Origin of the sequence: Mycobacterium sp. pUA109 (genome assembly GCF_041287095.1) — a bacterium.
Taxonomy (GTDB): Bacteria; Actinomycetota; Actinomycetes; order Mycobacteriales; family Mycobacteriaceae; genus Mycobacterium.
Genome location: NZ_JBGGKS010000024.1, coordinates 1 through 89,604 on the forward strand (window position 1 = coordinate 1; position 89,604 = coordinate 89,604).

Below are 89,604 nucleotides of genomic sequence, written 5' to 3' on the forward strand. Positions count from 1 at the left end.
CGAATTCGCCCTACAGTGGACCACGACCCACCAACCCCAAGCCGCATAACGACTGGACCACCAAACGGGTCCCCCTCAGTGAAACCACTGCCGGGCTCATAGTGGCGCGGACGATACCGGCAACGGGTGAAAAGTGTAGGCATTGGCGCCGGAACGCAGCTCACCGATTCCCCGACACCTTCGATCGCTGAGTTGATGCCGACCTCGCCGCCCTGGGCGACCGGCACCTGGCTGGATCGTCGGCGATGGGGTGGGAATACCTGCTGGTCACCGCGCGTAAACGCTGACCGTCACCGGCCGGGCTTGCCAGACTATACCCCCAGGGGTATGGTCTGGGTATGACGCATCACGACGTACTGACCGACCTGAACCCGCAACACCGCGCGCTGCGCACGATGATCCCCGACGTCTACCGCGGCTTCGGCGAGATGACCAAAGCCGCCATGGCGCCCGGCGCCCTGGACACCAACATCAAAGAACTCGTCGCCTTGGCCATCGGCGTCGTGCACGGCTGCGACGGCTGCATCGCCTCACACGCCAAAGCCGCCGCGCGCGCCGGCGCCACCAAAGAGCAGGCCGCCGAAGCGGTCGGGGTCGCCATCATGATGATGGGCGGGCCGGCCACCATCTACGGTGCCCGCGCCTACGACGCGTTCTGCGAATTCGCCGACGCCAGCGCGGCGGTCTAGCCGTGGTCGGGGATCAGGACAGCATCGCTGCCGTCCTCAACCGGCTGCGGCGCGCGCAGGGGCAGCTGGCCGGGGTCATCGCCATGATCGAACAAGGCCGGGACTGCAAGGATGTCGTCACGCAGCTGGCGGCGGTGTCGCGGGCGCTGGACCGTGCCGGGTTCAAGATCGTCGCGACCGGGCTGCGGGAATGCCTCAGCGGCGTCGCCGCCGACGGCAGCGCCCCGATGACCGAGGCCGAGCTGGAAAAGCTGTTCCTCGCCCTGGCCTAAGAACACGAGAGATAAGGAGTCGCTCATGGGTGTGGCGTTGTCGACCACCGTGCAGACCTCATTCGACGAGGCGGTGTCGCGAACCCGGGAAGCGCTGGCCCGACAGGGATTCGGCGTGCTGACCGAAATCGACCTGAAGGCAACCCTGAAAGCCAAACTGGGTGAGCAGATCGAGGATTATCTGATCTTGGGGGCGTGCAATCCCGGTCTCGCGCATCGGGCGGTCACCAGTTACCGTCCGATCGGGGTCCTGCTGCCGTGCAATGTGGTGGTGCGCGCCGACCCGGAGGCGCCGGACACCGTCATCGTCGACGCGATGGACCCGCGGCTGATGGCGCAGGTGACCGACGAGCCGGCGTTGACCGAGATCGCCGACCAGGTGGGTGCACTGCTGCACAACGCCCTGCGCGAGATCGCCGGCACCTAATCGGGTTGCGCGGACTCCGAGTCGGCCGCTAGGGTCGGCGATCGTGCGTCATCTTCTCGTAGTAGCCAGCACCCGCAGCGGGGTCTGATCCAGACCGACCCCCCGCTGTGGGTCGGACGCTACTACCCGTCGGTCACTTCACCCGAGCAGAGAAGACCGGCACATGAGCACCTCCACCGCTACCGTTATCGCCGACCGGTTCGGCGCCCCGCTGCCGCGTGGCCTCCGTGAACAGGTCGGCACACTGACCTGGGAGCGGTTCATCGTGACCTACGGACCGACCTCGGGTCCGGTGCGGCTAGGGCGGTGGGCCCACACCGGGCCGGGCAGCTATCAGGCTACCCTCGCCGTCGGTGACCACATCGACACCGCGACGGTCACCGCATGCGGCCCGCTGGCCGCGCTGACCGCGATGCTGCACGGGCGCGGCATCGCACTGGAGATGCTGCGCTTTCACCAGCTGACATCCGGCGACCACACCGCCACGTTCATCGAAGGCACCGACGGTCGCCGGGCGCGTTGGGCGATGGGCTGGTCGACCGATGCCACCGAATCGGCGTTGTCGGCGGTGATCGCCTGCGCCAACCGGCTGCAAGCGGGCTGATCCGACCCTGCGAGCGTGCGCAAAAACGGTGCGCGCCTCGGCGTGTCGGCCGGGGACACACACACTCGCGGGGGAAAGGGCTCGCGGGGGAAAGGGCTCGCGGGGGAAAGGGGGTGTGCGCGGGGAAGGGGGGTTACAGGGGGCGCAGCACCAAGGGCATGCCGTCCATCGGGATCGGCATGCCGCCGTAATCCCAGTGCGGCTGATAGCCCGGGTGGGCCAGCTCCAGCCGGTAGGAGCGCAGCATCCGGTGGATGACGGTTTTGACCTCCAGGCGGCCGAACACCATCCCGATGCACTTGTGCGCCCCGCCGCCGAACGGCGCCCAGGCGTAGCGGTGCTTCTTGTGCTCGGCGCGCGGCTCCAAGAACCGCTCCGGATCGAACTGGCGCGGGTTGGTGTACAGCTCGGGCAGCCAGTGGTTCATCCCCGGCCAGGTCACCACGTTGGTGCCGGCCGGCAGGTAGTGGCCCAGCAGGTCGGTGTCACGCACCGTCTGACGCATGTTGAACGGCAGCGGGGTCACCAGCCGCAGCGACTCGTCCATCACCAGATCCAGCGTCTCGAGCTTCTCCAGCGCCTCGATGTCCAGCGGGCCGTCACCCAGGCGCGCCGACTCGTCGCGGGCCCGCTCCTGCCACTCCGGGTGGGCGGCCAGGTGGTAGGCCATCGTGGTCACCGTCGAGGTGGTGGTGTCGTGTGCGGCCATCATCAAAAAGATCATGTGGTTGACGATGTCGGCGTCGGAGAAGCTGTTGCCGTCCTCATCTTCGGTGTGGCACAGCACGGTCAGCATGTCGGTGCCCTCGGCGCGGCGGCGCTCCTTGACCCGCTCGGCGAAGTAGTCCTCGAGTACCTTGCGGCCCTGCAGGCCCTGCCACCACTTGAACGGCGGCACCGAGGTCCGGATGATCGCGCCGCCGGCCCGGGTGGTCTGGCAGAACGCCTTATTCACCTTGGTCACCAGCGCGTGGTCGCTGCCCGGTTCGTGGCCCATGAACACCACCGAGGCGACGTCGAGGGTGAGCTCCTTCATCGCCGGGTACACCAGGAAGCGCGCGTCGTTGGTGGGCCAATCGGACACGATCGAGCTGGCGACCCGGTCGATGTGCTCGACGTAGCTGGCCAGCCGGGGCCGGGTGAACGCCTCCTGCATGATCCGCCGGTGCCCCATGTGCTCGTCGAAGTCGAGCATCATCAGGCCCCGGTTGAAGAACGGGCCGATGACCGGTTCCCAGCCCTTCTGCGAGTAGTCCTTCTTGCGGTTGGAAAAGATCGTCTGGGTGGCGTCGGGTCCCAGCGCCACGATCGACGGCAGGATCGGCGAATCAGCGAAGGTGACCGGGCCGCGGGTGTTGTACAGGAACAACGGGAAATCCGGACCCTGCCGGAACATCTCGACGATGTGCCCCAGAATCGGCAGGCCCGAATCGCCGACGATGGGCTTGAGGTCACTGCCCGGCGGCGGGTCGGCCAGCTTCTTTTGCGGCCAGTCCACTGCCAGCAGCCGCTTCTCCAGCAAACCCATGCCGGGGATGGTGTTCACCGTGGGAGTGAACCGGCGTTTGGCCTGATCGAGCAGGTATCGAGGGGTGCTGATCGTCGCCATCGAGGCTCCTTACCGGTTCTGGCAGCCGTCACTGGATCCCATCCTGACGGCGAGACTTGACGGCTGTCAAGTTTGCTTTTGGCGCCGGCGTGGCGCCGTCGGGTGGCCGGGGGTTGACCACGGATCAGGCGGTGCGGAGACCTACAGCGGACGCAGCACGATCGGCATGCCATCCACCGGAACGGGCATGCCCGCGTAGTCCCACTTCCCCCGGTATCCCGGATGCGGCAGCTCGATCCGGTACCGGCGCAACAACCGGTGCAGGATGGTCTTGACCTCCAGCCGGCCGAACGCCTGCCCGATGCACTTGTGCGCCCCGCCGCCGAACGGCGTATACGCGTAGCGGTGCTTCTTGTGTTCGTTGCGCGGCTCGGTGAACCGGTCGGGGTCGAACTTCAGCGGGTCCGTCCAGATCTCGGGTAGCCGATGGTTCATCCCGGGATAGGCGACGACGTTGGTGCCCGCGGGCAGGTAATAGCCCAGTAGGTCGGTGTCGCGCACGGTCTGACGCATTGCCCACTGCACCGGTGTCACGATCCGGATGGATTCGTCCATCACCAGATCCAGCGATTCCAGCTTCTCCAGCGATTCGATGTCCAGCGGGGCGTCGCCGAGCCGATCCGACTCGTCGCGGCAGCGGTCCTGCCACTCGGGGTCGGCGGCCAGGTGGTAGGCCATCGTCGTCGCCGTGGAGGTCGACGTGTCGTGGGCGGCCATCATCAAAAAGATCATGTGGTTGACGATGTCCTCGTCGCAGAAGCCGTTGCCGTCCTCGTCCTCGGCCTGACATAGCACCGTCAGCAGGTCGCTGCCGTCCTGGCCGCGACGCTCCTTGACGCGCTCACGGAAGTAGTTCTCCAGCAGTTCACGCGCCTTGAGCCCGCGCCACCAGGTGAACGGCGGCACCCTGGTGCGGATGATGGCATTGCCCGCGCGGGTGGTCACGGTGAACGCCTTGTTGACCTTGGTGACCAACTCGTGGTCGGTGCCCGGCTCGTGGCCCATGAACACCATGGAGGCGATGTCGAGCGTGAGTTCCTTCATTGCTGGATACAGCAGGAAACGCGCGTCGTTGACCACCCAGTCGTTCGCGACCACCTGCGAAACGACCCTGTCCATCTGTTCGACGTAGCCGACCAGCCGGGGGCGTACGAACGCCTCCTGCATGATCCGGCGGTGAAACAGGTGTTCGTCGAAATCCAGCAACATCAGGCCACGGTGAAAGAACGGCCCGATCACCGGGACCCAGCCCTGCTGCGAGAAGTCCTTGTTGCGGTTGGAGTAGATGATCTGTGCGGCATCGGGGCCCAGCGCTGCCACCGCCGGTAGCACCGGCGAGTCGCCGAAGATCACCGGACCCTTGGTTTGGTACAGCAACAGCAGGTAGTCCGGGCCGCCCCGCAGCATCTCGATGATGTGGCCGAGGATCGGCAGGCCCGCATCGCCGAGGACCGGCTTGAGGCCACTACCCGGCGGCGGATCGGCGAGCTTGCGCGGCGGGAACTCGGTGTTCAGCAGCCTACGTTCGACGGCAGCCATGCCGGGAAAATTGTTGAATGACGGAGTCAGTCGGCGCTTGGCCTGGTCGAGCAGGTAGTGCGGGGTGCTGATGGTCGCCATCGCTGCTCCTCACCGAATGTGGCAGCCGTCACTGAAACCCATCCTCGGGACACGCTTGACGGCTGTCAAGTTTCGTTTTCTGCTGGTGTGGTGCAAGGTCGAGGGGTGAACATCCAGCAGGCCGCCCGGCGGACCGGCGATCAGGCATCGGCTGCAGCGGCCCCGACCCGGCGCGGCGACCGGCAGCGGCAGGCGATCCTGCAGGCGGTCCGTGAACTGCTGCAGGAACAGCCGTTCGCCGAGCTGTCGGTGAGCACCATTAGCGACCGGGCCGGGGTGGCCCGGTCCGGGTTCTACTTCTACTTCGACTCCAAGTACGCGGTGCTAGCTCAGATCCTCGGCGAGGCTACCCACGAGCTCGAAGAGCTCACCCACTACTTCGCGCCGCGGGGCGAAGACGAGTCGCCGGCGGCGTTCGCCAAGCGGATGGTGGGCAGCGCGGCCGCTGTCTACGCCCATAACGACCCGGTGATGTCGGCGTGCAATGTCGCCCGCAATACCGACGCCGAGATCCGCAAGATCCTCGATGCCCAGATCGACACCGTGATCGACCAGATCGTCGCCATCGTGCAAGAGGAGATCAAGTCCGGCACCGCCCACCCGATCAGCGACGACATCCCGGCCCTGGTACGCACCCTGGGGGTGACCACCGCGCTGATGCTCTCCGGCGATAGCACCTTCTTGGGACCCGACGGCGACGTGGAGCGCGGCGTGCGGGTGCTCGAGGCGCTGTGGCTGCACGGGTTGTGGGGCGGCGCCGGCGCCGACACACTTGACGGTTAGCCGCCCCGCTTTCCGGTACCGCCGGTATCGTCTCCCTCCGTGGCTGCACCGGCGACGATGCAGAGCGGAGCGATGAGGAGGAGCGGTGCCGATGACTCGGCTTGCGCAGCACTACTCGGGTAAGCGGTGTTTTATCACCGGAGCGGCCAGCGGCATCGGGCGCGCCACCGCGTTGCGGCTGGCTGCGTTGGGCGCCGAGCTGTACCTGACCGACCGCAACGCCGAGGGGTTGGCCGACACCGTCGCCGACGCCCAGGCGCTGGGCGCGCAGGTGCCCGAGCACCGGGTGCTCAACATCGCCGACTACGACGAGGTCGCCGCGTTCGCCGCCGATATCCACGGCCGGCACCCGGCCATGGACATCGTGATGAACATCGCCGGCGTGTCGGCGTGGGGCACCGTCGACCGGCTGTCCCACGAACAGTGGAGCAAGATGGTCGCGATCAACCTGATGGGCCCAATCCACGTCATCGAGGAGTTCCTGCCCCCGATGGTGGCCGCCGGGCGGGGCGGGCAGCTGGTCAACGTGTCCTCGGCCGCCGGCCTGGTCGCGCTGCCCTGGCACGCCGCCTACAGCGCCAGCAAATACGGGCTGCGCGGGGTGTCGGAGGTGCTGCGCTTCGATTTGGCCCGGCACCGCATCGGGGTATCGGTGGTGGTGCCCGGCGCGGTGAAGACCCCGCTGGTCAACACCGTCGAAATCGCCGGCGTGGATCGCGAGGATCCCAACGTGGACCGCTGGGTGGCCCGGTTCGCCGGTCACGCGGTGTCCCCGGAGAAGGCGGCCGACAAGATCCTGGCCGGGGTGGCCAAAAACCGCTACCTGATCTACACCTCGGCCGACATCCGGGCGCTGTACGCGTTCAAGCGGCTGGCCTGGTGGCCCTACAGCGTCGCGATGCGGCAAGTCAACGTGGTGTTTAGCCGGGCGCTGCGCCCCGGTGCACCCACCCGTTAGCGCGTGCCCCAGTCCCACGCCGGGGTGTTAAGCAGGCCCAGCCCGGCGACCCGGGTCTCGCCGAAATCCTTGTAGAGCTCAACTTCCGCCGCGTCGGCGTCGAGGAACTCCAGCAACGATCGGGCGTGGGTGACCACCACCACCTGGGTCTGGGTGGCGGCGGCGCGGATCAGCCCGGCCAGCGGCGCGACCAGATCCGGGTGCAGCGAGGTCTCTGGCTCGTTGAGCACCATCAGCGACGGCGGCTGCGGGCTGAGGAGCGCGGCCGCCCACAGCAGGAATCGCAGGGTGCCGTCGGAGAGTTCGGCCGCCCGCAACGCCCGCAGCATGCCGCGCTGGTGCAGCTGCAGGTCGAACAGCCCGTCGGTGACCGCGACCGACACCGTGGCGCCGTCGAACGCGGCGGCGACCGCGCGCGCCAGCTCGTCGCCGCCGGATTCGATGATGGTTTGCACCGCGGCGGCCAGATCGGCGCCGTCGTCGCAGAGCACCGGCGTGCGGGTGCCGACCTGCGGGCGCCGTGCCGGGGCGCCGCCGTCGACCCGGAAACCGTCGTAGAACCGCCAGCCGCGCAACCGGTCCCGCACCGCCGACAGTTCCGGATGCGCGGCGGGGTGGGCGAATTCGGCCAGCACGCTGCGGTAGGTCGGCAACGCGCGGGACAGCTGCTCGAAACCGGGGTCGCCGCTGGCTTCGGCGACCCCGCGGGTGCGGCGCACCAGCGTGGCGCCGCGGCGCAGCACCGGGCCGGCGAACACCGCCTCCCGTTTGATCTCCGGATCGTGTACGAACGCCGACTCGGCGCCGGGATTCTGCGGCAGGCCCAGGTCCACCAGATAGCCGAAATCGTCGGCGGCGAACCCCAATTCCAGCGACACCGGCCGGGTGCGGCGGGTGCCCTGGCTGGTTCCGGTGCGCCGGGCGCCGCCGAGTTGCTCGGGCCCGGCCCACAACACCGACTCGAGTCCGCCCTCCCGGGCCAGCGAGCCGATCACCTGGCCGGCGCCGCAGTCGGCCAGCAGCCGCAACGCCCGGTACAGCGAGGATTTGCCGGTGCCGTTGGCGCCGGTGACGACGGTGAGCCGCCCCAGCGGCAGCACCACCTCCCGCAGCGAGCGGTAGCCGCGCACCGCCACCGTCGACAACATGCCCGCAGGCTATCGGGCCTTGGTGACAGCCGCAGTAGCGGATCCGGTTTAGGTGCGCCGCCAGTCGCGACAGCGGCGCAGGGAGAGGGGAAAGGCCGCTCAGCGTAGCTCGTAGCGAATCGGCAGGTGCTTGAGCCCACCGACGAATGTGGTTGCGATGAGTTCCGGTTCTCCGTTCAGCTCAACGGATTTCAGCCTCGGTAGCAGTTCGGCAAAGAAGCTGCCCACCTCCAAGCGGGCCAGCGCGGCGCCCAGACAGAAATGTACGCCGTAGCCGAATGCCAGGTGCTTATTGGGATCCCGTCCGATGTCGAAGCGGAATGGGTCAGCAAACACCTCCTCGTCGCGGTTGGCCGAGGCGTAGGACAAATACACCGCTTCGCCTTTGGCAATGGGCACACCGCGGACGGCGGTGTCCGCGGTGGCGGTGCGCATGAATTCTTTGACCGGGGTAACCCAGCGGATCATCTCCTCCACAGCGGTGGGCATCAGGCCGGGGTTATCGGCCAGCCGCTGCGGCTGGTCGGGGTTGTCGATCAGCGCCCACAGTCCACCGGAAATGGTGGCGCTGGTGGTGTCGTGACCGGCGGTGGCGATGAGCACGTAATAGGAGGCGGTGTCGATATCCGACAGCGGTTCCCCGTCGACGCGGGCATTGGCGATCGCCGACGCCAGGTCCTCGCCGGGCTGTGCACGCCGGGACGCGGTCAGGGTGTTGAAGTAGCCGAAGAAGTCAAGCAATACCTGCAGCAGCTCTTCGGGGGTGGTGCCGCGCCGAAACTCACCGTCGTCGCCGCCGAACAACCCTTGCGGCACCGTCGATGATCGGTGTGCTCATTTCTCTCCTCTGCTGACGGGCTGGGTTGTTGACGCGGCGACCGCGTCGGTAAGCAGTCGGGCGTGAAGGTTGATGTAGTCGGCGCGAGAGAGGGTGACATCACCGCCCGCCAGCGCGGCGGCGGCGTCGGCTTGCCCGCCGACCAGCACGAGGATGGCCATCGTCAGCCGAGACCGGGTGCGGTTATTCATCTTGCCGACGACGGCGCTGACTTGTGCGGCGACGAAGTCGGCGTAACGGCGCACGGCGGCACGTTTGCGCTCGGCGACGGCAAGGTTTCCCACCGATTCGGCATAGAGCCGGGCTTTGCGCGGGTCGCTGATGATGGCGTCGTAGAAGATTGCCAAGGCGGCGCTCGCGCGGTCGAAGAGGTCCGGAGTGCAGGCCTCCACGGTGGCGATGGTGTCGCTGATGACCTCATCGATGACGCTGTCGAAGACCGCGGTGAGCAGTTCGTCGCGGTTGCCGAAGTGCTCGTAAAAATAGCGCTGGGTCAACCCGGCACGTTTGCATACGGTGTTCATCCGCAGCTGCGCGACGCCGACCTCGCCGATCTCCTCCAGGGCTGCCTCGACCAGCGTCGCTCGACGCTCCGCGAGACGTTCGTCGGCGCTGATGCCGCGGAAGGGTCGGGACACGGTGGCCATACCGGCAATGTTGACACAACACTGTTCCTGACACAATACTGTGTCAATTCTTGTCGGACCGTGGCGTGCTCGGCCAGAGCGCAGGAGCCCAGCGAAAGGCTGAAGGATATGGATGTCGCACAACGCTTCCAGGCGCTGGTCGACCGGGATGAGTCGCCGACGCTCGATGAGCTCGACGAGGTGTACGACGCAGCCGAAGCGATCGGGGTTGAGGGTGTTCTCGGCGAGTGGGCGGGCGGGATATTTGGTCTGGGCCATCCCGTCGAGGCGCAACTCGAGGCGATCAGGTGGGCCGGAAAGTCGTTCGCCGGCCCCGACGACGTGGCGCCGATCGTCTGCTTCGACGAATCGGGGCAACGGTTCGCCAACCCCAGTTTCGGTGGCGCGCGCTTGACGATGCGCGACTACCGCGGGAGCGCAACCGCGACCATGGTCTACCAAGACCTACCGATGGCCGATCACTTCCGGCGGATCTCCGACACCATCTTGATCGGCGCGATGGAAACTCCTGGCCAGAAGCGTCCGGGCTACTTCTATCTGACCAAACTCACGGCCCCGCAACGGCCACGCGACCTTGCGTTCGTCGCGAGCACACCGCCGCGCGCCGCGACCGCCGCCGTTCTGCATGAGGCGGGCGCGCCGTTCGCCCTCGCCGCCGTTGAGATCGAAGCGCCGCGGCCCGACGAGGTGCTGGTGCGGATCGAAGCGTCCGGCATCTGCCACACCGACCTCGTCGTGGCCGGGATGGCAACGCCGCAGCAGCTGCCCCTGGTGCTCGGCCATGAGGGCGCCGGAATCATCGAATCGGTCGGCTCGGAGGTCACCGACCTGCACCCCGGTGACCGAGTCGTCCTCAGCTACGCCTGGTGCGGGAACTGTCGAAACTGCCGCCGCGACCGGATGGCGTATTGCGCACGATCCAACCTGCTGAACCTCAGTGGGGTTCGCCTGGACGGCAGCGGGGGCGCCCGGCTCGGCGAGACACCGGTGCGCGCGCGGTTCTGCGGCCAGTCTTCCTTTGCCACCTACGCGCTGGCCGCCGCGCACACCGTCGTGCCGGTGCCCGACGACGTCCCGTTCGAAGTACTGGCTCCACTGGGCTGCGGTGTGCAAACGGGCGCCGGAACCGTCCTCAACACATTGCAGCCCGAACCGGGCTCCTCGATCGCGGTCTTCGCCGCCGGATCGGTCGGGCTGTCGGCGGTCATGGCCGCCAAAGTGGCCGGTTGTGACCAGATCATCGCCGTCGACCCCAATGCGCAGCGCCGGGAACTCGCTGTCGCGCTCGGGGCGACGACCGCGGTCGATCCCGCCGACGCCAAACGGGTAACTCGCCACGGCGTGGACTACGCAATCGACTGCATCGGCAAACCCGGGGTGATCCGGGCGGCGCTCGCCGGCTTGGCATCTTCCGGTGTGTGCGCCACCGTCGGCCTGCAGGGAACGTGCACGCCCATTGAGGTGGATCAAGCCAAGCTTGTCGGCACGGGGCAGACCCTGCGCGGCGTCGTCGAAGGTGAGGCAGTGCCGCGAACCTTCATCCCGCGCCTGATCCAGCTGTACAAAAACGGCCAACTACCGGTCGAGCGGATCGTCACGACGTTTCCTCTCGAGCGCATCAATGACGCGATTGCGGCTACCCGGCACGGCACGGTAGTCAAAGCCGTTTTGATCCCCTAGCCGGGGACCCCGACCGGTTCAGCCGTTTGATGCGAGCCCACAGGACCGCCTTGGGAGTGTCGTACATCTGCAACTCGCGCATGCAGTCATCAAGGCGATGCGGGTTGTCCCGCAGGTAGTCGATGGCCTTGCTTAGATCGTCAACGATGGCCGACCGGTAAGCGGACTCGGCCTTGGCGATGGCCCGGTTCAGCAGGTCTGGGCCGGGCTCCATCATGGCCAGGTCGATGACATCGCGGCTGAACACCGCACGTTCGGACCATCGGTCGGAGTTGGCCAGCAGCTTGCTGGCAGCCATATCCAGGTCGGTCAGCGTCGTAACCCCGCAGATGCTGTCGCCCGCACGCGGTGTCTCCAATCCGATCCGGCCCTCGAAAACAATCTCGAACTTGATCGTTTCGCCGTCAGCGTCGAGCAAAGTTCTGATGCCGTACTGATCCGTCACGACGGGCCGCAGCGTGGTTACCGGTCGGCAGGTCAGCGCGTTGAATCCTTCTGGCCTGCGGACCTGCTCGCGCAGGTCGCTGTACCCGGATTTATCGGAGACGAGGAAGTCGATATCCACGGATTCGCGGTACTCGCGGTGCCGCAGTGCGATCGCAGTGCCGCCGCCGAAGTAGCAACTCGACGCCGCCAGGAGTTCGGCGTCGAGTGCGTCGAGGATGCTGGCAATCCGAACATGATGCGTTCGCTCAAACAAGGAGGACCCCTGCACTGTGCGCGTCGGCCAGTTGCTGAACGAAGGCGCGTTCCTCGTCGCTCATTGCGGCTTGGTCCACGTGGCGCCAGTTGCGTTCGTACAGTTGTAGTGCCTCGACGCCGGTAAGTTCGGTCTCGGCGCGCAGCTGCCACGCGATCGCGTGCAGTTGCGGGAAGTCCCCCACGCGAACCGTCGTCTCCGGTGCATCTTGCCCAGGTGCTGCTTCATGCGCCGGTCGGCGGCGATGCTGCGGCTCATCGAGCGTCAGCCGCAGCCCCAGGGCCGCGGCCGCGTTCAGGTAGGCGCCGATCGTCACCGCAGGTGACCCGGCCTCGATGCGGTGCAAGGTAACCCGTGACATTCCTGCTGCTTCGGCGGTGGTCACGGCGCTGACACCGAGGGCCAGCCGCCGGTTGCGAAGCTCGCCACCGAGCTCGGTCAGCACACCCTTGGTGTGTTCCGCCACGGCAGGGTTCCGTGAAGGCATGTATCTCATTGTATACACGCCGCAGCCGCCAAGTGGCGCTATCCGGGCAGGCTGACCGGGCTCACCGTCGGCTTTACTCCGGCGGCATGGCCAGCTCCAGGCGCACCCCGAGCAGCCGGACCGGGCGGTCCACGTCGAACAACTCGAGCACCTGCACGGCGGTGGCGGTGATCAGGTCGGCATCGGTGCCGGGCGCCGGCAGTTTGCGGATCTTGGTGCGGGTGTAGAAGGTGGCGGTGCGCACGGTGACCGCGACCCGGGTGACGACCCGCTGCTGCTCGATCACCTCGGCCAGCGTGCGGTGCGCCAATTCGGTGACGGCCGCACGCATTTCGGCCGGATCGGTCAGGTCGCGGGGGAACGTCACGACGTGGCTGCGCGAGCGCGGCACCCACGGGTCGGTGCGCACCTCGCTGTCGCCGCCGCCCTTGGCGAGCAGCAGCAGCCACAGCCCGGTGCGCGGCCCGAACGTCGCGGTGAGCAGCTCGGCGTCGGTGTGCGCCAGCTGCCGCACGGTGCTGATCTCCAGGGCGGCAAGGCGTTTCGCGGTCTGGGCACCCACGCCCCACAGCGCGTCGACGCCGCGTTCACCCATCACGTCCATCCAGTTGGCGTCGGTGAGCTGGTAGATCCCGGCCGGTTTGGCGAACCCGGTGGCGACCTTGGCGCGCTGCTTGTTGTCGCTGATGCCCACCGAGCAGTCCAGGCCGGTCTCGGCGGCGATCACGGCGCGGATTTGCTCGGCCAGCGCCAGCGGGTCGGCCACCTCGGCGCCGACGAACGCCTCATCCCAACCCCACACCTCCACCGGGTGCCCCAGGTCGCGCAGCAGGCCCATCACCTGCTGTGAGGCCTCGTCGTAGGCGGCCGGATCCGAGGGCAGGAAGGTTGCCTCGGGGCAGCGGCGGACGGCGGTGCGCAGCGGCATCCCGGCGTGCACCCCGTACTCGCGGGCCGGATACGACGCGCAGGTGACCACCTTGCGCGCCTCGGTGGGATCGCCGTTGCCGCCGACGATCACCGGCCGCCCGGCCAGTTCGGGATGGCGGCGCAGCTCCACCGACGCCAGGAACTGGTCCAAGTCGACGTGCAGGATCCAGCTCATCGCCCGCAGAGCTTGCGCGCCAAGCTCTCCCACGCGTCGCCCAGCGCTTCCAGGGTCTGGTCGGGCTCGGTCAGCCGATGCTCGACGTAGTCGACATCCAGCAGCGCCAGCAGCGCGTCGGTCTGGGCGTCCAGGTCGCCGCCGGTGCCCGCGGCGGCCAGCAACATCCGCACGTGGGTGCGGTGCACCGCGGCCGGGGCGCTGCTGCGGGTCTGCGGATCGCGGTTGGCCTCCGACAGCAGGGTGTGATGGGCGTGCACGAAACACAGCCGCGCCCGACCGAACGCCAGCAGCCGATCCAGGGGTGGCGCGTCCGGGCCCAGCGGTGGCGGGCCGAACAGGAACGCCCGCTGGTTGGCCCGCTCGTCGTCGTCGAGCAGCACCAGCATCAGCCCGGCGCGGCTGCCGAACCGGCGGAACACCGTGCCCTTGCCGACGCCGGCGGCCGCGGCGATGTCGTCCATGCTGACCGCGTCCGCGCCGCGCTCGGCGACCAGCCGCCGCGCCGCATCCAGGATCAGGGCCCGGTTGCGGGCGGCGTCGCCGCGCTCCGGCGGCCCGGCGTCGGAGACCGGCAACGTCGGCAATCCGTCCACCCTCACAACGTGTACTCTAGCCTGGCCGGAATAAACCGGACTGCGGTCCGGTTCGATCGTGCGAAGATGTACACCAACAACCGAAGGGAACTGTTTCATGTCGGACATCAAGGTCTTGGCGTTGGTGGGCAGCCTGCGCGCCGAGTCGGTCAACCGCCAGATCGCCGAGTTGGCGGCCGACATCGCCCCGGACGGGGTGACCGTCACCGTCTTCGACGGCCTCGGTGAGCTGCCGTTCTACAACGAGGACATCGACACACCGGCGGACACCCCGGCGGCGGTCACCGTGCTGCGCGAGGCGGCCGCGGCGGCCGACGCCGCCCTGGTGGTCACCCCGGAATACAACGGCAGCATTCCCGCGGTGCTCAAGAACGCGATCGACTGGCTGTCCCGACCGTTTGGCAACAGCGCGCTCAAGGACAAGCCGCTGGCGGTGATCGGCGCGGCGCTGGGCCAATACGGCGGGGTGTGGGCGCACGACGAGACCCGCAAATCGTTCGGCATCGCCGGACCGCGGGTGGTGGACGCGATCAAGTTGTCGGTGCCGCTGAAGTCGCTGGACGGCGCACATCCGGCCGAACACGCCCAACTGGTCGCCGACGTGCGCGACGTTCTCGGCAAGCTGGTCGCCGAGGTGGACTGACCGCGGTAATGCCCGCGAGATCGACGTGAGCGCGGAAATGTCCGAGTACGACCCGCGCTCACGTCAATCTCGGCGTGTGGCGTGTGATGCCGACCGCGGCGTTCAGCGTTCCCACAGCGGCGCCGGGGCATGCTGTGACCGACAGCGACGAACCGGGAGGTGGCCGTGGCAGGGCGGGTAGCCCGGGCGCTGACGCTCCTCGGGCGGTTCAACCCCCTGCACGCCAGCGTGCGCACCCGCTCGGCGCTGGCGGCCGCGGTGGTGATGACGATCTGTTTGGCCCTGGCCTGCGGGGTGCTGCTGTTGGTGCTGTACCTGTCGCTGGCCTACACCGGCCACACCGCGGCCGCGGCCCGCGCCGAGCGCATCGGCACCCAGTTGCGCACCGATGCGCCGCGGGACCTGGACCCCTCCCTGTTGGTGACCGACGGCCAGATCGCGGCGGTCCAGGTCGTCGACGCCGACGGGAAGGTGGTGGCCGCCTCCACCGGTGCGCTCGGTAGGCCGCTGACGTCGCTGTCGCTGAGCGACGGGCAGGTGCGCCGGCTGCGGGTCAAGAGCCAGCACATCGAGTACTGGGTGGCGGCCCGCGGCGTTGCGACCGCCGGCGGGACCGCCACCATCCTGGTCGGCGTGGAGCGCGAGCCGGTGGAAACCATCGTCGATATCGTGGGCATCCTGCTGGCCATCGGGGCGCCGTTCATCGTCGCGTTGGTGGCGGTGGCCACCTACCGGCTGGTGGGGGCGGCGCTGCGGCCGGTGGAGGCGATCCGCGCCCAGGTGGCGTCGATGTCGAGCACCGATCTGCGACAGCGGGTCCCGGTACCGCACACCCGGGACGAGATCGCCCAGCTGGCCCGGACCATGAACGCGATGCTCTACCGGTTGGAACGCGGCCGGGACACCCAACTGCGGCTGGTCAGCGACGCCTCCCACGAACTGCGCAGCCCGCTGGCCACCATCACCACCGCCCTCGAGCTGGCCGCCGGGCGGCCCGACCTGATCGACGCCGACCTGATCGACGAATCCCTGCTGCCCGAAGCCCGCCGGATGAACCAGCTGATCGACGACCTGCTGCTGCTGGCCCGCTCGGATGAGGGTGCGATGGGCCTGCGCCACGACGACGTCGACGTCGACGATCTGCTGCTGGCCGAGGCGAGCCGGCTGGCCGGCCTGGGCGCGGTGGACACCGTGACCGACATCCAGCCGTGCCGCACGGTGGGCGACCGGGCGGCGCTGGCCCGGGTGGTGCGCAACCTGGTCGACAATGCGGCGCGCCACACCGGCGGCACGGTCACGCTGGGCTGCCGGCCGGAATCGGGTCAGGTCGTCATCCGCGTCGGCGACGACGGTCCCGGCATTCCGCTGCCGGACCGGGCCCGGGTCTTCGAGCGGTTCGTGCGGCTGGATGCCGCGCGCGCCCGCGCGTCGGGGGGAACCGGGCTGGGCCTGGCCATCGTCGCGCAGGTGGTGCGCTCCCACCACGGCACCGTCACGGTGGGCGACGCGGACGGGGGCGGCGCGGTGTTCACCGTCACGCTGCCGCTGCAAACCGAGGCCGGTCAGGTATCCGAGAGCAGCCGGTAGCCGACGCCGCGCACCGTTTCGATGGTGGCCACCTGAAACGGTGCGTCGATCTTGCGCCGCAGGTAGCCGATGTAGACCTCGACGACGTTGTCGTCGCCCTCGTAGTTGGAATCCCAGACCGAGCGCAGGATCTGGGTTTTGGTGACCACCTCGTCGCGGTGGCGCAGCAAGAACTCCAGCACCCCGTACTCGCGCGGGGTCAAGTTGATGACCGTCTCGCCGCGGGTCACCCGGCGGCGGGCCGGATCCAGCGCCAGCGTGCCCGCGGTCAGCACGGTCGGGCGGGCCGGGGCGCCGCGGCGCAGCAGCGCGCGCAGCCGCGCCACCAGCACGACGAAGGAGAACGGCTTGGTCAGGTAGTCGTCGGCGCCGATATCGAACGCGTCGGCCAGGTCGTATTCGCCGTCCTTGGCTGAGAGCATCAGCACCGGCGTCCACACCTGCCGGGCCCGCAGCTCGCGCAGCACCTGGTAGCCGCTGAGCCCGGGCAGCATGATGTCGAGCACCACCACGTCGAAGTCGCCGGTGGTGGCCGCCGCCAGCCCGTCCAGGCCGTCGTGTTCGACGTCGACGACGAATCCCTCGGCGACCAGGCCGCGACGCACCGTCTCGGCCAGCCGGGTTTCGTCCTCGACCAGCAGGACCCGCACCCCGCCCCCTTTCGCTCTGTCGCCCCAGTAGAGCAGATGGTCGACGGCTTCTCAGCGTCCCCACAGCGCCCACCCGCCAGTCTGGCCGCAGAGCCAAGGATTTGGAGGTCGGCAATGATTGACGCACTCAACCCCGGCACGCTGATCGCGACGTTTGGGCTGGTCGGCCTGCTGGCCGTGGTGTTCATCGAAACCGGCCTGCTGCTGGGGTTCTTTCTGCCGGGGGACTCGTTGCTGTTCACCGCCGGCATCTTGGCCGCCCAACAGCATCCCGCGATGCCGTTGTGGCTGCTGCTGCTCACCGTTCCGGTCGCGGCCGGCGCCGGTGACCAGTGCGGCTTCCTGATCGGGGCCAAGGCGGGGCCGGCGGTGTTCGAGCGACCTAGCGCCAAACGGATGGGGCCGCAGCACCTGGCCCGCGCCCAGGAATTCTTCGACCGGTACGGTCCGGTGGCCGTGTTGTTGGCCCGCTTCATCCCGGTGGCGCGCACCGTGGTCCCGGTGCTGGCCGGCGCCTCCCGGATGCCGCACCGCACCTTTTTGGGCTACAACGTGGTCGGCGCGCTGGCCTGGGGCGCTGGCGTCCCGCTGTTGGGCTACCTGCTCGGCGGGATCGCGTTCGTCGGCGACCACCTGGAAATGATCTTCACCGCGGTCGTGGTGGTCTCGGTGCTGCCGCTGGTGGCCGGCTACGCCCGCGACCGGATCCGCCGTGCGCTGGCCGCGCCCGCGGCGCTGCCCCGGCCGCTGCGCGAACCGGCGCTGGCCCACCAGCGGTAAGCCGTCCCCGCTGACTTTGCTGGCCCGCGGCGGGCTCGGCGGCGTCAGCGAGGTTGTCGGTGGCCGGTGATAGACCTGGTGTCATGACGAGCGGCAGCAATAAATGTGATCTGCGACACGCCGTGCGGCACGCCGCCGCGAGGCTTACGACCTGGGAATTTCACGAATGTTGTTCAGAACATCTTGTATTACTTCTCAACGTGACCCACTAGGTGTAGTGTTTTGAGCACCGCCAGACCACAAGATCCACCCGGACGGCGGGCCGGCAAGTCGGTCACGAGATGACAATCGACACGGTCCTCCGAACGGGGAATTTCGCGGCCCGACGGTCCGCTGAATACCAGTGCGTAGGCAGTGCCCGACCCGTTACCCGTCCGTTGTCAAATTTCGCTGAGGAGCTGTGACGTCGATGACCATCACCGTGTACACCAAGCCCGCATGCGTGCAGTGCAACGCCACCTACAAGGCGTTGGACAAACAGGGCATTGCCTACCAGAAAGTCGACATCAGCGTGGACTCGGAGGCCCGGGACTACGTGATGGCGCTGGGGTATCTGCAGGCACCGGTGGTGGTGGCCGGCGACGAGCACTGGTCGGGGTTCCGGCCCGACCGGATCAAGGCGCTCGCGGAGACCGCGCTCAGCGCCTAATCGGTGGTGTGTGCGCGGGGCAACCACCCCCGCGTGCGGGGGAACACTAAGGAGGTCGTGATGCAGTCTGGCGGTTTGGTGTACTTCTCCTCGGTCTCGGAGAACACCCACCGCTTCGTGCAGAAGCTGGGTCTTCCCGCGACCCGGATCCCGCTGCACGGCTGCATCGAGGTGCACCAGCCCTATGTGCTGGTGCTGCCCACCTACGGCGGCGGGCACAAGACCCCGAACATCAACGACGGGGCCTACGTCCCCAAGCAGGTCATCAAGTTTTTGAACAACGAACACAACCGGGCGTTGCTGCGCGGCGTCATCGCCGCCGGCAACAACAACTTCGGTGCGGAGTTCTGTTACGCCGGCGAGGTGATCTCGCGCAAGTGCGGGGTGCCGTACCTGTACCGCTTCGAATTGATGGGGACCGCCGAGGACGTGGAGACCGTCCGCGCGGGTTTGGCTGACTTCTGGAAGGACGACACGTGTCACCAACGGCCGCAACTGCAGAGCCTGTAACGACGTCCGCGCACGCCGCGGAGCAGGGCGAGACGGATTACCACGCTCTCAACGCGATGCTGAATCTGTACGACGCGGACGGCAAGATCCAGTTCGATAAGGACCGCGAGGCCGCCCACCAGTACTTCCGCGAGCACGTCAACCAGAACACGGTGTTCTTCCACGACCTCGACGAGAAGCTGGACTACCTGATCCAGAAGAACTACTACGAGCGTGAGGTGCTCGACCAGTATTCGCGCAACTTCGTCAAGGAGCTGCTAGGACGCGCCTACGCCAAGAAGTTCCGGTTCCCGACGTTTCTGGGTGCGTTCAAGTACTACACCTCCTACACGCTGAAAACCTTTGACGGCAAACGCTATCTGGAGCGGTTCGAGGACCGGGTGGTGATGGTCGCGCTGACCCTGGCCTCCGGGGACACCGTGCTGGCCGAAAAGCTGGTCGAGGAGATCATCGACGGCCGGTTCCAGCCGGCCACCCCGACATTCTTGAACTCCGGGAAAAAGCAACGCGGCGAGCCGGTTTCGTGTTTTTTGTTGAGAATTGAAGATAATATGGAGTCGATCGGCCGGTCGATCAACTCCGCGCTGCAGCTGTCCAAGCGCGGCGGGGGAGTGGCGTTGCTGCTCAGCAACATTCGCGAACACGGCGCGCCGATCAAGAACATCGAGAACCAGTCCTCGGGCGTCATCCCGATCATGAAGCTGCTGGAGGACTCGTTCTCCTACGCCAACCAGCTGGGCGCGCGTCAGGGCGCCGGCGCGGTGTACCTGCACGCCCACCACCCCGACATCTACCGGTTCTTGGACACCAAACGGGAAAACGCCGACGAGAAGATCCGGATCAAGACACTCTCGCTGGGCGTGGTGATCCCCGACATCACCTTCGAGCTGGCCAAGAAGAACGAGGACATGTATTTGTTCTCGCCCTATGACGTCGAACGGGTCTATGGGCTGCCGTTCGCCGACATCTCGGTCACCGAGAAGTACTACGAGATGGTCGATGACTCGCGCATCCGCAAGTCGAAGATCAAGGCGCGGGAGTTCTTCCAGACACTGGCCGAGCTGCAGTTCGAGTCGGGCTACCCGTACATCATGTACGAGGACACCGTCAACCGGGCCAACCCGATCGACGGCAAGATCACCCACTCCAACCTGTGCTCGGAGATCCTGCAGGTGTCCACCCCGTCGGAGTTCAACGACGACCTGTCGTATGCCAAGGTGGGCAAGGACATTTCCTGCAACCTGGGGTCGCTGAACATCGCCAAGACGATGGACTCGCCGGACTTCGCGCAAACCATCGAGGTGGCGATCCGGGCGCTGACCGCGGTCAGCGACCAGACCCACATCACCTCGGTGCCGTCGATCGAGCAGGGCAACAACGATTCCCACGCCATCGGGCTGGGGCAGATGAACCTGCACGGCTACCTGGCGCGCGAAGGCATCTTCTACGGATCCGACGAGGGTGTGGACTTCACCAACATCTACTTCTACACCGTGTGCTACCACGCACTGCGGGCGTCGAACCGCATTGCGATCGAACGGGGCACCCACTTCAAGGGTTTCGAGAAATCCAAGTACGCCACCGGGGAGTTCTTCGACAAGTACACCGAGCAGGTGTGGGAACCGAAAACGGAAGCTGTTCGGCAGTTGTTTTCCAAAGCCGGCATCCGCATCCCCAACCAGGACGACTGGCGTCGGCTCAAGGCCTCGGTGGCCGAGCACGGCATCTACAACCAGAACCTGCAGGCGGTGCCGCCGACCGGGTCGATTTCCTACATCAACCACTCGACGTCCTCGATCCACCCGATCGTGTCCAAGGTGGAGATCCGCAAGGAAGGCAAGATCGGCCGCGTCTATTACCCGGCGCCGTATATGACCAACGACAACCTGGAGTACTACCAGGACGCCTACGAGATCGGCTACGAGAAGATCATCGACACCTACGCCGCGGCCACCCAGCACGTGGACCAGGGGTTGAGTCTGACGCTGTTCTTCAAGGACACCGCCACCACCCGCGATGTGAACAAGGCGCAGATCTACGCCTGGCGCAAGGGGATTAAGACGCTGTACTACATCCGGCTGCGGCAAATGGCGCTGGAAGGCACTGAGGTGGAGGGTTGCGTCAGCTGCATGCTATGACTCCGGCGTCCCCGTCGCGACCGTGAAAGTCCCGACGTACGGTCGGCGTGTCGCGTCGCCGATTTCACTGTCGGCGGGGCTGGGCGAGGGGCAGGATCAGCTCTCGCGAGCCCGTTCCGCGTGCAGCGCCTTCACGCGTCGCTGCTCGCGCAGCACGTCTTGGTAGCTTTCGCGTTCGGTGATCAGCCAATCCGGTTTCTCTTCGAGCAGCTGGTTGATCTGCTCGGTGGTCAGCGCATTGCCGACGCCGCCCCGCGTGAGACCGGCGATCGAGACGCCCAGCTTGGCGGCCACCAGGTTCTTGGGGTGCGGCCCGTTCTTGCGGAGGTCCTTGAGCCACTGCGGCGGGTCGGCCTGCAGGGCGGCGAGTTCGGCACGGGTGATCGGGTTCTCCTGGAACTCCGCAGGCGTCGCCGGCAGGTACACGTCCAGCTTCTTCGCCGCCGTGGCGGGTTTCATGGACTGCGCGTTCGGCCTGCTCATGCGACCAGCGTATCGGTAGCCTGAGGCGGTGACCCCGCTGTCCCTGACCCTCGGGTACGTTCCCGGCGGGACACCCGCGAAGTGGGCTCGGATCTGGGCGGAGCGCCACCCCGGGGTCCCGCTGCAGCTGTGCGGTGTCGCCGCGGCGGACGCGGCCGCCGCGGTGCGGGCCGGCGCCGTCGACGTGGCGTTGCTGCGGCTGCCCGCCGACACGGCTGGGCTGGCCGTCATTCCCCTCTACGAGGAGACAACCGTGGCCGTCGTGCCGACCGACCACATTCTCAGTGCCGTCGACGAGATCACCGCCGCGGACCTCGACGGCGAGCCGATGCTGCTGCCACTCGACAACGTCGTCGCCTGGGCTTGCACCGTCGGTATCCCGGTCGACCACCGACCCGAAACCACCAAGGAAGCAATAGAACTCGTGGCCGCCGGGGTCGGCGCGCTGGTGGTGCCACAGTCGTTGGCGCGGCTGTATCACCGCAGGGATCTCACCTATCGCCCGATCACCGACGCGCCCAGCTGCCCCGTCGCGCTCGCGTTCCCGGACGGGCCGCAGCCGGCATTGGTCGAGGAGTTCATCGGCATTGTGCGGGGCCGCAAACCCGGTTCGTCGCGGGGGCAGACCCAGCCGGCACCGAAACGCACCGCGCGGGAGAAGACCCTCGCCAAACAGGCCGCACGGGCCGCGGCGGGCAAGGTCGCCCGCAAGCCGGGCCGGGCCGGACGCGGTCGACGCTGACCCACCACGGCGAGCGTCGACTGTGCGGGTTGATACGCCGGCACCGGCGTGTCGCGTATGAAATCGCACAGTCGGCGGCCGAAAGGCGATCAGTAGAGGTGGTCGGGGCGGCCTTCGGAATGCGCGTACATGCGGCGCAGCATGAAATCGCGGATCCGGCCGTTGTCGATCACCTTGATGCCGGCGTTGGCGATCGCCGGGATACCGGCCAGCTTGTGAAACACCCGGCCGCGCTTGTACTCCCGGCCCCAGGCGTCTTCCATCCGCTGCGCGTAGTTGGTGAAGTCGTCGGGCCCGCCGTTGGTCAGCGCGGCCACCGCGCACTCCCCGGCGGCCAGCCCGGACTCCAGCGCCTTCGAGATGCCGGCCCCGGACGCCGGTTTGCCCGCGCCCAGCGAGTCACCGGTGAACAGCACCCCGGGGCGCCACGGCGGCCAGGCGGTAAAGCCCATCGGCAGCCGCCAGGCCCGCACGGTTTTGGACTTCTTGAGCTCGTCGATCGACGGCAGCTCCCAGTCGCGCGGCAGCGTCGCCAAGAACTCGCCCAGGAACTGGGTGGCGTTGATGGCCTGCCAGTTCTTGTAGCTGTTGACGTAGCCGAGCCCGATGTTGACCCGCCCGCCGCCGAGCGGGAACACCCAGCCGTAGCCGGGCAGCTGATCGCCCTGGAACGCCAGCTTGAGGTAGATGTCGAGGGAGTCGGTGTCCGGCCGGTTGGCCGGCATCTCGGCGCGGATCGCGATCGCCGAGTAGCCGTTGTAGGCCGAATCCAGTTTGAGTGCCCGCTTGATCGGGGAGTAGGCGCCGTCGGCGGCGATCACCGCGTCGGCCAGCACCTGCTCACCGCTTTTCAGCGTCACCCCGGTGACCCGCCCGGCGTCGTCGAGGACTGGGCCGACCACCTCGGCGGACTGGCGAACCTCGGCGCCGGCCGATTCGGCGTGCTTGAGCAGCAGCGTGTCCAGTTCGGGGCGGCGGGCGACGTGGCCGTGGTCGGGCATGCCGGGTCGGCGCGGAAACGACAGCTCCCAGGTGCTGGGGCTGAACACCTTCACCCGGTTGACCCGGTGGAACTTGGCGACCTCGTCGGCCAAGCCCATCTTCTGCAGGTAACTGACCGCCCGCGCGGTCAGGCCGTCGCCGCACGGTTTGTCGCGCGGAAACTCCGCCTTATCCAGCACGACGACGCGGGCGCCGGCCTGTCTGGCCTGCCAGGCGGCCGCCGACCCCGCCGGACCTCCGCCGACAACCACCAGATCGAATCGCTGCGTCACAACATCCCGTTTCGACATTTTCTACAACCGCTCCGATGCTATCGGACCGCCGGGTGTCGGCGGTCTGGCCTGGTCAGCAACCCGCAGGCGGTAAGGTGCTTGACGTGCGGAGAGGGACGAAGCCGAGGCCCAGCGGAAACGCCGGGGCCAAGGTCGACGCGCGCAGCGAACGCTGGCGCGAACACCGCAAGAAGGTGCGCGGCGAGATCGTCGAGGCCGCGTTCCGGGCCATCGACCGGCTGGGCCCCGATCTGAGTGTGCGGGAGATCGCCGAGGAGGCCGGCACCGCCAAGCCGAAGATCTACCGCCACTTCACCGACAAATCTGACCTGTTCCAGGCGATCGGGGCCCGGCTGCGCGACAAGTTGTGGGCTGCGATCTTCCCGTCCATCGACTTCGCCACCAACTCGCTGCGCGACATCATCCGGCGCAGCGTCGAGGAATACGTGACCCTGGTCGACGAGCACCCCAACGTGTTGCGGTTCTTCATCCAGGGCCGCTTCCCGGAACAGTCCGAGTCGACGATGCGGACGCTCAACGAAGGCCGCGAGATCACCCTGGCGATGGCCGAGATGTTCAGCAACGAGCTGCGCGAGATGGAACTCAACCGGGAAGCGATCGAGCTGGCCGCGTTCGCCGCGTTCGGCTCGGCGGCCTCGGCCACCGACTGGTGGCTGGGTCCGGCGCTGGACAGTCCGCGGCGGATGCCGCACGACGCCTTTGTCGCGCACTTGACGACGATCATGATGGGCGTCATCAACGGCACCGCCGAGAACCTCGGCATCAAGATGGACCCGGACCGGCCGATCCACGAGGTTGTCCCCAATCAGCAACCCGCCTGACCGTTTTAGGCCGGGCCGGCTCGGCCGAATCTGCGTGTGGGGCACCGAAACTGTCTATGGGGCATCGAGTCTGCGGCTGGGGAATCGAAACTGCGGCCAGGGCGTCGAGTCTGCGCCCACGGCTACCTTCATTGCCCATTCGACGCCGTCAGCGCAGGCTGGGCGCCGTGGGCGCAGGCTCGACGCTGCTAGCGCAGTGTCGACGCCGCCAGGGCAGCCTCGGCCTCCCGACCCCGCCGCACGAACAGTGCCAGCACCGCCCCTACGGCCGACGCCGCCGCGGCGACCACCATCGAGGTCTGCAACCCGAGCATGAACGCCTGGTGGCTGCCGTCGGCGACGGCGGCGGCCAACGGGGCGGGCATCCCCGGCGGCACCGGCGCCACGCCCTGGGCCACCAGCTCCTTGGCGGGGGTCAGCTTCGCGGCCACCGGCGCGGGCGTCCCGGCGCCGGTGAGCTGGTCGACCAGCACCGAGCCGACCCGGCTGGACATCACCGACCCCAGGATCGTGGTGCCTAGCACGCCGCCCAGCTGCACCGCGGTACTTTGCAGGCCGCCGGCCACCCCGGCGTCGTCGACGTCGGCGTTACCGATGATGGCGTCCGAGCTGGCCGTGAGCACCAGCCCGATGCCCGCCCCCAGCAGCACGAACGCCGGCCACAGCGCCGCGTAGCCGGAGTCGGCGTGCAGGAACGCCAGCGAGAACAACCCGACCGCGACGGCGGCCAGCCCGATCGCCATGGCCGGGCGCGGCCCGAACTTCTCGGTGATCACCCCGGACAGCGGCGCCGTCACCATCAGCGCCACGCTCAGCGGCAGCGTGCGCACCCCGGTTTCCACCGGGGAGAAACCCTGCACGTTCTGCAGGTACAGCGACAGGAAGAACACCGCCCCGAACAGCGCGAAGAAGTCGATGACCACCACCGCGGTGCCGATCGACAGCGACCGGTTGGCGAACAGCCGCATCGGCAGCAGCGGCTCTGCGGTGCGCAACTCGATCACCACGAACACCGCCACCGCGGCCAGCCCGGCGGCGATCACCGCCAGCGTGCCGGGCGCCAGCCATCCCCAGCTTTGCCCCTTGATCAACCCGAACACGATCAAAAACAGCCCACCGGACAGGGTGGCGATACCGGGAACGTCGAGCCGGTGCTCGCCGTCGCTGCGGCTCTCGACGACCGCCAGCACACCCAGCAGCAGCGCCGCCGCCCCAATCGGCGCGTTGATGTAGAACACCGACTCCCAGCTGACGTGTTCGACCAGCAGCCCGCCGACGATCGGTCCGGCCGCGATCGACACCCCCGACGCCGCACCCCAGATCCCGACCGCGGTGTTCAGCTTCTCCGGCGGAAAGGTGGCCCGGATGATGGCCAGGGTGGCCGGCATCAGCAGCGCCCCGAACACGCCCTGCAGGGTGCGCAGCGCGATGACACCGCCGACGGTGCCGACCACGCCGATGCCCACCGAGGTCACCGCGAAGCCCACCACGCCGATGAAGAACATCGCCCGGCGGCCGAACCGGTCACCGAGCTTGCCGCCGAAGATCAGCAGCGACGCCAACGCCAGCATGTAGGCGTCGGTGATCCACTGCAGATCGCTCAGCGAGGCATGCAGATCGGCGGCGATCCGCGGGTTGGCGATGGCCACCACGGACGCGTCGAGCCCGACCATGATGACGCCCAGCGACACCGCGAGCAGCGTCCACCACGGGTGGCCGTGCATCCCGGTCCGGGCGTCGGACCGGTGCCGGCCCGGGTGCAGTTCGGGAGTGGAGATGGCGATCGCCATAAGGTTTGCTCCGTTTCTCTATGTGGAGGGTAACCACCACTTACTCCCAGCGAAGGTACACATAACCGAAGGCTTCTCTCCACTTACTCGGCTATGCTGGTCCTGTGATTTCCGGCGCAGCGCCGCGCGCAAAGAGGTCCGGGCCACCCAAACCCCTGCGGGCCGACGCGAAACTCAATCGGGACCGCATCCTGGCCGCGGCCGCCGAATTGTTCGCCGAGCGCGGGCTTTCGGTGCCGCTGGAGGAGATCGCGGCCCGCGCCGGGGTGGGGGTGGCCACCCTGTACCGGCGGTTCCCGACCCGCGCCGACCTAGCGGCCGCGGCCTTCGAACGCAACATCTCCGGCTACACCCGCGCCGTCGACACGGCGTTGGCCAACCCGAGCGCCTGGGACGGGTTCTGCACGCTGATCGTCGAGCTGTGCGGGTTGCAGGCCGGCGACGCCGGCCTGCGCGACCTGTTGACCACCGAGTTCCCCGCCAGCAGCGTCGTCGAACAGCGCACCGGCGAGGCCCTGCAGAAGGTGCGGACCCTGATCGCACGCGCCCAGGAGCAGGGCAGCCTGCGTCCGGATGTGACGGCCGGTGACCTGGTGGTGCTGTTGTTGGCCAACGCCGGCGTGCTCAAGGCCACCGGCGACACCGCACCCGGCGCGTGGCGCCGGTTCGCCGCACTGATGATCGACGGGTTCCGCGCCGGCCCGGCCACGCCGCTGCCGCCGGCGCCGCCCGAACAGCAGTTGCGCCGCTCCATCGCCATGCTGACCTGACCGCGGTTTCCGGGTATCGGTCCAGAGTAGGATCGGCTATCCGGTACCGGCGTTCCCAGGAAGGACGCATCATGACGCTCACCGAGCAGGCCGCCGAGGACGCGGTGCGGCAGGCCCCCGTGCACACCCGGGCGGTCATCATCGGGACCGGGTTCTCCGGTCTGGGGATGGCGATCGCGTTGCAGAAGCAGGGCGTGGATTTCGTCATCCTGGAGAAGGCCGACGAGGTCGGCGGCACCTGGCGCGACAACAGCTATCCCGGCTGTGCCTGCGATGTGCCGTCCCACCTGTACTCGTTTTCGTTCGAACCCAAGGCCACCTGGAGCAAGCTGTTCTCGCCGCAGCCGGAGATCCTGGACTACCTCAAAGGGGTCACCGACAAGTACGGTCTGCGCCGCTACATCCGGTTCGGGGCGCTGGTCGACCGCGCGCACTGGGACGACACCGAATACCGCTGGCACGTGTTCACCAAGTCCGGGCAGGAGTATGTGGCCCAATTCCTGATCTCCGGCGCCGGAGCGCTGCACATCCCGCGGCTGCCGAATGTCGACGGCATCGACGAATTCGGCGGTGTCTCTTTCCATTCCGCCGAGTGGGACCACAACGTCGACCTAGCCGGGAAGCGGGTCGCGGTGATCGGCACCGGGGCCAGCGCGATTCAGATCGTGCCGGAACTGGTGCGCGACGACGCCGGCGTGGCCCAGGTGCAGCTCTATCAGCGCACTCCACCGTGGGTGGTGCCGCGGCCCAACGGCCTGTTCCCGGCGCTGCTGCGTGGCGCGTTCGCCACGGTGCCCGGGCTGCGGCTGGCGGTGCGCTCGGCGATCTACTGGTGGCTGGAGGGCCTGGGCTACGCGATGACCAAACGGCCCAGCCTGCTGCGCGCGGTCGAACTGGTCGGCCGGTGGAACATCCGACGCAGTGTGCCCGACAAGGAGCTGCGCCGCCGGCTGACCCCGCGCTACCGCGCCGGCTGTAAGCGAATCCTGTACGCGCCCAACTACTACCAGGCGGTTGCCCACCCGAAGACGGAGCTGATCACCGAGCGCATCACCCGGGTGACCCGGGACGGCATCGTCACCGCCGACGGCGTCGAGCACCCGGTCGACGTCATCGTGTACGCCACCGGGTTCCACGTCACCGACTCCTACACCTACGTCGACGTCAAAGGTCCGCGCGGCGAGGACCTGGTGGACCGGTGGAACCGGGAGGGCGTGGCGGCCCACCGCGGCGTCGCGGTCGCCGATATGCCCAATTTGTTCTTCTTGCTGGGCCCCAACACCGGGCTGGGCCACACCTCGGTGGTGTTCATGATCGAATCGCAGATCCACTACGTCGCCGAGGCGATCGCGGCGGCCGACAAGGCCGGCGCCCAAGCGCTGGCGCCCACCCGCGCCGCCCAGGACCGGTTCAACGCCGAGCTGCAGGACAAGCTGGCCGGCTCGGTGTGGAACACCGGCGGCTGCGCCAGCTGGTATCTCGACGAACACGGGGTCAACCGGACCCTGTGGAGCGGGATGACCTGGCAGTACTGGCGGACCACCCGCAAGCTGCACACCAGCGAATACCGGTTCTCCGGAGTGGCTTCCGGGGCCGCCGCGCGCTGATCCCCGGCGACACGCCTAACACAAGACCTTGTGTTCCGACTCGATGTCAGACCCCAGGGGTAGTGTCGGAGGCCTAGGTACCGGCGGGTGAAATGGGGTTCTGGTGAGCGAAAAAATGAAGCTGATCGACCGGGTCTCGGCGATCAACTGGAACCGGGTCCAAGACGATAAGGACGCCGAGGTCTGGGACCGGTTGACCGGAAACTTTTGGCTGCCGGAGAAGGTGCCGGTGTCCAATGACCTGCCGTCCTGGGGCACGCTGACCGCCGGCGAAAAGCAGTTGACCATGCGGGTGTTCACCGGGCTGACGCTGCTGGACACCATCCAGGGCACCGTCGGCGCGGTCAGCCTGATTCCCGACGCGCTGACCCCGCACGAGGAAGCCGTCTACACCAACATCGCGTTCATGGAGTCGGTGCACGCCAAGAGCTACAGCCAGATCTTCTCCACGCTGTGTTCGACCGCCGAGATCGACGACGCGTTCCGCTGGTCGGAGGAGAACCCCAACCTGCAGCGCAAGGCCGAGATCGTGATGCAGTACTACCGCGGCGATGAGCCGCTCAAGCGCAAGGTGGCCTCCACGCTGCTGGAGAGCTTCCTGTTCTACTCCGGGTTCTACCTGCCGATGTACTGGTCCAGTCGGGCCAAGCTGACCAACACCGCCGACATGATCCGACTGATCATCCGCGACGAGGCCGTGCACGGCTACTACATCGGCTACAAATTCCAGCGGGGCCTGGCCATGGAGGACCCCGCCAAACAGCAAGAGCTCAAGGACTACACCTACGAGCTGCTGTTTGAGCTCTACGACAACGAGGTCGAATACACCCAGGACCTCTACGACGAGGTGGGGCTCACCGAGGACGTCAAGAAGTTCCTGCGCTACAACGCCAACAAGGCGCTGATGAACCTGGGCTATGAGGCGTTGTTCCCGCGCGACGAGACCAACGTGAACCCGGCGATCCTGTCGGCGCTAAGCCCCAACGCCGACGAGAACCACGACTTCTTCTCCGGGTCGGGATCGTCGTATGTGATCGGCAAGGCCGTCGTCACCGAGGACGAGGACTGGGACTTCTAGGCCACCGGTGCATCCAGCGATCTCACAGGAGTAATTCCGCGCCGGGTTCCGTCGCGCGGTGGTTGCATGGGCCGGTGAACATCGGGACTCGGCCAGGCATCCGGGAGCGGCGGGGTGTGCAGCTCGGCTTCGCCACCTGGGTGTCGGTGATCAACTTCTGGGCGTGGAACTTGATCGGCCCGGTGGCGATGACCGATGCCGCGGAGATGTCGCTGACCAGCACCCAGGAATCGCTGCTGGTCGCCACCCCGATCCTGGCCGGGTCGCTGGGCCGCGTCGTCGCCGGGTCACTGACCGACCGGATCGGTGGACGCGCTGTGTTCGTGGCGATCTCGCTGCTGACGATCGGCCCGGTGCTGGGGGTTGGCGCTGCCGAGGCGGCCGGCAACTATCCGCTGCTGATGGTGTTGGCGGGTTTGCTCGGGGTGCCCGGCACGGTGTTCGCCGTCGGTATCCCGTTCGCCAACAACTGGTATGAGCCCGCCCGCCGCGGCTTTGCGAGCGGCGTGTTCGGAATGGGGATGGTCGGCACCGCGCTCTCGGCGTTCTTCACTCCGCGGTTCATGCGGTGGTTCGGTGTGTTCGAGACCCACCTCATCGTCGCGGCGGCGCTGACGGTCACGGCGCTGCTGGGTATCGCGCTGCTGCGCAACGGACCGTATTTCGTTCCCAACACCGCCCCGGTGCTGCCGAAGTTCATGGCGGCGGTGCGCTTGCGGGTCACGTGGGAGATGTCGTTGCTGTATGCGGTGGTGTTCGGCGGGTTCGTCGCCTTCAGTAACTTCCTGCCCACCTATATCGAGAACATCTACGGGTTCGCGCCCGTCCAGTCGGGTAGCCGCACGGCGGCGTTCGCGCTGGCCGCGGTGCTGGCCCGGCCCGTCGGTGGTGCGCTGGCCGACCGCATCCCAGCCAAGTATGTGGTGTTGGTTTCGCTGATCGGTGTGGCGGCGCTGGCATCCGTCGCGGTCTTCCAGCCGCCGCCGGATGTGTGGTCGGCCACGACGTTCATCACCCTGGCCGCTGCGCTAGGCGTCGGCACCGGTGGGGTGTTCGGCTGGGTGACGCAGCGCACCCCGGCCGGGTCGGTGGGCGCCGTCGCCGGAATCGTCTCGGCCGCCGGCGGTTTAGGAGGTTACTTCCCGCCGATCGTGATGGGTGCCACCTACGACCCGGTGCACAAGAACTACACCGTCGGGCTGCTGCTGCTGGTGGCGACGGCACTGATCACCATCGCGTACACCGCGGTGCGACTGCGCACCGAGAAACCGGGCCCCGCGGGCATTGCCTAGCCGCGGCGGTGAACGACGCGTGAATAGTGGGCGCCGCGGTGGCGCCGGCGGCCATGATGCCGCGACACTGGCCGGGTGACTACCACCGCGTCGCTGCTCAGCTCCATCCTGCGCTGGCTGCAGGTCGGCTACCCCGACGGCGTACCCGGCCCGGACCGGGTGCCGCTGCTGGCGCTGCTGCGCAGCACCCCGCTGACCGAGGATCAGGTGCGCCAGGTGGTGCACAACATCACCGCCGACGGCTCACCGGCGCTGGACGACGGGGAGATCAGCCACGACGAGATCGCCGAATTCATCTCCGACGTCACCCAGTACGACGCCGGCCCGGAGAACGTGCACCGGGTGGCGGCCAAACTCGCCGCGGCCGGCTGGCCGTTGGCCGGCGTCGACTTCGCCGAAGCCTAGACGGCCGGGCTCACGCCGAACGTGCACTCACGGCGATGATTTCGCGATTTTTCCGCCGTGGACGCACGCTCGGCGAGTGGGCTCGACGGTCACCTGGGTTTGCCCGCCAAGCTCATCGAACCGCGCGGGGCGCACAGGTTCTCGGTCGCGAGGCCGACCACATCGAGGATCGCGGCCGGCGAATCCGGAACCTCGACCAGCTCGGGGATGGCGTCCGGCTTCTCCAGCGTCGGCGCCGGATCGTCGTGCCGTGTCGATTCCTTTGACCCCGGCTCCGGTTCGTGCGGGCGCGCGCGGCCCCACAGGATCGGCCACCAGTTCACCCGACCGACCAGCACCGCCAGGGCGGGCACGGTGATGGTGCGCACCAGGAAGGTGTCCAGCAGCAACCCGGCGCCAATGATGCAGCCCACCTGCACCATTCCGTCGACGCTGCCGAACAGCAGGCCGAACATCGAGGCGGCGAAGATGACCCCGGCCGAGGTGATCACCCCGCCGGTGGAGCCCACGGTGCGGATGACGCCGGAGCGCAGGCCACGCTGGGCGGATTCGTCGCGGATCTCGGAGATCAACAGCATGTTGTAATCCGCGCCGACCGCGACCAACACGATGAAGGCGATGCCGGGAACGCTCCAAGACAACTGCTGGTGCAGGATGAATTGGAACACGATGACGCCGATGCCCAGCGCCGCCATGTAGGACACCACCACCGAAGAGATCAGGTAGATCGGGGCGATCAGGGCCCGCAGCAACAGCACCAAGATCAAGAACACGATGATGACGGTCGCGATGATGATGAACCGCAAGTCGATGCTGTAGCAGTCGCGCAGATCCCGGTTCGCGGCGGGGAATCCCGTCATCGCGATCGACGCGTCGGCCAGCGCCGTGTTGGGTTGGGCCGACCGCGCGGCGGCGGTGATCGCATTGACCTGATCCATGGCCGCGGTGCTAAACGGGTTGAGGTCGGTCTGGATCAGATACCGCACCGCGTGCCCGTCGGGGGAGACGAACGCCGTGGCGGCCTTCTTGAAATCGTCGCCGGTCAACACCTGCGGGGGAATGTAGAAGCCCGCCATCGCCGGATCCGAGGCGCCGCGCCTGAGGGTGAGCAGATACTCCGATGCCTCGTGCAGCCCGGCACCGACCTGTTTGGCCTGATCGACCAGCTGCTGCACCCCGTCGGCCAACCGCTGGCTGGCCTCGGCCAGGGCGGCGGCGCCCTGCTGCATGGCGGCCAGCTGGGCGCGGGCGGCACCGGGATTGGGCATCGACGGCACGCTGGCGCTGGCACTGGTCAACGTGCCCCGCAGGTTTTTGGCCTGCGCCTGGATGCTCTGCTTTTCCGGCGAGTCCGGCAGCTGGCTGGCGAGCTGCGCGATCCGGTCGGGTGTCCCGTCGTTGGATAGCCGTTGCACCGTGGCGCGCGCGTTCTGGATGCGGGGATCGCTGAGCGCGTTGATCACCCCGTTGGCCTGGGCGGCGGCCTGATTGACCTGGCCGCGCGCCTCGGCGAGGTTGCGGGCGAGTTCCTTAGCGCCCTTGGCCAATTCGTCGAGGTCGTTGTTGTGGTCGTTGATCAGGCGTGACGCATTTTGCAGCTTGTCGCCGGCCTGCCCCGCCTGATACGCCACGCTGGCCTGTTCCGGTCGTTGCCCGTTGGGCCGGGTGATGCCCCGAATGGCGGTGATATCGGGCAGCTGGCTCACCCGGGCGGCCATCTGCTCCAGGTCGGCCAGCGCCTTGGGGCTGCGCAGATCGTGGGGTGACTGGATCACCAGATACTGCGGAATGGTGGCGTTGAGCGGGAAATGGCGGCTCACCGCGGCGTATCCGCGGTTGCTTTCGACGTTGTCGGGCAAGGTGGTGCGCTGGTCCCAGTTGTAGTGCACCATGCTGCCCAGGCCGGCCAACGCCGTCAAAATCACCAGGCTGGCGACCAGATAACCGGTGGGCCGGCGCACAATCCGTTTGCCCAAGCGGTGCCAGAACCGGGTGGTGAGGTCGCGGCGCGGCGCGATCCACCCCCACCGGCCGGTCACCGCCATCAGCGCCGGCAGCAGCGTCACCGCCGCCAAAAACACCACCGCGATCGAGATGGCCAACGCCGGACCGATCGTCGACAACATGCCCAAGCGGGCGAACACAATGCAGGCGAAGGTCACCGCCACGGTGGCCGCGGACGCCGCGATCACCTTGCCGACCGAGGTCAACGCGCCCACCACGGCCCGGTTGCTGTGAGCGCCCTGCCGCAGGTGATCGTGATAGCGGCTGATCAAGAAGACGGCGTAATCCGTTCCGGCGCCGGTCATCATCGCCGTCATGAACACGACGCTCTGATCGGACACGGCCATGCCGTGCAGCGCGAGTCCGGCCACGATGCCGCGCGCCGTCACCATGGACACGCCGATCATCACCAGCGGCAGCAACATGGTGATCGGGTTGCGGTAGATGATCAGCAGAACGACCAACACCATGATCGCGGTGGCGATCTCGATGATGTGCATGTCGCGGTCACTGGCGTCGGCGAGGTCGTTGATGGTGGCCGCGGGTCCGGCCAGGTCGGCGGTCAGGCCGGTTCCGGCGGTGGTCTGTTTGATGATGTCAGTGACCCGGTCGTAGGCGTCATACCCCTCCGGGGTGGCCAGCTCGCCGGCCAGCCCGATCGGCAGCAGCCAGGCCTGGTGATCCTTGCTGGTCATGGCTTCGCGTAGGGCGGGGGTGGCGACGAAGTCCTGCAGCATCACGACGTCGTGCTTGTCTTGGCGCAGCTTGCCGACGAGGTCGTGGTAGACCTTCTCGTCGGCGGGGCCCAGCCCCTTGTCGTCGGCGAGGACCGCGATCAGCAGGTTGTTCGACCCGGATTCGTCAAACGCCTTGGCCATCTGCTGGGCGGTCACCATCGCCGGCGTGTCCGCCGGCATCAATCCGACCGGGTGTTCGCGGACCATCTGGCCCAGCGGCGGCAAGTTCAGGAACAACGCCGCGGCCAGCGCAATCCAGGCCGCGATGACAAACACCGGCCAACGCACTACAAATCTGCCCACCCGCTGCAAAACGTGCCTCCAACCAGCCGAAACGCCTCTATGTTTACTTCGCAGACGCGTCCCGACCCACAAACGCCCGCACTACGGGGATGCTCGATATCACGAAAACATCACGGACGACGCTACACACGCCACACCGGTAACAGCTGGAACTTAGATCACTCGCGTGTCGGATTGGCGGCGCTTTTCGTTGCCCTAACGCGCTCGTCGCGGCTGGCGGCTGGCGGCTGACGGCTGGCGGCTGGCGGCTGGCGGCGGCGGCGCTAAGGCGCCGAACGTGCGCTGATGGCGGGCCGGTGCGCCGAACGTGCGCTGGTGGCGGCATTTTCGCGATTTTTCCGCCATGGATGCACGTTCGGCGAGTCGCGGTCACCCCGCGCGGCGGGTTTCCCGCCGACCAGGGGTTGACGCGTCACGTCCTACACGAACGAGCCCGACGCCGAAGATGCGGCGTCGGGCTCGTTGCGGGCACTCAGTTGGTGCGGGAGCCTTTACGCGGCCCGCAGCGCTGCCGTGTCGATGACGAAGCGGTAGCGCACGTCGCTGGCCAGCACCCGCTCGTAGGCGGTGTTGACGTAATCGGGTTCGATGACCTCGATCTCGGGCCGCACATTGTGTTCGGCGCAGAAGTCGAGCATCTCCTGGGTTTCGGGGATGCCGCCGATCATCGAGCCGGACAGGCTGCGGCGCATCCCGGCCAGCGGGAACGGCGGCACCGTCATGTCGTGCTCGGGCATGCCGAGCTCCACCAGGGTGCCGTCGACGGTGAGCAGGTTCAGGTAGGCGCCCAGATCCAGGTTCGCCGAGACGGTGTTGAGGATGACGTCAAAGCTGCCGCGCAGCTTCTTGAAGGTGTCCGGGTCGGCGGTGGCGTAGTACTCGCTGGCGCCCAGCCGCAGGCCGTCTTCCATCTTCTTCAGCGACTGGGACAGCACGGTGATCTCGGCGCCCATCGCCTTGCCCAGCTTGACGCCCATGTGGCCGAGCCCGCCCAGGCCGATCACCGCGATCCGCTTGCCCGGCCCGGCGTTCCAGTGCCGCAGCGGCGAGTACAGGGTGATGCCGGCGCACAGCAGCGGCGCGGCCGCATCCAGCGGGATTTCGTCGGGGATGCGCAGCACGTAGTTCTCGTCGACGACGATCGCGCCGCTGTAGCCGCCCTGGGTGGCTTGTCCGTCGCGGCCGACCGAGTTGTAGGTGGCGATCATGCCGCCGCCGGTGCAGTACTGCTCCAGGCCGGCCAGGCAGCTGGGGCACTCGCGGCAGGAGTCGACGAAGCAGCCCACGCCGACCCGGTCGCCGACCTTGTACTTGGTGACCTCCGAGCCGACGGCGGTCACCACGCCGGCGATCTCGTGGCCGGGAACCACCGGGTAGTTGGGCTGGCCCCATTCGGCTTTGACGGTGTGGATGTCGGAATGACAGATCCCGGCGAAGTGGATGTCGAACGCCACGTCGTGCGGGCCGGGGTCACGACGGGTGATGGTGGTCTTGGTCAGCGGTCCGGTCGCCGAGGTCGCGGCATAAGCGGAAACGGTGCTCATTTGGTGATATCCCTCGAATATAGATCTGTGCACATCTTTGCATAGCTTAGCGAAGTAATTTGGTTCGTGTTCCCCGGTCGCCCGCGTCAGGGGGCTTAGGCTGCCGTTATCGCAGCGTGTAGGCAGTCTAGGGCCGTCGAGTAATCTCTGACACACCACCGGTAACCGAGGTTGGCAACCCTCCGCCCCCCGCGCGTGGTCGTGGGTGGGCAAACCAAGCCTGAAGTCGGGAGCACTGTCGCGGCCGCCCGTTATCGTCCACCCATGAGCACACGCCCCAAGGTGGATCGACTCGTCATGTACAAGCACGGTGTGGCCTTCGTGGGGCGCCGCGGGCCGGTCGACGGCGATTTCGACCTGACGTTTCGCCGTGACGACATGAAGGATGTGCTCAAGTCGCTGACGGTCACCGTCGCCGACGGGCAGGCGTCGGTCGGCGCTGTCGCGTTCGAGACCCCGTCGGATCCCAGCACCGAACTGGCCAACCGCAACCTGCTGCTCAACCCCGGCCAAGCGCTGCTCGGCTTGATCGAGGGGCTGCGCGGCCGCGCCGTGGAGGTGCACTGCGGCGATCAGCGGCATCGCGGCGCGGTGATCGGCGTCGACGAGTCCGGGGAGAACCGTCGGCTGCTGGTGCTGCGGGCGGAATCCGGCGCGGTCAGCCTGGTCGACCTCGCCGACGCCCAGCGTCTCGACCCGCTGGAGGACCCGTCCCGCGACGACCTGGCGTACCTGATCGACCGGTCCCGCGCCGCCACCGCCGGCCAAAACTGCGACGTCACCGTGCAGATCCGCGGCCGCGCCGAGGACGCCCGGGTGTCCTACATCGTCCCGGCGCCGCTGTGGCGGGTGTCGTATCGGCTGCTCCGCGACGGCGACACGCTGGTGCTGGCGGCGATGGGCATCGTGCACAACCCGGTCGACGAGGACCTCACCGACGTCGAACTGACCCTGACCACCGGCCAGCCGGTGTCCTTCGACATCGACCTGTATCACGGCAAGCAGGTGCAGCGGGCGGTTGTCGAGGAGCGCGAGCGAGTCGCCGCACCGCTGACCCGCTCCCGCAAGGCCGCCCAGGTGTTGGCCGCCGCACCGGCCGGGCTGCCCGAACCCGCGGGCGTGCCCGCCGGCTACGGGGCCTACGCCGACGCCGCCGCCGACGTGGAAACCGTGGACCGCGGCGAGTACTTCGAATACCGGCTGACCACACCGGTATCGCTGAAGCGCGGCGGCGCGGCCATGGTCCCGCTGGCGGTGGCACCCGTGGCCGCGGTGCGCCGAGAGCTGGTGTGGCGCAACGGCCCCCAGCCCGCACCCGACATCATGCTGGCGTTCACCAACAGCACCGGCGTCGTCCTCGAAGAGGGCCCGGCGGTGATCTACGAGCAGGGCAACTACGCCGGGGAGGCCATGCTGGATTTCACCGCCCGCGGCGCGAAGGTGCGGCTGAGCTTCGCCAAGGACCTAGCGGTGCGCTGCCGGCGCCACTTCAGTGTCGACACCATCACCGCCCGGGTGCGGTTGGCCGCCGACGCGGTGATCGAGGAGCGGCGCCAAGAGCAGCGGCACACCCTGCGGGCCGACAACGACCACGACGAACCCGTCGTCGTCATCTTCGAGCTGCCCCAGACACCCGGACACAGTGTCACCGCCCTGCACGGTGTCGCCGAAGCCGAGGCCAGCGACGACGGATCCTGGCACCGGTTCGCCGTGCAGGTGCCCGGCCACCAGGCGGTCGAGGCGACGGTGCTGGAGACCTGGCTGACCTACTCCAAAGTCGAGTACCACCAGCTGTCGCCGGGCCAGCTGGAGCAGTGGCTGGCGGGCCGGTCGCTGGATGCGGCGACGGTCGATGCGTTATCCGGCGTGCTCGGCCACTGGGAGCGCGCCAACCGGATGGACGCCCAGCGCGAGCAGCTCGAGGCCGAACGCGCCGACGTGTTTGCGGCGCAGAGCCGCACCGCCGAACAGCTGCAGGTGCTCGGTACCGACGGCACCGAAGGCGAGCTGCGCCGGCGGCAGGTCGGGGAGTTGGAAGCGCTGCAGAACCGGGTCGCCGACCTCGACGGGCAAATCCGCCGGCTCCGCGACGACGCCGACACCGCCCGTCGGGCCGCCTCGGACGAACTGCGTCGGCTGATCGGCCAGGAGAGCTGACGACCGCCTAGTTGATCGGGGCGTTGATGAAGCGCAGGTCGTCGAGGATGCCGCGGGCGGCGACCACCCCCTGCCCGGTCTGCCACACCTCGTTGTTGACCACAAACACCCGGTTGTCCTGACCGGCGGACAGCCGCCGCCACGCCTTGCTGTCCAGCACCGCCTCGGCGCGCTTCTTGGCGGCCGGCGAGGCGAACGACATGTAAACGATGTCGGCGTCGGCGGCGGAGAAGTTGGCGTGGTCCAAGTCGCCGGTGCCGATCTCGACGTAGGCCTTATCGGTGAACCGCTGCGAGGCGGGGCGGTCCAGACCCACGGTGGCCAGCACGCTGGCCGGGAAGTTGTCGGCGCCGTAGATCCGCATGGTGTTCTCGGTGAGCTGCACGATCGACGCCTGGAAGTGGGCGGCGTCATGGTCGGCGCCGGTCTTTTCGGCCTTGGTGGTGAAGCCGTCCACCAGCGCGTCGGCGGCCCCGGTTCGCCCGGTGGCCGCACCGACACCGTGCAGGTTCTCCTCCCAGCCCGCGCCGGGCGCGCCGGTGAACACCGTCGGCGCGATCTTGGCCAGGTCCGGGTACAGCGTCGGGGTCAGCGTCGCCGAACCCAGGATCAAATCCGGGTGGGCGGCGGCGATGCCGGCCAGGTCGGGGGAGGTGCGGCTGCCCACCGGCGGCAGATCGTGCACCACGGTGCCCAGGTAGGACGGCTGGGCATCGCTGCCGTCGGGCAGCGCGGCGGCCACGATGGCCGACTGCAGCCCCAGCGCGCACAACGTGTCGAGCTGGTCGCCGGAGAGCACCACGATGCGTTGCGGGTCGGCGGGCACCTCGGCGGTGTCCGGTTCCACCCCGGCCGCGTTGTGGGCCTGCCGGGTGCCGCCTCCGGGATCGGCCTTGGCCGGGTCGGGCGCGCAGGACTCGTCGGGCCGGCGCTCATTGCCCAGCACCCCGGCGTCGACGATCTTGGTGGTGCTGGTGATCACCGACGACGCGGGGGACCCGCCGTCGCGCCCGGACTGGGTGCACCCGGCGCACACCGCCAACACCGCGATCGCGGCCACCAGAACCCCAGGTCGCACACCGTCGAGCCGCACGAGTGTGACGTTAACACCCGGCGCCGTCGCGACCGGTAGCCAGCCAATTACGACGGTTTGTAGGACCCATGCCGACGCGAGGGGGTTCACGGGCTAGGATTCTCAAAGAAGTTTCCCGGGAAGCCCATGTTTGGAGGAGCCTTGACCGCCGAAGCGCCCCCACGCGGAGAACTAGAGGCTAGTCGCCCGTTCCCAGCCCGGCTCGGCCCCAAAGGCAGCCTGATCTACAAGCTGGTGACGACCACCGATCACAAGCTGATCGGCATCATGTACGTCGTCGCCTGCATGGTGTTCTTCTTCATCGGTGGCCTGCTGGCCCTGTTCATGCGCACCGAGCTGGCCGCGCCGGGCCTGCAGTTCCTGTCCAACGAGCAGTTCAACCAGCTGTTCACCATGCACGGCACGATCATGCTGCTGTTTTATGCCACCCCGATCGTGTTCGGCTTCTCCAACCTGGTGCTGCCGCTGCAGATCGGCGCCCCGGATGTGGCCTTCCCGCGGCTCAACGCGTTCTCGTTCTGGCTGTTCGTGTTCGGCGCGACGATCGCGATCGCCGGGTTCATCACCCCCGGCGGCGCGGCGGACTTCGGCTGGACCGCCTACACGCCGCTGACCGACGCCATCCACGCGCCCGGCGCCGGACCGGACCTGTGGATCATGGGGCTGGCCGTCGGTGGTCTGGGCACCATCCTGGGCGGGGTGAACATGGTCACCACCGTGGTGTGCATGCGCTGCCCCGGTATGACGATGTTCCGGATGCCGATCTTCACCTGGAACATCCTGATCACGTCGATCCTGGTGCTGATGGTCTTCCCGCTGCTGACCGCGGCGCTGTTCGGTCTGTTCGCCGACCGGCACCTGGGCGCCCACATCTACGACCCGGCCAACGGCGGCGTGCTGTTGTGGCAGCACCTGTTCTGGTTCTTCGGGCACCCCGAGGTGTACATCATTGCGTTGCCGTTCTTCGGGATCGTCACCGAAGTGTTCCCGGTGTTTTCCCGCAAGCCGGTGTTCGGCTACACCACGCTGGTGTACGCGACCATGTCGATCGCGGCGCTGTCGGTGGCGGTGTGGGCGCACCACATGTTCGCCACCGGTGCGGTGCTGCTGCCGTTCTTCTCGTTCATGACGTTCCTGATCGCCATCCCGACCGGCATCAAGTTCTTCAACTGGGTCGGCACCATGTGGAAGGGCCAGTTGACCTTCGAGACCCCGATGCTGTTCTCGGTGGGCTTCGCGGTCACCTTCTTGGCCGGTGGCCTGACCGGGGTGCTGCTGGCCAGCCCGCCGCTGGACTTCCACGTCACCGACACCTACTTCGTGGTGGCGCATTTCCACTACGTGCTGTTTGGCACCATCGTGTTCGCCACCTTCGCCGGGATCTACTTCTGGTTCCCGAAGATGACCGGCCGGCTGCTCGACGAGCGGCTGGGCAAACTGCACTTCTGGTTGACGTTCATCGGGTTCCACACCACCTTCTTGGTGCAGCACTGGCTCGGTGATGAGGGCATGCCGCGCCGCTACGCCGACTACCTGCCCACCGACGGCTTCCAGACCCTGAACATCGTGTCCACCGTCGGGGCGTTCATCCTGGGTACGTCGATGATCGTGTTCTCCTGGAACGTGTTCCGCAGCTGGCGCTACGGCGAGGTAGTGACCGTCGACGACCCGTGGGGTCACGGCAACTCGCTGGAGTGGGCCACCAGCTGCCCGCCGCCGCGGCACAACTTCACCGAGCTGCCCCGGATCCGTTCGGAGCGCCCGGCCTTCGAGCTGCACTACCCGCACATGGTGGAGCGGCTACGCGCCGAGGCGCACGTGGGACGCAGTCACCACACCCCGGAGCCCGAACTCGCTGAGGCGCAGTCCAGCTGATGCGGCGACACCCTGTGCGGCCGGGTCGTTTGGGCGGCAACCGCGGGTGAGTACGCCCAAGGTGTCGGTGTTGATCACCGTCACCGGTGTCGACCAGCCAGGTGTGACGTCGGCCCTGTTCGAGGTGCTGTCCCGGCACAACGTTGAGCTGCTCAACGTCGAACAGGTGGTGATCCGCGGCCGGTTGACGCTGGGAGTGCTGGTATCGGCCACCTCGGAGGTGTTGGACGACACCGCATTTCACGACGAGGTGCAGGCGGCCATCCACCGCGTCGGGTTGGACGTCAGCATTGAACCCAGCGACGACTCACCGATCATCCGGGAGCCGTCGACGCACACCATCGTGGTGCTGGGTCGGCCGATCACCGCCGAGGCGTTCGCCGGGCTGTCTCGTGAGGTGGCCGCGCTGGGCGTGAACATCGACCTGATCCGCGGCGTGTCGGACTACCCGGTCACCGGCCTGGAGCTGCGGGTGTCGGTGCCACCGGGGGCCGGCAGGGAGTTGCAGACCGCCCTGACCCGGGTGGCCGCCGACCAGCGCGTCGACGTCGCGGTCGAGGACACCAGCCTGGCCCGCCGCGCCAAACGGCTCATCGTGTTCGACGTCGACTCGACGCTGATCCAGGGCGAGGTGATCGAGATGCTGGCCGCCCGGGTGGGCAAGGAGGCCGAGGTCGCCGCGATCACCGAGGCCGCGATGCGCGGCGAACTGGATTTCACCGCCTCGCTGCAACAGCGGGTGGCCACCCTGGCGGGGTTGCCCGCCGCGGTGCTCGACGAGGTCGCCGACGAATTGGAGCTCACCCCCGGCGCCCGCACCACGCTGCGCACGCTGCGCCGGCTGGGCTACCAATGCGGTGTGGTGTCCGGCGGCTTCCGCCAGGTCATCGAACCGCTGGCGGAGGAGTTGATGCTGGACTTCGTCGCGGCCAACCGGTTGGAGATCGTCGACGGCAAGCTCACCGGCCGGGTGGTCGGGGAGATCATCGACCGGGCCGGAAAGGCCAAGGCGCTGCGGGATTTCGCCGCGCAGGCCGGCGTACCGATGCAGCAGACCGTCGCGGTCGGCGACGGCGCCAACGACATCGACATGCTCTCGGCGGCCGGGCTGGGGGTGGCGTTCAACGCCAAACCGGCGCTGCGTGAGGTCGCCGACGCGTCACTGACCTACCCGTATCTGGACACCGTGCTGTTCATCCTCGGCGTGACCCGCGGCGAGATCGAGGCCGCCGACGCCGTCGACGGCGTCGGGCGGCGCGTCGATATCCCGCCCGAGTAGGGCAGGAGCAGACGCAAAAGACCCGGTTTCCTGCCGAAATTGGGGGCCTTTGCGTCTGCTCGCGGGAGGTACGGCACGATGGTCGGGTGCCCGAAACAGGAAGCGACGCCGCCGCGGCCGACCTGCTGATCGACTTCCGAAATGTTTCGTTGCGCCGCGACGCGCAGGTGCTGGTGGGCCCGGTGGACTGGGCCGTCGAACTCGACGAACGCTGGGTGATCATCGGGCCCAACGGCGCCGGCAAGACCTCGCTGCTGCGCATCGCCGCCGCCGCCGAACACCCCTCGTCGGGCACCGCCCACGTGCTCGGGGAGCAACTCGGCCGGGTGGACGCCACCGAGCTGCGGGCCCGGGTCGGCCTGAGCTCCTCGGCGCTGGCCGAGCGGGTGCCCGGCGACGAGCTGGTGCGCGACCTGGTCATCTCGGCCGGTTACGCGGTGTTGGGCCGCTGGCGGGAACGCTACGAGGACGTCGACTACCACCAGGCCATCGACATGCTGGAAAGCCTGGGCGCCGAACACCTGGCCGACCGCAGCTACGGCACCCTGTCGGAGGGGGAGCGCAAGCGGGTGCTGATCGCCCGCGCGTTGATGACCGACCCGGAGCTGCTGCTGCTCGACGAGCCGGCCGCAGGGCTGGACCTGGGTGGGCGTGAGGAGCTGGTGGCGCGGCTGGCCGATCTGGCCGCCGACCCCGACGCACCGGCGCTGGTGCTGGTCACCCACCATGTCGAGGAGATCCCGCCCGGCTTTTCGCACTGCATGCTGCTGTCGGAGGGCGAAGTTGTCGCGGCCGGGCTGCTGTCCGACGTGCTGACCGCCGACAACCTGTCCGCGGCGTTCGGCCAATCGATCGCGCTGGACGTCGTCGACGGGCGCTACTTCGCGCGCCGCACCCGCGCCCGCGCAGCCCACCGGAGGCGTGCATGACCGAACCGTTGACACCCCGACCGGCCGCCACCGTGATGCTGGTCCGCGACGCCGCCGCCGGCCTCGACGTGTTCTTGATGCGGCGGCACTCCCGCATGCATTTCGCCCCGCGGGTGATGGTGTTTCCCGGCGGCGGGGTCGACGATCGCGACCGCCACGCCGAAATCGCCTGGGCGGGACCGTCGCCGGACTGGTGGGCGCAGCGGTTCGGCATCGAAGCCGAGCTGGCCGAGGCGCTGGTGTGCGCGGCCGCCCGGGAGACGTTCGAGGAATCCGGGGTGCTGTTCGCCGGGCCGGCCGACGACCCGCACAGCATCGTCGGCGACGTGTCGGTGTACCGGGATGCCCGCCTGGCGCTGGCCGACAACACGCTGTCGTTCGCGGAGTTCATGCGCGCCGAGAACCTGGTGCTGCGGGCGGATCTGTTGCGGCCGTGGGCGAACTGGGTGACCCCCGAGGCCGAACGCACCCGCCGCTACGACACCTACTTCTTCGTCGGCGCGCTGCCCGACGGCCAACGCGCCGACGGGGACAACACCGAATCCGATCGCGCCGACTGGACCACCCCCGATGCCGCCATCGAGGACTTCGCCGCGGGCCGCAACCTGCTGTTGCCGCCGACCTGGACCCAACTCGATTCGCTGGCCGGGCACACCGTCGCCGAAGTCCTCGCGGTGGAACGCCAAATCGTGGCCGTACAACCCGATTTAACGATCGACGGCGACAACTGGGTGTTCGAGTTCTTCGACTCCGAACGGTACAACGCGGCGCTGCAGCGGCGGCCGGATTCGCTGCCCCCGGGGTGGGGGCAGTGACCGAATTCGCCCAGGTGCACCTGAGCACCGACCACCCCGGGGTCGCCACCCTGGTGCTGTCCCGGCCGCCCACCAACGCGCTGACCCGGCAGGCCTGCCGAGAGCTCGCGGCCGCGGCCGCCGAGCTGGGCCGCCGCGACGACGTCGCCGCGGTGATCCTGTTCGGCGGGCACGAAATCTTCTGCGCCGGAGACGATGTGCCCGAACTGCGCACGCTGACCACGGCCGAGGCCGAGTCCGCCGCCCGGGTCCGGCACGAGGCCGTCGAGGCCGTCGCGGCGATCCCGAAACCCACCGTGGCCGCGGTCACCGGGTACGCGCTGGGCAGCGGACTGGCGCTGGCGCTGGCCGCCGACTGGCGGGTCAGCGGCGACAACGTCAAGTTCGGGGCGACCGAGATCCTGGCCGGCCTGGTTCCCGACGGCGCCGGCATGGCCGGGCTGGCCCGCACCGTGGGCGCCAGCCGCGCCAAGGAATTGGTGTACAGCGGACGGTTTTTCGACGCGGAAGAGGCGCTGGCACTGGGCCTCATCGACGACATGGTGGCCCCCGACGGGGTGTACGACGCCGCAGTGGCGTGGGCGGGCCGGTTCGTCGACAGCCCGCGCGCCGCGCTGGCCGCGGCCAAGGCCGGCATCGACGACGTCTTCAACCTGTCCGCGGCGGATCGGCTAGCCGCCGGCCGCCGCCGCTATGCCGAGGTGTTCGCCGCCAGCCTCGGCGCGGCCTCCGATCGCTGAGACAGCCCCAAAGCCGACTCATCCAATTCTTGGGAAACTTCTTTTTCCCACGTTGCTATCGGTTAACGTACGCGTCAAAAGTGATGTCGGTCACCGTGAGAAAGAGCCGCTCTATGCAGCAACTCGCTACCCGTCCCTGGATCACCGCCGGTATCGCCCTCGCCGGCGCCAGCCTCATCGCCGCCACCCCGGTGACCGCACCGCCGCCCGACGTCCAGGTGTCCCGCCTGATCCAGCTGATCGCCGACGAAGCCGATATCACGCTGGACCTGATCCGGCACGGGCAATCGTTCGACAACGTGAACGGCATTATCGGGACGGTGGCGCCCGGTGCGGGCCTGACCCCCACCGGTGCGGAGCAGGCCGCCTACCTGGCCGACCCCAGCAATCCGCTGCATCTAGCGGACCCCAGCAGCTACGGCGGGATCTTCGCCTCGGGCCTGATCCGCACCCAGGAGACCGCCGCGGATTGGCTCACCGCGGCGGGTGCGCCAGACACGAGTGTGGTGGACCTGTCCGGGCTTAACGAGATCAACGCCGGCATTTTCGAGGGCGCACCGCAGAACCTCCTGACCGGCCTGGGGTATCTGGCCGCCCCGTTGGCGTGGACGCTGGGGCTGTACTTCGTGCCGGAGCTGGGCTCGTCGGACTACAACGGGATGGCGTTCGAGGACCGCTACGGTGACGCCATTCAGACGATGTACGACGCGACGAGCCCCAACGGGGAGAGCGTGGGGTTTTCGCACGCGGCGGCGATCATGATCTGGACGATGATGAACGTCAACAACCCCAACCCGCTGCTCATGCTTGAGGATCCGCTGTCCAACACCGGCCAGATCGTGATCGATGGCAATCCCGAGGACGGTTGGACGCTGGTCAGCTGGGACGGGCACGCCGTCGCGCCGGCGAACCTGCTGCAGGACCTGTTCGTCGCCACCCGGGATCTGATCACCACGCCGCAGATGGCGGCCTTCAACGTGTGGCAGGCGCTGCTGACCCTGGATCCGTCGACGATCCTGAACTCGCTCAAGGACGGCGTTGTCGACGTCGCCCGGACGACGCTGAACTACCCGGTCGTCCTGATTCAGGACATCATCGGCGCGCTCACCGGCAACATCTCACTCGGCCTGGACTTCGGCGACCTGCCCAGCGAGCTGGCCGCGGCGTTGCCCGCGGCGGCCACCGACTTCAGCGCCCTAGTGCCCGGCGAGCTGAGCGCGCTGATCGGCGACCTGTTCACCGCATTGTGAGGTGGGCGACCGGCGGTTACCTCGTCGGGCCGGCGTCCCATTAGGCTGGGCCATCATGACGAGTACCGATCCGGCACCGCAGCCGCATGCCACCGCCGAGCAGGTGGAGGCCGCGCGACACGACAGCAAGCTCGCCCAGGTGCTGTACCACGACTGGGAAGCCGAAAGCTACGACGAGAAGTGGTCGATCTCCTACGACCAGCGCTGCGTGGACTACGCCCGCGGCCGCTTCGACGCGATCGTCCCGGCTGAGGAGCAGCGCGCCCTGCCCTATGACCGCGCCCTGGAACTGGGCTGCGGCACCGGCTTCTTTTTGCTCAACCTGATCCAGTCCGGGGTGGCGCGCCGCGGCTCGGTCACCGACCTCTCGCCGGGCATGGTCAAGGTCGCCACCCGCAACGGGCAGTCGCTGGGCCTGGACATCGACGGCCGCGTCGCCGACGCCGAGGGCATCCCGTACGACGACAACACCTTCGATCTGGTGGTCGGGCACGCGGTGCTGCACCACATCCCAGACGTGGAACTGTCGCTGCGCGAGGTGATCCGGGTCCTCAAGCCGGGCGGGCGGTTCGTGTTCGCCGGCGAACCCACCACCGTCGGCAACGTGTACGCCCGCACCCTGTCCACCCTGACCTGGCGGGCCACCACCAACCTCACCCGGCTGCCCGGCCTGACCGGCTGGCGCCGCCCCCAGACCGAACTCGACGAATCCTCCCGCGCGGCCGCGCTGGAGGCCGTCGTCGACCTGCACACCTTCGAGCCCGCCGACCTGGAGCGGATGGCCAGCAGCGCCGGCGCGGTGCAGGTCGCCACCGCCAGCGAAGAGTTCACCGCCGCGATGCTGGGCTGGCCGGTGCGCACCTTCGAGGCCGCCGTGCCTGCCGGCCGATTAGGTTGGGGCTGGGCGAAATTCGCGTTCAACAGCTGGACCACGCTGAGCTGGGTGGACGCCAACATCTGGCGCCGGGTGGTGCCCAAGGGCTGGTTCTACAACGTGATGGTCACCGGGGTTAAGCCGTCCTGACCTTCAGCCGGGCCGACGTCGGCTACCTGCGCTCGGACACCGGCGCCGCGGCCCTGCGCGAGGTCGCCGACCTGGCGCTGACCGACGCCACCCGGGTCGCCGACATCGCCGCGGCCCGGACGCGGTTCGGGGATCGGGCCCCCGCGCTGGTGGAGACCACGCTGCTGCGGCGCCGGGCCGGCGACAAGCTGCCCGGCACCGCGGATTGGCTGTTCACCGATGAGGCGCTGCAGCAGGCCAGCGCGGCGCCGGTGGCGCGACACCGCGCGGTGCGGCTGTCCGGGGCCGTGGTGCACGACGTCACCTGCTCCATCGGGACCGAGCTGGCGGCGCTGCGGGACACGGCGACCCAGGTGATCGGCAGCGATATCGATCCGGTGCGCCTGGCGATGGCCCGGCACAATCTGGGCGGCACCGTCGGCCTGTGCCGCGCCGACGCGCTGACCCCGATCAGCCGCGCTGCGGTGGTGGTCGCCGACCCGGGTCGGCGCCGCGGTCGGCAACGCCGCTTCAACCCGCGTGATTACCAGCCCGCGTTGGATGCGCTACTGGACACCTACCGGGGTCGGGATCTCGTCGTAAAGTGCGCACCCGGAATCGATTTCGCATCCGTGCGACGACTGGGCTTCGACGGCGAGATCGAGGTCACCTCGGTGGCCGGCACGGTGCGCGAAGCGTGCCTGTGGTCGGCGGGGCTGGCGGCGTCGGGGGTGCGGCGCCGGGCCACCCTCCTGGACCGCGGCGAACAGCTCACCGACGCCGAACCCGATGACTGTGCGGTGCGACCGGCCGGGCGCTGGATCGTCGACCCCGACGGTGCGGTGGTGCGCGCCGGGCTGGTCCGCCACTACGGCGCCCGGCACGGGCTCTGGCAGCTCGACCCCGACATCGCCTACCTGTCCGGTGACCGGCTGCCGGCCGGCGTCCGCGGCTTCGAGGTGCTCGAGCGGCTGCCCTATAGCGAGAAGGGGCTGCGGGGTGCCCTGGCGGCGGCCGACTGCGGCGCCCTGGAGATCCTGGTCCGCGGGGTGGACGTCGACCCCGATGCGCTGCGGCGTCGGCTCCGGCTGCGCGGCAGCCGGCCGCTGTCGGCGATCATCACCCGACTAGGGTCCGGGGCGGCCGGGCGAGCAACGGTGTTCGTTTGCCGTTCCTCCCGCTGAGCGTCCCGGTAGGCTATCGGCAGTTACATTCAGGCCCCGGCGGGAGGTCCCTGCCCGCTCCAACAAGGCGAGACACGACGAGGCAAGCGAGACATTCGACGATGCGCATTCTGGTGGTGGCCGCCCTGTTGGCGGGTGGGCTCCTGGCGAGCTGGCCCGGCACACCGTCGGCGGTGGCGCAGACATCCTGTGCGGACCTGGGCGGCACCGTTGAGGCCGAGCAGATCTGCCATGTGCACGCGTCGAACCCGACCTACACACTGGATCTGAAGTACCCGGTCGACTACCCGGACCAGCCGACGCTCACCGATTACGTGACGCAAAACCGGGACGGGTTCATCACCGTCGCGCAGACGCAGGGGTCGCGTGATCTGCCGTACGAGATGGAGGCCACCGCCGAGCAGCACCGCTCCGGGCAGGCCCCGAAGGGCACCCGCAGCGTGGTCCTCAAAATCTTCCAGGATGTCGGGGGCCCGCACCCGTCGACCTGGTACAAGTCGTTCAACTACGACCTGGCCACCAACCAATCGGTCACCTACGACACGCTGTTCGCGCCGGGCAGCAAGCCGCTGGACACCATCTTTCCGATCGTTCAGCGGGAGTTGGTCCGTCAGGCCGGGGCGTCCGGCGCGCTGATCCCGCCCGGCAACGGCCACGACCCGTCGCACTACCAGAACTTCGCCATCACCGACGACGAGCTGATCTTCTACTTCGCGCCGGGGGAGTTGCTGCCGTTGAACGCCGGCGCCAGCACGGTGCGGGTGCCGCGCAACGCCATCCCCCCGCTGACGGTGTAGTTCCCGGCGCGCGCGTCGGCGCCGACTGTGCGGCCTTATACGCAAAAGCCGCTCGAAGCGTATGAAACCACACAGTCACAGACGCTGTGGCTCCGCCTAGGCCGGGGTGAAGCTGTACACCTGACCGTCGCTGGTGGCCGTCACCACCCGGCGGTCGTGCGCGATCGACACCCCGAGCGGGAAACCGGTGGCCTCCGGCAGGGGATAGCTGTTGATGGTGTGGCCGTCATCGGGATCGAACACCAGCAATGACATGCCGGCTGGGCCCACCGTGGTCCCGCCCCTCACGGTGTAGCCGACGCCGCCGGCCAGGCTCGACGACGACAGCGGGGTGATGTCGTCGCGACGCCACGCGCGCTCGCCGTGGTCGCCGGCGTCGCGCACCGCGACCAGCCGGGTGTCGGGGCCGCCGCCGGACACGATCAGTCCGCCCGGGGTGACCGCCGGCGGGGTCTGCGCCAAAAAGTCCAGCGGCGCAGACCATTTCGGTTTACCGTCGGCGGCGTGCAGCGCCCACAGGTGCTGGTCGCGGCCGTTGACGTAGATCGTCTCGCCGTCGGCGGACAGCACCGGGCTGGCCAGCACCCCGGCGGACACCGCGTCGCTGGTCCACTCCCGGGTGAGCAGCGGGGTGTGTCCGGGGTGGTATTTCAGTCCAACCAGCACCGCCGCCTTCGCGTCCGGTTCCCACAGGCTGACCACCACCGTGCCGGTGGCTGCGGCGAACGCCGGCGCGGCGGCCACCGGGCAGCCCGATTTGGCCGGGGCGCAGTCGGATAGCCCGCGGGTGAAATCCTTGGGGTCCACGCCGTCGACCAGGTCCAGGGGATTGCCCACCACCGTGCCGCGGTGGGCGTCGAACACCAACACCTGACCCAGGTGGGTGACCACCAGCAGCTGCCCGCCGCCGAGAAACCGTGGCGTGGCGGGCATCCCGATCACGGGTTGGCGCCACCGAATCCACTGGGTGGGCGGAAAGGACAGGATCGCCCCAGGCTGGCCGACATAGACGTTGTCGAATCCGTCGAACAGCGGGCCGAAGAATCCGCCGCCCTGGTACAGCCGGGTACACCAGCGTTGCCTGCCGTTGTTGTTGTTCTCCCACTCCATCAGCGAGCAGCCATCCCGGGTTTGGCCGTTGAGCGCCATCCAGCCCCGTCCGCTCAACGCCGGCCCGGCCCCCAGCGCTCCCTTGACCGACCGGGTCCAGCCCAGCGTCAGGTTCTCCGCGCCGGCCGCGCCGGTGTAGCTGCTGTTGGACGCGTCGCCGTATTGGGCGGACCAACCCGGGGCCGCCGCGGCGTCGACCCACGAGTCGGTATTGCCGCAGCCGCCGAGCAGGACGGCGAGAGCGGCCGCCGACACCGTCGAGACCAGACGCTTCAGGCCGCCGCGGGGATGACGCCAGGACACGGTGGTGATTCCCCAATCCTTCTGCGAAAGCGAGTCCAGGTGAGGGTAACCTGTGGCACCCAAATGGCTCGCGTAGGCTTTCCGGCCATGACGACCATGTGGGGCGCTCCGATCCACAAACGCTGGCGGGGCTCACGGCTGCGCGACCCCCGCCAGGCCAGGTTCCTGACCCTGGCGTCGCTGCGGTGGGTGTTGGCCAACCGGGCCTACACCCCGTGGTATCTGGTGCGGTACTGGCGGCTGCTGAAGTTCAAGCTGGCCAACCCGCACATCATCACCCGTGGCATGGTGTTCCTGGGCAAGGGTGTGGAGATTCAGGCCACGCCGGAGCTGTCCCAGCTGGAGATCGGCCGCTGGGTGCACATCGGCGACAAGAACACCATCCGGGCGCACGAGGGCTCGCTGCGGATCGGCGACAAGGTGGTGTTGGGTCGTGACAACGTCATCAACACCTATCTGGACATCGAACTCGGCGATTCGGTGCTGATGGCCGACTGGTGCTATGTGTGCGACTTCGACCACAAGATGGACGACATCAACCTGCCGATCAAGGATCAGGGCATCATCAAGAGCCCGGTGCGGATCGGGCCGGACACCTGGGTGGCGGCCAAGGTGACGGTGCTGCGCGGCACCAGCGTCGGCCGCGGCTGCGTGCTGGGGTCCCACGCCGTGGTCAAGGGCAACATCCCGGATTACTCGATCGCCGTCGGCGCACCGGCCAAGGTGGTCAAGAATCGCAAGCTGTCGTGGGAGTCCTCGGCGGCCGAGCGCGCCGAACTGGCCGCCGCGCTGGCCGACATCGAACGCAAGAAGGCGGCCCGCTAAGTCCGGCGCGTTAACCCGGGCGGATATGCTGCACACCGTCATGGACCCTGAGCAGCATGCCGACGACCGGGCCGCGCTGGAGTCGGTGCTATCGGCCGATTTGCGGGAGCTGACCGCCGAATCCGATGAGATCGGCCGGTTGTTCGCCGGCGCGCACGACGTGCGACCCACCGATTTTCGCGCGCTGCTGCACATCATGGTGGCCGAGACCGCCGGGCAGCCCATCAGTTCCGGCGAACTCGGTCAACGGATGGGGCTGTCGGGCGCGGGCATCACCTACCTGGTGGACCGGCTGATCGACTCCGGTCACGTCCGGCGCGACGCGCACCCCGGCGACCGACGCAAGGTCATCCTGCGGTACGCCGACCGCGGGCTGGCCACCGCCCGTGCGTTTTTCACCCCGCTGCAGCGGCACACCCAGGCCACGCTGGCCGACCTGCCCGACACCGACCTGGCGGCCGCGCACCGGGTGTTTGGCGCCCTCACGACGGCGATGCGCCGCTTCCAGGACGATCTGTCCAAGCCCTGAGCGCCGGGTGGTCAGCGCCGATGACGCCCGCCGGCGGTGTCGGGCGGCGGTGGGCGCACGGCGGGCCACCAGATCCGGTCGCCAATCAGCGCGAAAAGCGCCGGAATGACCACGGTGCGAACGACGAAGGTGTCCAGCAGAATGCCGAGGCCGACGATGATGCCCAGCTGGGTCAACACGATCAACGGCAGCACCCCAAGCACGCCGAACACCGCGGCCAACACCACCCCGGCGCTGGTGATGACGCCGCCGGTGGCCGCCACCGCCCGGACCATGCCGTCGCGGGTGCCGTGTTCGGGGGTCTCCTCGCGCGCCCGGGTCACCAAGAAGATCGTGTAGTCGACGCCGAGCGCCACCAGAAACAAGAAGGCGAACAACGGTGTGCTGTTGTCCAGCGCGGGAAAGCCGAACACGTGGATGCTGGCCCAGCCGCCCAGGCCGAGCGCGGCCACCGCGCTGAGCACGGTGGCGGCGACCAGCAGCGGCGGCGACAGCACCGCCCGCAGCAGCGCGTACAGCACCACCAGCACCACCAGCAGAATTGCCGGGATCACCACCCGCCGGTCGCGGGCCGCGGCGTCGCGCACGTCGAGTGCTTGCGCGTCCGAGCCGCCCACGACGGCGTGCGGATCCACCGCAGCGACCGAATCCCTCAGGGCGCCAACGACCTTGAATGCGCCGGTGCTGGACGGGGCGGCGTCGATGACCACCGACCACTTGGTTAGCCCGGTGGGCGACTGACCGGCCGGGCGCGCCGACACCACGCCGGGGACGGCGGTGATGCGCCGCTGGATCTCACCGCCGCGGTCGCTGGACGCGAGCACCACGGTCGGGTCGGAGGCTCCGCCGGGGAAGTGCGCGGCCACCGTGTCGAATCCAATAACCGAGTCGGCGCGCAGCCGGAACTGCTCGGTCTGAGACAGTCCGAGGTGGGTGGCTAGCAGCCCGGCCGTCGACGCGGCCAACACGGTGACCGCCAGCGCACAGATCGGGCCGGGTCGGCGGCCGACCCCGTCGGCGATCCGGCGCCAGATCCCGGTCGCCGCCGCCGGCGCTTCATCAGCGCGGGGAATGAACGGCCAGAACACTTTTCGACCACTCATCGCCAGCAGCGGCGGCAACACGAGCAGCACGAATATCGCCGCGACGGCCAGGCCGCACGCCGCGCACAGCCCCAGGCTGCGGGTACTCGGGGTGATCGCGGTGAGCAGCTTCAGCAGGGCCAGCACGACGGTGGCGTTGCTGGCCAGGATCGCCGGGCCGGCGGCGCGCACCGCCCGGCGCAACGCGGTGCGGTGATCGGCGCGCCCGCCCAATTCGTCGCGGTAGCGCGACATCAACAGCAGCGCGTAGTTAGTGCCGGCGCCGAACACCAGCACGCTGGTGATACCGGACGTCGAGCCGTCCAGGGTGACCCCGGCGGCCGCGGCGACATGCCCGCCGACCACGGTGGCCACCTGATCGGCCAGCGCAATCACCGTCAGCGGCAGCAGCCACAACACCGGTGAGCGGTAGGTGACGATCAGCAGCAGCGCGACCACCAACGCGGTCACCACCAGCAGGGTGACGTTGGCGCCGGTGAACGCGTTGGCGATGTCGGCGCCGAACGCCGGGCCCCCGGTGACGTGCCCGACCAGCGGCGCGGGCAGGCCCTCGGCCGCGGCCGCGCGCAACGCGGTTACCGCGTCGGTGAGCGCGAACCCGGACAGCGTGGCGCTCAACGACACGGTGGTGATCGCCGCCTTGCCGTCGCGGGACGGCACCACCGGTGCCGGCGGGTCGGCCAGTGCCTGCGGAACCCGGCGCATGCGATCGCGGGCCTGCTCGGCGGCGCGCAGATCCGCGGGCGTCAACACCGACCCGTCGCGGCGGGTGGTGACCAGGATCACCGCGGCCGCATCACCGCCGGGGAACTCGCTCAGTGTGGCGGCGGCCCGGGCGGACTCGGCGTCGGTGGGCAGCGCCTCCGGCGACTGGGTGGCCGCGGCGTTGCCGCCGCCGAACCCCAGCAGCGCACCGGCCACCACCAGGAGTGCGGCGGCCAGCAACCAGGAACGACGCCCGCTCACGGCGGCGGACAGGCGCTGCCACACCATACGGCGAGCATTTCATTGGTTTAAAAATCAATCAACTGAACAAATTGGGCGTAACGTGCTCAACGGCAACCGTTCCACGGGACTCGGAATATCCAGCCACGTCTCGGAACCAGAGGATCGGCATGCGTACCTCGACATTGATCTGCACCGCCAGCGCGGTGGCCGCCGCCGCGGCGGTCGGCGGGTTGGCCAGCGGGCCATCGGTTCGGTCGGCATGTGCTGTCCACGCACATCTGGCTGCTCAACCGCCGACGTCAACCTAGCTGACTGTCGAATTTCATTACTCGGTAAGGGTTCTGGGAGGTTTCAATGCCAGCTCATGGAATGGGTCGGATCAGCGCGGCGCTCTGGGCGACGGTCGGCGCCGGGGCATGGGTGTGCCTGTCGGCGCTGCAGGCCGCGCCCGCGGCGGCTGACAGCTCCACCGACGAGTTGGCCTTCATCATGGGCGGCACCTTGAACCCGGATCCCGCGCCCAGTTACGTCACCGCCATCAACGAGGCCTATATCCAGTCCAACCCGCTGTTCGCCGGCTATACCCCGTTCGGGTTGTACACCCCCGAAGGCGTCGACATTCCGTTCCTGAGCGGTCTGACCCTCGATCAGTCGGCAGCCCAGGGCGAGGTGATTCTCAACGACGCCATCCTGGGCCGGCCCGCGGGCAGCGACACCCTGGTGTTCGGCTACTCACAGAGCGCGGTCATCGCCACCCTGGAGATGAACGCCCTTGATGCGCTGCCCGCCGACGAACGACCCAGCCCCGATGACCTGTCCTTTATGCTCACCGGCGACCTCGACAATCCCGACGGCGGCATCTTCGAACGGTTCGCGGTCAACATCCCGATTCTCGGGATCCCGTTCTACGGCGCGACTCCCGCGGACACCCCCTACCCGACGGACATCTACACCGGGCAATACGACGGCGCCGCCGATTTTCCGCAATACCCGCTCAACGTGGTGGCCGACCTCAACGCGCTGCTGGGGGCGGCCTACGTGCATACCCAGTACGCGAATCTCACGGCCGCCCAGATCCAAAGCGCGGTGCCGTTGGCCACGTCGCCGGGCTACGACGGGGTCACCCACTACTACATGATCCCGACCCAAGATCTGCCGTTGGTCGAGCCGTTGCGGGCGATCCCGCTGGTGGGCAAGCCGCTGGCCGACCTGCTCCAGCCGGATCTGACCGTGCTGGTCAATTTGGGGTATAACCCCAACGGCTACGCCGACGTGCCCACCCCCGCGCAGCTGCTGCCCGGTTTCAGCCCGCTGGCCGACATCGAACAACTCGCCAAACCGCTGCTCAACGGCCTCGGCGTCTATCTGCCCGAGTATCCGAGCGTTCCGGCCCCGGATTTCAACCCGCTCACCATCTTTGGCCAGCTGGTCACCGGCGCCTACCAGGGTGTCAGCGACGCGCTGGTGGATCTGGGCGTGCTGCCGGCGTCGGACTTTGCCACCACCTATCCCGCGGTGAATACCCCGGCCGCGGTGGCCGCGATCGCGTCGGGGTTGGAGCCGTCGATGCTGACCGGCCTCGGCGACACCGTCTCGGGTTGGTTGTCTGGCCTGGCCGCCGACCTGGGGGTGGATCCGGCCTGGTTCACGTCGGTGCTGGACCTGCTGGGCTAACGGGGCTAACCGCTACCGATCCGGCAGCGCGTGCTCGACGATCGGCCGGCGCGGCAGCGGTTCCCGTTCGGCGCGCTTGGCCGCCAGATACACCTGCGCGGTTTCGTCGGCCACGGTGTGCCAGTCGAAGTCGGAGGTGAGCCGTTTTCGGGCGGCCCGCGCCCGGCGCTGGGCGGCCGCCGGATCGTCGAGCACCGCGCGCACCGCGGCGGCCAGCTTGGCGCCGTCGCGCGGTGGGCAGGACACGCCGGTTTCGCCGTTGATGACGGCCTCGCCCAGTCCGCCCACGTTGGAGGTCACCAGCGGGGTGCCGGCCGCGGCGGCCTCCAGCGCGGCCAGGCCGAACGGCTCGTAGTGGCTGGGCAGCACCGCGGCATCGGCCCGGTGCAGCAACGCCAGCAGCTCGTCGTGGTCGAGCCGCCCGACGAACCGGGTCGCCTTGAGCACCCGGTGCTTTCGGGCGCACTCGAGCAGCCAGTCCTGCTGGGTGCCGTCTCCGGCGATGGTCAGCGTGGTGCCCGGGTGGGCCCGCCGGATCCGTGGCAGCGCCGCGATCGCCTCCTGGACGCCCTTCTCGTACTCCAGCCGCCCCACATACGCCAGCTCCGGCGGCCCGGTGCGGGGCCGCCGCGGCGCGAACGGCCACCGGGCTGCATCGATTCCGTTGCGGATGACGGTGGTTTCGGCCAGGCCGGGGCCGAACAGCTCGGAGATCTCGTCGCGCATCGACGCCGAACAGGTGATCAGCGAATCGGATTCGCGCACCAGCCAGGATTCCACCGCGTGCACCTGCCGGCTCAACCGCCCGGAGACCCAGCCGGAATGTCGCCCGGCTTCGGTGGCGTGAATCGTGGAAACCAGTGGCACGTCGTAGAATTCGGCCAGCGCGATCGCCGGGTGCGCCACCAGCCAGTCGTGGGCGTGCACCAGGTCGGGTCGCCAAATCTGCTGGCCGCCGTGGGTCTTCAGCGACAGCCCGGCGCGGACCATGGCGTGGCCCATGGCCAGCGTCCACGCCATCATGTCCGGTCCGAAGGAAAACTCGTGCGGGTCCTGCGCGGCGGCGACCACCCGCACGCCCTCGCTGACCTCGTCGGACGACGGGTGGGTGCTGGGGTCGGTGTCGGTCGGGCGTCGGGACAGCACGACGACGTCGTGCCCGGCGGCGGCCAGCGCGGTGGACAGGTGATGGACGTGCCGGCCCAGCCCGCCGATCACCACCGGCGGGTACTCCCACGACACCATCAGGATCTTCACCGCGGCAGCCTCCGAGCGTCCAGGGCGCCGAACAGGCCGTCGGCGCGGTTCCAACCGTCGGCCAGCCGCTGCGCGGTGTCGCGGCGGCCCGACGCCAGCGCCCCGGCGATCTCCCGGGTGGCATGCGCGTGCAGATGCGCCCGATACCGGGCGTAGTCGGCGGCAGAGTCCTTGCTCACCATAAACGGCCAGTCGCTGGACACCGTAAGCAGTGTCTCGCGCAGGATCTGGTCGGCGACCTGATCCCGGCCGGTGGGGCCATCCAACGTCTGGGTCAGCGCCTTGTCGACGGTGGACAGCGCGGTGTCCACCACTTCGGCGTTGAGCTGCACCAGATCGGCCACCTTGTCGCCGGTCCACACCTGCCAGTCTTTGCCCGAACCCCAAGAGCTGGGCGGCAATTGGACCGGGGCGCCGACATAGCCGGCACTGATCGCGTCGGACAGGGTGCCCACCTGCACCCCGGCGGCCGGCAGCGCCCGCAGCACCCGCTCCAGCCACAGCGGGCCCTCATACCACCAGTGGCCGAACAGCTCGGTGTCGAACGCGGCGATCACATGCGCGGGCTGCCCGATCCGTTCGGACTCCGACTGCAGCCGGCGCCGGACCACGTCGACGAAGTCGGCGACGTGACCGTCCACGGCGGCCGCGGCGCGCTGCGGGTCGTAGGGCGCCTTGTCCTGCGGCGGCACGCTGCGGCCGGTGACCCGGGCCGGTTTGAGTCCGGTGCGGTGGTCGTGGGTGTGAAAGTCGCGGTAGGAGCCGTGGCCGGGATACCCCGACTTCGGCGACCACACCCGGTAGCTGACGGTCAGATCCCGCCCGAACGCGACGACGTCGCTTCCCCCGACCGGGCGGCCCAGCGCGGTGTCGCCGTGCAGCGACGGGCCGTCGACCATGAAATGCGACACCCCGGCGGCGGCGTAGTCGTGTTCCATCCCGGGGGCGTAGGCGCATTCGGGCGCCCAGATGCCGGCGGGGGTGTGCGCCAGCCGGTGCCGGGCGTCGGCCAGGCCTTCGCGCAGCGAGAACTCGCGCAGCCGCGGGTTCAGCAGCGGCTGAAACGGGTGGGCCAGCGGGCCGCCCAGCAACTCCACGGTGCCGGCCTCGACCAGTTCGCGCAGCGGCGGGCTGGCGCCGTGCCGCCACCGGGTGCCGAAGTCGTCCAGTGCCTGCTCGGCGGCGGCGCATTCATGAATCCCGAAGCTGCGCAACGGTTCTGCCAGTGTGGTGGCCTCCACCGCGCGCAGCTGCCAGTTGGCCAGCCAGTGGTGCATGCCGTCCAGGCAGTACGGGTCGTCGAGTTGGGCGGCGACCACCGGGGTGACCCCCAGGGTGATCAGCCGGTGCCGGTCCTCGTCGGCCAGGGTGCGCAGCACCCGCAGCAGCGGCAGGTAGGACGCCGACCAGGACTGATACAGCCATTCCTCGCCGACCGGCCAGCGGCCGTGATGGGCCAGCCACGGCAGGTGGGTGTGCAGCACCAGGGTGAACAGGCCGGGTACCGGCGCGGCGGCAGAGTTCGTCACGGCCGCACCGCGATCGCCACCAGATCCAGGCTGTCGTCGATGTTGCGCTGCCCGGCCTCGAGCAGGTCGAAGTCGGCGGTGGTGATCCCGGCAACGTCGGCCAGCAGCTGGTCCGGCCAGGCGGCGTCGGCCACCGCCCGGGCGATCTGCGCGTCGATGATGGAGCCCCCATGTCGGGCGTCGAGGTCGGCCAGCCGGGGCCCATGGAAAACCCCGTGCATCGAGGCCACCGAGAATCCGCCGTCGACCAGCAGCTCGGTCAGCTCGGCGGCGTTGAGCTCGCGGGTGTGGAACGGGTTGATCGGGGTGTCGCGGCCGGGGGAGAAGGTGATCCGGTTGGGGGTGGACACCATCAGCAGTCCGCCCGGGCGCAGCACCCGCGCGCACTCGGCGATGAACTGGGCCTGATCCCACAGGTGCTCGATGACCTGGAAGTTGACGACGACGTCCACCGCGCCGTCGGGCAGCGGCAGCTCGGCGAGGTTGCCGTGCATCACCTGCACCCGCGGATAGCGGGCCCGCACATGGGCCACCGTGGTCTCGTCGTAGTCCAGGCCGATCACCCGGTGGGCGACGTCGGCGATCAGGTCGGCGCCGTAACCCTCCCCGCAGCCGGCCTCCAATACCTCGCGATCCGCGCAGCGCGGCGCCAGCCGCTGGTAGACCACCTCGTGGCGGCGGAACCAGTAGTTCTCCTCGGCCAGGCCGGGGATGGTGCGTTCGCCGGTCAGCGCCAAGGTGTCGGCGTTGGGCGCGGTGCCGGTATCGGGACCGTCGGTAGCGGATGTGCTCATTGCAACAGGCAGGCTATCGGTGAAGCGCACCGTTGGCGAACGGTTCACCCCGACGGGCAGGCAATCGGTGCAGTACGACCCGCTATGGTGTACGAGCGAACCGCATAAAGTTACCCGTGAGTAACATCGTTGTGCGGGGGCGTGACCGTGACCCAAGTTTTGCGACCCTGGGGGTTGCAAGACTTCCTTCGAGGAGGACGAGCCAGTCTCATGACGAACATCGTGGTCCTGATCAAACAGGTCCCAGACACATGGTCGGAGCGCAAGCTCACCGACGGTGATTACACCCTTGACCGCGAGGCCGCCGACGCGGTGCTCGACGAGATCAACGAGCGTGCCGTCGAAGAAGCTCTGCTGATCCGCGAGAAAGAGGGTGGCGAGGGGTCGGTGACCGTGCTGACCGCCGGCCCGGAGCGCGCCACCGAGGCGATCCGCAAGGCCCTGTCGATGGGTGCCGACAAGGCCGTGCACCTCAAGGACGACGGCCTGCACGGCTCCGACGTGGTGCAGACCGCGTGGGCGCTGGCCCGCGCGCTGGGCACCATCGAGGGCACCGAGCTGGTGATCGCCGGTAACGAGTCCACCGACGGTGTGGGCGGAGCGGTGCCGGCCATCATCGCCGAATACCTGGGCCTGCCGCAGCTGACCCACGTGCGCAAGGTGACCCTGGAAGACGGCAAGATCACCGCCGAGCGCGAAACCGACGACGGGGTGTTCACCCTGGAGGCGGCGCTGCCGGCGGTGGTCAGCGTCAACGAGAAGATCAACGAGCCGCGTTTCCCGTCCTTCAAAGGCATCATGGCCGCCAAGAAGAAGGAAGTCACCGTGCTCACGCTGGCCGAGATCGGCGTCGAGGCCGACGAGGTGGGCGTTGCTAACGCCGGGTCGACGGTGACCGCGTCGACCCCCAAGCCGCCGAAGACCGCCGGTGAGAAGATCACCGACGAAGGCGAGGGCGGCACCAAGATCGCCGAGTACCTGGTTGCCCAGAAGATCATTTAAGACGAGAGCGATATAACCCATGGCTGAAGTACTGGTGCTCGTTGAGCACGCCGACGGAGCGCTGAAGAAGGTCAGCTCCGAATTGATTACCGCCGCCCGCGTTTTGGGCGAGCCGGCCGCCGTCGTGGTGGGCGGCACGGGCGCGGCCGCGCCCCTGGTCGACGGGCTCAAGGCGGCCGGCGCCGCCAAGATCTACGTCGCCGAGTCCGAGACCGCGACCAGCTACCTGATCACCCCGGTGGTCGACGTGCTGGCCGCGCTGGCCGAGTCGGCCACCCCGGCCGCGGTGCTGCTGGCCGCCAACGCCGACGGCAAGGAGGTCGCCGGGCGGCTGGCCGCCCGGATCGGGTCGGGTCTGCTGGTTGACGTGGTCGACGTCAAGGAGGGCGCCAAGACGGTGCACTCCATCTTCGGTGGTGCGTTCACCGTGGACGCGCAGGCCAACGGCGACACCCCGGTGATCACCGTGCGGGCCGGATCCATCGAGCCGGAGCCGGCCGATGGGGCCGGTGAGCAGGTCACCGTCGAGGTGCCCGAACCGGCCGAGAATGCGACGAAGGTCACCTCGCGGGAGCCCGCCGTCGCCGGCGACCGGCCGGAACTGACCGAGGCCCCGATCGTGGTGGCCGGTGGTCGCGGTGTGGGCAGCGCGGAGAACTTCTCGGTGGTCGAGGAGCTGGCCGACTCGCTGGGTGCCGCCGTCGGCGCCTCGCGTGCCGCGGTGGACTCCGGCTACTACCCGGGCCAGTTCCAGGTGGGCCAGACCGGTAAGACGGTGTCGCCGCAGCTGTACATCGCGTTGGGTATCTCCGGGGCGATCCAGCACCGCGCCGGGATGCAGACGTCCAAGACGATCGTCGCGGTCAACAAGGACGAAGAGGCGCCGATCTTCGAGATCGCCGACTACGGCATGGTCGGGGACCTGTTCAAGGTCACCCCGCAGCTGACCGAGGCGATCAAGGCCCGCAAGGGCTAGCTTCTTCTGCGTGAGCAGACGCAAAAGCCCCCGCACACCTAGTGTGTCGGGGGCTTTTCCGTCTGTTCGCGGGCGTGACGACGAGGTGCCAGTCTTAGCGCATCACACATGCGACGGGAAAGGGACACCATGAAAATCACCGTGATCGGTGCCAGCGGGCAGATCGGCGCCAAGGTCGTCGCGCTGTTGGGCGCCGCCGGACACGAGACGGTGGCAGCGTCGCGCCACTCCGGTGCGGACGTGCTCACCGGCAGCGGCCTGGCCGAGGCGTTGGCCGGTGCCGACGCGCTGGTCGACGTGGTCAACTCCCCGGATTACGCCGACGACCCGGTGCGGGAGTTCTTCACCACGTCCGCCACCAACCTGGTGGCCGCCGCCACGGCCGCCGATGTCGGCCACTACGTCGTGTTGTCCATCGTGGGCTGCGACGGGCTGCCCGACAGCGGGTACATGCGCGCCAAGGTCGCCCAGGAGCGGATCATCGCCGAATCCGGGCTGCCGTACACGATCGTGCGCGCCACCCAGTTCCACGAGTTCGCCGACGGCATCACCGCGTCCCTGACCGTCAACGGCGAAGTCCGGGCCCCCGAGGGCCTGATCCAGCCCGTCGCCGGCGCCGAGGTGGCCGCCGAAGTCGCCCGCGCCGCCCAGGCCGCACCGGTCGACGGCATCGTCAACATCGGCGGCCCGGAGAAGATGACCTTCGTCGAGCTGGCCACCCTGGCGCTGGCGCACCGCGGTGCGAGCCTGCCGATCGTCGTCGACCCGTCGGCGGTCTACTTCGGCACCCAGGTCGGCGATACCGGGCTGGTCACCGGTGAGGGTGCGACCCTGGGCAGCATCCGGTTGGCCGACTGGCTGGCCGGGCAGTGAGCATTTCTTGGCGCCGACTGTGCGGCGTCATCCGCTTTAGGGCGGTAGAGCGGATGAGATCGCACCGTCGCGGCCGCCCCGGTGCAGCCTGACTGCTCGGCCACTATTCACCCACCCGTCACGCGGTGATTGCCGTCGCGCCCAACGGCTGCGCGACCGTGCTGGCTATGAGCACTGGTTCTGTACTCATCGCCGCCGATCCCACCCCCTCCTCGACCGACACCCCGCGCTATTCGCTGCTGCTGTCCACCGACCCCGCGTTGATCGAGGCCGCGCAGCGGCTGCGCTACGAGGTGTTCAGCACCGAGCCGGGCTTTGCCCTGTCCGACACCGCCGACGGCGTCGACGCCGACCGGTTCGACGAGTATTGCGATCACCTTCTGGTCCGTGACGACAGCACCGGGGCGCTGGTCGGCTGCTACCGGATGCTGCCCCCGACCGGCGCGGTCGCCGCCGGAGGCCTTTACACCGCAACCGAATTCGACGTCACCGCGCTGGACCCGCTGCGGCCGTCGCTGGTCGAGATGGGCCGCGCGGTGGTGCGCACCGGGCACCGCAACGGCGCGGTGGTGCTGCTGATGTGGGCCGGCATCCTGGCCTACCTGGACCGGTGCGGCTACGACTACGTCACCGGCTGCGTGTCGGTCCCGGTTTACGGCGACGGCCCGCCGGGCAGCCAGCTGCGCGGGATCCGCGACTTTGTGCAGCGCCGCCACGCCTCGCCCTACCGGCTGACGCCCTACCGGCCGGTGCGCATCGACGGGCGCAGCCTCGACGACATCGCGGCCCCGCCCCGCCCGGTGCTGCCGCCGCTGCTGCGCGGCTACCTGCGGCTGGGCGCCCGCATCTGCGGTGAACCGGCCCACGACCCGGCCTTCGGGGTGGGCGACTTCCCGGCGCTGCTGGCCAAACGCGACGCCGACACCCGCTACTTGCGGCGGCTGCGGTCGGTGGCCGCCGCCGCCGATATCGCCGCCCCGGCGATATGACCCCGGCCCTCGACCACCCCTGGCTGCCGCGGGCGGTCTGCACCACCGCCGGCTGCGTGCGCACTGGCGCCGACCGATCCAGCCCGCTGGTGGTGGCGGCCCGCATCGCGCTGGCGGTGCTGCTGGTGCCGGGGTTGCCGCTGCTGGCGGTGCCGATGCCGGGCCGCGCCCGGCTGCAGCGCGGCTGCTGCCGGGCGGTGCTGCGTTGCTTCGGGGTGCGAATCGCGGTGTCGGGCGGGCCGATTCGCAACCTGCGGGGCGTACTGGTGGTCAGCGGCCACGTCTCCTGGCTGGACGTCTTCGTGATCGGCGCGGTGCTGCCCGGCTCGTTCGTGGCACGCGCCGATTTGATCAGCTGGCCCGCCCTGGGGCTGCTGGCCCGCATCATGCGGATCATCCCGATCGAGCGGGCCAGCCTGCGGCGGTTGCCGGGCGTGGTCGCCATGGTCGCGGCCCGGCTGCGCGCCGGGCGCACCGTGGTGGCCTTCCCGGAGGGCACCACCTGGTGCGGTCAGCCGCATCCGGGGGCGGGACGGTTCTACCCGGCGATGTTTCAGGCCGCGATCGACGCGGGTCGGCCGGTGCAGCCGCTGCGGCTGACCTATCGGCGCAGCGACGGATCCCCGTCGACCCTGCCGGCGTTTGTCGGCGACGACACCCTGGTGTCCTCGATGCGCCGGCTGATCGTGGCGCGGCGCACCGTGGCGCAGGTGCATGTCGCGGCGCTGCAGCTGCCGGGCACCGATCGCCGCGACCTGGCCGGGCGCTGCCAGACCGCGGTGCGCGACGATCGAGGGCATGGACACTCAGCGCGAGCGGATGCTGCACGGGGAGTGGTATCGGCCTGACGACCCGGAGCTGGTCGCCAGCCGCGCCGCCTGCCAGCGCGTCCTGGAGGCGTTCAACACCACCGGGGTCGACGACGAGCAGCGCCGCCACCAGCTGCTCGGTGACCTGCTGGGCTCGCTGGGGGCCGGGACGACGATCCTGCCGCGCTTTCAGTGCGACTACGGGACCTACATCCACATCGGCGCCCACAGCTTCGTCAACTACGACGCGATCCTGCTGGACTGCGCGCCGATCCGCATCGGCAACGACGTCTCGATCGGCCCCCGCGCGCAACTGCTCACCGCCCTGCACCCCGTCGACGACCACGACGCCCGACGCGATGGGTGGGAGTCGGCGTCGCCGATCGTGATCGGGGACAACGTGTGGCTGGGCGGGGGAGTGATCGTGTGCCCCGGCGTGACCATCGGTGACAACGCGGTGATCGGGGCGGGCAGTGTCGTCACCCGGGATGTGCCGGCGTCGGTGCTGGCCGTCGGCAACCCGTGCCGGGTGATCCGGGCGCTGCCGTAGCGACCATCGGCCCAGGTGGGGCCCGCGAGCTGCGCCGGTATCCTAGGCAGGTCATGGTCTACCTGGATCACGCTGCCACCACCCCGATGCACCCCGAAGCCATCGAGGCGATGACGGCTGCGCTGGCGACCGTCGGTAACGCGTCCTCGCTGCACACCGCCGGGCGGGCGGCGCGCCGGCGGATGGAGGAATCCCGCGAGACCATCGCGGCCCTGCTGGGGGCGCGTCCCTCGGAGGTGATCTTCACCGCGGGCGGCACCGAAAGCGACAATCTGGCCGTCAAGGGCATCTACTGGGCCCGTCGCGACGCCGACCCGCGCCGTCGTCGCATCGTCACCACCGCGGTCGAGCACCACGCGGTGCTCGACGCGGTGACCTGGCTCGCCGAGCACGAGGGCGCCGAGGTGACCTGGCTGCCCACCGCCGCCGACGGGTCGGTGTCCCCGGCCGCGCTGCGGGCGGTGCTGCAGGACCACGATGACGTCGCGCTGGTGACGGTGATGTGGGCCAACAACGAGGTGGGCACCGTGTTGCCGATCCCCGAACTCGCTGCGATCGCCGCCGAGTTCGACGTTCCGATGCACACCGACGCCGTGCAGGCGGTGGGTCAGCTGCCGGTGTCGTTTGCCGCCAGCGGCTGCGCGGCGCTGAGCGTGACCGCACACAAGTTCGGCGGCCCGCCCGGGGTGGGCGCGCTGTTGTTGCGCCGCGACGTCGGCTGCGTTCCGTTATCCCACGGCGGCGGTCAGGAACGCGACATCCGTTCCGGCACACCCGATGTCGCCGGCGCCGTCGGGATGGCCGCGGCGCTGCGGGTCGCCGTCGACGGGCTGGAGACCAACGGTGCGCGGCTGCGCGGGCTGCGGGACCGGCTCATCGACGCCGTGCTGACCCAGATCGACGACACCGTGCTCAACGGTGCCCGCGAGCCGCGGCTGCCCGGTAACGCGCACTTCACCTTCGCCGGCTGCGAAGGCGATGCGCTGTTGATGTTGTTGGACGCCAACGGGATCGAATGCTCGACCGGATCGGCCTGCACCGCTGGGGTGGCGCAGCCGTCGCATGTGCTGATCGCGATGGGCGCCGACCCGGCCAGCGCCCGCGGGTCGCTGCGACTGTCGTTGGGGCACACCAGCGTCGACGCCGACATCGACGCGGCGCTGCAGGTGCTGCCCGCGGCGGTGGCCCGCGCCCGCCAAGCCGCGTTGGCCAGCGCGGGGGTGTCCCGATGAGGGTGCTGGCCGCGATGAGCGGCGGCGTGGACTCCTCGGTGGCCGCCGCGCGGATGGTCGACGCCGGTCACGACGTGGTCGGTGTGCATCTGGCGTTGTCCAGCGCGCCCGGGACGCTGCGCACCGGATCGCGGGGCTGCTGCTCCAAGGAGGACGCCGGCGACGCCCGCCGGGTCGCCGACGTGCTGGGAATCCCCTTCTACGTCTGGGATTTCGCCGACAAGTTCAAAGAGGACGTGATCGACGACTTCGTCGAGTCCTATGCCCGCGGGGAGACGCCCAACCCGTGTGTGCGGTGCAACGAGCGGATCAAGTTCTCCGCCCTGGCGGCGCGGGCGGTGGCGCTGGGCTTCGACACGGTGGCCACCGGCCACTACGCCCGGCTGTCGGACGGGCGGCTGCGCCGGGCCGTCGACACCGACAAGGACCAGTCCTACGTGCTGGCGGTGCTGACCGCCGAGCAGCTGCGCCATGCCGCGTTCCCGGTCGGCGACACCCCCAAGCCGGCCATTCGGGCCGAGGCGGCCCGTCGCGGCCTGGCGGTTGCCGATAAGCCCGACAGCCACGACATCTGCTTCATCCCGTCCGGGGACACCCAGGCGTTCCTGGGCGCCCAGATCGGGGTGCGCCGCGGCAACGTGATCGATGCCGCCGGCACCGTGCTCGCCGAACACGACGGGGTGCACGGCTTCACCATCGGCCAGCGCAAGGGGCTGGGCATCGCCGGGCCCGGACCGGACGGCCGGCCGCGCTACGTCACCGACATCGACGCCGCCACCGGCACCGTGACCGTCGGCGCCGCCGCCGACCTGGCGGTGTGGCGCCTGGTCGGGGATCGGCCGGTCTTCACCTCGGGCACCGCGCCGACCGGACCGGTGCCGTGCGTGGTGCAGGTGCGCGCCCACGGCGATACGGTGGCCGCGGTCGCCGAAGTGGCCGGCGGGCGGCTTTCGGTGCGGTTGACCGATCCGCTGCGCGGGGTGGCCCGCGGCCAGACGCTGGTGTGCTACCGCCCGGACGCCGACGGCGACGAGGTGATCGCCAGCGCCACCATCGCCGAGACGGCCTGACCACCCCGCGTTCGCGCCGAGTGCGCGCTGGTGGCGGAAATCCGCCCGAAACTCCGCCCTGGTTTCACGTTCGGTGCACATCGGCCAGCCCATCCAGCGCGGCGAGCGTGTCGGCGTCCAGGCGCAGCTCGGCGGCGGCGACGTTCTCGGCCAAGTGCGCGGCGTTGGCGGTGCCCGGGATCAGCAGCACCCGCGGGTCGTGCGCCAACAGCCACGCCAGCCCGACCTGGGCGGGCGTGGCGTGCCGGGCGGCGGCGGCCGCGATCACGGCGGGATGGTCGGTGACCTTCCTGATGCTGGCGAAGGCCTCGGCCGCTTGGCGGTCGGGGACCGCCCCGGTTCCGACAAAGGCGGACCCCAGCGGAAAGAACGGCACCCACGCCAGCTCATGTTCGCGGCACACCTGCAGCAGCGGTTCATCGGAGCGCTGCAGCACGTTGTAGTAGTTCTGCACGCACACGATGCCGGCGGGCAGCGCCTGATTCAGCTGGTCCAGGCTGACATGGCTCAGGCCGATCGCGGCGATCTTGCCCTCGTCGCGCAGCGCAACCAGCTCGGCGAGCTGCGCCGCGAGATCGACGCGCTGCTCCTCGGTGGCCACCAGGCCGGGGCCGGCGTCGGCGCGGCGCAGGTTCACCACCGGCAGCCGGTCGATGTTCAGGCGGCGCAGGTTGGCCTCCACCTGGGCCCGCAACTGCTCGGGCCGCTGGGCGAGCATCAGCCCGGTGCGCCCGTCGTGCACGGCGCCGACCTTGCTGACCAGCACCAGCTGCTCGGGGTAGGGGTGCAGCGCGGCGCGGATCAGCTCGTTGACCACGCCGTCGCCGTAGAACTCCGCGGTGTCGATGTGGTTGATGCCCAGCTCGATCGCGCGGCGCAGCACGGCCAGCGCCGACGCGCGGTCGGTGTGTTCCAGCTGCATGGCGCCGTAGCCGATGCGGGCCACGGTGCGGCCGGCCAGCTGACCGGTCCTGAAGTCCGTCACTGGTGCGCTCCCGTCGTAGCATGATCATCGGTGATGCGGAGGATCCTCCGCATCCATCACCGTAGCAGAATCGGAGGGCCCTCCGGATATGGTTCGGGAACGTGCCGATGCGCGGCGCAACCGCGAACGGCTCATCGCGGCCGCCGTCACGGCGTTCTCCAGCGGCCAAGACAATGTGGCCCTGGAAGCCATCGCGCGCGCCGCCGGCGTCGGTATCGGCACGCTCTACCGGCACTTTCCGTCCCGCGAGGCGCTGGTCGAGGCGGTGTACCGCCGCGAGCTGGCCCGGTTGTGCGACGGCGCCGACGACCTGGTCGCCGAGCTGGCGCCCGACCGGGCGCTGCGCACCTGGATGGGGCGCTACGTGGAATTCGTGGCCACCAAACGCGGGATGGCCGAGGCGCTGCGCGCGGTGATTGCCGCGGGGGCAATCGCCGCCGTGCAGACCCGCGAACGTCTGAACGCGGCGATCCAGACCCTGCTCGATGCTGGGGCCGCAGCCGGCAGCCTGCGCGCCGATGTGGCGGCCGACGACGTCACCGCCAGCCTGGTCGGTGTCGTGCTGGCTGCGGGCGCACCCGATCAGCGCGAGCAGGCGAACCGGATGTTGGATCTGCTCGTCGATGGGTTGCGTGCCCGGGATGGACAGGAGGCAAGGTGACGGACAATGACTGGCCCGACGAGTTGCGCACGATCGGGGCAATCCGCTTCGCCCGCCGTTCGGCCAACTTCACTGCGGCGGTTCGGTTTTACCGAGAGCTGGTTGGGCTGCCGCTCTATGCGACGTTCGAGGGCAGCTACGGGAGCACCGGAGCGATCTTCGGCCTGCCCGACTCGACCCTGACCTTCGAAATCGTGGCAGCGACCGAGCCGGTCGCGGCCGACGGGCACGACCAGCTGTGCCTGTACTTTCCCGACGCGGCGGCGCGCGATGCGGCGACGGCGCGACTGCGGGCGGCGGGTGTGACACCGGTGGTGTCCCACCCGTACTGGGCGGCGTCCGGCGCGGAAACCTATGCCGACCCCGACGGTCGGGAGGTGGTGTTCGCGCCGTTCGTGTTCGGTGTCAACGAACCGGCGGCCAGCGACGACTCGGGCACGCACTGGACCCGGCCCCGCTGACCGGCTCGCCGAACGTGCACTGGCGGCGAAAATCGAGCCGGAAATCCGCCCTGGGTGCACGCTCGGCGCCGAGGCCACCCGCCGCGGCCGGGTGCGGGTCCAATACGGTTGCTCGGTGAGTGTTTTCGCAACCGCGACCGGTATCGGCTCCTGGCCCGGCACCTCGCCCCGGTCGGCCGCCGAGATCGTCGTCGGTGAGCTGGCCGGCACGCTGGCCCACCTCGTCGAGCTACCCGCCCGCGGGGTGGGCGCCGACATCATCGGGCGCGCCGCGGCGCTGCTGATCGATGTGGCCCTCGACACCGTGCCCCGCGGCTACCGCATCACGGCGCGGCCCGGCAAGGTGACCCGGCGCGCAAAAAACCTGCTCGACGAGGACCTCGACGCGCTGGAGGAAGCCTGGGAGACCGCGGGCCTGCGCGGCAGCGGGCGCCCGGTCAAGGTGCAAGCCCCCGGCCCGCTGACGTTGGCCGCCGAGGTGGAGTTGTCCAACGGGCACCGCGCGGTCACCGACCCCGGTGCGCTGCGCGACCTGGCGGCATCGCTGGCCGAGGGGGTCGCCGCGCACCGCGCGACGCTGTCGCGCCGGCTCGACACCCCGGTGGTGGTGCAATTCGACGAGCCGTCGCTGCCCGCGGCGGTGGCCGGTCGGCTGGCCGGGGTGACCGCCCTGACCCCGGTGCCGCCGGTTGAGGCGGCGGTGGCCGTCGGGCTGCTCGACGAATGTGTGCGTGCCGCCGGCGCCGAGGTGCTGGTGCACAGCTGCGCCCCGGAGCTGCCGTGGAAACTATTGCAGCAGAGTGCCGTTGGTGCCGTGGCGGTGGATGCGACGGCGGTGCGGGCCGCCGATCTCGACGGTATCGCCGAGTTCGTCGACTCCGGACGCACCGTCCTGCTGGGCGTGCTGGCCACCACCGCCCCGGCGCGCACCCCGTCGGTCGAACAGGTCGCCCAGTCGGTGGCCGCGGTGACCGACCGGATCGGGTTCGCCCGCGCGGTGCTGGCCGACCGGATCGGCATCTCCCCGGCCTGTGGACTGGCCGCGGCCACGCCACAATGGGCGCGTGACGCAATCGAATTGGTGCGCAAGGCCGCGCAGGCACTGGCCGCCGACCCCGACGGCATCTAGTTGAGTGATTCCTCAAGCGTGTCGACCCCTGGCGGGTGGACGCCGCGATCGGAAGTTGCCGCAGGTTCATCGATTTCCCAACCGTTAGATTGAGTCCATGAGGACGCGAGGCCGGCGGGTCGCTTGGATTGTGGGATGTGTTGGGCTCCTGGTGGTGGGCTGCGGTTCGGCGGGGCACGGGGCGTCGAGCGCGCAGTCCGGGGCGGCCGGGGCGCATTCGGCGGCGAGCGGGGATCCCAAGGAAACCCTGTTGGCGGCGCTGACGAAGATGGACGGCCTGGACACCTACCAGGCCGAGCAGTCGATGCCGAGCATGGACGTGGGGGCGGGGAGTCCCATGACAACCTCCAGCCACATGGAGGTCTCGGTCAAGGACAACATCGTCGACCAGGTGATGGAGATCAGCGGCGGACCCCTGGGCCCGACCAAGCAGGAATCGCTGATGCGTGGATCGGAATACCTGGTGTGCGGCGGCATCTACAACCAGGCGTTCGGCGAATCCGATCCGTCGGTGACCCCCGACACCTGGTTTCGCGCCCCGGGCGGTGGCCAGGGCGGCACCATGATCGTCACGATGTACTTCGCGCCCGCAGCCCAAGCCCTCACCACGGTCTCCGACCAGGGCACCCAGACGGTCCGCGGCACCGAGGTCACCGAGTACCGCGCAGACCTGGATCCCGCGAAGTTCCGCTCGGCGCTGGGCTCGGAGAAGATCCCGGGCGGAATACCGCCGGACAAGATCCCGCTACCGAAAACGATCGATTACGGCGTCGGCGCCGACGGTTACGTCCACAGCATCGCGCTCGCGCTGGGTGATTCCGCGTCGCCCACCACAATTGAGCTGCACGACTACAACTCGCCGTTGAACCTGCCCAATCCGACCCAGATCGTGGACCTGCCGACGAGCTGAGGTGCTCGGGTGCCGGCGTTGAGGTTGCGCCCACGGCTGTGCCCGAGGCGCCGACCACGACCCTGGCCGCAATCTCAACGCGGCAACCGCCAAGCCGGTGGGACGCCGCGATCGAGCGGCTGCGGGCCTTCGTCGAAGAGTGACCGGGCCGCGGCGTCGCGGCCCTCCGATAACCTGCAAAGGTGAGCTCACCGGAGATCCGACGGCAGTGGCAGGAACTGGCCGACGAGGTGCGCGAGCACCAGTTCCGCTACTACGTGCGCGATGCGCCGATCATCTCCGACGGCGAATTCGACGAGCTGCTGCGTCGGCTGCAGACCCTCGAGGATGAGCACCCCGAACTGCGCACCCCCGATTCGCCGACCCAGCTGGTCGGCGGCGCCGGGTTCGCCACCGATTTCGCCGAGGCCGCGCATCTGGAACGGATGCTGAGCCTGGACAATGTGTTCAGCGCCGAGGAACTCACCGCCTGGGCGGCGCGGATCGCCGACGAGGTCGGCGCCGACGCGCACTACCTGTGCGAGCTCAAGATCGACGGCGTGGCGCTGTCGCTGGTGTACCGCGACGGCCGGCTCACCCGGGCCGCCACCCGCGGCGACGGCCGCACCGGTGAGGACGTCACCCTCAACGCCCGCACCATCGACGACATCCCGGAGCGGCTGGCCGCCAGCGACGACTACCCGATTCCGGCCGTGCTGGAGGTGCGCGGTGAGGTGTTCTTCCGGCTCGCCGACTTCGAGGCGCTCAACGCCAGCCTGGTCGAAGACGGCAAACCGCCGTTCGCCAACCCCCGCAACAGCGCCGCCGGGTCGCTGCGGCAAAAGAACCCCGCGGTGACCGCGCGGCGGCGGCTGCGGATGATCTGCCACGGCGTCGGGCACACCGAAGGGTTCCGCCCGACCACGTTGCACGACGCGTATCTGGCGCTCAAGGCGTGGGGTTTGCCGGTCTCCGAGCACACCACCCAGGTCGACAGCATGGCCGCCGTCCAGCAGCGCATCGACTACTGGGCCGAGCACCGCCACGACGTGATCCACGAGATCGACGGTGTGGTAGTCAAAGTCGACGAGATCGCGCTGCAGCGTCGGCTGGGCTCCACCTCGCGGGCGCCGCGCTGGGCGGTGGCCTACAAGTACCCGCCCGAGGAGGCCACCACCAAGCTGCTCGACATCCGGGTCAACGTCGGGCGCACCGGCCGGGTCACCCCGTTCGCCTACATGACCCCGGTGAAGGTGGCCGGGTCGACCGTGGGCCTGGCCACCTTGCACAACGCCGCGGAGGTCAAACGCAAGGGCGTGCTGATCGGTGACACCGTGGTGATCCGTAAGGCCGGCGACGTGATTCCGGAGGTGCTGGGGCCCGTCGTCGACCTGCGCGACGGCTCCGAGCGCGAATTCGTCATGCCCACCCACTGTCCGGAATGCGGCACCGCCCTGGCCCCGGCCAAGGAAGGCGACGTCGACATCCGCTGCCCCAACTCCCGGTCGTGCCCCGCACAGTTGCGGGAGCGGGTGTTTCACGTCGCCGGCCGCGGCGCCTTCGACATCGAGGCGCTGGGGTATGAGGCGGCCACCGCGCTGCTGGCCGCCGGGGTGATCACCGACGAGGGCGACCTGTTCACCCTCACCGAGGACGACCTGCTGCGCACCGACCTGTTCACCACCAACAAAGGGGTGGTGTCGGCCAACGGCAAACGGCTGCTGGCCAACCTCGACAAAGCCAAGGGCCAGCCGCTGTGGCGGGTGCTGGTGGCGCTGTCCATCCGCCACGTCGGCCCGACCGCGGCCCGCGCGCTGGCCGCCGAGTTCGGCAGCCTGGACACCATCACCGCGGCCTCCACCGAACAACTGGCCGCCGTCGAGGGGGTGGGGCCCACCATCGCCGCCGCGGTCACCGAATGGTTCACTGTCGACTGGCACCGCGCCATCGTCGACAAGTGGCGGGCCGCCGGGGTGCGGATGGCCGACGAACGCGACAGCCGCGTCGAACGCACCCTCGAGGGGCTGTCCATCGTGGTCACCGGCTCGCTGACCGGGTTTTCCCGCGACGACGCCAAGGAGGCGATCGTGACCCGCGGCGGCAAGGCCGCCGGTTCGGTGTCGAAAAAGACCGCCTACGTGGTCGCCGGGGATGCGCCCGGCTCCAAATACGACAAGGCCGTCGAGCTCGGGGTGCCCATTTTGGACGAGGACGGTTTCCGCAAGTTGCTGGCCGAGGGACCGCCGCAAGACCCCGCCTAACCGGCGGGCGATATTCGCGTCAACCGCGGCCTCAGCTCATGCTTACAATTCTCGTGTTTGTCGACCACAGCGCGCGCGGATGTGCTCCGATTTTCCGGTAGCGGTCCTCCCGACGGGTGCTGCTACAGGAGGTTGCTGTGACCGAAGGCCCGGGTTCGCAATTCGGGGGCAATCCCAACCCCGCCGAGGGTTGGGCCTCGCCCAACGCGCCCTGGTCGGGCGGGCAAGCTCAGCCGGGGCAGCCGGCGGCCGGATACCCGTACGGGGGCGGGTATGAGCCCGCCTACCAGCAGCCGGTGTGGTCGCCGACGGGCGGCCCGCAATTCGGTGAGCTGGGCGTCCCCCCGCAGCCGCCGCGCAACCGTAAGCCGCTGATCATCTGGGGCTCGGTGGGCGGCGCGGTCTTGTTGGTGATCATTGTGGTGGTCGCGGTCGTGGCGTTCAGCGGCGGCGGCGAACAAGACACCGCCGGTGGCGTGGTCAAGGCTTACCTGGAAGCACTGGCGAAGGGTGACGCGGACAAGGCGCTGAGCTACAGCAGCGATCAACCCGCGTCGAAGGAGTTGTTGACCGACGAGATCCTGCAAAAGCAGATCGACAAGTGGCCGATCACCGATATCAAAATTCTGGACGACAACGGCAGCTTCGGCCTTGGTCGCGTGCACGTGTCGGCGAAGTTCGGGGATCAGACCTCCGACGAAACCATCTCGGTCAAAAAGTCCGCCAAAAAGTGGAAGCTCGAGCACGCCGCGGTCAAGCTGGATACGAAAAACGCGAGCATCAACAACGCTGCGATGAAGACGTTGACCATCTTCGGGAAACCCGTCGGTGACTCCCCGGTCTACGTGTTTCCCGGCTGGGTCGACATGGGCAGCGACAACCCCAACCTGACGGCCGAGCCGAAGAAGCCGATACTGCTCAATGACCTGTACCTGGGCGACGCGTACCTCAGCGACGTCGAATTCTCCCTCAGCGACAAGGGGAACAAGGCGGTGTCGCAGGCGATTTCGACGAAGTTGCAGCAGTGCACCAGCACGAACCAGCTGTCGCCGCGGGGTTGCCCGCAAAGTGTCTACCAATACGATTTGGTGGACGGCACCGCCGCCTGGGGCACCCCGGATACCAGCAAGCTCAAGCTCGAGCTGCGCGGCTATGACCTCGAGGCGAGCATCACGGGGCAGATCGTGTTCCCGCTGACCGCGCGCACCCGCTCGGGGGATACCTGGACCGGCACCGACACCGAATCGGTGTACGGCAAGGCCGATCTGTCCAAGGACCCGCCGACGGTGGACCTGAGCTGATCGCTCAACCCAGCAGGGTCGCCACAATGCCGGCCAGATAGCCCAGCCGCGCGACCTCCGACGGCCGAAACCCCGGTCCGCCCGGGCGGCCCAGCAGCACCGCGGTGTGCGGATCGCCCAGCGGGGCGGCGGCCAGCGCGGTGTCCATCTCCCGCCACACCGACGGCACCCAGTCGGCGGTGCCGTTCAGTGCTTCGGCGCGGTCCAGCGGCAGCCAGGGCGCGGTGTCCGGCTCGGTTTCCGGCGCACCGGGGCTGCCGACGATGCGCTCGAACCCGGCGGCCGACCCGGCCGGGCTGCCCACCACCGTGCACCAGCCCACCCGCAGCACCCGCGGCGCCTCGTCGGCGAGCACCTGCAGGCGGGCCGCCCGGTCGCCGGCGGCGGCGATGTGGTCGACAAGTTCCAGTTCCCGGTGCGCCTCCAACAGTCCGGTGTGCGGGCGCACGCTGTCCACCCAGATCCCCTGGAGTGCCTCGGCGGCCGTGATCAGCGTGTCCGGCATCGCCCCGGCTGGCAGCTCGACCACCAGATCGTCGACCGCGTAGCCCGGCCCACGGTCGATGACATCCAGCGACAGGATGTCCGCGCCCACCGAACCGAGCGCTACCGCCAGCGATCCCAGGGCGCCCGGGCGGTCTTCGAGTTGGACCCGCAACAGATATGAAGGCACAGGCAACACTGTCGCATAGCGGGTCGGGGCCAGCACTTCGGCGCCGGGCCGGGCACACCGTCTAGGCTTTTCGCTCGTGTCCCAGATCTCTCGAGACGAGGTGGCCCATCTGGCCCGGCTGGCCCGGCTGGCGTTGACCGACGCCGAACTGGACAGTTACGCGAGCCAGCTCGACGCCATCTTGACCCACGTCAGCGCGATCCAGGCCGTCGACGTCACCGGGGTCGAACCCACCGACAATCCGCTTAAGGACGTCAACGTCACCCGCGCCGACGAGGTCGGGCCGTGCCTGACCCAGGAGGAGGCGCTGGCCGCGGCGCCCAAAGCCGTCGACGGCCGGTTCGCCGTCCCGCAGATCTTGGGGGAAGAGCAGTGAGCGAGGTGATCCGGTCCGACGCCGCCACGCTGGCTGCCGCGATCGCCGCCAAGGAGCTGTCCTCGGTCGAGGTCACCCAGGCTCACCTGGACCAGATCGCTGCCACCGACGCGCGCTACGGGGCGTTTTTGCACGTCGCCGCCGATGAGGCGCTGGCCGCGGCGGCCGCCGTCGATGCGGCGCTGGCCGCCGGGGAGACGCTGCCGTCCCCGCTGGCCGGGGTGCCGCTGGCGCTCAAGGACGTGTTCACCACCACCGACATGCCCACCACCTGCGGGTCGAAGATCCTGGAGGGCTGGCACGCGCCGTACGACGCCACCGTGACGGTGCGGTTGCGCGCGGCCGGCATCCCGATCCTGGGCAAAACCAACATGGACGAGTTCGCGATGGGCTCGTCGACGGAGAACTCCGCCTACGGGCCGACCCGCAACCCGTGGGATGTCGAGCGGGTGCCCGGCGGCTCCGGCGGCGGCAGCGCCGCCGCGCTGGCGGCGTTTCAGGCACCGCTGGCCATCGGCACCGACACCGGCGGCTCGATCCGTCAACCCGCCGCGCTGACCTCCACCGTCGGGGTCAAACCCACCTATGGCACGGTGAGCCGCTACGGGCTGGTGGCGTGCGCGTCGTCGCTGGACCAGGGCGGCCCGTGCGCGCGCAGCGTGCTGGACACCGCGCTGCTGCATGCGGTGATCGCCGGGCACGACGCGCGGGACTCCACCTCGGTGACCGCGGCGGTGCCCGATGTGGTGGCGGCCGCGAAGGCCGGGGCGGCCGGGGACCTGCGCGGGCTGCGCATCGGGGTGGTGCGCCAACTGCACAGCGGCGAGGGCTATCAGGCCGGGGTGCTGGCGTCGTTCAACGACGCCGTGCAGCAGTTGACCGCGCTGGGCGCCGAGGTCACCGAGGTGGACTGCCCCAACTTCGAGCACGCGTTGAGCGCCTACTACCTGATCCTGCCCTCGGAGGTGTCGTCCAACCTGGCCCGCTTCGACGCGATGCGGTTCGGGCTGCGGGTCGGCGACGACGGCAGCCACAGCGCCGAGGAAGTGATGGCGGCGACCCGGGCCGCCGGGTTCGGCCCGGAAGTCAAGCGGCGCATCATGATCGGCACCTACGCGCTGTCGGCCGGCTACTACGACGCCTACTACAACCAGGCGCAGAAGGTGCGCACCCTGATCGCCCGCGACCTGGACGAGGCGTACAAGTCCGTCGACGTGCTGGTGTCGCCGGCCACCCCGACCACCGCGTTCCGGCTGGGGGAGAAGGTCGACGATCCGCTGGCGATGTACCTGTTCGACCTGTGCACGCTGCCGCTGAACCTGGCCGGGCACTGCGGGATGTCGGTGCCGTCCGGGCTGTCACCGGACGACGGGTTGCCGGTGGGGTTGCAGATCATGGCGCCGGCGCTGGCCGACGACCGGCTCTACCGGGTGGGTGCGGCCTACGAAGCCGCCCGCGGCGCGCTGCCGGTCGCCCCTACCCTGTAGCGCGCCGAGATCGACGTTAGCGCGAAAAAGTCCGAGTGGACCGCTCGCTAACGTCGATCTCGACGCCAGCAACCCGGCAAGATAGGGCTATGCGGATCGGAGTGCTTACCGGCGGCGGCGACTGCCCTGGGCTTAACGCGGTCATTCGAGCGGTGGTGCGCACCTGCGACGCCCGGTACGGCTCCACGGTGGTCGGGTTCCAGGACGGCTGGCGCGGCCTGCTGGAAAACCGGCGCATCCAGCTGTATAACGACGACCGCAACGACCGGCTGCTGGCCAAGGGCGGCACCATGCTGGGCACCGCTCGGGTGCATCCGGACAAACTGCGCGCCGGCCTGGAGCAGGTCAAGCAGACGCTGGACGACAACGGCATCGACGTGCTGATCCCGATCGGCGGCGAGGGCACGTTGACCGCGGCGCACTGGCTGTCCGAGGAGAATGTGCCGGTTGTCGGCGTGCCCAAGACGATCGACAACGACATCGACTGCACCGACGTCACTTTCGGCCACGACACCGCGCTGACGGTGGCCACTGAGGCCATCGACCGGCTGCATTCCACCGCCGAATCCCATCAGCGGGTGATGCTGGTCGAGGTGATGGGCCGGCACGCAGGCTGGATCGCACTGAACGCCGGGCTGGCCTCCGGCGCGCACGCGACGCTGATCCCCGAGCAGCCGTTCGACGTCGAAGAGGTGTGCCGGCTGGTCAAGAAGCGGTTCCAGCACGGCTCCTCGCATTTCATCTGTGTGGTCGCCGAAGGCGCCAAACCGGCGCCGGGATCCATGGCGCTGCGGGAGGGCGGCATCGACGAATTCGGCCATGAACGGTTCACCGGGGTGGCCGCCCAGCTGGCGGTGGAAATCGAGAAGCGGGTGAAAAAGGACGTGCGGGTCACGGTGCTGGGTCACGTGCAGCGCGGCGGCACCCCGACCGCCTACGACCGGGTGCTGGCCACCCGGTTCGGGGTCAACGCCGCCGACGCCGCCCATGCCGGTGAGTACGGGATGATGGTGTCGCTGCGCGGGCAGGAAATCGACCGGGTCCCGCTGGCCGACGCGGTGCGCCAGCTCAAGCTGGTGCCGCAGAGTCGCTACGACGACGCCGCCGCATTCTTCGGGTAGACCCGTCACTCGGACGCCGGTTCGTGTTCACCTGCGTGTCACGAATGTTTCACGCAATCAAGAACATTGACCGGCTTGCGGGCCTGAGCGCCGGTGTTACGGTCAAACATATGCGGCACCGCGATCCTTATTGCGGAGTACTTGAGCACCGCGCCGAGTCCGGGCAACAACCCGGTCGGCCGACGCGCGAGCACCCGTCACCCGAGGCCGTGACGCGGCCCCATGGCCGCGACGATCCGGCCAATCCGCCGGGGTCGGATCGGGTCACGACGCCGATCGTGGTCGCGCCCCGCCGGCGGATGCCCGGCGTGGCGGCCCGCGACGCGCAGGAGGCGGCGCGCGCCCGCGTCCAGGCCGGGTGGCGAGAACGGGTTTCCCGGGTCCCGGGTATCAAGCTGGGGCCGGGCAAAGCCCGGCTTTACGAACTCCAGTTGCGGGATCGGATCCGGGCGTCGGTGGAGACCGTGTTCCCCGTCGCGGTTTTCAACCTGAAGGGCGACGTCGGCACCACCACGGTGGTGGAGGCGCTGGGCTCCACCTTCGCCGACGTGCGCGGGGACCGGGTCATCGCGGTGGACCTCGACGCCGGCGACCTCGCCGACCGACACGGCGGCCGCAGCCCGCTGGGCCTATTCGACTTGGTCACCGCCGGCACCGCCACGCAGTATCTCGATGTGCGGGCCCACACCCACATGAATGCCTCGGGGCTGGAAGTGCTCGGCGCCGGCAACGACGGACACCGGGCACGACGCGTCGAACGCGACGATTTTGCCAAAGTGTTCGAGAAGTTGCGCCATCACTACTCGGTGGTATTGACCGACTGCAGCAAGACCCTGCGGTCCGGTGTGGTCCAGGCTGCGTTGCGGCGATCCCGGGCCATCGTCGTGGTCAGCAGCGCCGCTATCGACGCGATCACACGAACCAGAACTACCCTAGATTGGTTGCGCAACAACGGATATCAGTATCTGCTCGAGTCGATGGTGCTGGCGATCAACCAAACCGAGGCAGGAAAGCCCGATGCCGCGGTCGGCGCCGAACTCGAGAAGATATCTCGGCAGTTCCCGGGCGCGCGGTTCGTCGTGCTCCCGTTCGATCGGCACCTCGCGGAGGACAGCGGGCTCATGCTGGAGCGGTTGAGCAAGGAGAGCAGGCGCGGCTACCTGGAGTTGGCGGCCACGCTGGCCGATCTGTATCCCGCGGGCTGATCACAGATCGCCCAGGTCATCGGGCACGTCGACGGCGTACTGCTGGAGCACCTCCAGGCTCACCACCTCGAGGGTGCGTTCGTGGGTGGCGGCCAGCACCACCGGCGCCGCGTAGCCGTCCAGGTGGGCACGCAACCAGTTGGCCGCGGTGACGCACCAGCGATCGCCGGGCGTGAGGCCGGGAAACTGGTACGCGGGCATCGGCGTGGACAGGTCGTTGCCGATCGAGCGCTGGTGCTGCAGGAACTCGCCGGTCACCACCGCGCAGATGGTGTGCAGGCCGAGATCCTCCGGCCCCGTCGAGCAACAGCCGTCGCGGTAGAAGCCGGTGACCGGATCGGTGCCGCACGGTTCCAGCGGGCCACCGAGCACATTGCGATCGGGCATTGGGTCGATGGCCCCCTCATCGGTTTGCGTTGGAGCGAATAGTAGCGAGTTACCGTGTGGCATGGCCGACCGCACACGGGATCTGCTCTGGGCCGACGTCGCGGACATCTACCGGGGTATCTGTGCGCACCCGTTTGTCACCGGGCTCACCGACGGGACGTTGGGTCACGACCGGTTTCGCTACTACGTCGTGCAGGACGGCCACTATCTGCGCGGCTATGCGCGGGCGCTGGCGGTGTGCGCGGCCAAAGCGCCCGGCGAGACGGAGTTGGCGATGTTCGCCGAACACGCCAGCGCCGCGATCGCCGCTGAGCAGCAGCTGCACGCCGAACTACTCGCGGCGCTGGGCTTGGACGCCGACGAGGCGGCGTCGCTGCCCATCACACCGGCCACCCAGGCCTACGTCAGCTACTTGCTGGCCACCGTCTACGGGGGTTCCTACGCCGAGGCCGTCGCCGCCGTACTGCCCTGCTACTGGATCTACGCCCGGGTGGGTGAACACCTGCAGGTTGCCGGCTCGGATGATGCGCTGTATCAGCGGTGGATCGACATGTACGCGGGGCAGGAGTACCAGGCCGTGGTTACCGCGGTGCTGGAGGTCACCGACCGGATCGGCGCCCGGGCGTCGCAGCGGGAGCTGGCGTTGATGCGTCGGCACTTCCACACCACGGCGCGTTATGAGTGGATGTTCTGGGATGCCGCCTACCGGTTGGAGGGCTGGCCGGTGTGAGGGGCGGCGATGGGCCCCGTTACTCGGATGCGTCGTTGTCGTTGGTGTCGCCGGTCAGCCTGGTCAGCAGGTTGGTGATCTGGGTGAGCCCGGTCGCGGTGGCATCCAGCCGTCCACGTATTTCGACGAACCCGTCGTTCATCTGCGTGCGCAGGTCGGTGAAGTCGTTGCGCATGGCGTTGAAGCTGGCCGTAGTGGCCTGCCGGAAATCACGCATTTCCCCACGCAGATCGCGCACTTCTCCCCGCATTTCTTCCCGCAGATCGCGGATCTCGCCCCGCATCTCTTCGACGTCGCGATCGGCACCGCCGGCCAGCACCCGTGCGGCTGCCGCGTCCTGCTTGGTGTGCTGCAACTGCTGGGCCAGTTCGCCGACCCGCGTCTCCAGCGCGCTCACCCGGCTTTCCAGGTCACCGGAATCCTCGGTCACGTTGGGAAGCGTACCGAGGTTCGGCTCCGCTCACCGCCGGCTGTGCACAGTCGGGCTGTCGGTACTGACTTAGGCCGAGTTTGCGCCCCCGGCGAACCAGGCGGTGCGGACGGTGCGGGTCTGCGGCGGCGGGTAGTCGGTGGTGGCGCTGTCGGTGGGACCGCCGCTCGGATCACCTGCTGAGCGTAACCACGGTTCGGTGCCCCGACGGCCGCTGATCGCCGCCGAATAGACTCGCGGCATGACCACCGCCGCCGCCGACCTGATGGACTACGACGACGTCATCGCCCGCTTCGACCCCGTGCTGGGTTTGGAAGTGCACGTCGAGCTGTCCACCGCCACCAAGATGTTCTGCGGCTGCGCCACCACCTTCGGCTCCGAACCCAACACCCAGGTGTGCCCGGTCTGCCTGGGGCTGCCCGGGTCACTGCCGGTGCTCAACGCCGCGGCCGTCGAATCGGCGATCCGGATCGGGCTGGCGCTGAACTGCGAGATCGTGCCGTGGTGCCGGTTCGCCCGGAAGAATTACTTCTACCCGGACATGCCGAAGAACTATCAGATCTCGCAGTACGACGAACCCATCGCGATCAACGGCTACCTTGACGTGCCGCTGGAGGACGGTTCGAGCTGGCGGGTGGACATCGAGCGCGCCCACATGGAAGAGGACACCGGCAAGCTGACCCACCTGGGCAGTGAGACCGGCCGCATCGAGGGCGCCACCGAGTCGCTGATCGACTACAACCGCTCCGGGGTGCCGCTGATCGAGATCGTCACCAAGCCGATCGTCGGTGCGGGCGAGCGCGCCCCGCAGATCGCCCGAGCCTATGTGACCGCGCTGCGGGATCTGTTGCGCGCGTTGGGGGTGTCCGACGTGCGGATGGACCAGGGCTCGATGCGGTGCGACGCCAACGTGTCGCTCAAGCGGACGGGCGCCACCGAGTTCGGCACCCGCACCGAGACCAAGAACGTCAACTCGCTCAAGAGCGTGGAGGTGGCGGTCACCTACGAGATGCGGCGCCAGGCCGCCGTGTTGACCTCCGGTGGCCGGGTGACCCAGGAGACCCGGCACTTTCATGAGTCCGGCTACACCAGCCCGGGTCGCACCAAGGAGACCGCCGAGGACTACCGCTATTTCCCCGAACCCGACCTGGAGCCGGTGGCGCCCAGCGCGGAGCTGGTGGAGCGGCTGCGCGCGACCATTCCGGAGCTGCCGTGGTTGGCGCGCAAGAAGATTCAGCAGGAGTGGGACATCTCCGACGAGGTGATGCGGGATCTGGTCAACAACGGGGCGGTGGAGCTGGTCGCGGCCACCGTGCAGCACGGCGCCGCCAGCAAGGACGCCCGCGCGTGGTGGGGAAACTTCTTGGTGCAAAAGGCCAACGAGGCCGGGGTGCAACTCGATGAGCTGGCGATCACGCCCAAGCAGGTCGCCGAGGTGGTGGCGCTGGTCGATGCGGGCAAGCTGTCCAACAAGCTGGCCCGCCAGGTGGTCGAAGGGGTACTGGCCGGTGAGGGCGAGCCCGAGCAGGTGATGACCGCCCGCGGCCTGGCGGTGGTGCGCGACGACTCGCTGATCCAGGCCGCCGTCGACGAGGCGCTGGCCGCCAACCCCGATATCGTCGAGAAGATCCGCGGCGGCAAGGTGCAGGCCGCGGGCGCCATCGTCGGTGCGGTGATGAAGGCCACCAAGGGTCAGGCCGACGCCGCCCGGGTGCGCGAGTTGGTGCTGGCCGCCTGCGGGTGACGGTCTAGCCGACGTCCGTCCAGACTGGCGCACCGCGCGCTAAACACTCCACGATGTTGGAAGGATTGGTTCGGCGGCTTCGTCGGGCTGCGGCGCGACGTCGACGGGCGGCACAGATTCACCTAGTTTGCTCGCCCTCTCGCGGGCGGTTGCTGAGGCCGCGACGGCCCAACAGCAAGTGACCCCCTGCAGCGAGGGGGCCACTTGCCGTGTGTGGATCGTTGAGCGGATTTAGAACAGCATCGACAAGATGTCCAGTGGCATGCCGCTGCCGGACCAGCCGATGTCCATCGCAATGGACTGGGCCAACTCCACCATGGACGCAATCGGTCCGACTGGGTCGCCAGCAAAGAGGGGTAGGTCGGCGCCCAGCAAACTGGCGGTCACCCCGATGGCGTCGAAGAGCGAACCGCCCGGGCTAAGCAGCCCGCCGAAGTCCAGCGGAAGCGATGTGAGGGATGCGTCGAGCCCAAAAATGTCTATGGACGGCAATGTGATCCCCAACTGTGCCAATAGCGGTACCAGATCAACTGGGCCATAGCCGTTGAGGAACGCGTTGGTGATGTTGGCCGGCATGTCGACCAGATCCTGGAGTGCCGTCATTGGGTCGCTGCTGCTCAGGGCGTCGACAATGCCGGTGACATCACTGCCGAACTGCAGCGCCGGGCTGAGCATGGTGCCGATACTGCCCCAGAGAACTCCGCTGGCGGGCGAAGCCGAGAAAGAAAGCAGGTCCAGGACTAGTGGTTGGAGATTCTCATCAGTGATGAGGGTTGGGATCAGTTGTTGGAAGATGTCGAACCACGGTGCATGGGTGCTATCGAGGGACGGATAGATGAAATCGGCAGGATTATCCGGCAGGAACGGCTCGAACGGGGCGCCGAACGCGGCCTGGAGGTTGTGGAAGATCTCGGTCGGAACATTCGCGATGCTGGCCGGGTCCTTGACGAACTCTTCGAGGTAACCGATCTGGTTCGCGAGGACCTGCTGGGCCACCGGGAACGGGGCAGCCGAGAAGTGATCCCAGATGTCGGTGGCGTTGGTCGAGGCCGTCTGAAGGACGCTCTCCCAAGTTCCGATGGGGTCGAAGTCGCCGGCGGCGGTGAGCTGGATGTCGGGCACCTGAATGTCGGGCAGTTGCGCCGCGGTCACCGGGGTGACCGCGATCAGGCTGGCACCGGCCAGGGCGACCCCGGCGGTAACCCAGGGGCGGGGAGCGATTTGCTGCACGGCTATCTCCTTCGGTGGCATCTGTGTGTTATCGGCATCACAGCTAGCGGTAACGCTACCTGATAGTAAGTTAAGGGCCTTCAGGTGGGTCCAAGAAACCGGACGAAACTTCCGAAACGAGAGGTTGGTGGTTGTATCGGAGCCAGGGTCGCCCCCGATGCGAGCGCCGAGCCTCGGGGTCTGGGCATTCTGACAACCCATGACCTGAGAGCTGCCTGAAGATGATCAGGAAGCTCCTATGTGGCCGAGGCCAGTAAGGCGGCGCCGTGGTGGCAGGAGTCTGGGGGACGGAGATTCCCCGGCGGTGCGTTACCGCAGCTCAGCGCGGCCGCACCGCAAAGGCCGCCACCTCGACGCCCCATGCAGCCAACGCGGCGCGCCGCATCGCCGCGGGGTCCCCGGTGGTGACGAACGTCCGCTCGGCCGGCCGCGATGCACGGCGGGCCTGCGGATAGCGATCGGCGACTCCGGCAGCCAACCGCTGCACCGGGTCGACCAGCAGCGCATCCGGCAGCACATCCGAAAACCAGCGGCGTGCGGCGGGGTAGTGGGTGCAGGCCAGCACGAGGGCCTGCACCCCCCGCAACGGGGCGAGAATCCGGGTCAGGTCGGCGCGAAACTCCGCCGAACCGGCCCGGCCGGCCTCGATATGCGCCGACAGCGGCTGGGCCACCCGCGACAGCACCACCCGACCCGGGCGGGTCAGCCCGCGCCGGTAGTGGCCGGCGGCGATGGTGCGCCGCCCGCCGATCACCCCGACCCTGGCCACCGCATCGGGCACCGACGCCACCCCGCAGTCGATGATGCCGTGCACCGGAATCGCCGCGGCGCCAAGATGTCCCACCACCGTGCTGGCGGCGTTACAGGCCAACACGGCCTCGCTGGCGCCCATCTCGGCCAGCCGGTCGAGCACGGCGGACAACCGCGCGGTCAGCTCACCGGTCCGCATCCGCCCGTAGGGAAGCGCCCCGGAATCCGACCAGTACAGCACCGGCAGCCCGGGCGCCACCCGGTCCAGCGCTTGCACCAACCCGATCCCGCCGATACCCCAATCGACGACGCCCAGCGCGGTCATGGGTAGCTGAGCGGCTCGGTGCGCCCCTTGGCCAGCGGCCCCGAATCGAACGCCACCACCCGCTGCGACAACGTCGTCGTCAACAGGTCGAGCTCCCGGCCCGGAAACCGGCTGGAGAAATACCACCGATATTCGTGTTCGGCGCGGATCGGGTTGTGCCGCAGCATCTCCTGCCAGTCCGGGTGGCCGGTGAGGGTGGCCAGGTGGGCGGCGAAACCCGGCCGGCGGCGCGGGGCCCGCCAGTGCGCGACCGCGGAGCGGGCCAGCGTGCCCAGCTCCGACCAACGCACCGGCCGCTCGACCATGTCCACCACCCACAGCCGGCCGCCGGGGGCCAGGACCCGCCGGATCTCGGCCATGATCGGGTCCCAGTCCAGGTACCGAAACGACAGGAACGACACCACCACATCGACGTGGTTGTCCGGCAGATCCAGGGTCGGGCCGTCGACCCGGGCGAACCGCAATCGGTCGCCGGTGCGCGCCTCGGCGTGGGCCAGCATCTGCGCGGAACTGTCCACCCCGATCCCGGTGTCGAGATGGCCGTCGTCGTCCAGGGCGCGCAGCAACGCGCCGTTGCCGCAGCCGATGTCGAGGATCCGCAGCGGCCGGCCGAATTCGGCACGGGCGCCCGCGGCGCGGTCGGTGACCCAACACCACTCGCGTTCGCGGACCCGGATATCGGCGTAGGCGCGGTCGTAGAGCGCGGCCACCCGATCATAGGAGCGGTCCGGTTGCGTTGCGGTGGGCCGGCATTCGACCAGCGGCTCAGCCGCGCTGCCGAGATACTTGCGGACGGATCCGATCCAGCCGTGCGACTTCTTACCCGGCGTGGCGATCAGATAAAGCTTCGGGCGGGCCTCCGGTTGGCGACCCGCCCACGCGAAATGGTCTTTGCGTGCCGACACGGTGGTGTAGTTGCGGTTGCCGTAACTGGGCACCCCGAACACGTCGGCGAAGAACGGGGCGAACCAGCGTGCCGTACGGCAGGCGTGAAAATAGGCTCGCCCGGTGGGGGAGAACGGAATCGGCATCGCCCGCCACTCGTGTGGTGAGAACTGTTCGGGCCAGTCGGTGGAGCCGAACATCGGGCCGTACAGGCCGGCGTGGCTGATCAGGTGCAACTGGTCGATCGCCCGCCCGGCATCGGCCAGCCGGGCCAGCTCGGCGACGAACTCGCTTTTGTGGTGCACGCCGGCGACGACCACCTCGGCGTCGGGATGCGCGTCGGCCAATTCGCGGGCCAGGGTGGCCGCCGCCGTCGCGAACTCCGCCGAGCCGCCGCGGTAGCGGGTGGTGTAGGCGACCCAGATCACCGGGACCGCAGTGTGTTTGGGTGCGATGTCGGCGAACGGCAGGCGCGGGTGGTCCCCGGCGGGAATCCAGGCACCGTAGTCGCCGACCAGGTCCAACGCCTCGGCGCGGCCCAGATCGAACACCCGCATCCGGGTCGGTGGCGGGCTGTAGCAATGCAGGGATAATCCCGTCGCGCCGGCCGTCATATCGTGGATCACGTCGGGGGTAATCGGAATCGGCGCGCCCTCGGCCCGCACCGTTGCCGTGACGGGCACCAGGCGCGGACCGTTCCAACCGAACCGCCGCTCGTCGAAGTCGCCCTCGACCGCGACGACGAATCCGCCGGACCCGCCGTGGTCGTGCGGTGCGCAGCTGCGCCCCGGACGCCACCGGGCGATCATGATCTCGACGCGGTCGTCGGCGCGCAGGATGGTGCGCGAGTAGGGCTGGTCCGGGCCGGGCGCGCTGGCCAGCGCCGCCAACGCCGGCCGGGCGCCGGCCACCCGAGCCAGCAGACCAGGTCCGGGGAGATCGCCACGCGCCGCCGTGCCGGCCAACGCGTCCAGTAGCGGAGCCACCGCGTCGATCCCGGCGCGCGCATCGACAAGCAACTGGCTCACCATCGTTCCCCCGAGTCTGGTGGGCCGCGCTCCCCCAAGCGCGGCCCACTGCATCCGATCCTAAGGGCGCCCAATGGGGCGAAAACGCACCAATTTCAGGCCGCCGCGCTGCGGCCGTCGTCGAACGTGCACTGGTGGCGGGATTTCGGCCCAAATGCCGCCCTCAGCGCACGCTCGGCGCAAGGGGTGGGCCAGCCCGGCGCGATCAGGTCTTGTCGTCGTTGCTGCGCGGGAAGCCGCCGCCGCCCGCCGACAGCAACGGGAAGACCACGTCGTCGAGTTTTTCGGCGTCGCCGAAGCTCTTGTTCACCGTCGCGCCCCACAGGTTGCCGTCCGGGGCCAGCGCGATCGCCCAGGCATGCTTGTGGACGTCGTTGTCGCGCAACACCTCGGGTTCGCTGGTGACCGCGCCGGTGCCCGGCGCCAGTCGCACCGCCACCGTCTGCTTGGTGTTGACCAGGTTGACCAACACGGTGCCGTCCAACGCCGCGCAGCCGCCCACCCCGGGCTTGTCCGGCCACGTCCACACCGTCGAGGTCTGCGACTCCTTGGTGATGCGCTGCAGCCGATCCCCGGCGGGGGTGCGGTCGGTGATGTAGAGCGAACCGTCAACCGGATCGATGCACATGCCACCGCCGGCGCCCATCCCGGTCAGTGCCGTGGTCGGCGGCGCCTGGTCGATGGTGGTGGGTTGCTCGATCCGCAGCACCTTGCCGGCACGCGATCCGGGGTCGGCCGCGGCGGCGGGGTCGCCGGCGTCACCGGTGAGCACCACCAGGGTGGTGCGGCTAGTGAAGATCAGCGCACCGGAATTCCCGGTGGCCCCCTTGGGGATCCCGGTCAGGATGTCTTTGGGGGTATCGCCGTCGGCGATTCGGATGACCCGGTTGTCGGTGGGCGTGCTGATGTAGGCATACATCAGCCGGTCCTGCGAATAGGTCGGCGAGCGCACAATGTCCAGCAAGCCGCCGTCGCCGGACGGGTCCACCCCGATGACGGTCTTGACCTTCGGCTCGGCGCTCAGCGAGATCTCCTTGATGGCGCCGGTGGTCCGCTCGGCGACCAGCGCCGACTTGCTGTCGCCGAGCATGATCAGCCCGCTGGTGCTCTCCAGGCAGCCCTGCATGACGTTCGGTGCCGGGCACTGTTTGGGGAACGGGGTGGCCGGCAGCGGCGGCGGCGGGGGAGGCGTCGAGCTGGCGGGGGGTTTGCGTTGCGGTTCGGTGGTGAAAGGTTCCGACTGGGCGTCGTTGAAATGCGCGCAGCCGGTCAACACCAGCAACCCCGCGCACCCCACGACGGCCACCCGTCGAACCGCCCCGCGCATCCGCATGCCCGCCAGATTACGGACACCGCGGGTCGGCCCGCCAGGATGGCCGTCCTAACCGCCGAGGCCGGCCCGTCGCGGCGGCCCTGGCACCCGGCGCGGATTTGCCGGTGAAAGCGCCGCTCAAATCCCCAATCCAGCCCCCGATGCCCTTACCCTGACAAGGGTGACCAGCCAAGCGCACGACTCACCCTGGCAGCGACCGGACGGTTCGGCGCCGCCGAACGCGGGACGCCCCGGCTCGGCAAGCCTGGTCGATCCCGAGGATGACCTGCCCTCGGCCGACTACGGGGGCGATTTCGAGACCACCACGATCCCGCCCTACGACTCCCGCAATGGCGGCAGCACCGGGTTCAGCCTGCTCGGCGACTCCGAGCCGCTGCCGTATGTGCAGCCGCAATCCAGTGGCCGGCACGCCGCGCTGGGGCCGGCCGAGATCGACCCGAACGACGATGAGCGCTACGGTCCCGTCGACCGCCGCGGTACCCAAGACCTGGGATTGTTGCTGCTGCGCCTGGGGTTGGGTGCGCTGCTGGTCGTGCACGGCTTGCAGAAACTGTTCGGCTGGTGGGGTGGGCAGGGGCTGACCGGGTTCAAGAACTCGCTGTCCGACACCGGCTACCAGTACGCCGACATCCTCAGCTACGTCGCTGTCGGCGGCCAGATCGTCGCCGGGGTGCTGCTGGTGCTGGGGTTGTTCACCCCGGTGGCCGCCGCCGGGGCGCTGGCCTACCTGCTCAACGGGGTGCTGGCCGCGGCCTCGGCGCACGGCGGTGTGCGCCATCTGGCGTTCTTCCTGCCCGACGGGCAGGAATACCAGATCACCTTGATCGCGATCGCCGCCGCCCTCGTGTTGACCGGACCCGGCAAGTACGGGTTCGACGCCGGGCGCGGCTGGGCGCGCCGCCCGTTCATCGGGTCGTTTATCGCGCTGCTGCTCGGCATCGGCGGCGGCATCGCGCTGTGGGTGCTGCTCAACGGCGCCAACCCGCTGAGCTAACCGTTCAGGCGTACGGGTTGGGGACCCGACCCCCGCTGGCTTCGGTCAGCTGCGGCAGCGTGGCGAAGCTGACCGCCGGTAAGCGCAGTTCATCGCCGCTGGTGAGGCGGGCGCGGGCCCAGGAACCCTTGGTGAACCGCAGCCCCTCGATGTCCTCCCAGCGCACCGACCGGCTGCCCAGCAGGCTGCGGACGGTCACGCCGCGGTGATCGGCGACGGTGCGCAGCCGGATGATCAACGCCGACAGCAGCACCGGGATCACCAGCAGCGGCGCCGTCGCCGGCCAGGTCAGCACCGGGATCAGCAAGCCCAGCGCCACAAAGCCGACCGCGAAGTGCGCCATCGGGGAAATCTTGATCACCGCGGATGCGGGTGAGCTAGCGGCCACCTGGGCATCATGTCATCGCCGGTTGCGGGCACCGCGTTGAGATTGCGGGGAGGGCTGCGGCCGAGCCCCTTGGATTCAAGCGGTGGCTGCAACGAATGTGGACGGGTTTGAGAGTAGTCGCTCGAGTTCTTCGGCGGGTGTTCGC

The 89,604-nt window shown here is 68.9% G+C and carries 83 protein-coding genes and 2 pseudogenes; 54 read left to right on the forward strand and 31 right to left on the reverse strand.

The genetic code is table 11. The annotated features are described in order from the left end of the window. The first annotated feature begins 338 nt into the window (after positions 1-338). From ACAG26_RS22785 to ACAG26_RS22800, 4 genes are all read left to right on the forward strand, one after another. A complete protein-coding gene (locus tag ACAG26_RS22785; protein ID WP_370485351.1) occupies positions 339-689 on the forward strand; it encodes a carboxymuconolactone decarboxylase family protein in 351 nt (116 codons plus the stop codon). A gap of 2 nt (positions 690-691) precedes the next feature. After that, on the forward strand, positions 692-961 hold the full coding sequence (locus ACAG26_RS22790; protein WP_370485352.1) for a metal-sensitive transcriptional regulator: 270 nt from the start codon (positions 692-694) through the stop codon (positions 959-961). Positions 962-986: 25 nt separating this feature from the next. Then, positions 987-1,388, forward strand: a complete 402-nt coding sequence (locus ACAG26_RS22795; RefSeq protein ID WP_370485353.1) for a DUF302 domain-containing protein — start codon at positions 987-989, stop codon at positions 1,386-1,388. Between the two features lie 163 nt (positions 1,389-1,551). After that, on the forward strand, positions 1,552-1,992 hold the full coding sequence (locus ACAG26_RS22800) for a homocitrate synthase (protein ID WP_370485354.1): 441 nt from the start codon (positions 1,552-1,554) through the stop codon (positions 1,990-1,992). Positions 1,993-2,125: 133 nt separating this feature from the next. Here the strand turns inward: ACAG26_RS22800 and ACAG26_RS22805 are convergent, their stop codons facing one another. Further along, positions 2,126-3,601: a cytochrome P450 gene (locus tag ACAG26_RS22805; protein WP_370485355.1), complete on the reverse strand. Its 1,476-nt coding sequence runs from the start codon at positions 3,599-3,601 to the stop codon at positions 2,126-2,128. A gap of 141 nt (positions 3,602-3,742) precedes the next feature. Continuing rightward, positions 3,743-5,221, reverse strand: a complete 1,479-nt coding sequence (locus ACAG26_RS22810) for a cytochrome P450 (RefSeq protein WP_370485356.1) — start codon at positions 5,219-5,221, stop codon at positions 3,743-3,745. A 111-nt stretch (positions 5,222-5,332) separates the two neighbouring features. On the opposite strand from ACAG26_RS22810, the gene ACAG26_RS22815 reads away from it, so the two are divergent. Both ACAG26_RS22815 and ACAG26_RS22820 read left to right on the forward strand, forming a co-directional pair. Then, complete coding sequence (locus tag ACAG26_RS22815) at positions 5,333-6,004, forward strand: TetR/AcrR family transcriptional regulator (RefSeq protein WP_370485424.1); 672 nt, start codon at positions 5,333-5,335, stop codon at positions 6,002-6,004. A 91-nt stretch (positions 6,005-6,095) separates the two neighbouring features. Further along, entirely contained in the window at positions 6,096-6,962 is an 867-nt protein-coding gene (locus ACAG26_RS22820) for an SDR family oxidoreductase (protein WP_370485357.1), read from the forward strand. On the opposite strand, the gene ACAG26_RS22825 is transcribed toward ACAG26_RS22820, so the two are convergent. The 3 genes and pseudogenes from ACAG26_RS22825 to ACAG26_RS22835 form a co-directional block, all read right to left on the reverse strand. After that, positions 6,959-8,110: an AAA family ATPase gene (locus ACAG26_RS22825; RefSeq protein ID WP_370485358.1), complete on the reverse strand. Its 1,152-nt coding sequence runs from the start codon at positions 8,108-8,110 to the stop codon at positions 6,959-6,961. The genes ACAG26_RS22820 and ACAG26_RS22825 overlap by 4 nt on opposite strands. A 99-nt stretch (positions 8,111-8,209) precedes the next feature. Next, positions 8,210-8,920: pseudogene (locus ACAG26_RS22830) on the reverse strand (cytochrome P450); the annotation flags it as partial. Between the two features lie 24 nt (positions 8,921-8,944). Further along, a complete protein-coding gene (locus ACAG26_RS22835; RefSeq protein WP_370485359.1) occupies positions 8,945-9,595 on the reverse strand; it encodes a TetR/AcrR family transcriptional regulator in 651 nt (216 codons plus the stop codon). Positions 9,596-9,703: 108 nt separating this feature from the next. Between ACAG26_RS22835 and ACAG26_RS22840 the strand changes: the two genes are divergently transcribed. Next, the gene (locus ACAG26_RS22840; RefSeq protein ID WP_370485360.1) at positions 9,704-11,275 is read left to right on the forward strand and encodes an alcohol dehydrogenase catalytic domain-containing protein; all 1,572 of its coding nucleotides are present in this window, start codon (positions 9,704-9,706) and stop codon (positions 11,273-11,275) included. Here ACAG26_RS22840 and ACAG26_RS22845 read toward each other — a convergent pair. The 4 genes from ACAG26_RS22845 to ACAG26_RS22860 form a co-directional block, all read right to left on the reverse strand. Beyond that, positions 11,253-11,990, reverse strand: coding sequence for a nucleotidyl transferase AbiEii/AbiGii toxin family protein (locus ACAG26_RS22845; RefSeq protein WP_370485361.1), 738 nt, complete (start codon positions 11,988-11,990; stop codon positions 11,253-11,255). The two genes, ACAG26_RS22840 and ACAG26_RS22845, sit on opposite strands and share 23 nt — an antisense overlap. Further along, positions 11,968-12,441 carry a helix-turn-helix domain-containing protein gene (locus tag ACAG26_RS22850; protein ID WP_370485362.1) on the reverse strand — a complete coding sequence of 158 codons (474 nt, stop codon included), beginning with the start codon at positions 12,439-12,441 and terminating at the stop codon, positions 11,968-11,970. The genes ACAG26_RS22845 and ACAG26_RS22850 overlap by 23 nt, the downstream gene beginning before the upstream one ends. Positions 12,442-12,535: 94 nt before the next feature. Beyond that, entirely contained in the window at positions 12,536-13,567 is a 1,032-nt protein-coding gene (locus ACAG26_RS22855) for a DNA polymerase IV (RefSeq protein ID WP_370485363.1), read from the reverse strand. Then, positions 13,564-14,169: a TetR/AcrR family transcriptional regulator gene (locus tag ACAG26_RS22860; RefSeq protein ID WP_370485364.1), complete on the reverse strand. Its 606-nt coding sequence runs from the start codon at positions 14,167-14,169 to the stop codon at positions 13,564-13,566. The genes ACAG26_RS22855 and ACAG26_RS22860 overlap by 4 nt, the downstream gene beginning before the upstream one ends. Before the next feature lie 91 nt (positions 14,170-14,260). On the opposite strand from ACAG26_RS22860, the gene ACAG26_RS22865 reads away from it, so the two are divergent. Together ACAG26_RS22865 and ACAG26_RS22870 are read left to right on the forward strand one after the other, a co-directional pair. After that, complete coding sequence (locus ACAG26_RS22865; RefSeq protein ID WP_370485365.1) at positions 14,261-14,806, forward strand: NAD(P)H-dependent oxidoreductase; 546 nt, start codon at positions 14,261-14,263, stop codon at positions 14,804-14,806. Between the two features lie 264 nt (positions 14,807-15,070). After that, complete coding sequence (locus tag ACAG26_RS22870) at positions 15,071-16,393, forward strand: sensor histidine kinase (RefSeq protein WP_370485425.1); 1,323 nt, start codon at positions 15,071-15,073, stop codon at positions 16,391-16,393. Here ACAG26_RS22870 and ACAG26_RS22875 read toward each other — a convergent pair. Further along, complete coding sequence (locus ACAG26_RS22875; RefSeq protein WP_370485366.1) at positions 16,369-17,043, reverse strand: response regulator transcription factor; 675 nt, start codon at positions 17,041-17,043, stop codon at positions 16,369-16,371. The genes ACAG26_RS22870 and ACAG26_RS22875 overlap by 25 nt on opposite strands. A 114-nt stretch (positions 17,044-17,157) precedes the next feature. Here ACAG26_RS22875 and ACAG26_RS22880 point away from each other — a divergent pair, with 114 nt between their 5' ends. The 4 genes from ACAG26_RS22880 to nrdE all read left to right on the forward strand — a co-directional run bounded on the left by ACAG26_RS22880 (position 17,158) and on the right by nrdE (position 21,120). Further along, positions 17,158-17,823 (forward strand): DedA family protein, encoded by a 666-nt coding sequence (locus ACAG26_RS22880; RefSeq protein WP_370485367.1) that lies wholly within the window; start codon positions 17,158-17,160, stop codon positions 17,821-17,823. A gap of 409 nt (positions 17,824-18,232) precedes the next feature. Next, the gene (locus tag ACAG26_RS22885; RefSeq protein WP_071023135.1) at positions 18,233-18,472 is read left to right on the forward strand and encodes a redoxin NrdH; all 240 of its coding nucleotides are present in this window, start codon (positions 18,233-18,235) and stop codon (positions 18,470-18,472) included. A gap of 60 nt (positions 18,473-18,532) precedes the next feature. Then, entirely contained in the window at positions 18,533-18,982 is a 450-nt protein-coding gene (nrdI, locus tag ACAG26_RS22890; protein WP_370485368.1) for a class Ib ribonucleoside-diphosphate reductase assembly flavoprotein NrdI, read from the forward strand. Beyond that, a complete protein-coding gene (gene nrdE / locus ACAG26_RS22895) occupies positions 18,949-21,120 on the forward strand; it encodes a class 1b ribonucleoside-diphosphate reductase subunit alpha (protein ID WP_370485369.1) in 2,172 nt (723 codons plus the stop codon). Before nrdI ends, nrdE begins: the two co-directional genes overlap by 34 nt. A gap of 96 nt (positions 21,121-21,216) precedes the next feature. Here nrdE and ACAG26_RS22900 read toward each other — a convergent pair whose 3' ends face one another. Continuing rightward, positions 21,217-21,603: a DUF5997 family protein gene (locus ACAG26_RS22900; protein WP_370485370.1), complete on the reverse strand. Its 387-nt coding sequence runs from the start codon at positions 21,601-21,603 to the stop codon at positions 21,217-21,219. 28 nt (positions 21,604-21,631) lie between these two features. Between ACAG26_RS22900 and ACAG26_RS22905 the strand changes: the two genes are divergently transcribed. Next, a complete protein-coding gene (locus ACAG26_RS22905) occupies positions 21,632-22,345 on the forward strand; it encodes a LysR substrate-binding domain-containing protein (protein WP_370485371.1) in 714 nt (237 codons plus the stop codon). A gap of 89 nt (positions 22,346-22,434) precedes the next feature. Here the strand turns inward: ACAG26_RS22905 and ACAG26_RS22910 are convergent, their stop codons facing one another. Next, positions 22,435-23,619, reverse strand: a complete 1,185-nt coding sequence (locus ACAG26_RS22910; RefSeq protein WP_370485372.1) for an NAD(P)/FAD-dependent oxidoreductase — start codon at positions 23,617-23,619, stop codon at positions 22,435-22,437. Between the two features lie 95 nt (positions 23,620-23,714). Here ACAG26_RS22910 and ACAG26_RS22915 point away from each other — a divergent pair, with 95 nt between their 5' ends. After that, positions 23,715-24,461 (forward strand): TetR/AcrR family transcriptional regulator, encoded by a 747-nt coding sequence (locus ACAG26_RS22915; protein ID WP_370485373.1) that lies wholly within the window; start codon positions 23,715-23,717, stop codon positions 24,459-24,461. A 188-nt stretch (positions 24,462-24,649) separates the two neighbouring features. On the opposite strand, the gene ACAG26_RS22920 is transcribed toward ACAG26_RS22915, so the two are convergent. Beyond that, on the reverse strand, positions 24,650-26,251 hold the full coding sequence (locus ACAG26_RS22920) for an MFS transporter (RefSeq protein ID WP_370485374.1): 1,602 nt from the start codon (positions 26,249-26,251) through the stop codon (positions 24,650-24,652). 104 nt (positions 26,252-26,355) lie between these two features. Here ACAG26_RS22920 and ACAG26_RS22925 point away from each other — a divergent pair, with 104 nt between their 5' ends. The 5 genes from ACAG26_RS22925 to ACAG26_RS22945 all read left to right on the forward strand — a co-directional run bounded on the left by ACAG26_RS22925 (position 26,356) and on the right by ACAG26_RS22945 (position 31,403). Beyond that, complete coding sequence (locus tag ACAG26_RS22925) at positions 26,356-27,021, forward strand: TetR/AcrR family transcriptional regulator (protein WP_370485375.1); 666 nt, start codon at positions 26,356-26,358, stop codon at positions 27,019-27,021. A gap of 71 nt (positions 27,022-27,092) precedes the next feature. Next, positions 27,093-28,628: a flavin-containing monooxygenase gene (locus tag ACAG26_RS22930; RefSeq protein ID WP_370485376.1), complete on the forward strand. Its 1,536-nt coding sequence runs from the start codon at positions 27,093-27,095 to the stop codon at positions 28,626-28,628. Between the two features lie 115 nt (positions 28,629-28,743). Next, the gene (nrdF, locus tag ACAG26_RS22935) at positions 28,744-29,706 is read left to right on the forward strand and encodes a class 1b ribonucleoside-diphosphate reductase subunit beta (protein ID WP_370485426.1); all 963 of its coding nucleotides are present in this window, start codon (positions 28,744-28,746) and stop codon (positions 29,704-29,706) included. Between the two features lie 74 nt (positions 29,707-29,780). Beyond that, positions 29,781-30,998, forward strand: coding sequence for an MFS transporter (locus tag ACAG26_RS22940; RefSeq protein ID WP_370485377.1), 1,218 nt, complete (start codon positions 29,781-29,783; stop codon positions 30,996-30,998). Between the two features lie 105 nt (positions 30,999-31,103). Beyond that, the gene (locus ACAG26_RS22945; RefSeq protein WP_370485427.1) at positions 31,104-31,403 is read left to right on the forward strand and encodes a DUF3349 domain-containing protein; all 300 of its coding nucleotides are present in this window, start codon (positions 31,104-31,106) and stop codon (positions 31,401-31,403) included. Between the two features lie 248 nt (positions 31,404-31,651). Here ACAG26_RS22945 and ACAG26_RS22950 read toward each other — a convergent pair. Beyond that, a pseudogene (locus tag ACAG26_RS22950) lies at positions 31,652-34,456 on the reverse strand (RND family transporter); the annotation flags it as partial. Between the two features lie 482 nt (positions 34,457-34,938). Then, positions 34,939-35,991 (reverse strand): NAD(P)-dependent alcohol dehydrogenase, encoded by a 1,053-nt coding sequence (locus ACAG26_RS22955; protein WP_370485378.1) that lies wholly within the window; start codon positions 35,989-35,991, stop codon positions 34,939-34,941. Positions 35,992-36,255: 264 nt separating this feature from the next. Between ACAG26_RS22955 and ACAG26_RS22960 the strand changes: the two genes are divergently transcribed. Beyond that, positions 36,256-38,148 carry a hypothetical protein gene (locus tag ACAG26_RS22960; RefSeq protein ID WP_370485379.1) on the forward strand — a complete coding sequence of 631 codons (1,893 nt, stop codon included), beginning with the start codon at positions 36,256-36,258 and terminating at the stop codon, positions 38,146-38,148. 7 nt (positions 38,149-38,155) lie between these two features. Here ACAG26_RS22960 and ACAG26_RS22965 read toward each other — a convergent pair whose 3' ends face one another. Continuing rightward, positions 38,156-39,226 (reverse strand): iron-siderophore ABC transporter substrate-binding protein, encoded by a 1,071-nt coding sequence (locus ACAG26_RS22965; protein ID WP_370485428.1) that lies wholly within the window; start codon positions 39,224-39,226, stop codon positions 38,156-38,158. 156 nt (positions 39,227-39,382) lie between these two features. Here ACAG26_RS22965 and ctaD point away from each other — a divergent pair, with 156 nt between their 5' ends. From ctaD to ACAG26_RS23010, 9 genes are all read left to right on the forward strand, one after another. Continuing rightward, the gene (ctaD, locus tag ACAG26_RS22970) at positions 39,383-41,116 is read left to right on the forward strand and encodes a cytochrome c oxidase subunit I (RefSeq protein WP_370485380.1); all 1,734 of its coding nucleotides are present in this window, start codon (positions 39,383-39,385) and stop codon (positions 41,114-41,116) included. A gap of 46 nt (positions 41,117-41,162) precedes the next feature. After that, the gene (gene serB, locus ACAG26_RS22975) at positions 41,163-42,395 is read left to right on the forward strand and encodes a phosphoserine phosphatase SerB (RefSeq protein WP_370485381.1); all 1,233 of its coding nucleotides are present in this window, start codon (positions 41,163-41,165) and stop codon (positions 42,393-42,395) included. A gap of 86 nt (positions 42,396-42,481) precedes the next feature. Beyond that, positions 42,482-43,324, forward strand: coding sequence for an ABC transporter ATP-binding protein (locus ACAG26_RS22980; protein WP_370485382.1), 843 nt, complete (start codon positions 42,482-42,484; stop codon positions 43,322-43,324). Further along, positions 43,321-44,139 (forward strand): NUDIX hydrolase, encoded by an 819-nt coding sequence (locus ACAG26_RS22985; RefSeq protein WP_370485383.1) that lies wholly within the window; start codon positions 43,321-43,323, stop codon positions 44,137-44,139. The genes ACAG26_RS22980 and ACAG26_RS22985 overlap by 4 nt, the downstream gene beginning before the upstream one ends. Next, positions 44,127-44,879 carry an enoyl-CoA hydratase gene (locus ACAG26_RS22990; RefSeq protein WP_370485384.1) on the forward strand — a complete coding sequence of 251 codons (753 nt, stop codon included), beginning with the start codon at positions 44,127-44,129 and terminating at the stop codon, positions 44,877-44,879. The genes ACAG26_RS22985 and ACAG26_RS22990 overlap by 13 nt, the downstream gene beginning before the upstream one ends. A 113-nt stretch (positions 44,880-44,992) precedes the next feature. Next, positions 44,993-46,129: a histidine phosphatase family protein gene (locus ACAG26_RS22995; RefSeq protein ID WP_370485385.1), complete on the forward strand. Its 1,137-nt coding sequence runs from the start codon at positions 44,993-44,995 to the stop codon at positions 46,127-46,129. A gap of 55 nt (positions 46,130-46,184) precedes the next feature. Beyond that, the gene (locus tag ACAG26_RS23000; RefSeq protein ID WP_370485386.1) at positions 46,185-47,153 is read left to right on the forward strand and encodes a class I SAM-dependent methyltransferase; all 969 of its coding nucleotides are present in this window, start codon (positions 46,185-46,187) and stop codon (positions 47,151-47,153) included. Then, positions 47,150-48,316 carry a class I SAM-dependent methyltransferase gene (locus tag ACAG26_RS23005; RefSeq protein ID WP_370485429.1) on the forward strand — a complete coding sequence of 389 codons (1,167 nt, stop codon included), beginning with the start codon at positions 47,150-47,152 and terminating at the stop codon, positions 48,314-48,316. Before ACAG26_RS23000 ends, ACAG26_RS23005 begins: the two co-directional genes overlap by 4 nt. A gap of 101 nt (positions 48,317-48,417) precedes the next feature. Beyond that, positions 48,418-49,113 (forward strand): esterase, encoded by a 696-nt coding sequence (locus tag ACAG26_RS23010; RefSeq protein WP_370485387.1) that lies wholly within the window; start codon positions 48,418-48,420, stop codon positions 49,111-49,113. A 96-nt stretch (positions 49,114-49,209) separates the two neighbouring features. On the opposite strand, the gene ACAG26_RS23015 is transcribed toward ACAG26_RS23010, so the two are convergent. Further along, positions 49,210-50,478, reverse strand: a complete 1,269-nt coding sequence (locus tag ACAG26_RS23015; RefSeq protein WP_370485430.1) for a PQQ-binding-like beta-propeller repeat protein — start codon at positions 50,476-50,478, stop codon at positions 49,210-49,212. Positions 50,479-50,613: 135 nt separating this feature from the next. Here ACAG26_RS23015 and ACAG26_RS23020 point away from each other — a divergent pair, with 135 nt between their 5' ends. Both ACAG26_RS23020 and ACAG26_RS23025 read left to right on the forward strand, forming a co-directional pair. After that, complete coding sequence (locus ACAG26_RS23020; protein ID WP_370485388.1) at positions 50,614-51,351, forward strand: acetyltransferase; 738 nt, start codon at positions 50,614-50,616, stop codon at positions 51,349-51,351. A gap of 25 nt (positions 51,352-51,376) precedes the next feature. Next, positions 51,377-51,880 carry a MarR family winged helix-turn-helix transcriptional regulator gene (locus ACAG26_RS23025; protein ID WP_370485389.1) on the forward strand — a complete coding sequence of 168 codons (504 nt, stop codon included), beginning with the start codon at positions 51,377-51,379 and terminating at the stop codon, positions 51,878-51,880. An 11-nt stretch (positions 51,881-51,891) separates the two neighbouring features. On the opposite strand, the gene ACAG26_RS23030 is transcribed toward ACAG26_RS23025, so the two are convergent. Beyond that, complete coding sequence (locus ACAG26_RS23030; protein ID WP_370485390.1) at positions 51,892-53,976, reverse strand: MMPL family transporter; 2,085 nt, start codon at positions 53,974-53,976, stop codon at positions 51,892-51,894. A gap of 309 nt (positions 53,977-54,285) precedes the next feature. Between ACAG26_RS23030 and ACAG26_RS23035 the strand changes: the two genes are divergently transcribed. Next, on the forward strand, positions 54,286-55,605 hold the full coding sequence (locus ACAG26_RS23035; RefSeq protein ID WP_370485391.1) for a PE-PPE domain-containing protein: 1,320 nt from the start codon (positions 54,286-54,288) through the stop codon (positions 55,603-55,605). A 12-nt stretch (positions 55,606-55,617) separates the two neighbouring features. On the opposite strand, the gene ACAG26_RS23040 is transcribed toward ACAG26_RS23035, so the two are convergent. From ACAG26_RS23040 to ACAG26_RS23050, 3 genes are read right to left on the reverse strand one after another with little or no spacing between them, the layout of a single operon-like run. Continuing rightward, a complete protein-coding gene (locus tag ACAG26_RS23040; protein ID WP_370485392.1) occupies positions 55,618-56,862 on the reverse strand; it encodes a glycosyltransferase family 4 protein in 1,245 nt (414 codons plus the stop codon). Beyond that, a complete protein-coding gene (locus ACAG26_RS23045; RefSeq protein ID WP_370485393.1) occupies positions 56,859-58,391 on the reverse strand; it encodes a 1,4-alpha-glucan branching protein domain-containing protein in 1,533 nt (510 codons plus the stop codon). Before ACAG26_RS23045 ends, ACAG26_RS23040 begins: the two co-directional genes overlap by 4 nt. Beyond that, entirely contained in the window at positions 58,388-59,185 is a 798-nt protein-coding gene (locus tag ACAG26_RS23050; protein WP_370485394.1) for a class I SAM-dependent methyltransferase, read from the reverse strand. Before ACAG26_RS23050 ends, ACAG26_RS23045 begins: the two co-directional genes overlap by 4 nt. A gap of 210 nt (positions 59,186-59,395) precedes the next feature. On the opposite strand from ACAG26_RS23050, the gene ACAG26_RS23055 reads away from it, so the two are divergent. The 8 genes from ACAG26_RS23055 to mnmA all read left to right on the forward strand — a co-directional run bounded on the left by ACAG26_RS23055 (position 59,396) and on the right by mnmA (position 66,686). Further along, positions 59,396-60,187, forward strand: a complete 792-nt coding sequence (locus ACAG26_RS23055; RefSeq protein ID WP_071023244.1) for an electron transfer flavoprotein subunit beta/FixA family protein — start codon at positions 59,396-59,398, stop codon at positions 60,185-60,187. A gap of 19 nt (positions 60,188-60,206) precedes the next feature. Continuing rightward, a complete protein-coding gene (locus ACAG26_RS23060; RefSeq protein WP_370485395.1) occupies positions 60,207-61,163 on the forward strand; it encodes an electron transfer flavoprotein subunit alpha/FixB family protein in 957 nt (318 codons plus the stop codon). Positions 61,164-61,292: 129 nt separating this feature from the next. Further along, a complete protein-coding gene (locus ACAG26_RS23065; protein WP_370485396.1) occupies positions 61,293-62,036 on the forward strand; it encodes an SDR family oxidoreductase in 744 nt (247 codons plus the stop codon). Positions 62,037-62,203: 167 nt separating this feature from the next. Continuing rightward, positions 62,204-63,025 carry a GNAT family N-acetyltransferase gene (locus tag ACAG26_RS23070; protein WP_370485397.1) on the forward strand — a complete coding sequence of 274 codons (822 nt, stop codon included), beginning with the start codon at positions 62,204-62,206 and terminating at the stop codon, positions 63,023-63,025. Then, positions 63,022-63,873: a lysophospholipid acyltransferase family protein gene (locus ACAG26_RS23075; RefSeq protein ID WP_370485398.1), complete on the forward strand. Its 852-nt coding sequence runs from the start codon at positions 63,022-63,024 to the stop codon at positions 63,871-63,873. The genes ACAG26_RS23070 and ACAG26_RS23075 overlap by 4 nt, the downstream gene beginning before the upstream one ends. Next, positions 63,824-64,384, forward strand: coding sequence for a sugar O-acetyltransferase (locus tag ACAG26_RS23080; protein ID WP_370485399.1), 561 nt, complete (start codon positions 63,824-63,826; stop codon positions 64,382-64,384). The genes ACAG26_RS23075 and ACAG26_RS23080 overlap by 50 nt, the downstream gene beginning before the upstream one ends. A gap of 53 nt (positions 64,385-64,437) precedes the next feature. Then, positions 64,438-65,616, forward strand: a complete 1,179-nt coding sequence (locus ACAG26_RS23085) for a cysteine desulfurase family protein (protein ID WP_370485400.1) — start codon at positions 64,438-64,440, stop codon at positions 65,614-65,616. Further along, complete coding sequence (mnmA, locus tag ACAG26_RS23090; protein WP_370485401.1) at positions 65,613-66,686, forward strand: tRNA 2-thiouridine(34) synthase MnmA; 1,074 nt, start codon at positions 65,613-65,615, stop codon at positions 66,684-66,686. Before ACAG26_RS23085 ends, mnmA begins: the two co-directional genes overlap by 4 nt. A gap of 64 nt (positions 66,687-66,750) precedes the next feature. Here mnmA and ACAG26_RS23095 read toward each other — a convergent pair whose 3' ends face one another. Next, positions 66,751-67,671, reverse strand: coding sequence for an aldo/keto reductase (locus ACAG26_RS23095; RefSeq protein ID WP_370485402.1), 921 nt, complete (start codon positions 67,669-67,671; stop codon positions 66,751-66,753). A gap of 88 nt (positions 67,672-67,759) precedes the next feature. Between ACAG26_RS23095 and ACAG26_RS23100 the strand changes: the two genes are divergently transcribed. The 6 genes from ACAG26_RS23100 to ACAG26_RS23125 all read left to right on the forward strand — a co-directional run bounded on the left by ACAG26_RS23100 (position 67,760) and on the right by ACAG26_RS23125 (position 74,373). Then, complete coding sequence (locus tag ACAG26_RS23100; protein ID WP_370485403.1) at positions 67,760-68,332, forward strand: TetR/AcrR family transcriptional regulator; 573 nt, start codon at positions 67,760-67,762, stop codon at positions 68,330-68,332. Further along, on the forward strand, positions 68,329-68,793 hold the full coding sequence (locus ACAG26_RS23105; RefSeq protein ID WP_370485404.1) for a VOC family protein: 465 nt from the start codon (positions 68,329-68,331) through the stop codon (positions 68,791-68,793). The genes ACAG26_RS23100 and ACAG26_RS23105 overlap by 4 nt, the downstream gene beginning before the upstream one ends. Positions 68,794-68,908: 115 nt before the next feature. Continuing rightward, the gene (locus ACAG26_RS23110) at positions 68,909-69,922 is read left to right on the forward strand and encodes a methionine synthase (RefSeq protein ID WP_370485405.1); all 1,014 of its coding nucleotides are present in this window, start codon (positions 68,909-68,911) and stop codon (positions 69,920-69,922) included. A gap of 97 nt (positions 69,923-70,019) precedes the next feature. Next, on the forward strand, positions 70,020-70,832 hold the full coding sequence (locus tag ACAG26_RS23115; RefSeq protein ID WP_370485406.1) for a hypothetical protein: 813 nt from the start codon (positions 70,020-70,022) through the stop codon (positions 70,830-70,832). A 182-nt stretch (positions 70,833-71,014) separates the two neighbouring features. After that, the gene (ligA, locus tag ACAG26_RS23120; RefSeq protein ID WP_370485407.1) at positions 71,015-73,072 is read left to right on the forward strand and encodes an NAD-dependent DNA ligase LigA; all 2,058 of its coding nucleotides are present in this window, start codon (positions 71,015-71,017) and stop codon (positions 73,070-73,072) included. A gap of 137 nt (positions 73,073-73,209) precedes the next feature. Next, positions 73,210-74,373 carry a hypothetical protein gene (locus tag ACAG26_RS23125; protein ID WP_370485408.1) on the forward strand — a complete coding sequence of 388 codons (1,164 nt, stop codon included), beginning with the start codon at positions 73,210-73,212 and terminating at the stop codon, positions 74,371-74,373. Positions 74,374-74,377: 4 nt separating this feature from the next. Here the strand turns inward: ACAG26_RS23125 and ACAG26_RS23130 are convergent, their stop codons facing one another. Continuing rightward, positions 74,378-75,046, reverse strand: a complete 669-nt coding sequence (locus ACAG26_RS23130; protein WP_370485409.1) for an amino acid-binding protein — start codon at positions 75,044-75,046, stop codon at positions 74,378-74,380. A gap of 76 nt (positions 75,047-75,122) precedes the next feature. Between ACAG26_RS23130 and gatC the strand changes: the two genes are divergently transcribed. The 4 genes from gatC to ACAG26_RS23150 all read left to right on the forward strand — a co-directional run bounded on the left by gatC (position 75,123) and on the right by ACAG26_RS23150 (position 79,235). Then, a complete protein-coding gene (gatC, locus tag ACAG26_RS23135; RefSeq protein WP_370485410.1) occupies positions 75,123-75,422 on the forward strand; it encodes an Asp-tRNA(Asn)/Glu-tRNA(Gln) amidotransferase subunit GatC in 300 nt (99 codons plus the stop codon). Beyond that, positions 75,419-76,909 (forward strand): Asp-tRNA(Asn)/Glu-tRNA(Gln) amidotransferase subunit GatA, encoded by a 1,491-nt coding sequence (gatA, locus tag ACAG26_RS23140; RefSeq protein WP_370485411.1) that lies wholly within the window; start codon positions 75,419-75,421, stop codon positions 76,907-76,909. The genes gatC and gatA overlap by 4 nt, the downstream gene beginning before the upstream one ends. Positions 76,910-76,998: 89 nt before the next feature. After that, positions 76,999-78,030, forward strand: a complete 1,032-nt coding sequence (locus tag ACAG26_RS23145; RefSeq protein WP_370485412.1) for an ATP-dependent 6-phosphofructokinase — start codon at positions 76,999-77,001, stop codon at positions 78,028-78,030. Between the two features lie 209 nt (positions 78,031-78,239). After that, on the forward strand, positions 78,240-79,235 hold the full coding sequence (locus ACAG26_RS23150) for a MinD/ParA family protein (protein WP_370485413.1): 996 nt from the start codon (positions 78,240-78,242) through the stop codon (positions 79,233-79,235). Here ACAG26_RS23150 and ACAG26_RS23155 read toward each other — a convergent pair whose 3' ends face one another. Beyond that, positions 79,236-79,622 (reverse strand): DUF2237 family protein, encoded by a 387-nt coding sequence (locus ACAG26_RS23155; protein ID WP_370485414.1) that lies wholly within the window; start codon positions 79,620-79,622, stop codon positions 79,236-79,238. A gap of 61 nt (positions 79,623-79,683) precedes the next feature. On the opposite strand from ACAG26_RS23155, the gene tenA reads away from it, so the two are divergent. Further along, positions 79,684-80,352: a thiaminase II gene (gene tenA / locus ACAG26_RS23160; protein ID WP_370485415.1), complete on the forward strand. Its 669-nt coding sequence runs from the start codon at positions 79,684-79,686 to the stop codon at positions 80,350-80,352. Positions 80,353-80,371: 19 nt separating this feature from the next. Here tenA and ACAG26_RS23165 read toward each other — a convergent pair whose 3' ends face one another. Beyond that, complete coding sequence (locus ACAG26_RS23165; RefSeq protein WP_370485416.1) at positions 80,372-80,782, reverse strand: hypothetical protein; 411 nt, start codon at positions 80,780-80,782, stop codon at positions 80,372-80,374. Between the two features lie 69 nt (positions 80,783-80,851). Beyond that, complete coding sequence (locus ACAG26_RS23170) at positions 80,852-81,025, reverse strand: hypothetical protein (protein ID WP_370485417.1); 174 nt, start codon at positions 81,023-81,025, stop codon at positions 80,852-80,854. On the opposite strand from ACAG26_RS23170, the gene gatB reads away from it, so the two are divergent. Beyond that, on the forward strand, positions 81,024-82,526 hold the full coding sequence (gene gatB / locus ACAG26_RS23175) for an Asp-tRNA(Asn)/Glu-tRNA(Gln) amidotransferase subunit GatB (protein ID WP_370485418.1): 1,503 nt from the start codon (positions 81,024-81,026) through the stop codon (positions 82,524-82,526). The genes ACAG26_RS23170 and gatB overlap by 2 nt on opposite strands. A gap of 231 nt (positions 82,527-82,757) precedes the next feature. Here gatB and gjpA read toward each other — a convergent pair whose 3' ends face one another. From gjpA to ACAG26_RS23195, 4 genes are all read right to left on the reverse strand, one after another. Then, on the reverse strand, positions 82,758-83,756 hold the full coding sequence (gene gjpA / locus ACAG26_RS23180; RefSeq protein WP_370485419.1) for an outer membrane porin GjpA: 999 nt from the start codon (positions 83,754-83,756) through the stop codon (positions 82,758-82,760). A gap of 319 nt (positions 83,757-84,075) precedes the next feature. Next, the gene (locus ACAG26_RS23185; protein ID WP_370485420.1) at positions 84,076-84,831 is read right to left on the reverse strand and encodes a glutamate racemase; all 756 of its coding nucleotides are present in this window, start codon (positions 84,829-84,831) and stop codon (positions 84,076-84,078) included. Beyond that, positions 84,828-86,744: a methyltransferase domain-containing protein gene (locus tag ACAG26_RS23190; protein ID WP_370485421.1), complete on the reverse strand. Its 1,917-nt coding sequence runs from the start codon at positions 86,742-86,744 to the stop codon at positions 84,828-84,830. The genes ACAG26_RS23185 and ACAG26_RS23190 overlap by 4 nt, the downstream gene beginning before the upstream one ends. A 205-nt stretch (positions 86,745-86,949) precedes the next feature. Further along, positions 86,950-88,077 (reverse strand): PQQ-dependent sugar dehydrogenase, encoded by a 1,128-nt coding sequence (locus ACAG26_RS23195; protein ID WP_370485422.1) that lies wholly within the window; start codon positions 88,075-88,077, stop codon positions 86,950-86,952. Between the two features lie 160 nt (positions 88,078-88,237). Between ACAG26_RS23195 and ACAG26_RS23200 the strand changes: the two genes are divergently transcribed. Then, on the forward strand, positions 88,238-89,071 hold the full coding sequence (locus ACAG26_RS23200; protein WP_370485423.1) for a DoxX family protein: 834 nt from the start codon (positions 88,238-88,240) through the stop codon (positions 89,069-89,071). Between the two features lie 4 nt (positions 89,072-89,075). On the opposite strand, the gene ACAG26_RS23205 is transcribed toward ACAG26_RS23200, so the two are convergent. Then, positions 89,076-89,414: a PH domain-containing protein gene (locus ACAG26_RS23205; protein ID WP_370485431.1), complete on the reverse strand. Its 339-nt coding sequence runs from the start codon at positions 89,412-89,414 to the stop codon at positions 89,076-89,078. Positions 89,415-89,604 lie beyond the last annotated feature (190 nt).

What these genes read in the sequence shown, in the direction of transcription:
- ACAG26_RS23185 (WP_370485420.1), bottom strand. Translation starts at nt 84,831, where the DNA reads ATGACCGCGCTGGGCGTCGTCGATTGGGGTATCGGCGGGATCGGGTTG.
- ACAG26_RS23075 (WP_370485398.1), top strand. Translation starts at nt 63,022, where the DNA reads ATGACCCCGGCCCTCGACCACCCCTGGCTGCCGCGGGCGGTCTGCACC.
- ACAG26_RS22900 (WP_370485370.1), bottom strand. Translation starts at nt 21,603, where the DNA reads ATGAGCAGGCCGAACGCGCAGTCCATGAAACCCGCCACGGCGGCGAAG.
- ACAG26_RS22930 (WP_370485376.1), top strand. Translation starts at nt 27,093, where the DNA reads ATGACGCTCACCGAGCAGGCCGCCGAGGACGCGGTGCGGCAGGCCCCC.
- ACAG26_RS23155 (WP_370485414.1), bottom strand. Translation starts at nt 79,622, where the DNA reads ATGCCCGATCGCAATGTGCTCGGTGGCCCGCTGGAACCGTGCGGCACC.
- ACAG26_RS23145 (WP_370485412.1), top strand. Translation starts at nt 76,999, where the DNA reads ATGCGGATCGGAGTGCTTACCGGCGGCGGCGACTGCCCTGGGCTTAAC.
- ACAG26_RS23100 (WP_370485403.1), top strand. Translation starts at nt 67,760, where the DNA reads ATGGTTCGGGAACGTGCCGATGCGCGGCGCAACCGCGAACGGCTCATC.
- ACAG26_RS22800 (WP_370485354.1), top strand. Translation starts at nt 1,552, where the DNA reads ATGAGCACCTCCACCGCTACCGTTATCGCCGACCGGTTCGGCGCCCCG.
- ACAG26_RS23055 (WP_071023244.1), top strand. Translation starts at nt 59,396, where the DNA reads ATGACGAACATCGTGGTCCTGATCAAACAGGTCCCAGACACATGGTCG.
- ACAG26_RS23115 (WP_370485406.1), top strand. Translation starts at nt 70,020, where the DNA reads ATGAGGACGCGAGGCCGGCGGGTCGCTTGGATTGTGGGATGTGTTGGG.
- ACAG26_RS22920 (WP_370485374.1), bottom strand. Translation starts at nt 26,251, where the DNA reads ATGGCGATCGCCATCTCCACTCCCGAACTGCACCCGGGCCGGCACCGG.
- ACAG26_RS23205 (WP_370485431.1), bottom strand. Translation starts at nt 89,414, where the DNA reads ATGGCGCACTTCGCGGTCGGCTTTGTGGCGCTGGGCTTGCTGATCCCG.
- ACAG26_RS23080 (WP_370485399.1), top strand. Translation starts at nt 63,824, where the DNA reads ATGGACACTCAGCGCGAGCGGATGCTGCACGGGGAGTGGTATCGGCCT.
- ACAG26_RS22810 (WP_370485356.1), bottom strand. Translation starts at nt 5,221, where the DNA reads ATGGCGACCATCAGCACCCCGCACTACCTGCTCGACCAGGCCAAGCGC.
- ACAG26_RS22835 (WP_370485359.1), bottom strand. Translation starts at nt 9,595, where the DNA reads ATGGCCACCGTGTCCCGACCCTTCCGCGGCATCAGCGCCGACGAACGT.
- ACAG26_RS22960 (WP_370485379.1), top strand. Translation starts at nt 36,256, where the DNA reads ATGAGCACACGCCCCAAGGTGGATCGACTCGTCATGTACAAGCACGGT.
- ACAG26_RS22855 (WP_370485363.1), bottom strand. Translation starts at nt 13,567, where the DNA reads ATGAGCTGGATCCTGCACGTCGACTTGGACCAGTTCCTGGCGTCGGTG.
- ACAG26_RS23060 (WP_370485395.1), top strand. Translation starts at nt 60,207, where the DNA reads ATGGCTGAAGTACTGGTGCTCGTTGAGCACGCCGACGGAGCGCTGAAG.
- gatB (WP_370485418.1), top strand. Translation starts at nt 81,024, where the DNA reads ATGACCACCGCCGCCGCCGACCTGATGGACTACGACGACGTCATCGCC.
- nrdF (WP_370485426.1), top strand. Translation starts at nt 28,744, where the DNA reads ATGAAGCTGATCGACCGGGTCTCGGCGATCAACTGGAACCGGGTCCAA.
- ACAG26_RS22805 (WP_370485355.1), bottom strand. Translation starts at nt 3,601, where the DNA reads ATGGCGACGATCAGCACCCCTCGATACCTGCTCGATCAGGCCAAACGC.
- ACAG26_RS23035 (WP_370485391.1), top strand. Translation starts at nt 54,286, where the DNA reads ATGCCAGCTCATGGAATGGGTCGGATCAGCGCGGCGCTCTGGGCGACG.
- ACAG26_RS22795 (WP_370485353.1), top strand. Translation starts at nt 987, where the DNA reads ATGGGTGTGGCGTTGTCGACCACCGTGCAGACCTCATTCGACGAGGCG.
- ACAG26_RS23000 (WP_370485386.1), top strand. Translation starts at nt 46,185, where the DNA reads ATGACGAGTACCGATCCGGCACCGCAGCCGCATGCCACCGCCGAGCAG.
- ACAG26_RS23030 (WP_370485390.1), bottom strand. Translation starts at nt 53,976, where the DNA reads ATGGTGTGGCAGCGCCTGTCCGCCGCCGTGAGCGGGCGTCGTTCCTGG.
- mnmA (WP_370485401.1), top strand. Translation starts at nt 65,613, where the DNA reads ATGAGGGTGCTGGCCGCGATGAGCGGCGGCGTGGACTCCTCGGTGGCC.
- ACAG26_RS23010 (WP_370485387.1), top strand. Translation starts at nt 48,418, where the DNA reads ATGCGCATTCTGGTGGTGGCCGCCCTGTTGGCGGGTGGGCTCCTGGCG.
- ACAG26_RS22985 (WP_370485383.1), top strand. Translation starts at nt 43,321, where the DNA reads ATGACCGAACCGTTGACACCCCGACCGGCCGCCACCGTGATGCTGGTC.
- ACAG26_RS22885 (WP_071023135.1), top strand. Translation starts at nt 18,233, where the DNA reads ATGACCATCACCGTGTACACCAAGCCCGCATGCGTGCAGTGCAACGCC.
- ACAG26_RS23170 (WP_370485417.1), bottom strand. Translation starts at nt 81,025, where the DNA reads ATGCCGCGAGTCTATTCGGCGGCGATCAGCGGCCGTCGGGGCACCGAA.
- ACAG26_RS22995 (WP_370485385.1), top strand. Translation starts at nt 44,993, where the DNA reads ATGCAGCAACTCGCTACCCGTCCCTGGATCACCGCCGGTATCGCCCTC.
- ACAG26_RS22865 (WP_370485365.1), top strand. Translation starts at nt 14,261, where the DNA reads ATGTCGGACATCAAGGTCTTGGCGTTGGTGGGCAGCCTGCGCGCCGAG.
- ACAG26_RS22870 (WP_370485425.1), top strand. Translation starts at nt 15,071, where the DNA reads ATGACGATCTGTTTGGCCCTGGCCTGCGGGGTGCTGCTGTTGGTGCTG.
- nrdI (WP_370485368.1), top strand. Translation starts at nt 18,533, where the DNA reads ATGCAGTCTGGCGGTTTGGTGTACTTCTCCTCGGTCTCGGAGAACACC.
- ACAG26_RS23070 (WP_370485397.1), top strand. Translation starts at nt 62,204, where the DNA reads ATGAGCACTGGTTCTGTACTCATCGCCGCCGATCCCACCCCCTCCTCG.
- ACAG26_RS23025 (WP_370485389.1), top strand. Translation starts at nt 51,377, where the DNA reads ATGCTGCACACCGTCATGGACCCTGAGCAGCATGCCGACGACCGGGCC.
- ACAG26_RS22820 (WP_370485357.1), top strand. Translation starts at nt 6,096, where the DNA reads ATGACTCGGCTTGCGCAGCACTACTCGGGTAAGCGGTGTTTTATCACC.
- ACAG26_RS22955 (WP_370485378.1), bottom strand. Translation starts at nt 35,991, where the DNA reads ATGAGCACCGTTTCCGCTTATGCCGCGACCTCGGCGACCGGACCGCTG.
- tenA (WP_370485415.1), top strand. Translation starts at nt 79,684, where the DNA reads ATGGCCGACCGCACACGGGATCTGCTCTGGGCCGACGTCGCGGACATC.
- ACAG26_RS23065 (WP_370485396.1), top strand. Translation starts at nt 61,293, where the DNA reads ATGAAAATCACCGTGATCGGTGCCAGCGGGCAGATCGGCGCCAAGGTC.
- ACAG26_RS23020 (WP_370485388.1), top strand. Translation starts at nt 50,614, where the DNA reads ATGACGACCATGTGGGGCGCTCCGATCCACAAACGCTGGCGGGGCTCA.
- ACAG26_RS23195 (WP_370485422.1), bottom strand. Translation starts at nt 88,077, where the DNA reads ATGCGGATGCGCGGGGCGGTTCGACGGGTGGCCGTCGTGGGGTGCGCG.
- ACAG26_RS23085 (WP_370485400.1), top strand. Translation starts at nt 64,438, where the DNA reads ATGGTCTACCTGGATCACGCTGCCACCACCCCGATGCACCCCGAAGCC.
- ACAG26_RS22785 (WP_370485351.1), top strand. Translation starts at nt 339, where the DNA reads ATGACGCATCACGACGTACTGACCGACCTGAACCCGCAACACCGCGCG.
- ACAG26_RS22840 (WP_370485360.1), top strand. Translation starts at nt 9,704, where the DNA reads ATGGATGTCGCACAACGCTTCCAGGCGCTGGTCGACCGGGATGAGTCG.
- ACAG26_RS22880 (WP_370485367.1), top strand. Translation starts at nt 17,158, where the DNA reads ATGATTGACGCACTCAACCCCGGCACGCTGATCGCGACGTTTGGGCTG.
- ACAG26_RS23050 (WP_370485394.1), bottom strand. Translation starts at nt 59,185, where the DNA reads ATGAGCACATCCGCTACCGACGGTCCCGATACCGGCACCGCGCCCAAC.
- ACAG26_RS22825 (WP_370485358.1), bottom strand. Translation starts at nt 8,110, where the DNA reads ATGTTGTCGACGGTGGCGGTGCGCGGCTACCGCTCGCTGCGGGAGGTG.